General features: G+C 60.3%; 101 protein-coding genes and 2 tRNA genes (1 of these 103 running past the window's edge). 65 read left to right on the top strand and 38 right to left on the bottom strand.

Going from position 1 to position 115,343, the window contains the following annotated elements:
* The 10 genes from AC07S6_RS12495 to AC07S6_RS12450 form a co-directional block, all read right to left on the bottom strand.
* A protein-coding gene (locus AC07S6_RS12495; protein ID WP_020302011.1) for a hypothetical protein crosses the window boundary here: on the bottom strand, positions 1 to 328 show its 5' end (the start). 389 nt of this gene lie to the left of the window's left edge; the window shows 328 of its 717 coding nt (coding positions 1–328); it begins with the start codon at positions 326 to 328; its stop codon lies beyond the left edge, outside the window.
* Positions 329 to 426: 98 nt separating this feature from the next.
* On the bottom strand, positions 427 to 681 hold the full coding sequence (locus AC07S6_RS12490) for a Txe/YoeB family addiction module toxin (RefSeq protein WP_135309690.1): 255 nt from the start codon (positions 679 to 681) through the stop codon (positions 427 to 429).
* Entirely contained in the window at positions 678 to 932 is a 255-nt protein-coding gene (locus AC07S6_RS12485; RefSeq protein ID WP_003194039.1) for a type II toxin-antitoxin system Phd/YefM family antitoxin, read from the bottom strand. Before AC07S6_RS12485 ends, AC07S6_RS12490 begins: the two co-directional genes overlap by 4 nt.
* Positions 933 to 1,077: 145 nt before the next feature.
* The gene (locus AC07S6_RS12480) at positions 1,078 to 2,331 is read right to left on the bottom strand and encodes a 2-aminoadipate transaminase (RefSeq protein ID WP_495112403.1); all 1,254 of its coding nucleotides are present in this window, start codon (positions 2,329 to 2,331) and stop codon (positions 1,078 to 1,080) included.
* A 110-nt stretch (positions 2,332 to 2,441) separates the two neighbouring features.
* Entirely contained in the window at positions 2,442 to 3,455 is a 1,014-nt protein-coding gene (locus AC07S6_RS12475; RefSeq protein WP_197882164.1) for a sensor domain-containing diguanylate cyclase, read from the bottom strand.
* Positions 3,456 to 3,592: 137 nt separating this feature from the next.
* On the bottom strand, positions 3,593 to 5,491 hold the full coding sequence (locus tag AC07S6_RS12470; protein WP_495112402.1) for an alkaline phosphatase D family protein: 1,899 nt from the start codon (positions 5,489 to 5,491) through the stop codon (positions 3,593 to 3,595).
* Positions 5,492 to 5,648: 157 nt separating this feature from the next.
* The gene (locus tag AC07S6_RS12465; protein ID WP_127881017.1) at positions 5,649 to 5,870 is read right to left on the bottom strand and encodes a hypothetical protein; all 222 of its coding nucleotides are present in this window, start codon (positions 5,868 to 5,870) and stop codon (positions 5,649 to 5,651) included.
* A 267-nt stretch (positions 5,871 to 6,137) separates the two neighbouring features.
* A complete protein-coding gene (locus AC07S6_RS12460) occupies positions 6,138 to 8,381 on the bottom strand; it encodes an ATP-binding protein (RefSeq protein WP_197882160.1) in 2,244 nt (747 codons plus the stop codon).
* Positions 8,378 to 8,992, bottom strand: a complete 615-nt coding sequence (locus tag AC07S6_RS12455; RefSeq protein ID WP_495112401.1) for a biliverdin-producing heme oxygenase — start codon at positions 8,990 to 8,992, stop codon at positions 8,378 to 8,380. The genes AC07S6_RS12460 and AC07S6_RS12455 overlap by 4 nt, the downstream gene beginning before the upstream one ends.
* 212 nt (positions 8,993 to 9,204) lie before the next feature.
* Positions 9,205 to 9,567: a response regulator gene (locus AC07S6_RS12450; RefSeq protein WP_003194033.1), complete on the bottom strand. Its 363-nt coding sequence runs from the start codon at positions 9,565 to 9,567 to the stop codon at positions 9,205 to 9,207.
* 162 nt (positions 9,568 to 9,729) lie between these two features.
* On the opposite strand from AC07S6_RS12450, the gene AC07S6_RS12445 reads away from it, so the two are divergent.
* The 4 genes from AC07S6_RS12445 (at position 9,730) to AC07S6_RS12430 (ending at position 11,509) form a co-directional block, all read left to right on the top strand.
* Positions 9,730 to 10,161 (top strand): bleomycin resistance protein, encoded by a 432-nt coding sequence (locus tag AC07S6_RS12445; protein ID WP_072435022.1) that lies wholly within the window; start codon positions 9,730 to 9,732, stop codon positions 10,159 to 10,161.
* Positions 10,162 to 10,191: 30 nt separating this feature from the next.
* Complete coding sequence (locus AC07S6_RS12440; protein WP_495112400.1) at positions 10,192 to 10,566, top strand: c-type cytochrome; 375 nt, start codon at positions 10,192 to 10,194, stop codon at positions 10,564 to 10,566.
* Between the two features lie 201 nt (positions 10,567 to 10,767).
* On the top strand, positions 10,768 to 11,049 hold the full coding sequence (locus AC07S6_RS12435) for a T6SS effector amidase Tae4 family protein (RefSeq protein WP_495112399.1): 282 nt from the start codon (positions 10,768 to 10,770) through the stop codon (positions 11,047 to 11,049).
* Entirely contained in the window at positions 11,000 to 11,509 is a 510-nt protein-coding gene (locus tag AC07S6_RS12430) for a T6SS effector amidase Tae4 family protein (protein ID WP_495112398.1), read from the top strand. Before AC07S6_RS12435 ends, AC07S6_RS12430 begins: the two co-directional genes overlap by 50 nt.
* Before the next feature lie 152 nt (positions 11,510 to 11,661).
* On the opposite strand, the gene AC07S6_RS12425 is transcribed toward AC07S6_RS12430, so the two are convergent.
* Positions 11,662 to 12,033, bottom strand: coding sequence for a PH domain-containing protein (locus AC07S6_RS12425; protein ID WP_019817496.1), 372 nt, complete (start codon positions 12,031 to 12,033; stop codon positions 11,662 to 11,664).
* A 155-nt stretch (positions 12,034 to 12,188) separates the two neighbouring features.
* Between AC07S6_RS12425 and AC07S6_RS12420 the strand changes: the two genes are divergently transcribed.
* Positions 12,189 to 12,824 (top strand): LysE family translocator, encoded by a 636-nt coding sequence (locus AC07S6_RS12420; protein ID WP_038451453.1) that lies wholly within the window; start codon positions 12,189 to 12,191, stop codon positions 12,822 to 12,824.
* A gap of 7 nt (positions 12,825 to 12,831) precedes the next feature.
* On the opposite strand, the gene AC07S6_RS12415 is transcribed toward AC07S6_RS12420, so the two are convergent.
* Together AC07S6_RS12415 and AC07S6_RS12410 are read right to left on the bottom strand one after the other, a co-directional pair.
* Positions 12,832 to 13,161 (bottom strand): hypothetical protein, encoded by a 330-nt coding sequence (locus AC07S6_RS12415; RefSeq protein WP_495112397.1) that lies wholly within the window; start codon positions 13,159 to 13,161, stop codon positions 12,832 to 12,834.
* Positions 13,162 to 13,244: 83 nt separating this feature from the next.
* A tRNA-Leu gene (locus AC07S6_RS12410) sits at positions 13,245 to 13,329 on the bottom strand.
* Positions 13,330 to 13,437: 108 nt separating this feature from the next.
* On the opposite strand from AC07S6_RS12410, the gene queA reads away from it, so the two are divergent.
* The 6 genes from queA to AC07S6_RS12380 all read left to right on the top strand — a co-directional run bounded on the left by queA (position 13,438) and on the right by AC07S6_RS12380 (position 19,511).
* The gene (queA, locus tag AC07S6_RS12405; protein ID WP_058410986.1) at positions 13,438 to 14,487 is read left to right on the top strand and encodes a tRNA preQ1(34) S-adenosylmethionine ribosyltransferase-isomerase QueA; all 1,050 of its coding nucleotides are present in this window, start codon (positions 13,438 to 13,440) and stop codon (positions 14,485 to 14,487) included.
* 5 nt (positions 14,488 to 14,492) lie between these two features.
* Positions 14,493 to 15,608: a tRNA guanosine(34) transglycosylase Tgt gene (tgt, locus tag AC07S6_RS12400; protein ID WP_032803964.1), complete on the top strand. Its 1,116-nt coding sequence runs from the start codon at positions 14,493 to 14,495 to the stop codon at positions 15,606 to 15,608.
* A gap of 43 nt (positions 15,609 to 15,651) precedes the next feature.
* On the top strand, positions 15,652 to 15,990 hold the full coding sequence (gene yajC / locus AC07S6_RS12395; RefSeq protein ID WP_003175975.1) for a preprotein translocase subunit YajC: 339 nt from the start codon (positions 15,652 to 15,654) through the stop codon (positions 15,988 to 15,990).
* A 62-nt stretch (positions 15,991 to 16,052) separates the two neighbouring features.
* On the top strand, positions 16,053 to 17,921 hold the full coding sequence (secD, locus tag AC07S6_RS12390) for a protein translocase subunit SecD (protein ID WP_003194025.1): 1,869 nt from the start codon (positions 16,053 to 16,055) through the stop codon (positions 17,919 to 17,921).
* A gap of 9 nt (positions 17,922 to 17,930) precedes the next feature.
* Positions 17,931 to 18,845, top strand: a complete 915-nt coding sequence (secF, locus tag AC07S6_RS12385) for a protein translocase subunit SecF (protein ID WP_014719825.1) — start codon at positions 17,931 to 17,933, stop codon at positions 18,843 to 18,845.
* Positions 18,846 to 18,968: 123 nt separating this feature from the next.
* Entirely contained in the window at positions 18,969 to 19,511 is a 543-nt protein-coding gene (locus tag AC07S6_RS12380) for a glycine zipper 2TM domain-containing protein (RefSeq protein ID WP_003194023.1), read from the top strand.
* A gap of 204 nt (positions 19,512 to 19,715) precedes the next feature.
* On the opposite strand, the gene suhB is transcribed toward AC07S6_RS12380, so the two are convergent.
* Complete coding sequence (suhB, locus tag AC07S6_RS12375) at positions 19,716 to 20,531, bottom strand: type III secretion system regulator SuhB (protein ID WP_005791195.1); 816 nt, start codon at positions 20,529 to 20,531, stop codon at positions 19,716 to 19,718.
* A 145-nt stretch (positions 20,532 to 20,676) separates the two neighbouring features.
* On the opposite strand from suhB, the gene trmJ reads away from it, so the two are divergent.
* From trmJ to AC07S6_RS12270, 21 genes are all read left to right on the top strand, one after another.
* Positions 20,677 to 21,447, top strand: coding sequence for a tRNA (cytosine(32)/uridine(32)-2'-O)-methyltransferase TrmJ (gene trmJ / locus AC07S6_RS12370; protein WP_495112396.1), 771 nt, complete (start codon positions 20,677 to 20,679; stop codon positions 21,445 to 21,447).
* Between the two features lie 2 nt (positions 21,448 to 21,449).
* On the top strand, positions 21,450 to 22,235 hold the full coding sequence (gene cysE / locus AC07S6_RS12365; protein WP_034128028.1) for a serine O-acetyltransferase: 786 nt from the start codon (positions 21,450 to 21,452) through the stop codon (positions 22,233 to 22,235).
* A 287-nt stretch (positions 22,236 to 22,522) separates the two neighbouring features.
* Positions 22,523 to 23,014 (top strand): Fe-S cluster assembly transcriptional regulator IscR, encoded by a 492-nt coding sequence (iscR, locus tag AC07S6_RS12360; protein ID WP_003194020.1) that lies wholly within the window; start codon positions 22,523 to 22,525, stop codon positions 23,012 to 23,014.
* Between the two features lie 50 nt (positions 23,015 to 23,064).
* Positions 23,065 to 24,279 carry an IscS subfamily cysteine desulfurase gene (locus tag AC07S6_RS12355; protein ID WP_003194019.1) on the top strand — a complete coding sequence of 405 codons (1,215 nt, stop codon included), beginning with the start codon at positions 23,065 to 23,067 and terminating at the stop codon, positions 24,277 to 24,279.
* 99 nt (positions 24,280 to 24,378) lie between these two features.
* Positions 24,379 to 24,765, top strand: a complete 387-nt coding sequence (gene iscU, locus AC07S6_RS12350; protein WP_003175965.1) for a Fe-S cluster assembly scaffold IscU — start codon at positions 24,379 to 24,381, stop codon at positions 24,763 to 24,765.
* 28 nt (positions 24,766 to 24,793) lie between these two features.
* The gene (iscA, locus tag AC07S6_RS12345) at positions 24,794 to 25,117 is read left to right on the top strand and encodes an iron-sulfur cluster assembly protein IscA (protein ID WP_003209680.1); all 324 of its coding nucleotides are present in this window, start codon (positions 24,794 to 24,796) and stop codon (positions 25,115 to 25,117) included.
* 8 nt (positions 25,118 to 25,125) lie between these two features.
* Positions 25,126 to 25,647, top strand: a complete 522-nt coding sequence (hscB, locus tag AC07S6_RS12340; protein ID WP_014719822.1) for a co-chaperone HscB — start codon at positions 25,126 to 25,128, stop codon at positions 25,645 to 25,647.
* 51 nt (positions 25,648 to 25,698) lie between these two features.
* On the top strand, positions 25,699 to 27,561 hold the full coding sequence (gene hscA / locus AC07S6_RS12335) for a Fe-S protein assembly chaperone HscA (protein WP_014719821.1): 1,863 nt from the start codon (positions 25,699 to 25,701) through the stop codon (positions 27,559 to 27,561).
* A 3-nt stretch (positions 27,562 to 27,564) separates the two neighbouring features.
* Positions 27,565 to 27,906: an ISC system 2Fe-2S type ferredoxin gene (gene fdx, locus AC07S6_RS12330; RefSeq protein ID WP_005791182.1), complete on the top strand. Its 342-nt coding sequence runs from the start codon at positions 27,565 to 27,567 to the stop codon at positions 27,904 to 27,906.
* 14 nt (positions 27,907 to 27,920) lie between these two features.
* On the top strand, positions 27,921 to 28,121 hold the full coding sequence (gene iscX, locus AC07S6_RS12325; protein ID WP_034128025.1) for a Fe-S cluster assembly protein IscX: 201 nt from the start codon (positions 27,921 to 27,923) through the stop codon (positions 28,119 to 28,121).
* A gap of 92 nt (positions 28,122 to 28,213) precedes the next feature.
* Positions 28,214 to 28,639: a nucleoside-diphosphate kinase gene (gene ndk / locus AC07S6_RS12320; protein WP_003175956.1), complete on the top strand. Its 426-nt coding sequence runs from the start codon at positions 28,214 to 28,216 to the stop codon at positions 28,637 to 28,639.
* Positions 28,640 to 28,668: 29 nt separating this feature from the next.
* Complete coding sequence (rlmN, locus tag AC07S6_RS12315; protein ID WP_003194014.1) at positions 28,669 to 29,817, top strand: dual-specificity RNA methyltransferase RlmN; 1,149 nt, start codon at positions 28,669 to 28,671, stop codon at positions 29,815 to 29,817.
* A 10-nt stretch (positions 29,818 to 29,827) separates the two neighbouring features.
* Positions 29,828 to 30,586 (top strand): type IV pilus biogenesis/stability protein PilW, encoded by a 759-nt coding sequence (gene pilW / locus AC07S6_RS12310; protein WP_197882153.1) that lies wholly within the window; start codon positions 29,828 to 29,830, stop codon positions 30,584 to 30,586.
* Complete coding sequence (locus tag AC07S6_RS12305) at positions 30,586 to 31,572, top strand: RodZ domain-containing protein (protein ID WP_495112395.1); 987 nt, start codon at positions 30,586 to 30,588, stop codon at positions 31,570 to 31,572. The genes pilW and AC07S6_RS12305 overlap by 1 nt, the downstream gene beginning before the upstream one ends.
* 2 nt (positions 31,573 to 31,574) lie before the next feature.
* Entirely contained in the window at positions 31,575 to 32,684 is a 1,110-nt protein-coding gene (ispG, locus tag AC07S6_RS12300; protein WP_495112394.1) for a flavodoxin-dependent (E)-4-hydroxy-3-methylbut-2-enyl-diphosphate synthase, read from the top strand.
* A gap of 23 nt (positions 32,685 to 32,707) precedes the next feature.
* A complete protein-coding gene (hisS, locus tag AC07S6_RS12295; RefSeq protein ID WP_019817223.1) occupies positions 32,708 to 33,997 on the top strand; it encodes a histidine--tRNA ligase in 1,290 nt (429 codons plus the stop codon).
* 41 nt (positions 33,998 to 34,038) lie between these two features.
* Complete coding sequence (locus tag AC07S6_RS12290; protein ID WP_014719816.1) at positions 34,039 to 34,680, top strand: YfgM family protein; 642 nt, start codon at positions 34,039 to 34,041, stop codon at positions 34,678 to 34,680.
* Positions 34,673 to 35,824, top strand: a complete 1,152-nt coding sequence (gene bamB / locus AC07S6_RS12285) for an outer membrane protein assembly factor BamB (RefSeq protein ID WP_032903676.1) — start codon at positions 34,673 to 34,675, stop codon at positions 35,822 to 35,824. The genes AC07S6_RS12290 and bamB overlap by 8 nt, the downstream gene beginning before the upstream one ends.
* Before the next feature lie 139 nt (positions 35,825 to 35,963).
* Positions 35,964 to 37,433: a ribosome biogenesis GTPase Der gene (der, locus tag AC07S6_RS12280; protein ID WP_016977675.1), complete on the top strand. Its 1,470-nt coding sequence runs from the start codon at positions 35,964 to 35,966 to the stop codon at positions 37,431 to 37,433.
* A 134-nt stretch (positions 37,434 to 37,567) separates the two neighbouring features.
* Entirely contained in the window at positions 37,568 to 38,716 is a 1,149-nt protein-coding gene (locus tag AC07S6_RS12275; RefSeq protein ID WP_495112393.1) for a pyridoxal phosphate-dependent aminotransferase, read from the top strand.
* Positions 38,704 to 39,495 (top strand): amidohydrolase, encoded by a 792-nt coding sequence (locus tag AC07S6_RS12270; RefSeq protein ID WP_102665953.1) that lies wholly within the window; start codon positions 38,704 to 38,706, stop codon positions 39,493 to 39,495. Before AC07S6_RS12275 ends, AC07S6_RS12270 begins: the two co-directional genes overlap by 13 nt.
* A 167-nt stretch (positions 39,496 to 39,662) precedes the next feature.
* Here the strand turns inward: AC07S6_RS12270 and leuA are convergent, their stop codons facing one another.
* Complete coding sequence (gene leuA, locus AC07S6_RS12265) at positions 39,663 to 41,342, bottom strand: 2-isopropylmalate synthase (protein ID WP_495112392.1); 1,680 nt, start codon at positions 41,340 to 41,342, stop codon at positions 39,663 to 39,665.
* A 43-nt stretch (positions 41,343 to 41,385) separates the two neighbouring features.
* Here leuA and AC07S6_RS12260 point away from each other — a divergent pair, with 43 nt between their 5' ends.
* Positions 41,386 to 41,607 (top strand): hypothetical protein, encoded by a 222-nt coding sequence (locus AC07S6_RS12260; RefSeq protein WP_495112391.1) that lies wholly within the window; start codon positions 41,386 to 41,388, stop codon positions 41,605 to 41,607.
* A 131-nt stretch (positions 41,608 to 41,738) separates the two neighbouring features.
* Here the strand turns inward: AC07S6_RS12260 and AC07S6_RS12255 are convergent, their stop codons facing one another.
* The 4 genes from AC07S6_RS12255 to AC07S6_RS12240 form a co-directional block, all read right to left on the bottom strand.
* Positions 41,739 to 45,680, bottom strand: coding sequence for a dermonecrotic toxin domain-containing protein (locus AC07S6_RS12255; protein ID WP_495112390.1), 3,942 nt, complete (start codon positions 45,678 to 45,680; stop codon positions 41,739 to 41,741).
* Positions 45,681 to 46,082: 402 nt separating this feature from the next.
* Complete coding sequence (locus tag AC07S6_RS12250; protein ID WP_495112389.1) at positions 46,083 to 46,904, bottom strand: peptidoglycan DD-metalloendopeptidase family protein; 822 nt, start codon at positions 46,902 to 46,904, stop codon at positions 46,083 to 46,085.
* A gap of 3 nt (positions 46,905 to 46,907) precedes the next feature.
* Positions 46,908 to 48,287: an exodeoxyribonuclease VII large subunit gene (gene xseA, locus AC07S6_RS12245; protein WP_495112388.1), complete on the bottom strand. Its 1,380-nt coding sequence runs from the start codon at positions 48,285 to 48,287 to the stop codon at positions 46,908 to 46,910.
* Between the two features lie 10 nt (positions 48,288 to 48,297).
* Positions 48,298 to 49,188 (bottom strand): LysR family transcriptional regulator, encoded by an 891-nt coding sequence (locus tag AC07S6_RS12240; RefSeq protein ID WP_495112387.1) that lies wholly within the window; start codon positions 49,186 to 49,188, stop codon positions 48,298 to 48,300.
* 100 nt (positions 49,189 to 49,288) lie between these two features.
* Between AC07S6_RS12240 and AC07S6_RS12235 the strand changes: the two genes are divergently transcribed.
* The 4 genes from AC07S6_RS12235 (at position 49,289) to guaA (ending at position 54,142) form a co-directional block, all read left to right on the top strand.
* Positions 49,289 to 50,056: a sulfite exporter TauE/SafE family protein gene (locus tag AC07S6_RS12235; RefSeq protein ID WP_495112386.1), complete on the top strand. Its 768-nt coding sequence runs from the start codon at positions 49,289 to 49,291 to the stop codon at positions 50,054 to 50,056.
* 137 nt (positions 50,057 to 50,193) lie between these two features.
* The gene (locus tag AC07S6_RS12230) at positions 50,194 to 50,742 is read left to right on the top strand and encodes a hypothetical protein (RefSeq protein ID WP_005791157.1); all 549 of its coding nucleotides are present in this window, start codon (positions 50,194 to 50,196) and stop codon (positions 50,740 to 50,742) included.
* 271 nt (positions 50,743 to 51,013) lie between these two features.
* Complete coding sequence (gene guaB / locus AC07S6_RS12225) at positions 51,014 to 52,483, top strand: IMP dehydrogenase (protein WP_034128014.1); 1,470 nt, start codon at positions 51,014 to 51,016, stop codon at positions 52,481 to 52,483.
* A gap of 81 nt (positions 52,484 to 52,564) precedes the next feature.
* Complete coding sequence (gene guaA, locus AC07S6_RS12220) at positions 52,565 to 54,142, top strand: glutamine-hydrolyzing GMP synthase (RefSeq protein ID WP_014719806.1); 1,578 nt, start codon at positions 52,565 to 52,567, stop codon at positions 54,140 to 54,142.
* Between the two features lie 83 nt (positions 54,143 to 54,225).
* On the opposite strand, the gene AC07S6_RS12215 is transcribed toward guaA, so the two are convergent.
* Both AC07S6_RS12215 and treR read right to left on the bottom strand, forming a co-directional pair.
* A complete protein-coding gene (locus AC07S6_RS12215) occupies positions 54,226 to 57,672 on the bottom strand; it encodes a membrane-targeted effector domain-containing toxin (RefSeq protein WP_495112385.1) in 3,447 nt (1,148 codons plus the stop codon).
* 81 nt (positions 57,673 to 57,753) lie between these two features.
* Complete coding sequence (treR, locus tag AC07S6_RS12210; protein ID WP_495112384.1) at positions 57,754 to 58,458, bottom strand: trehalose operon repressor; 705 nt, start codon at positions 58,456 to 58,458, stop codon at positions 57,754 to 57,756.
* 254 nt (positions 58,459 to 58,712) lie between these two features.
* Here treR and treP point away from each other — a divergent pair, with 254 nt between their 5' ends.
* From treP to AC07S6_RS12185, 5 genes are all read left to right on the top strand, one after another.
* Positions 58,713 to 60,155 carry a PTS system trehalose-specific EIIBC component gene (gene treP, locus AC07S6_RS12205; protein WP_495112383.1) on the top strand — a complete coding sequence of 481 codons (1,443 nt, stop codon included), beginning with the start codon at positions 58,713 to 58,715 and terminating at the stop codon, positions 60,153 to 60,155.
* A 122-nt stretch (positions 60,156 to 60,277) separates the two neighbouring features.
* The gene (treC, locus tag AC07S6_RS12200) at positions 60,278 to 61,924 is read left to right on the top strand and encodes an alpha,alpha-phosphotrehalase (protein WP_495112382.1); all 1,647 of its coding nucleotides are present in this window, start codon (positions 60,278 to 60,280) and stop codon (positions 61,922 to 61,924) included.
* A 165-nt stretch (positions 61,925 to 62,089) separates the two neighbouring features.
* A complete protein-coding gene (locus tag AC07S6_RS12195; RefSeq protein WP_495112381.1) occupies positions 62,090 to 63,310 on the top strand; it encodes a maltoporin in 1,221 nt (406 codons plus the stop codon).
* Positions 63,311 to 63,520: 210 nt separating this feature from the next.
* The gene (gene ptsP, locus AC07S6_RS12190; protein ID WP_495112380.1) at positions 63,521 to 66,055 is read left to right on the top strand and encodes a phosphoenolpyruvate--protein phosphotransferase; all 2,535 of its coding nucleotides are present in this window, start codon (positions 63,521 to 63,523) and stop codon (positions 66,053 to 66,055) included.
* A gap of 2 nt (positions 66,056 to 66,057) precedes the next feature.
* Positions 66,058 to 66,336, top strand: coding sequence for a PTS sugar transporter subunit IIB (locus AC07S6_RS12185; protein WP_096144552.1), 279 nt, complete (start codon positions 66,058 to 66,060; stop codon positions 66,334 to 66,336).
* A gap of 136 nt (positions 66,337 to 66,472) precedes the next feature.
* Here AC07S6_RS12185 and mltF read toward each other — a convergent pair whose 3' ends face one another.
* Positions 66,473 to 67,933, bottom strand: a complete 1,461-nt coding sequence (gene mltF / locus AC07S6_RS12180) for a membrane-bound lytic murein transglycosylase MltF (protein ID WP_495112379.1) — start codon at positions 67,931 to 67,933, stop codon at positions 66,473 to 66,475.
* 286 nt (positions 67,934 to 68,219) lie between these two features.
* On the opposite strand from mltF, the gene purL reads away from it, so the two are divergent.
* The 3 genes from purL (at position 68,220) to AC07S6_RS12165 (ending at position 73,033) form a co-directional block, all read left to right on the top strand.
* Positions 68,220 to 72,116, top strand: coding sequence for a phosphoribosylformylglycinamidine synthase (gene purL / locus AC07S6_RS12175; protein WP_495112378.1), 3,897 nt, complete (start codon positions 68,220 to 68,222; stop codon positions 72,114 to 72,116).
* Between the two features lie 4 nt (positions 72,117 to 72,120).
* Complete coding sequence (locus AC07S6_RS12170) at positions 72,121 to 72,432, top strand: YqfO family protein (protein ID WP_003193986.1); 312 nt, start codon at positions 72,121 to 72,123, stop codon at positions 72,430 to 72,432.
* A gap of 295 nt (positions 72,433 to 72,727) precedes the next feature.
* On the top strand, positions 72,728 to 73,033 hold the full coding sequence (locus AC07S6_RS12165; RefSeq protein ID WP_495112377.1) for a DUF6124 family protein: 306 nt from the start codon (positions 72,728 to 72,730) through the stop codon (positions 73,031 to 73,033).
* Between the two features lie 115 nt (positions 73,034 to 73,148).
* Here AC07S6_RS12165 and nagE read toward each other — a convergent pair whose 3' ends face one another.
* The 7 genes from nagE to AC07S6_RS12130 all read right to left on the bottom strand — a co-directional run bounded on the left by nagE (position 73,149) and on the right by AC07S6_RS12130 (position 81,643).
* Positions 73,149 to 74,846, bottom strand: coding sequence for an N-acetylglucosamine-specific PTS transporter subunit IIBC (gene nagE / locus AC07S6_RS12160; protein ID WP_495112376.1), 1,698 nt, complete (start codon positions 74,844 to 74,846; stop codon positions 73,149 to 73,151).
* 26 nt (positions 74,847 to 74,872) lie between these two features.
* Positions 74,873 to 77,383 carry a phosphoenolpyruvate--protein phosphotransferase gene (ptsP, locus tag AC07S6_RS12155; protein ID WP_495112444.1) on the bottom strand — a complete coding sequence of 837 codons (2,511 nt, stop codon included), beginning with the start codon at positions 77,381 to 77,383 and terminating at the stop codon, positions 74,873 to 74,875.
* 30 nt (positions 77,384 to 77,413) lie between these two features.
* Positions 77,414 to 78,436 (bottom strand): SIS domain-containing protein, encoded by a 1,023-nt coding sequence (locus AC07S6_RS12150; protein WP_495112375.1) that lies wholly within the window; start codon positions 78,434 to 78,436, stop codon positions 77,414 to 77,416.
* Positions 78,417 to 79,523, bottom strand: coding sequence for an N-acetylglucosamine-6-phosphate deacetylase (gene nagA / locus AC07S6_RS12145; RefSeq protein WP_495112374.1), 1,107 nt, complete (start codon positions 79,521 to 79,523; stop codon positions 78,417 to 78,419). The genes AC07S6_RS12150 and nagA overlap by 20 nt, the downstream gene beginning before the upstream one ends.
* A gap of 22 nt (positions 79,524 to 79,545) precedes the next feature.
* Positions 79,546 to 80,292: a GntR family transcriptional regulator gene (locus tag AC07S6_RS12140; protein ID WP_032895423.1), complete on the bottom strand. Its 747-nt coding sequence runs from the start codon at positions 80,290 to 80,292 to the stop codon at positions 79,546 to 79,548.
* A gap of 262 nt (positions 80,293 to 80,554) precedes the next feature.
* On the bottom strand, positions 80,555 to 81,058 hold the full coding sequence (locus tag AC07S6_RS12135; RefSeq protein WP_014719790.1) for a L,D-transpeptidase family protein: 504 nt from the start codon (positions 81,056 to 81,058) through the stop codon (positions 80,555 to 80,557).
* Between the two features lie 36 nt (positions 81,059 to 81,094).
* Complete coding sequence (locus tag AC07S6_RS12130) at positions 81,095 to 81,643, bottom strand: NUDIX hydrolase (RefSeq protein ID WP_003193976.1); 549 nt, start codon at positions 81,641 to 81,643, stop codon at positions 81,095 to 81,097.
* 147 nt (positions 81,644 to 81,790) lie between these two features.
* Here AC07S6_RS12130 and AC07S6_RS12125 point away from each other — a divergent pair, with 147 nt between their 5' ends.
* The 5 genes from AC07S6_RS12125 to purT all read left to right on the top strand — a co-directional run bounded on the left by AC07S6_RS12125 (position 81,791) and on the right by purT (position 85,030).
* Positions 81,791 to 82,393 (top strand): CoA pyrophosphatase, encoded by a 603-nt coding sequence (locus tag AC07S6_RS12125; RefSeq protein WP_032895425.1) that lies wholly within the window; start codon positions 81,791 to 81,793, stop codon positions 82,391 to 82,393.
* A 35-nt stretch (positions 82,394 to 82,428) separates the two neighbouring features.
* Entirely contained in the window at positions 82,429 to 82,950 is a 522-nt protein-coding gene (locus AC07S6_RS12120; protein WP_127880999.1) for a gamma carbonic anhydrase family protein, read from the top strand.
* On the top strand, positions 82,947 to 83,162 hold the full coding sequence (locus AC07S6_RS12115; RefSeq protein ID WP_014719787.1) for a DUF1289 domain-containing protein: 216 nt from the start codon (positions 82,947 to 82,949) through the stop codon (positions 83,160 to 83,162). The genes AC07S6_RS12120 and AC07S6_RS12115 overlap by 4 nt, the downstream gene beginning before the upstream one ends.
* Positions 83,163 to 83,310: 148 nt before the next feature.
* Positions 83,311 to 83,778, top strand: coding sequence for a preQ0 transporter (locus AC07S6_RS12110; RefSeq protein ID WP_014719786.1), 468 nt, complete (start codon positions 83,311 to 83,313; stop codon positions 83,776 to 83,778).
* A gap of 70 nt (positions 83,779 to 83,848) precedes the next feature.
* Positions 83,849 to 85,030 carry a formate-dependent phosphoribosylglycinamide formyltransferase gene (gene purT / locus AC07S6_RS12105; RefSeq protein WP_495112373.1) on the top strand — a complete coding sequence of 394 codons (1,182 nt, stop codon included), beginning with the start codon at positions 83,849 to 83,851 and terminating at the stop codon, positions 85,028 to 85,030.
* Between the two features lie 121 nt (positions 85,031 to 85,151).
* Here purT and AC07S6_RS12100 read toward each other — a convergent pair whose 3' ends face one another.
* The 3 genes from AC07S6_RS12100 to AC07S6_RS12090 form a co-directional block, all read right to left on the bottom strand.
* On the bottom strand, positions 85,152 to 86,462 hold the full coding sequence (locus AC07S6_RS12100) for an MFS transporter (RefSeq protein ID WP_003193968.1): 1,311 nt from the start codon (positions 86,460 to 86,462) through the stop codon (positions 85,152 to 85,154).
* 365 nt (positions 86,463 to 86,827) lie between these two features.
* Positions 86,828 to 88,066 (bottom strand): transporter associated domain-containing protein, encoded by a 1,239-nt coding sequence (locus AC07S6_RS12095; RefSeq protein WP_054898904.1) that lies wholly within the window; start codon positions 88,064 to 88,066, stop codon positions 86,828 to 86,830.
* A gap of 12 nt (positions 88,067 to 88,078) precedes the next feature.
* Positions 88,079 to 88,891, bottom strand: a complete 813-nt coding sequence (locus AC07S6_RS12090; RefSeq protein ID WP_034115853.1) for a cytochrome C assembly family protein — start codon at positions 88,889 to 88,891, stop codon at positions 88,079 to 88,081.
* Between the two features lie 232 nt (positions 88,892 to 89,123).
* Here AC07S6_RS12090 and ffh point away from each other — a divergent pair, with 232 nt between their 5' ends.
* The 6 genes from ffh (at position 89,124) to AC07S6_RS12060 (ending at position 93,191) form a co-directional block, all read left to right on the top strand.
* Positions 89,124 to 90,500: a signal recognition particle protein gene (gene ffh, locus AC07S6_RS12085; protein ID WP_003193965.1), complete on the top strand. Its 1,377-nt coding sequence runs from the start codon at positions 89,124 to 89,126 to the stop codon at positions 90,498 to 90,500.
* A 251-nt stretch (positions 90,501 to 90,751) separates the two neighbouring features.
* The gene (gene rpsP, locus AC07S6_RS12080) at positions 90,752 to 91,003 is read left to right on the top strand and encodes a 30S ribosomal protein S16 (protein ID WP_003175899.1); all 252 of its coding nucleotides are present in this window, start codon (positions 90,752 to 90,754) and stop codon (positions 91,001 to 91,003) included.
* Positions 91,004 to 91,008: 5 nt separating this feature from the next.
* Positions 91,009 to 91,545: a ribosome maturation factor RimM gene (gene rimM / locus AC07S6_RS12075; RefSeq protein WP_003175898.1), complete on the top strand. Its 537-nt coding sequence runs from the start codon at positions 91,009 to 91,011 to the stop codon at positions 91,543 to 91,545.
* Complete coding sequence (gene trmD / locus AC07S6_RS12070) at positions 91,527 to 92,300, top strand: tRNA (guanosine(37)-N1)-methyltransferase TrmD (protein ID WP_153475158.1); 774 nt, start codon at positions 91,527 to 91,529, stop codon at positions 92,298 to 92,300. Before rimM ends, trmD begins: the two co-directional genes overlap by 19 nt.
* Positions 92,301 to 92,345: 45 nt before the next feature.
* A complete protein-coding gene (gene rplS, locus AC07S6_RS12065) occupies positions 92,346 to 92,696 on the top strand; it encodes a 50S ribosomal protein L19 (RefSeq protein ID WP_003175895.1) in 351 nt (116 codons plus the stop codon).
* A gap of 81 nt (positions 92,697 to 92,777) precedes the next feature.
* Positions 92,778 to 93,191: an acyl-CoA thioesterase gene (locus tag AC07S6_RS12060; RefSeq protein ID WP_003193963.1), complete on the top strand. Its 414-nt coding sequence runs from the start codon at positions 92,778 to 92,780 to the stop codon at positions 93,189 to 93,191.
* On the opposite strand, the gene AC07S6_RS12055 is transcribed toward AC07S6_RS12060, so the two are convergent.
* Positions 93,192 to 95,000, bottom strand: a complete 1,809-nt coding sequence (locus tag AC07S6_RS12055) for a cation:proton antiporter (RefSeq protein ID WP_054918316.1) — start codon at positions 94,998 to 95,000, stop codon at positions 93,192 to 93,194.
* Between the two features lie 107 nt (positions 95,001 to 95,107).
* On the opposite strand from AC07S6_RS12055, the gene xerD reads away from it, so the two are divergent.
* The 6 genes from xerD to AC07S6_RS12025 all read left to right on the top strand — a co-directional run bounded on the left by xerD (position 95,108) and on the right by AC07S6_RS12025 (position 105,684).
* Complete coding sequence (gene xerD, locus AC07S6_RS12050; protein WP_495112372.1) at positions 95,108 to 96,007, top strand: site-specific tyrosine recombinase XerD; 900 nt, start codon at positions 95,108 to 95,110, stop codon at positions 96,005 to 96,007.
* A gap of 148 nt (positions 96,008 to 96,155) precedes the next feature.
* A complete protein-coding gene (locus AC07S6_RS12045; protein ID WP_005791088.1) occupies positions 96,156 to 96,887 on the top strand; it encodes a thioredoxin fold domain-containing protein in 732 nt (243 codons plus the stop codon).
* Between the two features lie 128 nt (positions 96,888 to 97,015).
* On the top strand, positions 97,016 to 98,320 hold the full coding sequence (locus AC07S6_RS12040) for a homoserine dehydrogenase (RefSeq protein WP_003193959.1): 1,305 nt from the start codon (positions 97,016 to 97,018) through the stop codon (positions 98,318 to 98,320).
* A 67-nt stretch (positions 98,321 to 98,387) separates the two neighbouring features.
* On the top strand, positions 98,388 to 99,797 hold the full coding sequence (thrC, locus tag AC07S6_RS12035; protein ID WP_060763576.1) for a threonine synthase: 1,410 nt from the start codon (positions 98,388 to 98,390) through the stop codon (positions 99,795 to 99,797).
* Between the two features lie 264 nt (positions 99,798 to 100,061).
* The gene (locus AC07S6_RS12030; RefSeq protein ID WP_495112443.1) at positions 100,062 to 103,634 is read left to right on the top strand and encodes a transporter substrate-binding domain-containing protein; all 3,573 of its coding nucleotides are present in this window, start codon (positions 100,062 to 100,064) and stop codon (positions 103,632 to 103,634) included.
* Positions 103,635 to 104,439: 805 nt separating this feature from the next.
* Positions 104,440 to 105,684, top strand: a complete 1,245-nt coding sequence (locus AC07S6_RS12025; RefSeq protein WP_096144556.1) for an EAL domain-containing response regulator — start codon at positions 104,440 to 104,442, stop codon at positions 105,682 to 105,684.
* Here AC07S6_RS12025 and AC07S6_RS12020 read toward each other — a convergent pair.
* A complete protein-coding gene (locus tag AC07S6_RS12020; protein WP_495112371.1) occupies positions 105,653 to 106,315 on the bottom strand; it encodes a response regulator in 663 nt (220 codons plus the stop codon). The genes AC07S6_RS12025 and AC07S6_RS12020 overlap by 32 nt on opposite strands.
* Before the next feature lie 207 nt (positions 106,316 to 106,522).
* Here AC07S6_RS12020 and AC07S6_RS12015 point away from each other — a divergent pair, with 207 nt between their 5' ends.
* Positions 106,523 to 106,807, top strand: coding sequence for a DUF3509 domain-containing protein (locus AC07S6_RS12015; protein ID WP_020301357.1), 285 nt, complete (start codon positions 106,523 to 106,525; stop codon positions 106,805 to 106,807).
* A 172-nt stretch (positions 106,808 to 106,979) separates the two neighbouring features.
* On the opposite strand, the gene AC07S6_RS12010 is transcribed toward AC07S6_RS12015, so the two are convergent.
* Positions 106,980 to 108,179, bottom strand: coding sequence for a CaiB/BaiF CoA transferase family protein (locus AC07S6_RS12010; RefSeq protein ID WP_495112370.1), 1,200 nt, complete (start codon positions 108,177 to 108,179; stop codon positions 106,980 to 106,982).
* A gap of 137 nt (positions 108,180 to 108,316) precedes the next feature.
* On the opposite strand from AC07S6_RS12010, the gene AC07S6_RS12005 reads away from it, so the two are divergent.
* Both AC07S6_RS12005 and recJ read left to right on the top strand, forming a co-directional pair.
* A complete protein-coding gene (locus AC07S6_RS12005; RefSeq protein ID WP_003193952.1) occupies positions 108,317 to 108,859 on the top strand; it encodes a YaeQ family protein in 543 nt (180 codons plus the stop codon).
* Positions 108,860 to 109,015: 156 nt separating this feature from the next.
* A complete protein-coding gene (gene recJ / locus AC07S6_RS12000) occupies positions 109,016 to 110,725 on the top strand; it encodes a single-stranded-DNA-specific exonuclease RecJ (RefSeq protein WP_054918329.1) in 1,710 nt (569 codons plus the stop codon).
* Between the two features lie 135 nt (positions 110,726 to 110,860).
* Here the strand turns inward: recJ and AC07S6_RS11995 are convergent, their stop codons facing one another.
* From AC07S6_RS11995 to AC07S6_RS11985, 3 genes are all read right to left on the bottom strand, one after another.
* Positions 110,861 to 112,141 (bottom strand): virulence factor family protein, encoded by a 1,281-nt coding sequence (locus tag AC07S6_RS11995; protein ID WP_495112369.1) that lies wholly within the window; start codon positions 112,139 to 112,141, stop codon positions 110,861 to 110,863.
* A complete protein-coding gene (gene mprF / locus AC07S6_RS11990; protein ID WP_495112368.1) occupies positions 112,141 to 114,783 on the bottom strand; it encodes a bifunctional lysylphosphatidylglycerol flippase/synthetase MprF in 2,643 nt (880 codons plus the stop codon). The genes AC07S6_RS11995 and mprF overlap by 1 nt, the downstream gene beginning before the upstream one ends.
* Positions 114,784 to 115,063: 280 nt before the next feature.
* Positions 115,064 to 115,140: transfer RNA gene (locus AC07S6_RS11985), tRNA-Met, on the bottom strand.
* Positions 115,141 to 115,343 lie beyond the last annotated feature (203 nt).

Here is a 115,343-nt window from a genome sequence, read left to right as displayed (position 1 = left end):
ACAGGATGCGGCTGATCGAGAACTGGCTGCTCAGGTGTTCCAGGGCGGCGTTGTCTGCGGCTTCGGCGTCTTTCAATTGCTTGAGCTGGCCCATCAGCTCATAGGCTTTGTCATCATCGAAGGCATCGTGGGCCTGGCGGATGGCAACGCGCAGCTCGCGGATCTGGTCGCTTTCCTTGGAGGTATGAAACGCGTCCAGCACCATCTCGCTGATGATCTTGGCGGCTGGTACATGCTGTGAAAGATTGATGGCGTTTTCGTATTCGGCTTTGGCGTGCAGGGCGACTACGGATTCTTCGGCGGATTTTTCGGTATAGGAATCAGACATTAAAATTTCACTGCGTAGTAAGCGGGGAGACAAAAAACGTCGGGCATTTTCAGCGGGAGGGGGGATCAGGTCAAGGTGGCTGGGGCGTCAGAATAATTTCAGTAGTGGTAGCGGCACATCAATATTTGTACTTCATCATCCTCGATGCCATAAACCAAACGATGCTCCGCGGTGATTCGTCGAGACCAGAAACCACTCAGGTTATGTTTGAGGGGTTCAGGCTTCCCCACGCCGTCGAACGGGTCTCTTTGTATGGCCTTGATCAAGAGATTGATGCGCTTGAGCCCGGCTTTGTCGTTCTGTTGAAACCAGAGGTAGTCGTCCCAGCCTTCAGGGGTAAAGAGTATTTTCATTCTTCAATCAACCGCCTTGGCTTGGCTTTGCCTGCTCGTAAGCTGTTGACTGAGTTAATGAGACGTTCGGCATTTTTAGGCGAGCGCAGCAGGTAAGCCGTCTCTTCCAGAGCATTGAACTCTGATAACGAGATCATCACCACGGGCTCGCCTTTTTGTCGAGTCAGTAGAAGTGGGACGTGATCATCGTTGACGCGGTCCATCGTTTCGGACAGATGGGCTCGGGCGTTGGTGTAGTTGATAGTTTCCATGGGAACTCCTTGTTGGGTGGGTATTAACGTACAGAAATACGTACATATCCACAACGGGAATCTTATCAACGGTCATCCACCTCGCCCGGACTTCACGAACAAGCTCAACGACTGAGTGGAGCAGCGTCAAACCTGTTGATACATTTTACTCGTCCAGTTCTTCGAGGCACGCCTGGAGAATATCCAGGCCTTCCTCCAACACCTCCGGCTCAATGGTCAGCGGGGCCAGCAAGCGCACGATGTGCCGCGACTTGCCGCTGGGCATCAGCAGCAAGCCAGCCTCTCGCGCCAGCTCCAGCAGTTGCGCCAGTTGCTTGGGGGCGGGTGTGCCGTCGGCATGGGCCAGTTCAATGCCCCGCATGGCGCCGACACCGGTGAGGCGGCCCAGGTAGGGCGACAGTTGTTGTGCGTGCCAGGCTTCATGGCGGCCCACAATCGCGGCCTCCTGCGCGACGCCCCAGGCGCGCAGGTTTTTGTCGCTCATCACCTCAAGGGTCGCCAATGCCGCCGCGCAGGCGATGGGGTTACCGGAGTAGGTGCCACCCAGGCCGCCTTTGGGCAGGTTATCCATCAGCGCCTTGCGCCCGACCACCGCCCCCAGCGGTATGCCGCCGGCGATGCTTTTGCCGAGCAGCAGCAGGTCCGGCTCGATGCTCAGGCGCGAGAAGGCGAAACGCTGGCCGGTGCGACCAAAACCCGACTGGATTTCATCAATGATCAGCAGGATGTTGTGCTGGTCGCAGAAGCGCCGCAGCACCTGGGCGAACTCAATGTCCAGGGCGAGAAAACCGCCTTCGCCCTGCACCGGCTCGATGATGAAGCACGCCACGTCGTTTACGTCGATTTCCACGCTGAACAGACGCTCCATAGCCTTCAGCGCTTCGGCGCAGGTCACGCCGTTATCTGTACTGGGGTAGGGCAGGTGATACACAGGGCCGGGCAGTACACCGACCTTCTGCTTGTAGGGCGCGACCTTGCCGTTGAGGTTGAGGGTCGCCAGAGTGCGCCCGTGGAAGGCGCCGTCAAAGGCGATCACCGCCGTGCGCCCGGTGGCACCACGGGCGATCTTCAGGGCGTTTTCCGCCGCCTCGGCACCGCTATTGGTGAGCATGCCGCTGACGGGGTAGCCCACCGGGATAAAGGCGCTGAGACGTTGCATCAACTCGATGTAGGGCGTATGCGGTGCGGCGTTGAACGCGTAATGGGTGAGCCGAGTCGCTTGCCCGCAAATGGCCGCCACCACGGCCGGGTGGCAATGGCCCAGGTTGAGTACGCCGATACCGCCGACAAAGTCGATGTAACGCTTGCCCGCCGTGTCCCAGACTTCGGCGTTTTTACCGTGACTGAGGCTGATGGGGTGAACGATGGAAATCGACTGGCTGATGCTAGCGTGGCTCATGACTCGGGGACTCGGCAGTGGTGGGCGCAGCGCTATCTAAGCCGCGCGCCTGGCCTTGCCGCAAACGAAATAAAGTTGCCGGGTCATTCCACCTTGGAAGGAGCTGCGGCCTATTCCGACACCCCATCCTTGCCCGCCGCCTTGGATCGGTACAAGGCTTGATCGGCCCGCGCCATCAGCGCAGCCGGGGACTCGCCCATGCGCCGCTCCACCACGCCCAGGCTCAGGGTAACGTTCAAGGCGCCCACGGGGGCCGCCTCCTTGATTTTATGGCGAATCCTTTCGGCCAACTCTTTGGCCTCGTCCAGGCTGCTTTTGGGCAGCACCACCATAAACTCATCGCCGCCCCAGCGCGCCAGCAAGTCGCTTTTACGTACGCAGGCTTCCAGGTGTTCCACTACCCGTATCAGGGTCTGGTCGCCGACGCCGTGGCCGTATTGGTCATTGATCGGCTTAAAGTCATCGACATCCATGGCCACCAGTGCCAGGGGCAGGCGGAAGCGCTCGGCGCGGTCGCATTCCTCCAGCAGCACTTTTTCCAGGCGGTACCGGTTGGCGATGCGCGTCAGGGCGTCGCGCTCGGCCAGGGAGCGGTTTTCGTCCAGCTGCAATTGCAGTTGCTGGTTGACGCGCGACAACTCAAGGGTGCGCTCCGCGACCAGCGCTTCCAGGGACTGGTTGCGTTTTTGCAACTGTTCGATGGAGCATTTGCGCGTATGGATATCGCGGTGTGCGCCGACCATGCGCGCCACGGAACCGTCGGGGTTGCGGGCAATGACGTAGCCGCGGTCCTCGATCCAGAGGTACGTACCGTCTTCTTTTCGGCAACGGTATTCGGCCCGGTAATGAGCGGCGCGTTGGCTGATGTAGTCATCGAACACCGCCATCACGCGAGGGTAGTCCTCGGGGTGGATCACGTTCTCCCAGGTGAAGACGCTGTTTTCCAGGGAGTGGTGGGAGTAACCAAGCATTTCGTACCAGCCGGGATTGCGGTAGACGAAGCCGGTATTGGCGTTCCAGTCCCAGATGCCGTCACTGACCAGTTCCATGATGGCGTGCAACAGATCGACGTTAAGGTCGGAAACCTCATGGCGTAGCGGTTCTTTGCCGGATGTATCGTCCATCTGCACGCTTCCTGCGGGGGCTGGCGCCCAAGGCCAGTCATGGTTGACGCCGATACTCCGTGGCTGGCGCTACTGTACATCGGCGCTTGCGCGCTTTGAATAGGGCAGGTGTGCTGCTTTTGACGAGTGGCGAAACGCTATTTTTCTGGCGCCATCATCTTTGTTCGAGGTCTTCCATCCGCGTTGTGCTGGTAAATGGCCTGCGGTTGGCCCTGCTCATTGAAAAACACCTGGCCAATGCCCGCCGAGTTCCACAACCGCTCACCCGCTTCAGCATGCTCTGGAATATAGGGCACCACCTGCATGGTGCGACGGCGGGTAAACCAGTTGAGGGGCGAGCGCGGGGAGTAGAGCCAGCGGTTGAGGCGGTCGAACCATTCCAGCAGGCGCGGCGGGAACTCGTTCTTGATGCCGCTGCTGGTGATTTGCCAGATATTGGGGCCGCCGTTGCGGTGGCGGATCAGCACTTGGTAGACGAACGAGTAGTGCACATCGCCGGACAGGATCACGTAATTACCCGGCGTGCGTGAGTGGCGGAAGATATTCAAAATCACTTGGGCGGCGCCGCGGTGGGCCATCCAGTTCTCGGCGTCCACCAGCAGGGGAAAACCGCACCAGCTGAAGACCTTTTGCACCGTCTCGATCAGCTTGACGCCAAAGACCGGCGCGGGCGAGACGATGATGGCGGATGGATGGTCCAGCAGCGCTTGTTGCAGTTCGCTCAAGGCTTCCCAGTCCAGCAGGCCGGAAGGTTGCTTGAGGGTGAACTCGCTGCGCCAGCGTCGGGTGCGGGTGTCGAGTACCACCAGCGCCGGGGTGGTGGGCAATACGTAGTGCCACTGCTGGAATTTCAGCAAGGCCTCCAGCAACGCGTCTTGCGCCGCCGCGTCGAGATGATTGGCCTGTACCTGGCCGGTCAGTGCCTGGGTTTGGCCCAGCAGTTCGTCAAACACCTGGGGCTGGTTGCCCCAGCCTTGGCATAACAGATACGCCAGCAAGGCATTGCCGATGATGCGCTTGGAGAAGGGGTGGCCGTAGGCGGTTTCTTCCCACTGGGCGCTGAGGTTCCAGTCGTCAGTGATGTCGTGATCGTCGAACATCATCAGCGTCGACAGGTGCGCGAACACCCGCGCCACCCCAGGCAGGCCGTTGCGGAACTGATCGATATAAACCTGTTCGCGGGCGTAGCGTTGTTGCTCTTGCGCGCTCAGCGGCGGCGGTTCTGGTGTGATCAGCGTCCAGGGTGTCGGCGACCAGGCCAGCAGGTACATCGCGATCACTTCGGCAAAGGTCACCAGGTGATTGTCGGCGGTGCTGCTGGTGAAGATCGGTTTCTTCACGCCGCCGAAAAAGCGCTCACGCAAGGTCTCGTTACTGTCCAGCGCGGGGAGCAGGTCGGCGCGATGGTAATAGCTGGCGCGATGCCCGTAGAGGGCGGCACTGTCGTCAACCACGGCCCCTTCCAGGTATTCGTCGAACAGGCCCAGGCGCGCGATTAATTCATGAATTGCCCGCAGCATGGGCCCCGCGACGTCGTCGGCGTAGACCTGGTCGCCGCTCATCATCAGCAAGGCGGGGCGTTGTGCCACGGTGGGAGCTTGCTCCAGCAGACGATCAATGCACAGCAACCCGTCATCAGCGCGATGGTGAGGCTTGCGGCAGGAGCCGTGGACCAGTTGGTGGATGCGCCCATGCACGACGAAATCGGGCAGCGTGGCGCCTGCGTACAGCAGATGGGGTGCCCACTGGGCTATTCCGCAGCCGTCAATAAACAGGTCATAGTGGATGTTTACATCCAGAGGCAGGGCGTCAGTCAGGGGCACATCGATCAAGTGGATAAACGAATGGCGCCCGACGGGAACGATCTGACAATGTGCATGAAGGTGAATATCCAGCGTTGATCCCTGAGCGTGCTGCAGCCTCATAACCAGCTTAAGTTCCCGGCTCGCCACCAGCCATAGCACCACACGCTTTGGTTCCAGGCGGCGCAGCAACGGGCCGGCAAGTACGGGGGGAAGTGACTGCAGTTCAGGCATGACGCGATCGGCTCACTAACAAGACAAGCACTCAGTATAACGCTGAAAATGTCGGCATTTTGTCAACGAACGTCAGACAGTAATATGTTGTGGCTATTAATGAATAAGCAGCGCCCTGGGCGCTACTTATTTAGTAGTTGCGCTTAAGTAAATTTACTCAAAGAACATGGCCTTTGCCGAGACTGTCCAAGCCACCACCATTACGTCTGCCGCCTCTGTCTGCGGTGACCCCATTGTCATTAATCGAATTATCGGGAGCGATTTGATCGAGGCTTCGTTTCGAGCGTGAGTTGACCTTCTCGCTGGCTTGGGTGTCTTGGTCGGGGGCGGATTGGGAAATGTAAGTATTGACGGGATTAAAGCCGATAGAATTGAACACGGTAACGCCTCACTATTAATGGCATGGTTTACATGGCATGTTCTTCCCTGTAACAGTGCTCGGCGTAAGTTAGTGGGGTTCGGTGTTTTTTGCGAGGTGTTCTATGTTTCTGTTTGTGATGGGTGAGTTGGTTTTATTGTTGAATTTTGGTTGTTTTATTTTGAAACTTTGTTAAAGAAATGCAATGTTGTATGAGTATATGTTTGGTTTTCCGTTCTCGGTTATGGGGCAGCAGGGGCAATATGGTTGCCCCTGCCGGCAAATGGCTCAGTTGTTTGCCTCAATCGTCACCTTCGGTACGGTAAATCGAAACTCGCTGCCCTGACCCTGCTTGCTCTCGGCTTCGATCCTGCCGCCATGCGCCTTAACGATGCCTTGAGTGATATACAGCCCCAGCCCGCTGCCGGTGGGGTTGTTTTCAGTCTGGGTCCAATAGCGATCGAACACATGGGGCAAATCGTCCGGCGCAATGCCCTCACCAGAGTCGCGCACCGAAAATACAATCTCCTCGCCGTTGCTCATGGCGCTGATGCCGATGTTGCCTTGGCGAGGGGTGAACTTGATCGCATTGCCGATCAGGTTCGACAGCACCTGGAACAAGCGCTCCGGGTCGGCCTTGATTTGCAGGCCAGGCTCGACATTGAACGACAGGTCGATGCCCTTTTCCGAGGCCAGGGGCGCCAGCAGCGAATACGCCTCTTCAAAAATCTGGCTGACGTCCAGCGCCACCGGCTTGACCACATAGCGCCCGGCTTCGATTTTCGAGGTGTCGAGCAAGTCTTCCAGCAACACGTTCATGCGCCCGGCAGCCTGTTGCATGGTGTCAATGGCGGAAGAAATGCGCCGTGAAGTGTGGGGGCCATCGGAGCTGAAGGCTTTTTGCATCATGCCGCAGAGCATGGAGATGACGGTCATGGGGTTGCGCAGGTCGTGGGAAACCACCGCGACCAGCTCGTCCCGCGCACGCACCGCTTGTTGCTCGCGCAGTACTTGGCGGGACAGGTCGTTCTCCAGGGCCGAGCGGCGCAAATCGTTGGCGGCAAACAGGTCGCCATGGCTCCACTTGGTGGAGATACCAGCCATTTCCACTTTCCAGATTTCAAACGAGGTGCGTGGGCGAAGGCGCATGCCCGCGTCGCAGGTTTCCAGATTCAGCGGCTTCTGCGGGTCGCCACTCCAGTGGATGTTCTCTTTGACTTCCGGGCGAAACCACAATACGCCGTTATCCACAGGCTTGGGCAAGCTCATGGCGAGCACGCCGCTGGCCACGCTCTGGTATTCGGCGGCCGGCGGATAAACCGAGGCCAGGTTATGGCTGGAAAATACCGGTGCGCCGTCGCCCTGCAACCACTTGTGCAACGCGCGTATCTGCGCCGGTTCCGGGCAGTTGCCGTAGCGGTGTAATTGCTTGTCTTCGATGATCGCCACGCCGCCGGAGAGGGTCAGGTCCATCAGCAGTCGGCCTTGCTGGGCCAGGCCGTCGAATACGTTATTGGCAGAGGCTTTCATCGCCCGATCCAGCAGCGCCAGCGCTTCGACTTTCTCGTCGCGCTGGCGGGTCAGCTCCAGGGCCTCCATGGCACTGATCTGCAATGACAGCACCTGGCCGATGGTCTGGCAGGCCATGCGCAGGTCGTTGGGCACCAGCAGCGGCTCACGGTTGCCGCAACTGATCAGGCCCCAGAGTTTGTCGCCCTTCATCAGTGAAATACTCATGGACGACAACACGCCCATGTTCTGCATGTACTGGCAGTGAATCGGCGACACGCTGCGCAGGGTGGCGAAGCTCAGGTCCAGAGGCTGCCCGGTGTCCGGGCGCAATTTGGGCACCAGCGGTACCGGTTCGTAGGACGCATTCGGGATGATCCGTAGCCAGTTGGTGCGATACAGCTCGCGAGCCTGCTCGGGGATGTCGGACGCGGGGAAGAACAGCCCGTTGAACAATTCCATGGACGGCGCCGAGGCCTCGGCGATCACCTGGCCATGGCCTTCCTCTTCGAAGCGATAGATGAGCACCCGGTCATAACCGGTCATGGCCTGGATTTCGTTGACGGTGATGGCGTAGAGCGCCTCCAAGGTCTTTGCCGATTGCAGGCGGTGCAGCATCTTGCCCAGGTCGCTGGTGCGGCCATTGTGTGCTCGGGGTTTGAAATCCTTGAGCCGTGGTTCGAATTCCAGCACTAACACGCCCTGATGGCGATGCAACAGGCCTTCGAACTGCTCACCCTTGAAGGTTATCAGCAGGGGCGGCGAGTCCAGGAATGCGCTGTCCTCGGCCATGGTTTGCACGGCTCGGGCGTACTCCTCGCCAATCAATCTGTGCAACGGTTTATCCAACAGCGCCTCGGGGGTGTGGCCGAACAACGTACCGACGTTGGCACTTACCTGAATAATGTTCAGGCCAGGTTCCGACAAAGTCAGCAGCACGCCGTGGGGCTGGATGGCCCCCGGAAAACGAATGGGTTCGTCGGCGCAGTTGGCAAGCAGCTCTTCAAAATCTTCGGGTTTCATAGCAATACCTCCTGGCTGTCGAGCCATTGCTCAAAGCCGCTGAATGTCGAGCGGGCCGCCATCACCGCGCGCACGGCGGCATCTGTATCCAGTGGCTGGCGGCCCAGATAATCGAGGAAATCTTTCCAGCGCCGTCCGGTCTCGGCGCCGTATACATTGAGAAAGGCACCGCCGTTGTCGGCGTTCACATCTAGGCGCAGGGCTATTTCCCGGCGCAGCACTTGGCCGCCCAGGGTTGCGCCTTCCAGCACATACAGGGCGCCGAGGCACGCAGCCGGTGAGTCTAATACGGGGAGCTGGGTACAGCGAGGCAGGGCATGGATGGCGTGCTCAGTCAGGCCGAGCGCGTGCAGGTCATGGACCAGGGTTGGCGTTTTCACACGCAACGCAGACTCATATCCGTCGGGAATCAAACCGCTGTCATACAGCGCCGCTTCCATTGGCTGATAAAAGCCGTAGTACGCCTGCAGCAAGCGCCGATACCACTGGGCATCCAGGCGCTCGGAAAAAAACGGCAGGCGCTGTTCCAACGCCACATGCAGCAGGCCCGTGCCCGTGCGCAACGTTTCCAACAAGGAGGGCGCACTAACGTCATGGGCCTGTGAATGCATTCAATGAGCTCGAACTGTGGGCCTGTCGGCCATGAATGACGCGTGAAAATGGGCGACGATTCTACACAACTCATTGTCGTCAGCTGAACGCAGAAGCGAAAAGGCTGACCAGTGGATCAGAAAAGTCGCTCCCTGCACCTTACATGACCGCAGAACTAGCCCTCAAGTTCGGTTGAAATGATATCGCGCTGCTATCAATCCCGGGACTGGCCCTAGTGCGTCAATGCTGTCTGCACGCACTCAAGCAAGTGGTCGGTACTCCAGGGCTTGGGCAGAAACCGCACGGAACTGCCCAGCTCGGCGGCGATTTTCGTATTACCTGAGGTCAGCACTACCTGTACTTCAGGCCACCGGTGGGCGACGACACGGCTCAAGTCATAACCATTGAGCAAGCCGGGCATTTGAATATCACTGACAATCAAATCCACCGGGTCATCGCCGCGCTCCAGGTAAATCATCCCTTCGTCTGCCGATGCAAACGATGTCACCACGGCACCAAAGTCTTCCAGCACATCCACCATCAACGCCCGAATGATCTCGTCGTCTTCCAATACCAAAATCGATGGCTGAGCCATGATCCTTACTCCACCATCAGGGGTTCAATAAGGTGGAGTAGGGGTTGGGTATATAGGTTCGATTGGATGTTTTTTAAACGATGGGTGGTCATTTGGCTGCTTGTGAGCCATGGGCACGACAATCCGTTAAGGTGAACGCCACCCTGCCATCCAAGGAATGCCATGTTCAACCGTAACCCACTCGTGCCTGAACTGATCGTCACCCGCCTTGGCGCGAGCCTGGCGTTCTGGATCGAACAGTTAGGTTTCGCTATTGCCTATCAGCGCGCAGAAGAAGGCTTTGCCTACCTAGACCTTAACGGCGCGCAAATCATGCTCGAACAATACGACCCCGAGGCCGGCCAGTGGCTTACCGCACCGTTGCAGCCCCCATTCGGGCGCGGCATCAACCTGCAAATCGATGTGCCCGCCGTAGCACCCATCCTGCAACGCTTGGCGCAGATCGGCTGGCCCTTGTTCCGCGATGTAGAGGACGCCTGGTACCGAGCCGGTGACGTGGAGGCCGGGCAGCGCCAGTTCATCGTGCAAGACCCGGACGGGTATCTGGTGCGTCTGGTGCAGCGGCTGGGAGAAAGGCCGGTCGAACAGGCATAATCCACGGCAACAGCCGATAGGGAGACGTGAATGAAGTATGTGTTATTGACCCTCGCCCTGACCGTTATCGCCGCACCCGCGTTCGCTGCGGGCGACGCCGAGGCGGGCGGCAAACTCTTCACCAAGACCTGCGGCGGCTGCCACAGCATTGGTGAGGGCGCGCGGGGTGGTTTTGGCCCGGAACTGAACGGCATCATTGGCCGGCCTGCCGGTACCACTCAGGACTATCAGTATTCGGATGCGATGAAGAACTCGGGCGTGGTGTGGACGCGGGAAAAACTGGCGGCCTACATCGAAAATCCGAAGTCGGTGGTCAGTGGCACGCGGATGATCTTCTGGGGGATCAGTGACCAGGAGAAGATTGAAAGTATCCTGGCGTATCTGGAGACATTCCAGCCCAAGTGAGATGCCCAGGCTGGCACGCATCACCGTCCTCTGTCCTCTGTAGGAGCGAGCAGCTCGCTCCTACAAAAAAGCACAGTGTGAGGGGTAGCCTGCATCAAAAGCCTACACACAAGTAGGACCGTTCTGATGTGCGCCTGACCTCACCATTATCGGCAAAGCGTTTGCTACGTTCGTGTGAAAAATACGCGATGGAAGCGCTTAATGCTGACCTTCAACTCCCTATGGAAAAACCACCCGGAAATTTTCGGAGACGCCGCCCCTTGTAGAACCAACGGCGCCAAAAATTTCGCTGACCAATGCGCCATTAACCTGGGTGTAGCACTGCGCAGGTCGGGCGCCGACCTGAGCAAGTTGAGAGGCGTGCGCTATTGTTGGCAGCATGCCAAGAGTGAGGGCCATGTGCTGGCGGCTGAGGAAATGGCCAGAGCTCTAAATGGCGCGAATATCCCCGGCTTGCAGCGGCCGAAAAAAGATAAAACCTGAGGATTTCGAAGAAGTGTTGGCGGGGCAGCAAGGCGTTATCTTTTTCAAAGATTTTTGGCACCGAGGGAATGAGACGTTTGGCAATCGCAGCGGTGACCACATTGACCTTTGGAATGGACGGCGGTTGACGGATTGGCTGAGTTATCCGCGTATCCAGCTGGGATTTTCGATTGAGGGGACGTTCTCGGACTATCACGAGTCCAGGGAGATCTGGTTTTGGAATCATATGAAATTGGTTAAGGGCGTGGTGTTTGTCGTCGGGGTGGTTGTAGTGGCGCTCGGAGTGTTTAACGGCTTGGTGGTGGTCGTGTCTGCGTATTTTGGGCCGTTTTATCAAGGGGATGCGGATCAGAGCAGGAATTTTGGGCTTTGGTTGGTTGGGAATGGGGTTGTGGTTTTGGGAGCAGCGTTCAGTGGGGCGGTTTGGTATTGCAGGCGTTTGAGTAGGTGGCGGGAATGAAAATGTGTCCGAGTCTTAAGTGAATCAGCGGCTGTGATTTTTCCTTAAAGGGCATCGCAGGCAAGCCAGCTCCCACATTTTGAGCAATGTGTATCAGTTGAACCGCAATAAAAAAGACCTTGAAGCATCAAGGTCTTTTTTGTGCCTGTGGATCAACTCAGCAGGTGCTTGGAAATCAGCCGGGAGATTTCCACGATCGAGGTCTTGCCAGTGAATTCGAACTTCACCTTCCCCAACGACGAAAAGTAAATCTCCAACTCCGAATCAAGATCAAACGTGCCGGACGTTTCCACCGAGTACGCCACGATGTTCTTGTACGGCAATGAGGTGAAGTCCTTCTTGCTGCCGGTAATTCCCTGCACGTTCACCGCGATGATGCGTTTGGTGGTGAACACGACGCCGTCGCGCATGGCCTTGTACGCGTCGACCACTTCTTCGCCGTCCAGCAGCAGGGCCGCTACGCGCTCGGCGTATTCGTCGTTTTGCTTGAGCTTGAAAAAGCCTTTGTTGTTGAAGTCGATCATGTGCCTGTCCTGGGTAGGTGGTGCCGCCGGTGTATGACGTTTTGCTTGCGGATCTGTATCTAACGCCTGGGCCTTCAAGCCCCTAGCATGACGCTCAACACGACCGCGTCGGCGAAGGGTTTCACGCCGGCAGCATAAAAAACAGGAGCCAATCCATGCCTGATATATCCAGCTTGCTCGCCTACGGCCTGATTTCACTCGGCATGGTACTGACACCGGGGCCGAACATGATCTATCTCATTTCCCGCTCCATCTGCCAGGGGCGCACGGCCGGGTTGATTTCCCTGGGCGGGGTGGCGCTGGGGTTTGTGGTGTATATGGTGTGCGCGGCGCTGGGTATTACGGCGTTGGTGATGGCGGTGCCGTTTGCCTACGACGCGCTGCGGCTCGGCGGGGCGTTGTATCTGGTGTACCTGGCCTGGCAGGCGGTCAAGCCGGGTGGGCGCTCGCCATTCCAGGTGCGTGACTTGCCCAAGGACAGCCCGCGCAAGTTGGTTACCATGGGGCTGGTCACCAACCTGCTCAATCCCAAAGTGGCGGTGATGTATTTGTCGTTGCTGCCCCAGTTCATCGACCCGAACGGTCATGGCAGTGTGCTGGTGCAATCCCTGGCGCTGGGCTCCCTGCAGATTCTTATCAGCGTGAGCGTCAACGCGGTGATTGCCTGCATGGCGGGTTCCATCGCGGTGTTTTTTGTCACCCGGCCAGGTTGGCAGGTGCTGCAGCGCTGGCTGATGGGGTCGGTGTTGATGGGTTTGGCGGTGCGGATGGCGGTGGAAGGGCGCAAGTAAGTCCACGTCACAGGATGGCTTTCAGGTAATCCTTGAGTGCGTTGAGCGGGGCGTCGAGTGTTTCCAGGGTCTGTGCTTCGCGCACGTCCGTTGCGAGCCGCTGCAACTCGCGACCCATGACGGTATCGGCGCCACCCAGGGTGTCGAGTGCCAGATACAGGCATTCATCGAGCTTCACTTGGATCTCGGCCAGGTTTCCCTGGCGCACCAACAACCCAAACACCTCGCGATCATAGCCCTCCATCACGGGATCATCGCGCAGCAATGGGCTGCCGTGGTCACTCTCATGCACCAGCTTCAACGCGAACAACGCAACCGCTTCAAGCGTCAACTCCATGGTCCCGCTCCTTCCACTGCCACGTCTGGCACTTTTTTGCAGGCGAAAAAAAAGACCTTGAATTTCAAGGTCTTTCTTTAAGATGGTGCCCCGAGGGAGACTCGAACTCCCACTCCTTTCGAAAACGGATTTTGAATCCGCCGCGTCTACCAATTCCGCCATCAGGGCTCAATGGCGGCGAAGTATAGAGATGAGATTACCGTTGGTCAATCACGTTTCATGGTCTATTTTCACTATTTCCGCTAGACTTCCCGGCCCTGCTAGACGAACCCCATCATGCGCGTTGCTGACTTTACTTTTGAGCTCCCTGATTCGCTGATCGCTCGCCACCCTTTGGCCGAGCGTCGCGCCAGTCGACTGCTGACCCTGGACGGGCCCAGCGGTGCCCTCGCACACCGTCAATTCACTGATTTGCTTGAGCATTTGCGCCCAGGCGATCTGATGGTTTTCAACAATACCCGGGTGATTCCGGCGCGGCTGTTTGGCCAGAAGGCTTCCGGCGGCAAGCTGGAAATTCTGGTGGAGCGGGTGCTGGACAGCCATCGCGTGCTGGCCCATGTGCGCTCCAGCAAGTCGCCCAAACCGGGGTCGAGCATCTTGATCGAGGGCGGTGGCGAAGCCGAGATGGTGGCGCGCCACGATGCCTTGTTCGAACTCAAGTTTGCCGAAGAAGTGTTGCCGCTGTTGGAGCGCGTCGGCCATATGCCGTTGCCTCCTTATATAGACCGCCCCGACGAAGACGCGGACCGCGAGCGCTATCAGACCGTGTACTCACAGCGCCTCGGCGCCGTCGCCGCACCGACTGCCGGGCTGCATTTCGACCAGCCACTGCTGGATGCGATTGCCGCCAAGGGCGTCGACACCGCCTATGTAACCCTGCACGTGGGGGCCGGTACGTTTCAGCCGGTGCGTGTGGATAACATCGAAGACCACCATATGCACAGCGAATGGCTGGAGGTCAGCCAGGACGTGGTGAATGCGGTGGCGGCGTGCAAGGCGCGTGGCGGTCGAGTGGTTGCCGTGGGCACCACCAGTGTGCGTTCGCTGGAGAGTGCAGCGCGTGATGGCGTGCTCAAGCCGTTCAGTGGCGACACCGATATTTTCATTTTTCCAGGGCGACCCTTTCATGTGGTCGATTGCCTGGTCACCAACTTCCATTTGCCCGAATCCACGCTGTTGATGCTGGTGTCGGCATTTGCCGGTTACCCGGAAACCATGGCTGCCTACCAGGCCGCCATCGCTAACGAGTACCGTTTTTTCAGCTACGGTGATGCGATGTTTATCACCCGTAACCCGGCGCCGCGCGGCCCTGAGGACAACTTATGAGTCGTATGTCGTTTGAATTGCTCGCTACGGACGGCAAAGCCCGTCGCGGCCGCCTGACCTTCCCACGCGGCACTGTGGAGACCCCGGCCTTCATGCCGGTCGGCACGTACGGCACCGTCAAAGGCATGTTGCCCCGCGACATCGTCGCCACCGGTGCCGAGATTATCCTCGGCAATACCTTCCACCTGTGGCTGCGCCCGGGCACGGAAGTGATCAAGAAGCATGGCGACCTGCATGACTTCATGAAGTGGCAAGGCCCGATCCTCACCGACTCCGGTGGTTTCCAGGTGTTCAGCTTGGGCGCCATGCGCAAGATCAAGGAAGAGGGCGTGACCTTCGCCTCGCCGGTCGACGGCGCCAAGGTGTTCATGGGCCCGGAAGAGTCGATGCAGGTACAGCGCGACCTGGGCTCGGACATCGTGATGATTTTCGACGAGTGCACGCCGTACCCGGCCGATGAAGACGTGGCGCGTATCTCCATGGAGCTGTCGCTGCGTTGGGCCCAGCGTTCGAAGAACGCCCATGGCGATAACACGGCGGCGCTGTTCGGTATTGTCCAGGGCGGCATGCATGAAAGCCTGCGCAAACGCTCGCTGGAAGGCCTCGACAAGATCGGCTTCGACGGCCTGGCCATCGGCGGTTTGTCGGTGGGCGAGCCCAAGCACGAAATGATCAAGGTGCTCGATTACCTGCCAGGCCTGATGCCCGCAGACAAACCTCGTTACCTTATGGGCGTTGGCAAACCGGAAGATCTCGTAGAGGGTGTGCGCCGCGGTGTGGACATGTTCGATTGCGTGATGCCAACCCGTAATGCCCGCAATGGGCATCTGTTCATCGATACAGGCGTGCTGAAGATCCGTAACGCGTTCCATCGCCATGATGATTCGCCGCTGGATCCTACCTGTGACTGCTACACCTGCCAGAACTTCTCCCGTGCTTATCTGCACCATCTGGACAAGTGCGGGGAAATGCTGGGTAGCATGTTGAATACCATCCACAATTTGCGTCACTACCAAGTCCTGATGGCTGGTTTGCGCGAGGCTATTCAACAGGGTACATTGGCCGCCTTCGTCGATGCCTTCTATGCCAAGCGTGGCCTCCCTGTGCCGCCCTTGGACTGAGTTTTCCGACCCTAAGATTCACTATTTGCAACTGGAGTGCTAAATGAGCTTTTTTATCTCTAACGCCATGGCTGACGCCGCTGCGCCTGCTGCTGCCGGCCCTATGGGCGGTGGTTTCGAGTGGATTTTCCTGGTCGGCTTCCTGGTCATCTTCTACCTGATGATCTGGCGTCCACAGGCCAAGCGCGCCAAAGAGCAGAAAAACCTGCTGGGCAGCCTGCAAAAAGGCGACGAAGTCGTGACCACTGGCGGTATCGCCGGCAAGATCACCAAGGTCTCCGATGCTTTCGTGGTACTGGAAGTCTCCGACACCGTGGAAATGAAGTTCCAGAAGGGCGCCATCGCCGCCACGCTGCCTAAAGGCACGCTCAAAGCGATCTGAGTAACAACCTTTACCAATCGACGGGGCGCGCAAGGCGCCCCGCGTTATAAGCGGGCGGCGTGATGCTGAACAAATACCCTCTGTGGAAATACGTACTGATCCTGGCGGTGCTGGCGATCGGTTTTATTTATTCCGCTCCCAATCTCTATCCTGATGACCCGGCGATCCAGATCTCTGGCGCCAGCACTTCGCTGCAGGTCAATCAGGCTGATCTGGACCGTGCGAGCAAAGCGCTCAACGACGCGGGCATCCAGGTTAAAGCGGCAACCTTGGCGGCTGGTTCCAAAGGCGGCTTGTTGCGCCTGACCAAGCAAGAAGACCAATTGCCGGCCAAGGATGTCGTACGCAAGGCCATGGGTGACGACTACGTTGTCGCGCTCAACCTGGCCCAGACCACGCCACAATGGCTGCGCAGCATTGGCGCGCACCCGATGAAGCTGGGTCTGGACTTGTCCGGCGGTGTGCACTTCCTGCTGGAAGTCGACATGGACAAGGCCCTGGATGCACGTCTGAAGGTCTACGAAGGCGACGTGAAGAGCCTGCTGCGCAAAGAGAAGCTGCGCTATCGCAGCCTGCCGCAGCTCAACGGTGCCATTCAGCTGGGTTTTGCTGATGAAGCTTCCCGCGAACAGGCCCGTGCGCTGATCCGCAAGAACTTCAATGACTTCGACATCGTGCCTGCCGACCTGAACGGCCAAGCGGTACTGCGTTTGGCGATGAGCCCGGCCAAGATCGCTGAAATCCGCGAATACTCCATCAAGCAGAACCTGACCACGGTCCGTAACCGCGTCAACGAGCTGGGTGTGGCAGAGCCGATCGTGCAGCGCCAGGGCGCCAACCGCATCGTGGTTGAGCTGCCAGGCGTACAGGACACCGCTGAAGCCAAGCGTATCCTCGGCAAGACCGCCAACCTGGAGTTCCGTCTCGCGGCAGACCCAGGCGCTACGCGTGCCACTTCCGAAGAATTCGAATTCCGTGAAGGCAACCGTCCTCCAGCGCTGATCGAGCGTGGCTTGATCATCACCGGTGACCAGGTGACCGACGCCAAGGCTGGTTTCGGCGAGCACGGCACGCCTGAAGTGAACATCCGTCTGGATGGCCACGGTGGCGAATTGATGAGCCGCGCCACGCGCAGCAACGTCGGTCGCAGCATGGCGGTGATCTTCATCGAGCAGCGCCCGGTGACCACCTACACCAAGCAGATGGTCAACGGTGTCGAGAAAGACGTGCCGGTGCAGACCTTCAAGGAAGAGAAGAAGATCATCAGCCTGGCGACCATCCAGTCGCCGCTGGGTGCTCAGTTCCGTATCACTGGCCTAAACGGCCAGGGCGAGTCTTCCGAGCTGGCGTTGCTGCTGCGTGCCGGTGGCCTGGCTGCACCGATGTACTTCGCTGAAGAGCGTACCATCGGCCCGAGCCTGGGTGCCGACAACATCACCAAGGGTGTCGATGCCGCGCTGTGGGGCATGCTGTTCGTGTCGCTGTTCATCATCGCCATCTACCGCTTCTTTGGTGTGATCGCCACTGTCGCCCTGGCGGGCAACATGGTGATGCTGCTGGCGTTGATGTCGTTGCTGGGCGCCACACTGACCCTGCCAGGTATCGCTGGTATCGTACTCACCATGGGTATGGCGGTGGACGCCAACGTGCTGATCTTCTCGCGGATTCGTGAAGAGATCGCCGCCGGTATGACCGTGCAGCGTGCAATCAACGAAGGCTTCGGCCGGGCATTTACCGCGATCCTCGACTCCAACCTGACCACACTGTTGGTCGGCGGGATTCTCTTCGCCATGGGCACAGGCCCGGTGAAAGGTTTTGCGGTGACCATGTCCCTCGGGATCTTTACCTCGATGTTCACGGCCATCATGGTGACCCGCGCAATGGTCAACCTGATCTTTGGCGGGCGTGACTTCAAGAAGTTGTGGATTTAAGGGGCTGCCATGTTACGTACAATCAACTTCATGGGCGTTCGCAATATTGCGTTCGGCGTCACCGTGCTCCTTACCGTTCTGGCGTTGTTCAGCTGGTTCCATAAGGGCCTGAACTACGGCCTGGACTTCACCGGCGGTACGCTCATCGAGCTGACCTATGAGAAGCCGGCCGACGTTACCCTGGTGCGCAGCGAGCTGGTCAAGGCCGGCTATCACGAAGCCGTGGTGCAGAGCTTTGGTGCCACCACCGACCTGCTGGTGCGCATGCCTGGCGAAGACCCGCAACTGGGTCACCAGGTAGCCGAGGCCTTGCAGAAGGTCGGCGGCGATAACCCGGCGTCGGTCAAGCGCGTCGAGTTCGTCGGCCCGCAAGTGGGTGAAGAGCTGCGCGACCAGGGCGGCCTCGGCATGCTGATGGCGCTGGTCGGTATCATGATCTACCTGGCATTCCGCTTTCAGTGGAAGTTCGGTGTTGGCGCCATTGTGTCGCTGATCCACGACGTGATCGTGACCGTGGGTATCCTGGCCTACTTCCAGATCACCTTCGATCTGACCGTATTGGCGGCTGTGCTGGCGATCATTGGTTATTCGCTCAACGACACCATCGTGGTCTTCGACCGGGTTCGTGAGAACTTCCGCGTACTGCGCAAGGCGACGTTGATCGAGAACATCAACATCTCCACCACCCAGACCCTGCTGCGGACCATGGCGACGTCGATCTCTACCTTGCTGGCGATTGCTGCGCTGATGATCTTCGGTGGCGACAACCTGTGGGGCTTCTCCCTGGCGCTGTTTATCGGCGTTCTGGCGGGTACTTACTCGTCGATCTACATCGCCAACGTGGTGCTGATCTGGCTGAACCTCAACAGCGAAGACTTGATCCCTCCTGCCGCTACCGACAAGGAGGTCGACGACCGTCCTTGATGGGCGTTTGTTGATCCGCTGTTACAAGAAAGGCGCGAGTATTGAACTCGCGCCTTTTTTTTTGCTCCAAGGCTGGGTATAGCGCGGATCTTTCGGTCCGCTTGTGATGGTCAGGAGGTTCATGTGAACAAGTCGTTGCTGGTTGGTGCGGTATTGGGTGCTGTCGGTGTGACTGCCGGAGGCGCTGTTGCCACCTACAGCCTGGTAAAAAGCGGCCCTGAGTATGCGCAAGTACTGGCGGTGCAGCCGGTTAAAACCCAGATCAAAACCCCGCGTGAGGTCTGCAAGGACGTCACCGTGACCCGGCAACGTCCGGTGCAGGACCAACATCAAATCGCCGGTACCGTGGTGGGTGCCCTTGCGGGTGGCCTGCTGGGCAACCAGATTGGTGGCGGTAACGGTAAGAAGCTGGCCACCGTGGCCGGTGCGGTCGGTGGTGGCTACGCCGGTAACAAGGTTCAGGAAGGTATGCAGAACCGCGATACCTACACCACTACGCAAACTCGCTGTAACACCGTTAACGACATCAGTGACAAGGTGGTCGGTTATGACGTGCGTTACAACCTGGACGGCAAGGAAGGTACCGTGCGTATGGAGCGCGACCCTGGCAGCCAGATTCCGGTGGATAAGGAAGGTCGTCTGATCCTCGGTCAGAACCAGCAGTAATCCCAAGCCTTGCAAGGTTCAAGTGTGGGAGCTGGCTTGCCTGCGATGGCGGTGGGTCAGTAACCCGTGAGTTGGCTGGCAGGCTGTTATCGCAGGCAAGCCAGCTCCCACATTGGATTGTATTGAGTCAGCTGGAATTGGTTTTTTGCTAAATCCCACGCATAAAAAAAGCACCCCGCGGGGTGCTTTTTTGTGCTCGCTCGCTTAGCGCTTCAGCGAAGCCGGCAGGTGCGGCTGGATCGCCGTCAGTACTGCCTTGAAGCATTTGGTGTTGCCAGCCACGACGTGGCCTTTCTCCAGGAAGTCATGACCACCGGTGAAGTCGCTCACCAGGCCGCCTGCTTCCTGAATCAGCAGGGCGCCTGCTGCCATGTCCCACTCGGACAGGCCCGACTCCCAGAACGCATCAAAGCGACCGGCGGCTACATACGCTAGGTCCAGGCTGGCTGCACCGGCACGGCGGATGCCGGCGGTCTGGCCAACCAGGGCGCGGAACATGCCCAGGTAGTTCTCCAGGTTGTCCATCTGGTCGTCACGGAACGGGAAGCCGGTACCCAGCAGGGCGCCTTCCAGGCTGGTGCGGCCGCTGACACGCAGGCGGCGGCCGTTCAGTTGGGCGCCACGGCCACGGCTGGCGGTGAATTCTTCCTGGCGAACCGGGTCCAGCACAACGGCGTGTTCCAGGCGGCCACGGTATTTGCAGGCGATGCTCACGGCAAAGTGCGGGATGCCGCGCAGGAAGTTGGTGGTGCCATCCAGTGGGTCGATGATCCACAGGTAGTCTTCGCCTTCGCCACTGCCTTTGTGCAGGCCGGTTTCTTCACCGAGGATGCCGTGGGTAGGGTAGGCCTTGCGCAGGGCGTCGATGATTTTCTGTTCGGCGGCGCGATCCACCTCGGATACATAATCCTTGGCGTCTTTTTCGTCGACCTTGATGGTATCCAGGCGCTCGATGGAGCGGAAGATCAATTCACTGGCGCTGCGGGCGGCGCGCAGCGCGATATTCAGCATGGGCTGCATGGATAGGTCACCTAAGGTTGTTAAAGAAAGCCGAGCATTCTAGCAGAAACTTTCCTCAGGTGAAGGACGACGTTCGCTTTCATGGCATAACCTTAGGCGGTTCTGTAAGATTTGCTCCCCTTTCCCGTGTCCGAGAGCGCCTCCCTTGCTGCAAAACATTCGTGTCGTCTTGGTCAATACCAGTCATCCCGGCAACATCGGCGGGGTGGCGCGAGCCATGAAAAACATGGGGCTGACGCGCCTGGTGCTGGTCGAACCGCGGGTATTCCCGCACCACGAGGCGGATGCCCGTGCGTCCGGCGCCAATGACTTGCTTGAAAATGCCCAAGTGGTCGCCACCTTGGAGGACGCCCTGGTCGGCTGCAATCTGGTGCTCGGCACCAGCGCCCGTGATCGTCGTATCCCTTGGCCGCTGCTGGATCCGCGTGAATGCGGCACCAAAGTGGTGGAAGAGGCTGCTGGCGGTGCTGAAATCGCCTTGGTATTCGGCCGTGAAGACTCCGGCCTGACCAACGAGGAGCTGCAGCGATGTCATTACCACGTGCATATTCCCTCAGACCCTGAGTTCAGCTCGCTGAACCTCGGGGCTGCGGTGCAGGTGCTGACTTATGAAGTGCGCATGGCCTGGCTGGCCGCTGCTGGCCAGCCGAGCAAAATGGAAAAGGAAGAGGTTGCATCGACCAAAAGTGGCGAGTTGGCGACCATGGACGAGCTGGAGCGGTTCTATGAGCACCTGGAGCAAACCCTGGTCGCCATCGAATTCCTCGACCCTGAAAAGCCACGGCACTTGATGGCGCGCCTGCGTCGTTTGTACGGCCGCAGCTCGGTGAGCCGGGCTGAAATGAACATATTGCGTGGCATCCTCACGGAAACCCAGAAAGCGGCCCGTGGTGAGCTTCTTAAGCGGAAGGATTAAAAATGTTCGAGCGTTTGCGAGAAGATATCCAGAGTGTTTTCCACCGTGACCCGGCGGCGCGCAATGCCTTTGAAGTGCTGACCTGCTACCCGGGCATGCACGCGATCTGGATCCACCGCTTGTCCGGCGCCCTGTGGGGCATGGGCTGGAAGTGGCTGGCGCGGCTGGTATCGAACTTTGGACGTTGGTTGACCGGTATCGAGATCCATCCGGGTGCCAAGGTAGGTCGTCGGTTCTTTATCGACCACGGCATGGGTATCGTGATTGGCGAGACGGCCGAGATCGGCGATGACGTCACCCTCTATCAAGGCGTGACCCTGGGCGGCACCACCTGGAATAAGGGTAAGCGCCACCCAACGCTGGGCGATGGCGTGGTAGTAGGGGCGGGCGCCAAGGTGCTCGGGCCGTTTACCGTGGGTGCCGGCGCCAAGGTTGGCTCCAACGCGGTAGTGACCAAGGCTGTGCCGCCGGGTGCTACGGTTGTGGGCATTCCAGGCCGCATCATCGTCAAGCCGCAAGTCGGTGATGAGCAAGAGGCCAAGCGCAAGGCGATGGCCGAAAAGATCGGTTTCGATGCCTATGGCGTTAGTGAAGACATGCCCGATCCAGTGGCTCGTGCTATTGGTCAATTGCTTGATCATCTGCAGGCGGTGGATGGCAAGCTGGAGGGCATGTGCGGGGCGCTGAAGGAGTTGGGCAGCCCGTACTGTGCCAAAGACTTGCCTGAACTGCGCGAAGAGGACTTTGCTGAGATCAAGGACGAGGCGGCTACCACCAAGGCAGGCTGAATGCGGTCTCTTGTGGGAGCTGGCTTGCCTGCGATAGCTGTCTATCAGCTTGCTTATAGGTTGCTGGCCCACCGCAATCGCAGGCAAGCCAGCTCCCACATTTGATCTCCATTGGCTCGGTGGTCTTGCAGCAGGCCTGGTTGCGCTGTTCGATCCCACCCCATCCTGCTATGATTCGCGCGCCCTTTTTACGGGTATTCCTGACTAAAGTACTAGGTCTTATAGTTGACTTAAATACTCGGGAATCGCATACTTGCTCCCATTCTGAAACACCTTGGTACTTGTCCATGAGACTGACTACAAAAGGCCGATACGCGGTGACCGCCATGCTCGACTTGGCCTTGCACGCGCAAACTGGGCCGGTGTCCCTGGCCGATATCTCCGAGCGCCAAGGCATTTCCCTGTCCTATCTCGAGCAGTTGTTCGCCAAATTGCGCCGTAGCAATCTGGTTTCCAGCGTTCGCGGTCCGGGTGGTGGCTATCAGTTGTCCCGCGACATGCAGGGCATTCAGGTGGCCCAGGTGATCGACGCGGTCAACGAATCCGTCGATGCCACCAAATGCCAGGGTTTGGGTGACTGCCACGCCGGCGACACCTGCCTGACGCACCACTTGTGGTGTGACTTGAGCCTGCAGATCCATGAGTTTTTGAGTGGTATCAGCTTGGCTGATCTTGTGACTCGCCGTGAGGTGCAAGAAGTAGCCCAGCGTCAGGACCAGCGCCGTTGCAACACCAAGGCGCCGCGTCTGGACAAGATTGAAGCGTCCGCCGTCGAGTGACAGCCGAAGAGCTAACGGCACGCCAGCCAGCCTGATTTAGGAGAAAGTCCATGAAATTGCCGATTTACCTTGATTACTCAGCGACCACCCCGGTTGATCCGCGTGTCGCGCAAAAGATGAGCGAATGCCTGCTGGTCGACGGAAACTTCGGCAACCCGGCCTCCCGTTCCCACGTATTCGGCTGGAAAGCCGAGGAAGCGGTCGAGAACGCTCGTCGCCAAGTCGCTGACCTGGTCAATGCCGACCCGCGCGAAATCGTCTGGACCTCTGGTGCCACCGAGTCCGACAACCTGGCTATCAAGGGCGCGGCGCATTTCTACGCGACCAAAGGCAAGCACCTGATCACCACCAAGATTGAGCACAAGGCTGTCCTGGACACCATGCGCCAACTGGAGCGTGAAGGTTTCGAGGTCACCTACCTTGAGCCAACCACCGACGGTATCGTCACCCCGGCCATGATCGAAGCCGCGATGCGTGAAGACACCATCCTGGTTTCGGTGATCCACGTGAACAACGAAATCGGCACTATCAACGACATCGCCGCCATCGGCGAGCTGACTCGCTCCAAGGGCGTGTTGCTCCACGTCGACGCTGCTCAGTCCACTGGCAAGGTCGATATCGACCTGTCCAAGCTGAAAGTCGACCTGATGTCGTTCTCGGCCCACAAGACTTACGGCCCTAAAGGCATCGGTGCTCTCTACGTAAGCCGCAAGCCGCGCGTACGTATCGAGGCCACCATGCATGGCGGCGGTCACGAGCGCGGCATGCGTTCGGGCACCCTGGCGACCCACCAGATCGTCGGCATGGGCGAAGCTTTCCGTGTGGCCAAGGAAGACATGGCTGCCGAAAACGTGCGCATCAAGGCGCTGAGCGATCGCTTCTACAAGCAGGTCGAAAACCTTGAAGAGCTGTACATCAACGGCAGCATGACCGCTCGTGTACCGCACAACCTGAATTTGAGCTTCAACTACGTCGAAGGCGAGTCGCTGATCATGGCGCTCAAGGACCTGGCGGTCTCGTCCGGTTCGGCCTGCACCTCGGCGTCCCTTGAGCCTTCGTACGTACTGCGCGCCCTGGGCCGCAACGACGAACTGGCCCACAGCTCGATCCGCTTTACGTTCGGCCGCTTCACCACTGAAGAGCAAGTCGACTACGCCGCGCAGAAGGTCTGCGAAGCCGTCAACAAGCTGCGCGTTCTGTCGCCACTGTGGGACATGTACAAAGACGGTGTCGATATTTCCAAGATCGAGTGGGCGGCACACTAACTATAGAAGCCGCCACCCAAACTCTGTAGGAACGTGGCGGAAAACGCAGGCGTTTCTACAGGGTTCCAGAGCGGCCCTGATGAGTGAGGATTTAGTACCATGGCTTACAGCGAAAAGGTCATCGACCACTACGAAAACCCGCGCAACGTCGGCAAGATGAACGCGGAAGATCCTGATGTCGGCACCGGCATGGTCGGCGCCCCGGCGTGCGGCGATGTGATGCGCCTGCAGATCAAGGTCAACGATGCTGGCGTTATCGAAGACGCCAAATTCAAGACTTACGGCTGCGGTTCGGCCATCGCCTCCAGCTCCCTGGCGACCGAATGGATGAAAGGCAAGACCCTGGATGAGGCTGTCACTATCAGCAACACCCAGCTGGCCGAAGAACTGGCGTTGCCGCCAGTGAAAATCCACTGCTCCGTACTCGCTGAAGATGCCATCAAGGCAGCTGTTCGCGACTACAAGCAGAAGAAAGGCTTGATCTAAGCATTTGGCGACGAGTAAGGAGTCAACGATGGCTATCAGCATGACAGAAGCGGCTGCGCAGCACATTCGCCGCTCCCTGAATGGGCGCGGTAAAGGTGAGGGGATTCGTCTGGGTGTACGCACCACGGGCTGTTCCGGCCTTGCCTACGTGCTGGAGTTTGTCGACGAGGTGGTTGAAGAGGATCAAGTGTTCGAAAGTCACGGCGAGAAAGTGATCATCGACCCCAAGAGCCTGACCTACCTGGACGGCACCGAACTCGATTTCGTCAAGGAAGGGTTGAACGAAGGTTTCAAGTTCAACAACCCTAACGTGCGCGGTGAATGTGGCTGCGGCGAAAGCTTCAACATCTGAGGCTACTCGTGGGTACTCCTTGTCATTTCGCTTTATTCGAGCTGCAGCCGAGCTTTCGGCTGGACCTTGAGCAGCTCGCCACGCGCTACCGTGAATTGGCGCGTGGGGTGCATCCGGACCGCTTCGCTGACGCTTCCGAGCGTGAGCAGCGCTTGGCCCTTGAGCAATCGGCCAGCCTCAACGAAGCCTATCAGACGCTCAAAAGCCCCCCCAAACGCGCGCGCTATTTGCTGGCGATGAAGGGCGGTGAGTTGCCGATGGAAGTCACCGTGCATGATCCGGACTTCCTGATGCAGCAGATGCAATGGCGTGAAGAGCTCGAAGAACTGCAGGACGAAGCCGATGTGGCGGGTGTCGCGGTCTTCAAGCGTCGTCTGAAAACCGCCCAGGATGAGCTCAACGAAAGCTTCGCAGCCTGTTGGGATGATGCGGCGCAACGCGAACAGGCCGAACGCCTGATGCGGCGCATGCAGTTTCTCGACAAGCTCACCTACGAAGTGCGCCAGCTAGAAGAGCGCCTCGACGATTAACCCAGTGCTGCCCGTGATGCACGCCTGATAGACAGATAAGACCTGATTACCATGGCTCTACTGCAAATCGCCGAACCCGGCCAAAGCCCTCAACCGCACCAGCGTCGCCTGGCGGTCGGGATTGACCTGGGCACCACCAATTCCCTGGTTGCTGCCTTGCGCAGCGGCCTGTCCGAGCCACTGCCTGACGCCGATGGGCAGGTGATCCTGCCGTCCGCTGTGCGTTATCACGCAGATCGCACTGAAGTGGGCGAGTCGGCCAAGCTCGCCGCGTCCGCAGACCCCTTGAACACGGTGTTGTCGGTCAAGCGCTTGATGGGTCGTGGGTTGTCCGACGTCAAGCAATTGGGTGACCAACTGCCGTACCGCTTTGTCGGCGGCGAGTCCCATATGCCGTTCATCGACACCGTCCAGGGGCCCAAGAGCCCGGTCGAAGTGTCGGCCGATATCCTCAAGGTGCTGCGCCAGCGTGCGGAAAATACCTTGGGTGGTGAGCTGGTAGGGGCGGTTATCACCGTTCCGGCGTATTTCGATGACGCCCAGCGTCAAGCCACCAAGGACGCGGCGAAACTTGCCGGCCTGAACGTGCTGCGCTTGCTCAACGAGCCGACTGCGGCAGCTGTGGCCTACGGCCTCGATCAGCACGCTGAAGGCCTGGTCGCTATTTATGACCTGGGCGGCGGTACCTTCGATATTTCGATCCTGCGCCTGACCGGTGGTGTGTTCGAAGTGCTCGCGACCGGCGGCGACAGCGCCCTGGGTGGCGATGATTTTGATCACGCCATTGCTGGCTGGATCATCAGCAGTGCCGGCTTGTCGGCTGATCTGGACCCAGGCGCGCAGCGCAACCTGCTGCAAACTGCCTGCGCGGCCAAAGAGGCGCTGACTGACGCTGCTTCTGTTGACGTTTGCTACGGTAATTGGTCGGCCCCACTGACTCGCGAAGCCTTTGATGCGCTGATCGAGCCGATGGTCGCCCGCAGCCTCAAGGCCTGCCGTCGTGCTGTGCGTGATTCCGGTATCGAGTTGGAGGACGTTGGCGCAGTGGTCATGGTAGGCGGTTCCACCCGCGTGCCGCGCGTGCGTGAAGCGGTAGCCGAAGCCTTTGGGCGCCAACCACTGACCGAAATCGACCCGGATCAAGTGGTCGCCATCGGCGCTGCCATCCAGGCCGATACCCTGGCTGGTAACAAGCGTGATGGCGGCGAATTGCTGTTGCTCGACGTGATTCCGCTGTCGCTAGGCCTGGAAACCATGGGCGGCCTGATGGAGAAGGTGATTCCGCGTAACACCACCATCCCCGTCGCGCGCGCCCAGGACTTCACCACCTACAAAGACGGTCAGACAGCCATGATGATTCATGTGCTGCAAGGTGAGCGCGAGCTGATCAGCGACTGTCGTTCCCTGGCGCGCTTTGAATTGCGTGGCATTCCGGCGATGGTCGCGGGCGCGGCGAAAATTCGCGTGACCTTCCAGGTCGATGCCGATGGCCTGCTCAGTGTCGCTGCGCGCGAACTGGCGTCCGGCGTTGAAGCCAGCATCCAGGTCAAGCCGTCCTACGGCCTCACCGATGGCGAAATCGCCAAGATGCTCAAGGATTCATTCCAGTATGCCGGTGACGACAAGGTCGCCCGCGTATTGCGCGAGCAACAGGTGGATGCCCAGCGCCTGCTCGAAGCGGTGCAGGGCGCCCTTGAAGCCGACGGCGAGCGCTTGCTGGATGCCGAAGAGCGCATGGTCATTGACCTGCAAATGCAGGAACTGGCCGAACTGATGAAAGGCAACGATGGTTACGCCATCGAGCAACAGACCAAGCGCCTGTCGCAAGTCACTGATGCCTTTGCTGCCCGCCGTATGGATCAGACGGTTAAAGCCGCGCTGGCGGGCCGCAACCTGAATGAAATTGAGGAATAACTGATGCCGCAGGTCACTTTTCTACCGCACGCCGAACATTGCCCTGACGGCATGGTCGTGGAGGCTGAGACCGGCAAGTCCCTGCTCGACGTCGCCCATGACAACCACATCGAGATCGAAAGTGCCTGTGGCGGCGTCAATGCCTGCACCACCTGTCACTGCATCATTCGTAAAGGTTTCGACAGCCTCAATGAGGCTGACGACCTGGAAGAAGACTATCTTGATCGGGCGTGGGGCCTGGAGCCGACGTCGCGCCTGAGTTGTCAGGCGAAAGTGGGGACTGAAGACCTCACCGTCGAAATCCCGAAATATTCGCTCAACCATGCAGCCGAAGCGCCGCATTGATTCAAGGAAATGTCATGAGCCTGAAATGGGTTGATGTACAAGAAATCGCTATACAACTTGCTGAAGCTCATCCTGAGGTCAATCCTCTTACGGTGAACTTCGTCAAGCTGCGCGACCTCGTAATGGCACTGCCGGATTTTGACGACATCCCTGACCGGGGTGGCGAAAAGGTCCTTGAGGCGATTCAAGGCCTGTGGATCGAAGAAGCAGACTGAGCCGCCTTTTTACGCAGTTAGGCAATACCCAATAACCCGCGTATAATTCGCGGGTTTAATTTTTCGTAAATTACCGTTTCTGGAGTTACACCATGGCTGTTCAACGTACTTTCTCCATCATCAAGCCTGACGCTGTTGCAAAAAACGTCATCGGCGAGATCACCACTCGTTTCGAAAAAGCCGGCCTGAAGGTTGTAGCTTCGAAACTCAAGCAACTGTCCAAGGCTGAAGCTGAAGGCTTCTACGCTGAGCACAGCGCTCGTGGCTTCTTCGGTGACCTGGTTGCCTTCATGATCTCCGGCCCTGTTGTTGTCCAGGTTCTGGAAGGCGAAAACGCTATCGCTCTGAACCGTGAGCTGATGGGCGCTACCAACCCTAAAGAAGCTGCTGCTGGCACCATCCGTGCTGACTTCGCTGAATCCATCGACGCCAACGCTGTTCACGGCTCGGACTCCGAAGCTGCTGCTGCTCGCGAAATCTCGTACTTTTTCGCTGCTACTGAAGTAACCGCTCGCTAAGCATCGGCTTAAAGAGTGAGGGTGAATCCATGACTACATCGACTGTTAAAACCAACCTGCTGGGTCTGACTCAGCCGGAAATGGAGAAATTCTTCGACTCAATCGGGGAGAAGCGTTTCCGTGCCGGTCAGGTAATGAAGTGGATTCACCACTTTGGCGTCGACGATTTCGACGCCATGACGAACGTCAGCAAGGCCCTGCGCGACAAGCTCAAGGCCATTGCCGAGGTGCGTGGTCCCGAAGTGGTCAGCGAGGACATTTCCAGCGACGGTACCCGTAAGTGGGTAGTGCGCGTGGCGTCCGGCAGCTGTGTCGAGACCGTGTACATTCCCCAGGGCAAACGTGGCACTTTGTGCGTTTCGTCCCAGGCAGGCTGTGCCCTGGACTGCAGTTTCTGCTCCACCGGCAAGCAAGGCTTCAATAGCAACCTCACCGCCGCCGAAGTCATCGGCCAAGTGTGGATTGCCAACAAATCCTTTGGCAGCGTCCCGGCGACCGTCGACCGTGCCATCACCAACGTGGTGATGATGGGCATGGGTGAGCCGCTGCTGAATTTCGACAACGTGATTGCGGCCATGCATTTGATGATGGACGACCTGGGCTACGGCATCTCCAAGCGCCGTGTGACCCTGTCGACCTCCGGCGTGGTACCGATGATCGATGAGCTGGCCAAGCACATCGACGTCTCCCTCGCGTTGTCGCTGCACGCACCTAATGACGCATTGCGTAACCAATTGGTGCCGATCAACAAGAAGTATCCGCTTAAGATGCTGCTTGAATCGTGCCAGCGTTATATGGCGACCCTGGGTGAGAAGCGTGTGCTGACCATTGAGTACACCATGCTCAAGGACGTCAACGACAAGCTGGAGCACGCGGTCGAGATGATCGAATTGCTCAAGGACACCCCGTGCAAGATCAACTTGATCCCGTTCAACCCGTTTCCTCATTCTGGTTACGAGCGGCCGAGCAACAACGCCATCCGTCGTTTCCAGGATCAACTGCACCAGGCCGGCTATAACGTCACTGTGCGAACCACTCGTGGTGAAGACATCGATGCCGCCTGTGGCCAATTGGTAGGGCAGGTGATGGACCGCACCCGCCGCAGTGAACGTTATATCGCCGTGCGCGAACTTAACGCCGCTGAAGATTTGCCGCAAATCGCTGTGAATCGAATCTGAGAGGATCTCTATGCCCTTGCGCCTTGCGCTGCTTTTACTGTTTACCGGCCTCGTGGCCGGTTGCGTTTCATCGGGCCATGACAGCCCGTTGCGCACTGATAAAGGCCGTGATGAGGCGCGGGTTGCCTATGTGCAACTGGGTTTGGGGTACCTGCGCCAAGGCATGAGCGAGCAGGCCAAGGTGCCGTTGAAAAAGGCCCTTGAGCTGGACGCTAATGATGCCGATGCCAACGCCGCGCTGGCCCTGGTGTTTCAGGCTCAGGCTGAGCCCGAGCTGGCCGACCGCTATTTTCACAAGGCCCTGGCCTCCCGCCCTGCCGATCCGCGGCTGCTGAATAACTACGGCAGTTTCCTGTTCGAGCAGAAACGGTATGACCTGGCGTCACGTTATTTCCAGCAAGCCGCCACCGATACTCTCTACCCACAGCGTTCGCGGGTGTTCGAGAACCTTGGTGTGACCTCGATGCGCCTCGGTCAGCGCGACAGCGCTCGCCAGCAGTTGGAAAAAGCCCTGCACCTGAACAGTCGCCAGCCACGGGCATTACTCGAAATGGCTGAGTTGTCTTACGAAGACAGGCATTATGTGCCGGCACGTGACTATTACGAGCGTTTTAGCCTGCTCAGCGGGCAAAATGCACGTAGTCTATTGCTCGGTGTGCGCCTGGCGACGGTTCATGAAGAACACGACACGGCCGCACGTTTTGGCCAGCAACTCGAACGACTCTATCCCGGTACGCCGGAATATCAGCAATACCTGTCGGAGCAATGATGAAAGCCGCGCACCCGGAAGATGTAGCAGCTAATCGCGTCAACCCAGGCGAAACCTTGCGCCAGGCCCGCGAAAGCAATGGTTGGTCGCTGGCTGAAGTGGCCCTCAAGCTCAATTTGACCAGTACCTCGTTGGCCAACCTGGAAGCCGGCGCGTTCGATAAGCTGCCTGGGCACACTTTTGCCCGCGGCTATATTCGCGCTTATGCAAAATTGCTGGGTATCGACCAGGCCGTGCTGGTCCAGGAGTTCGACCAGTTCACCGGCACCGATGCCCAGGGCAGTAATGTCCATGGGTTGGGGCGCATCGAAGAGCCTACGCGCGTTTCCCATACCATTTTGCGGATTGTCAGCCTGTTGTTGCTGATTGCCGTGGTCGGCGGCGGTTTTGTCTGGTGGCAAGACCAGACCTCCCAGCGCAACAAAGACCTGACCAGCAACGCCATGGAACATGTCGAAGTCGAAAGCGCCGACGGCACCACCCAGATTCACCCCCTGGACGAGCCGGAAGACCAGGCCGTGGTAGAGGGGCAAGCTGCGCCGCAAGCGCCGGCCACTGCCGAACAACCCGCGCCAGACGCCGGCACGCCCCCTGCTGCGGTACCGGCTCCGGCTGTTCCGACCGCTCCGGCCGCACCCGTGGCCCAGGCTCCGGCGGTTCCGACGCCTGCACCTGCGACCCCTGCGCCAGCCGCACCCGCAGCGCCGGCGATGTCGCCTCCCACCACCCCGGCATTGATCGCCGGTGATGGGCGCGTACAAATTACCTTCATCGCTGACTGCTGGACGCAGGTCACCGATGGCAACGGCAAAGTGCTGTTCAGCGGTTTGAAGCGTAAGGGCGATACGCTTGACCAGGGCGGCAAGCCTCCTTTGACGCTGCGTCTGGGCTTCGCCCGTGGCGCGCAAGTGGCCTACAACGGCCAGCCTGTAGACGTGGCGCCGTTCACCAGTGGCGAGACCGCTCGCCTCAAGTTGGGACAATAGTCATGCACGGCGAATCTCCAATCAAACGTCGCGTATCGCGCAAAATCTGGGTCGGCTCGGTGCCGGTGGGTGGCGATGCCCCTATCGCAGTGCAGAGCATGACCAACAGCGACACCAACGATGTGGCGGCCACCGTGGCTCAGATCAACCGTCTGGAAGCGGCCGGTGTGGACATCGTGCGGGTTTCCGTACCAGACATGGATGCAGCCGAGGCCTTTGGTCGTATCAAGCAGTTGGTCAAGGTCCCACTGGTTGCCGACATTCACTTCGACTACAAGATCGCATTGCGCGTGGCCGAACTGGGTGTGGACTGCCTGCGTATCAACCCCGGCAACATCGGGCGTGAAGACCGCGTGCGTGCCGTGGTGGACGCTGCCCGTGATCGCGGTATTCCGATCCGCATCGGCGTCAACGCCGGCTCCCTGGAAAAAGACCTGCAAAAGAAATACGGCGAGCCCACTCCGGCGGCGCTGGTTGAGTCGGCGCTGCGCCACGTTGAACACCTTGAACGCCTGAACTTCCAGGACTTCAAGGTCAGCGTAAAGGCCTCGGACGTGTTCATGGCCGTAGAAGCCTATCGCCTGCTGGCCAAGGAAATCGTGCAACCGCTGCACCTGGGTATCACTGAAGCGGGCGGTTTGCGCTCAGGCACAGTGAAATCTGCGGTGGGTCTCGGTATGCTGCTCGCCGAAGGGATTGGCGATACTATCCGCGTCTCCCTGGCGGCAGACCCCGTAGAGGAAGTGAAGGTCGGCTACGACATTCTCAAGTCCCTGCGTTTGCGTTCCCGTGGTATCAACTTCATCGCCTGCCCGAGCTGCTCGCGGCAGAACTTCGACGTGGTGAAAACCATGAACGACCTGGAGTTGCGCCTGGAAGACCTGCTGGTGCCGCTGGATGTCGCAGTGATCGGTTGTGTGGTCAACGGGCCGGGTGAGGCCAAAGAGGCCCACGTGGGCCTGACGGGTGGCACACCGAACCTGATTTACATCGACGGCAAACCGTCGCAGAAGCTAACGAATGACAATCTGGTGGATGAGCTGGAAAAGCTGATCCGCGAGAAAGCGGCCGAGAAGGTCGCCGCTGACGCAGCGCTGATCGCTCGCGGCTGATTGAACGAATTTAAGGATCTGATGTGAGCAAGTCTCTGCAAGCCATTCGTGGCATGAACGACATCCTGCCGGAGCAGACGCCACTGTGGCGCTACTTCGAAAGCACTGTCGCGCGCCTGCTGGATAACTACGGTTACAAGCAGATCCGCATGCCGATCGTCGAGTTCACCGAGCTGTTCAAACGCTCCATCGGTGAAGTGACCGACATCGTCGAAAAAGAGATGTACACCTTCGAAGACCGCAACGGCGACTCCCTGACCCTGCGTCCGGAAGGCACGGCCGCGTGCGTGCGTGCCGTACTGGAACATGGCATCACCGGTGGTGGCCAGACCCAGAAGCTCTGGTACATCGGCCCGATGTTCCGCCACGAGCGCCCGCAGAAAGGCCGTTACCGCCAGTTCCACCAGATCGGTTGCGAAGTTTTCAACCTGGACGGCCCGGACATCGACGCCGAGCTGATCGTGCTGACCTGGCGCCTGTGGGGCCAACTGGGCATCCGCGATGCGGTCAAGCTTGAACTCAACAGCTTGGGCACCAGCGAGTCCCGGGGTCGCTATCGCGAAGCCCTGGTCGAGTACCTGTCGGCCCACCTGGACAAACTGGACGAAGACAGCCAACGCCGTCTGAAGACCAACCCGTTGCGCGTGCTGGATACCAAGAACGCCGACACCCAGGCCGTGCTGGTCGATGCGCCGAAAATGGCTGATTACCTGGACGACGAGTCCCGCGTGCATTTCGAGGGCCTCAAGGCGCGTCTGGATGCAGCCGGTATTCCCTACGTGATCAACCCCAAGCTGGTGCGTGGCCTCGACTACTACAGCAAGACCGTGTTCGAGTGGGTCACCGACAAACTCGGCGCCCAGGGCACCGTGTGTGCCGGTGGTCGCTACGATGGCCTGGTCGAGCAAATGGGCGGCAAGCCGACCCCGGGCGTAGGCTTTGCCATGGGCATCGAGCGGCTGATCCTGCTGCTGGAAACCCTGGAGCAGGTTCCGGAAGAGATTTCCCGTCAGGTGGACGTGTACCTGTGCGCTTTCGGCGAGGCTGCCGAACTGGCGGCCCTGGCCTTGAGCGAAAAAGTACGTGACCAGTTGCCCAACCTGCGCCTGCAGATCAATGCCGGCGCTGGTAGCTTCAAGAGCCAGTTCAAGAAGGCCGACAAGAGCGGTGCGCTTTACGCACTGATCCTCGGCGATGACGAGCTGGCCCAGCAAGTGATAGGTTTCAAACCCCTGCGTGGCCAGGGTGAACAACAGAACATTGCCTTTGATGCGCTCGCTGCGCACTTGGCCACCTGCATCGTGCAGGGTTGAAGCTGTCGAACAGCCGAATTTAGCGATTAAGGAGTATTGGGGTGTCGAGTACTGATGATGAGCAACTGGCCGAGTTCAAGGACTGGTGGCAGCGTAACGGCAAGCCCCTGGTCACAGGCGGCCTGCTGGCGCTAGTGGTAGTGTTCGGCTGGCAAGCCTGGACCAAGTATCAGGCCAACCAGTCCCAAGGTGCCTCGATCGTTTATCAGCAACTGCTGGAAACTACCCTGACCCCGGACGGCAAGCCTGACCCTGCGCAGGTGGCGGACCTGGCCGGCAAGCTGAAGAACGAATTCGGCGGTAGCACCTACGCCCAGTACGGCAGCCTGTTCGTCGCGAAAGTCGCGGTCGATACCGGCAAGCTGGATGACGCCGTCACCGAGCTGAAGGCCATTGCCGACAAGCCGACCAACCCGACCCTGGGTGAAATCGCACGTCAGCGCCTGGCACAGGTATTGGCGGCACAGAACAAGGCTGACGAAGCACTCAAACTGCTCGACGGCGATGCTGACAAGGCATTCGTGGCCACTCGCGAAGAGCTCAAGGGCGACCTGTTGGTCCAATTGGGTCGTACCGACGAAGCCCATGCTGCGTACCAAAAAGCCAAGGCGGCGCTGTCTGATGAAGCGGCGGTCGGTGGCTTACAAATCAAGCTCGACGACTTGGCCAAAGGGGATGCGTGACGTGATCCGTTGGAAACATGCAGCATTGCTGGCTCTGGCCGTTTTGGCCGCGGGTTGCAGCAGCAACAGCAAAAAAGAACTGCCTCCTGCCGAGCTGACCAGCTTCAAGGAAGAAGTGGTCCTGCAAAAACAATGGAGCCAATCCATTGGTGATGGGCAGGGCGACCTCTACAACCTGTTGCAGCCGGCGATTGACGGCGACAACATCGTGGCTACTGATTCCACTGGTGTCGTGGTTGCCATGGATCGCATGAACGGCGACGTCAAGTGGAAGAAAGACCTCGAACTGCCGGTTTCCGGCGGTGTGGGCGTCGGCTACGGCATGGTGCTGATCGGTACCCTCAAGGGTGACGTGGTCGCGCTGGACTCCAGCACCGGTGAAGAGAAGTGGCGCGCTCGCGTGACCAGTGAAGTGCTCTCGGCGCCGGCGACCAACGGCGATATCGTCGTGGTGCAAACCCAGGACGACCGCGTGATCGGCCTGGATGCCTCCACCGGGGACCAACGCTGGTTGTACGACAGTACCCCTGCGGTGTTGACCCTGCGCGGTACCAGTGGTCCGATTGTGACCAACAACCTGGCCGTTGCTGGCCTGTCGACCGGTAAAGTGGTTGCCCTGAATACCCAGAACGGCGTGCCGGCCTGGGAAACTCGTGTGGCCATCCCGCAAGGTCGTTCCGAACTGGATCGCGTGGTCGACATCGACGGCGGCTTGCTGCTGTCGGGTGAAACCCTCTACGTCGCCACCTACCAGGGGCGTGTTGCCGCGCTGGACCTGCAAAGCGGTCGCATCAACTGGCAGCGTGATGCCTCCAGCTATGCGGGTGTCGCCCAAGGGTTTGGCAGCGTCTATGTGAGCCTGGCATCCGGCACCGTTGAAAGTGTGGATGAGCGTTCCACCACTGCACTGTGGAGCAATGACTCCCTGGCTCGCCGTCAACTGTCGGCACCGGAAGTCTTCTCCAGCTACGTCGCGGTCGGTGACTTTGAAGGCTACCTGCACCTGCTGAGCCAGGTGGATGGTCGTTTTGTCGGTCGCCAGCGTATCGACAGCGACGGCCTGCGTGCGCGTCCGCTGGTGGTGGGTAACATGCTTTATGTGTATGGCAACGGCGGCAAGCTGGAAGCCCTGACCATCAAGTAAAGGTTTGACTATGCTTGGGGTAACCCCCAGGCGGCCCTGCTTCGGCGGGGCATGCGGCATCTGACGATGCTGCCCCGAGCACCAGCCGCTGCCCTGCAGCGGCTTTTGTATTTTCTGAAATAACGAAGTGGAGAGCCGCATGGTTCCCGTAATCGCCCTGGTGGGCCGACCTAACGTCGGCAAGTCCACCCTGTTCAACCGCCTGACCAGGACTCGCGACGCCATTGTCGGCGACTTGTCCGGTCTGACCCGTGATCGCCAATACGGTGAGGCAAAGTGGCAAGGGCGCTCCTACATTATTGTCGACACCGGTGGTATCTCCGGTGACGAGCATGGCATGGACGAAAAAATGGCCGAGCAGTCACTGCTGGCCATTGAAGAAGCCGATGTCGTGTTGTTCCTGGTGGACGCCCGCGCGGGCTATACCGCTGCCGACCAGATGATTGGCGAGCACCTGCGCAAGCGCAACAAGCGCTCCTATCTGGTCGCCAACAAGATCGACAACATCGATCCTGAGGCCGCCCGTGCCGAATTCAGCCCGATGGGCCTGGGCGATGCGATCCCGGTCGCCGGTGCCCACGGTCGCGGCATCACCCAGATGCTGGAAATCGCCCTGCGCGATTTCCCCAAGGATGACGTCGAGGAAGAAGAGGGCGAGGAAGAGATCGTCGCTGAAGGTGAGGAAGCCAAGCGCATTCCTGGCCCGAGCGAAAAAGACGGTATCAAGATCGCTATCATCGGCCGCCCGAACGTCGGCAAGTCGACCCTGGTCAACCGTATGCTCGGTGAAGACCGCGTTATCGTCTACGACCAACCCGGTACCACCCGCGACAGCATCTACATCCCGTTCGAACGCAACGAGGAAAAGTACACGCTGATTGACACCGCCGGTGTGCGCAAGCGCGGCAAGATCCACGAAGAAGTTGAAAAGTTCTCCGTGGTCAAAACCCTGCAGGCGATCAAAGACGCCAACGTGGTGATCTTCGTGATGGACGCCCGCGAAGGCGTGGTGGACCACGACCTCAACTTGCTGGGCTTTGCCCTGGAAGCCGGTCGCGCCCTTGTGATCGCGATCAACAAGTGGGACGGCATGACGCCGAGCGAGCGCGATTTCGTCAAAATCGAGCTGCAGCGTCGGTTGTTCTTCGTTGAGTTCGCCGATATCCACTTTATCTCGGCACTGCACGGCACCGGCGTGGGCAACCTCTACGCGTCCGTACAGAACTCGTTCAAGTCCGCGGTTACCCGCTGGCCGACCAACCGCCTGACCCAGATCCTGGAAGACGCGGTGGGCGAGCACGCGCCGCCGATGGTCAACAACCGCCGGATCAAACTGCGTTACGCCCACTTGGGTGGTGCCAACCCGCCGATTATCGTGATCCACGGTAACCAGATCGAGAAGGTGCCCAAGTCCTACGTGCGTTACCTGGAAAACACCTACCGCCGTGTCTTGAAACTGGTCGGTACACCGATCCGTATCGAGTTCAAGGGTGGCGAGAACCCATACGAAGGCAACAAGAACACACTGACTGACCGTCAGGTGAACAAGAAGCGTCGTTTGATGACTCACCACAAGAAAGCCGACAAGAAGCGCCGCGACAAGAAATAACGGCAGCTTTGCGTTGTAAGCGACACGCTGCAAGAGAGGGCTCCTTTGGAGCCCTTTTTTATGCGCGACCGTTTGTGCCTTGACCCGATGCAGTGGGCAGCTTAAAACTTGGGGCTCACCTGCAGGGGCTTCCGATGATCACCAGCAAGCTGCCGAATGTCGGCACGACCATTTTCACCACCATGTCGCAACTCGCCGCTGAAACCGGCGCGCTCAACCTGTCCCAGGGCTTCCCGGATTTCAATGGCCCGCAAGGTTTACTCGATGCCGTGGGCAAGCATATCGCCCTCGGCCATAACCAATACGCACCGATGACCGGCCTGCCCGTGTTACGTCAGCAAGTGGCGGCCAAGATCGCCCGCAGTTATGGCGTCATAGTGGATGTCGACAGCGAAGTGACCATCACCCCAGGCGCCACCGAGGCGATCTTTTGCGCGATCCAGGCGGTCATCCGCAACGGCGATGAAGTCATCGTGTTCGACCCCAGCTACGACAGCTACGAGCCCTCGGTCGAGCTGGCCGGTGGTCGCTGCGTGCATGTGCAATTGAGCCTGCAAGGCTTCGCCCTCGACTTTGACAAGATCAAGGCCGCGCTCTCACCGCGCACGCGCATGATCATCATCAACTCGCCACATAACCCCACCGGCGCGCTAATCAGCCGCGCCGAGCTGGACCAGTTGGCCGAACTGATCCGCGACCGTGATATTTATCTGGTCAGCGATGAGGTCTACGAACACCTGGTATTCGACGGTGTACCCCACGTCAGCATATTGGCCCATCAGGAACTGTATCAGCGCGCCTTTGTGGTCAGCTCCTTCGGCAAGACCTATCACGTGACCGGCTGGAAAACCGGTTACGTGGTCGCGCCGCCGGCCCTGACAGCTGAACTGCGCAAGGTGCATCAATATGTCAACTTTTGCGGCGTGACCCCTTTGCAGTACGCTTTGGCGGACTTCATGGCCGAACACCCGGAACATGTCGAAGAACTGCCGGCCTTCTATCAGGCCAAGCGGGACCTGTTCTGCGACCTGCTGGCGCCATCGCGCTTGAGCTTTACCCGGGTGACCGGCACTTACTTCCAACTGGTGGATTACTCGCAGATACGCCCAGACCTGGATGACGTCGCCATGTCCCTGTGGATGACCCGCGAACATGGCGTGGCGTCCATTCCGGTTTCGGTGTTCTACCAGCACCCACCCCAAGGCCAGCGCCTGGTGCGCCTGTGCTTTGCCAAACGCGAGGAGACGTTGCGACAAGCGGCGGAAAAACTATGCGCGATCTGAGTGCACTGCCCAATCTGAACATTGCCCTGGTGCAGACGAGCCTGGCCTGGCATGACCGCCAGGCCAACTTCGAACACTTCGAGTTGCTGCTGGAGCAGGCCAAAGGCGCCGACTTGATTGTGCTGCCAGAGATGTTCACCACCGGTTTTTCCATGGAATCAGAAGCCCTCGCCGAGCCGGAAAGCGGCCCCACCCATCATTGGCTCCAGGCCCAAGCGGCAAAGTATCAGGCCGTGATTACCGGCAGTGTGATCATCCAGGCCGCCGATGGCAGCCACCGCAACCGTCTGCTGTGGGCGCGGCCGGATGGTGAGGTGTTGCATTACGACAAGCGCCACCTGTTCCGCATGGCCGGTGAACATGACCATTACACCCCCGGCGAGCGCCAGGTGCAGTTCGAGTTGAAGGGTTGGCGCATTCGCCCGCTGATCTGCTATGACCTGCGCTTCCCGGTGTGGAGCCGCGACGCCCAGGATACGGACCTGCTGCTGTACACCGCCAACTGGCCGGGCGCTCGGCGTCAGCATTGGAATCGGCTGTTGCCGGCGCGGGCCATTGAGAACCTGTGTTACGTGGCGGCGGTGAACCGGGTGGGCACCGACGGCAAGGGTTTTGCCTACACCGGCGATAGCCAGGTGTTGGATTTCCAGGGTGAGACTTTGCTGAGTGCAGGGGAGGCGGATGGGGTGTTCCAGGTGATTCTGGATGCGGCGGAGCTGGCGGCTTACCGTACACGATTCCCGGCGAATCTGGATGCCGATAGCTTTCAGTTAGTCTAAGGCTCTTAGATTGTTCCCACGCTCTGCGTGGGAACGCCTCTTGGGACGCTCTGCGTACCGCTTCTAAGGGCGGACGCAGAGCGTCCAGGGCTGCATTCCCACGCAGAGCGTGGGAACGATCAGGCCCCTGGATTCTCACCCAGGGGCCTTTTGCATTACGGCAATGCTTACGCCGCTTTGGCTTCCAACTGGCTCAACGAGCGGTTCAGCGCACTGAACAGCGCCTTGAAGCTGGCGGTAGTAATGTTTTCATCGATCCCCACCCCATGCACCGGGCGCTCACCGTTCACCCGCAGTTCAATGTAGGCCGCCGCCTTGGCATTGGTACCCGCACCAATCGCGTGCTCGTTGTAGTCCATGATCTCCACGCCAATCGGCAGGCCCGCTACCAGCGCTTCCAACGCACCGTTGCCTTTGCCCTTCCAATGCAGGTTGGTTTCGCCCTGGCCTTTGCCGGAGACTTCCACCTCGACAAAGCTGTTGCCATTCTCTTCCTGCAGGCGGTGGCTGACCAACGCGTACGGCGTGTTGGCTTGCAGGTATTCACGCTGCAGCAAGGCGTAGATCTGTGGCGCGGTCATCTCTAGGCCCACGCGGTCGGTTTCGGCCTGCACCACCTGGCTGAACTCGATCTGCATGCGACGCGGCAAGCTGATGTCGTATTCCTGCTCCAGCAGGTAGGCGATACCGCCTTTGCCCGACTGGCTGTTCACGCGGATCACCGCCTCGTAGCTGCGGCCAATATCGGCCGGGTCGATCGGCAAGTACGGCACTTCCCACAATGCATCGTCTTTCTGCTGGGAGAAGCCTTTGCGGATCGCGTCCTGGTGGGAGCCGGAGAACGCGGTGTGTACCAGGTCGCCCACATAGGGGTGACGTGGGTGCACCTGGATCTGGTTGCATTCCTCGACCACTTTGCGCACGCCGTCAATGTCAGAGAAGTCCAACTGCGGGTCGAGGCCCTGGGTGTACATGTTCAGCGCCACGGTGACCAAATCGACGTTACCGGTGCGCTCGCCGTTGCCAAACAGGCAGCCTTCCACACGGTCGGCGCCGGCCATCAGGCCCAGCTCGGTGGCCGCCACGCCAGTGCCGCGGTCGTTGTGGGTGTGCAGGCTGATAATCACGCTGTCGCGACGGTTGATATGGCGACCGAACCACTCGATCTGGTCGGCATAGATGTTCGGCGTGGCGCACTCGACGGTGGCTGGCAGGTTGAGGATCATCTTGTGCTCAGGCGTCGGGTTCCACACCTCGATCACTGCGTCACAGACTTCCTTGGCGAACTCCAGCTCAGTGGCGCTGAAGGTCTCTGGGGAATATTCGAAGGTCCACTGGGTTTCCGGCTGCTGGGCGGCGTATTTGACGAACAGCTTGGCGGCGTTGACCGCGATGGCCTTGATGCCGTCCTTGTCCTGGTTGAACACGATGCGGCGGAACGACGGCGAGGTGGCATTGTACAAGTGCACAATGGCTTTCTTCGCGCCGCGCAGGGATTCGAAGGTGCGTGCGATCAAGTCTTCACGGCCCTGGGTCAGCACCTGGATGGTGGTGTCCTCGGGGATGTGGTTGTCTTCGATCAGGGTGCGCACGAAGTCGAAGTCGGTTTGCGAAGCGGCCGGGAACGAGGCTTCGATTTCCTTCACGCCAACGGCCACCAGGGTCTTCCAGAAGCGCAGCTTTTTCACCGCGTCCATTGGCTCGATCAGCGACTGGTTGCCATCACGCAGGTCGGAGCTGCACCAGATCGGCGCTTGGGTAATGATTTTCGACGGCCAGGTACGGTCCGGGATATCGATGGTCGGGAACGCGCGGTATTTCGAAGACGGGTCTTTGAGCATGCTCATCGGGAAATCCTTGGTTGTAGGGGCCGAGAAAAGGCGGCCTGCCGTGGAACTGTTATTGGGGATAAAACTGAGGGCGAGGCAGATCGATTCAGCCTGGCAGTCGTGCGCTGACAAGGCACAGGCTGCGGTGCTGGCGGAGCTGAATGAGGGTGTGAGAGGTTTTCATAAGCCCAACCCTAACCGTGGCCAAGTGAGATGGCAAGGTGGTCAGGAAAAATTGATAGATTTTCTGCGTAAAACAAACTTTATGGATATTTATTGCTAACAATGTCTTATGTTCTTCACATTGTTGCGCTGCTGTAGGTGGAGGCGCAATTTTGGTGGTGAGGTTTTCCGGTGCCCCTGCATGTGACAGTGAGAGGCTCACCATCGCGCAAACAACGCGACGGTGATTGCTCAGATGACTTTATGGAAGATCTGGTAATCCCCTACCGTAAGGCTATTCGTGACGTCGGCCCCGGGATCCCTCGGGATTGATGGACCGCTGATGGCAACACTCTTGTTGAATGTTTTGTCCGGGTACACGCCTATGCCCACCCCTCCATTGAGTTCCGCCAGGCCTGGAACGTTTCGGGCCGTGTTCATATGGGCCCGACCTACCAAGGCGAGTACTTTTTCGCCCGGCTTGCGTGTTTGCAAAATGCGGGTCGCGAAGTAGTTGAATTCTTGCAGGCGAGTAATGCCGTTGTCGTTGTCCCCAACGTACCTGTAGAAATCGGGCATATCCGATCGGCGGGTTAAGTAGTGGTGTTCCAGGGGTTTGACGGTGATTCCATTGTCATTGGCAAGTTGAACCAGTTCCGAGAGCGTGGGAGACGCGCCTTGAGGACGATGGGCCCCCATGCCCACATCCATGAGCTGGCCCGCGGTATTGGTTTCGACATTCTCAAGATAAAGCGTGGTAACCCCCGACTCTTTGAGGGCCTGCATATTCTCTTTGAGCATCTGGAAACTGGCAATTTCGCTATGGGACTCCCCCAGTACCACCACGTCAGTGATTTCGTAGGCCTTACGCAACAGGTCGGCCGGTGAGGTGCCGGGTGCGAGTTCCAGCCGGGGCGGGCGCGGCGGCATCTGGCCTTGAGTGAGCATGTTCTTGTAGAAGTTATACAAATCCCGCCTGAACCAATACCTGGCCAGTGGCAAGGTTTTATCGGTGAAGTCGGCTTTGACCAGCCGCCCTCTGTTGAGGCTGAAATACTCGGCGTCTGGTAACGCTGGTCGGGCAGGGGCCTCGGCGCCTGTCGTCGAAGCTCCCGGTGTCGGCGTGGGGGCTCCACCGGGCAGTTGATTCAGGCGCCATTCACCGTTGCCCGCATGTTGTACAGAGGCGACGATTCTGCTGCTTTTGGGCGCAGTTGATGGGACGTTCGGGTCGATGATATTGACCCAGCCACTGCGAGCGTGAAAGGCTGAATCGATCTGATAAACCCTGCTCACGCGGGTACTGTCGGTAAATCGGATGAACCACTCGTCGCCAACGTTATAGGTACCGTCACTCCTGAGCGTCCTGCCGTTGATCATATCGCCAGGCCTGGCGTACGCACTCAAGTCGCGCTCAGGAATGACGGCGTCGTTGGGCGTGCGTGAGCCAGCAATAGTGTTGCCGGTGCTGGCGAAGGGTCGCGCCGGCACTGGGCTGACGGGCGCAGGCAGTGCTCTTGGCCCAGGGCGCGAGGTAATCGCGCCTGTCGCCGTCGACGACTTGAATACCGGGCGTAGGGGGGCCGCGCGAACATTGGAGATACCCGCCGCAGACAAGGTGAAATCACTGTAGATGGCCCGTCCCAGGCCGGGCCTTTTGATCAGGTGCGGCAACACTCTGCTGTTGGCGCGCAGTGCGCTGATGCCGGCTTTGCCCAGACGAAAACCCGCAGACACGCCTTTGCCAGCCACCGGTATCAGGTCGGTAAAGATCAATGCCACTTCAATGCCGAACTCGATTTTGTTCTTGAGCGATTGCCGTGCGACCTCCGCACTGCTTACGGACTGGTGATCCGCTCGGTCGATTGCCATCTGTACGTGTTGCTTGTACAGATGGTCTTGGAAGTCACCTTTTATGGGCTCAAGGCGAGTGGCGCCTCCCAGCAGCTTGATCGACGAGACCGCCAGTTCGGGGGACATCAATTTCGTTGGGCTGTACGCAGCTTCTTTAAGCGCTCCCTTGAACTGATCGACCTCATCTTTACTGACGGGTGATTTTCTTTGCGCGATATAGGTTGCCCACTCTTTTTTCTCCAGGAGGGTGTCGAGGGCCTTGTGGTCCGCGACTTCGCGATAAGTAATGCCGTCGGGAGCCTTGGGGGTGTACAGCACCAGCGATGGATCTGTCTGGTTGCCGATCACCATCACGCCCTGCACCGCTAGCCCCCTGTGGAGCAGGCTGTTGGCGACGATGGTTTTCCCATCGACTTGAGGGCGGGTGGCCGGGTCGGGGTGAGTCAGTACCGCATCCGCCCACTGCGCCGCGCGTTTATGGATGTTGTCGCTGGCCAGTTCCGTATAGGCGTCGGGGCTGAGTTCTGCCAGAAACGCCCCTTTATCCATCGCGTCTGCCAGATGAGCTTTCCACGCTGTGCGCAAGTGCACAGCACTCCCCGATTGGGCATCAGGGGCCATTTCCTGTTTGAGCAGTTTGGTGTATTCGCCCCCGACATCGGTGGTATTGACCAATGCCTTGAGATCGTCGGTATCCAGGGTAACCGGCTTGCCGCTCAGGTCCCGTACGGGCTTGCCGTGCTTGTCGCGCAGAGGCAAGGTCATTTTCTCATCGGTGTATACACCTCTTTCGACGGCAGGGAAGCCACTGGGATTCTTCAGCGCCAAGTCGGTCAGGGACACCGCGTCTTGTTTCGAATAGAGGGGTTGGCCAGTCCCTCTCCCGCCGTGGATGGCGGTGCGGGTGTGGACCTGCACCATGAGTTGATCCGCATCGATTTCTGCTGCCGGGTATCGCTGTTTGATGGCTGCATTCAGGCGGTCACGGGCGAAGGTGTCCAGCGCCGGGATTTTTTCAAGCAGGGGCGTCAGCGCATCCAGGCTCCGCTCCTGCGCTTTGTCCAAGTGCAAAAACAAGGCTTCTTGAAAGGGGCTTAGATTCTTCAACCATTCGGGTTGGAGTTTGTCGGTCAGCTTGGCGTCCCGGGCCAGCATGGCGTTGGTGCCATCGGTGAGGTACGACCAGTCGGCCGCATTATCGATACCTTCCAATGTGGCACTGTCGAGAAGAGGGTTGACGGTTTTGCCTGGCGCCAATGCTGTGCTCAGGTGGGCATTAATGTCTGCCCGCTGGCGTTTGAGTATCCAGGGGATGGATTGCGCCAACACATCCCCGGCCGACGGCTCGACACTGGACATCAGATCTTTTCCGGTAATAGGGTCGGGCCTGTTTTGCAGAGCCGGGGGCAGGCCTTGCAGGAGCAACTTGGCCTCGACACCGCCCTGGTCCAGGCGGCGGGCCAAAGCCTGGCGCGCCTGGGCCGGGGTTGCGAATTCCTCGAAACCTTCACTGGGCGTGTACATCACGACGGGGCCATTGTCATCGTTGAGCGCAAGTGCGCGCCCATTCGGCCAGGTGGGCGGCGTAGCATAGGAGCCGTCTTTTCGGGTGATGAGAAAGGCCCCTGGCAGCATCGCGCCATGTTCCGTTTGGTCATCCACAGTGATGGGGTACACCCCAAAGCGATCACCGTCGGTGAAGCGTTTTTCTCGGTCTTGCAGGGTGGGGTAGCGCAACCCGGAGTCGATCAGGTTTTTGCCGGTCGCGCTCAGGGTGCCATCGCTCAGGCGCAGTGAGGCGAGGATTGACAGCTGTTTTTTGTGCAGGAACAACAGTTGCTCTTGCGGCGACATCTGGAGAGTCGGCTGATTTTCCACCGGCCGCGGTGTGGTCCAGTATTCTTCAAGCGCCTGCGGGTATTGCGTGGCAATGTTGCGAGCAATGGATTGCAGCGTGCCTTCGGTAAAGGCCGGTACCGCCAGGTCGGCAATGGTTCGTCGATGCGTGAATTCAGTTCTTATGCCTCGCTCCGGGCGCATCAACGCATTCGGGTTGGCCTGGATGTCGCGGATCATCCTGGCCAGCGCAGCCATCAAGGGCTCTGAAGAGGCCAGTGATTCGCGTCCATCGCCCACTCTGTAGCGATTGAAACTGAGCATGTCGGGATTCAGCGGCCTGATCGCGGGGAACGCTTCCTCAAGTTGAGACTGTACAAAGGCCTTGAAGCCGGGTTGCTGGCTATGCAGGCGTTGCTTGTCTTCAGTCAGCATCGCGTGTTCAGCGGTGAACTGTGTTTCATTGCTGGGTTTGAAATGCTTCACCAACTGCGGGTATCGCATTTTCGCCGGGGTTATACCTGACGAGGCGGGAGTAGGCGGGTCATCGGGGGCGTAATTGGCGGCGGCGGGCAAGGGGGCTGATGCAGGTTGTTGCAGAGTTGCGGGTGGCGTAGGCGGGCTGGTCGGGGGAGTACCGGGTGAGGCGTGAGATGAGGTCAGGAGGTTTTGCGAATGTCGCTCTGACAGTGCTGGGGTAAGTGACATGGAAAGAGTCTCATGGGAATTGGATTTCCAATGCTCAGGTCCTGCTCATTACGTCCGTGTAAATCGCTGGTTGAGTGAGTCTCGGGTGTCGGATGGTTCATCGCAAAAGTGTAAGAAGATCACAATGCATTGCAGCGATCCTCCGGCAGATCAGGCACCAGCGCAGGAAATCACTGACGCCCCTCACGGCCACGGTATTCAGGGTTGAAACGCGCCGATAAAAATCGCCGGATCTACCCGTGCATCGTTCAGGCTGACGTTCCAGTGCATATGCGGCCCGGTGGCCCGGCCTGTCGAGCCGACTTTGCCGACTACCGCACCGCGCACCAGTGGCTGACCCACCTTCACATCGATCTTCGACATATGGCAGAACATGCTGATAAAGCCCTGGCCATGGTCGACAAACACGGTATTGCCGTTGAAGAAGTAATTGCCGACCAGAATCACCTTGCCATTGGCGGGTGTCTTGATCGGTGTGCCGGCCGGTACGGCGAAATCCAGGCCCGAATGCGGGTTGCGTTCTTCACCGTTGAAAAAGCGGCGCACCCCGAATTTGCTCGAAAGCGGCCCGTTCACCGGTTTATCCAGCACCAGGTTGCTAGGCAGGTTCGGGCTGAAGCTGCGGTAAGCCTTGAGCTGCACTGCCAGTTCGTCTTCGATGCGCTTGAGCTGGGCCGGGTCAGGGTTGACCTGGCTCTTGTTCTTCAAAGTGATGCGCTGTTCCGGATACTTCTTGTAACCGACGATAAACGGCAGGTTGCGCCCACCGCTGCTGATGCGCTCGTTGCCAGGCTTGACCGTTAACGGGATACCGACAATCGCCAGCCAGTTGTCCTGCTCCTTGACCACCAGCACCGGCTTGCCCTGGTAGGTGGCTTTCGGCGCCGTGGCCGAAGGGCCTAGTTCGACGACGGCCACGCCGCCTGGCACCGGTTTGTTCAGGGTTCGCATGATGTAACTGTCGGCGTGGGCGTGAAATGTGAGGCACAACAGCATCAACAGGCTCAGTAGGCGTGGCATCGATCAATCCAATAATGAAAGGGTGACGGGTGTCAGGTGGTTGTCTTCCACCCGCACTTGCAATTGGCCTTCACCCAGGCGCGCGGTGAGGCGCTGGCCGGTGTGGGTTTGTGCGGCATTGCGAATCGCCTGGCCGCGCTCGTCCAACAGGATGCTGTAGCCGCGGCCCAGGGTCGCCAGCGGGCTGACCACCTGCAATGTCTGCACTTGGCTCTGCAGTTGCAGACGCCGAGCCTTGAGACCTTCACGCATGGCGCGGGGCAGGCGTTCGGCGAGGCTGTCCAGGCGCTGGCGCAAGAGTGCCAGTTGACGGCCGGGGTGCTGGCCGGCGAGGCGGGTTTCCAGGCGGATCAAGCGCTCGCGACGGGTATTGAGGCTGCGCTCAAAGGCACGGCGCAAGCGCATGTCCAGGTCATCCAGACGCTGGGCCTGCTGGCGCAAGCGCTCGCCCGGATGACGCAGGCGCCGGGCCATGCCTTCCAGGCGCAGGCGGCTGTGGCTCAGGCGGTTGCGCATCAGCATCACCAGGCGGCGCTGCAGGTTTTCCACTTGACGCACCAGATGGCTGGCGTCGGGAGCCAGCAATTCGGCGGCGGCAGAGGGAGTAGGGGCGCGGACGTCCGCCACGAAGTCGCTGATGGACACATCGGTTTCATGACCAACGGCACTGACGATAGGGGTAACGCAGGCATCGATTGCGCGGGCCACCGCCTCTTCGTTGAAGCACCACAAGTCTTCCAGGGAGCCACCGCCACGGGCCAGGATCAACGCGTCGAAACCCCGGCCGTCGGCGAGTTTCAGCGCCCGCACGATCTGCGGGATTGCTTCGCGGCCTTGCACGGCGGTAGGGATCAGGGTCAGTTCAACATTCGGCGCGCGGCGGCGGAACACGCTGATGATGTCGCGAATCACCGCGCCGGTGGGCGAGCTGATAATGCCGATGCGCCGAGGATGCGCCGGCAGCGCCACTTTGCGTTCGGCACTGAACAGGCCTTCGGCGCTCAGCTTTTCCTTCAGTGCGTCGAAGGCCAGGCGTAGCGCACCATCACCGGCCGGCTCCACGGTATCGAGGATCAGTTGGTAATCGCCGCGGCCCTCGAACAACGAGACCTTGCCGCGCACCTTCACCGCCAGCCCGTCCCTCAACGCCTGGCGTACGCGTGCAGCGTTGTTGCGAAACAGCGCACAACGCACCTGGGCGCCACTGTCCTTGAGCGTGAAATACACATGGCCGGAGGCTGGGCGAGCGAGGTTGGAGATCTCGCCTTCCACCCAGATATTGGTGAACACGTCTTCCAGCAACACCCGCGCACGGCCGTTGAGCTGGCTGACAGTCAGGACTTCGCGGTCCAGGCCCAAACGGGCAAAAGGATCTTTAATCATGGGCGGCAGTTTATAGGCATTCGTGCAGGGTTTGACAGAATTGCTCCACCAGCGCGTTTGGCGCTTGCGCACAGGCCAGGGCTACGGTGCTGTCGCAGTCAGGGTCGGCCAAGGGCAAAAATTGCACGTTGGGCGGGGCGATGTCCTGCATGGATTTTGGTAGCAAGGCAATACCGAAACCGGCCTGGATCAATTGCAACTGCGTGGTCTTGCGCGACATCACCCGCGCCGCCTTGGGGAAAAAACCTGCACGCATGCACAATTCAGCCGACAGATAACTCAGCCCGCCGCGCTGAGGGTGGGGGATCGAGATAAACGCCTCGTCCTTGAGTTGCATTAACTCGACCGCTGCGTTGCCGCGTGCCAAGGGATGACCCGCAGGCACTGCCAGCGCCAACGGCTCGGTGTACCAAGGCACCACGCGCACGCCTTCGCGCTGGCGCAACACCGGCAACCGCAGCAGGCCGACGTCCAGGCGGCCCTCGGCGATTTCCTCCAGTTGGGCTTCGGAGGAGAGTTTGACGATATCCATCGACACACCCGGGCAGCGCTCCAGCCACGTGCTGATGCCTTGGAGTAACGCGCCGCTCATCGGCACGGTGCTCGAATGGCTCAGGCGCAAGGTGCCGAGTTGGCCCTGGCCCACTTGTGTCGCCAGGTTGCTGGCCTTGAGCAGCTCACTCAGCAGGTTGCGCGCCCGTGGGTAGAAGGCTTCGCCGGCGGCCGTCAGCCTTGGCTGGCGTGCAGTGCGTTCGAACAGTGGGGTTTGCAGTTGAGATTCAAGCTCCTTGATCTGCCGGCTCAAGGCTGATTGCGCCACGAACAGGCGCTCGGCGGCAGCACTGAAGCTACCGCTGTCGGCGATTTCGACGAAATAACGCAGTTGCCGGGTGGAGATCAAGAGTCATGCCTTTTTGAGATGAGTAGTGAGCCTGGAAGATATTAGTCGCAACCCTTGCAGATGGCTAAAGTGAACGGCATCTCAATAGAAGGAATAAGTCATGAGCCCGGTTGAGCTGATGAGCCAGTGGTCGTTCGGCTGTATTGATTGGCTGGTGATCGGCCTGGGCGTGACAGTGGCTTATATCGTGTTCGGCATTGCCGGTTTCGGCACGGCGCTGGTGGCGGGGCCCATCCTGATTTTATTCATGCCGCTGTCGAAGATCATCCCGTTGCTGGTGCTTCTGGACTTTGTCGCGGCGTTTGGCGGCCTGCTGCAAACGCGGCGCGATGTGAACAAGCCGGAACTGTTGCGGTTGCTACCCTGCATGGCTATCGGCTGCACCCTGGGCGTAGTGTTTTTGCTCAACCTGCATTCGGACCTGTTGCTGCTATTGATGGGGCTGTTTATCAGTGCCTACGCGATTTACAGCCTGGCGGTGAAAGCACGACCGACTCAGCTGGCGGCGGGCTGGTCGGTTCCCATGGGCACTGTTGGGGGGCTGTTTGGTGCGCTATTCGGCAGTGGCGGCTTTTTATATGCGATTTACCTGAACAGCCGTTTGCCCAAGGACGCGGCGCGGGCTACGCAAAGCGCGCTGATCAGTTGCAGCACGGTGGTGCGTTTGAGTCTGTTCCTGATTGCCGGGGTGTATGCAGATTTGCCGTTATTGATGTTGGCGGTTTGCCTGTTGCCGGCGATGGTTCTGGGGTTGTGGTGTGGGCGCAGGCTGACGATGCGGCTGTCCCGTGAGGCGTTCGTGCGGTTGGTGACCTGGCTGGTATTGGCCAGTGGTATTGCGTTGGTCGGACGGTATTTGAGTACTTGACCTGATTTTTTCAGGGATTAAGCTGCCGTCCTCCCGGGCGTCATCGCGGGCAAGCCCGGCTCCCACATTGGAATGCGATCACCTGTGTGAGCCGGGCTTGCCCGCGATGGCGCCAATAGCCACACCGCAGGACTCCCATGAACTCCCAAAGCATCCTTGTCCCGAAAATCTCCACCTTGCCGGTCCACGAACCCCGCGCCCGGGCGATTGTGCGCTGGCTGGTGCGCAAGAACATCATCAAGGAAGAGCTCACCACCTGTGGGCGTACCGGCAACCGCATGGGCTACGCCCTGGCCGATGGTGCCCGCGCCGTGGTGCTGCACCCCGAAGCGCTGCCGTTCAACGAGCCGGTCAATGGCCTGGAGATCATCTACAAGCGTTGCATCTACACGCCGGCCAAGGGGTTCCTCGAAGAAGCTGGCTGCCCGGAGTGCCTCAAGGAAGTCGGCGAGGCGCTGTTTGAAAGCCTGGAAGACTGGATGCCTGGCCACACCGATAACTTCACCTGCCCGCTATGTGGGCATGAAGACGACATCAATGGCTTTCTGTTCCTGCAGGAATGCGGGTTTTCCAACCTGGGATTCATTTTCAACAACTGGGCGGAGGCGGGCTTCAAACAGAGCTTTATCGACGAGTTTGCCGATTGGCTCGATCAAAAAATGAGCTGGGTCAAAGTCGAACTGTAACTTTTTGCCGAACACGACCGTTCCCACGCTCCCGCGTGGGCACCGCCGCATGGGACGCTCCGCGTCCCGTTGTTGTCTGAGATTTTGAATCCTGCCCCAAGGCGACGCGGAGCGTCACCAGAGGCATTCCCACGCGGAGCATGGGAATGATCGGGGCGATGAAATTACCCATCTATCAGTATTACCAAGTTTGTCAGAGTTTTACATTGAGCCCGGCAGGGTGCATGTATATAATGGCGCGCTTCCATTTTCCCGCTCGGGAGCCCCCGCGATGCTGCGTATCAGCCAAGAAGCTCTGACATTCGACGACATTCTCCTAGTGCCCGGTTATTCCGAGGTGCTTCCTAACGAAGTCAGTCTCAAGACCCGCCTAACCCGTGGCATCGAGCTGAATATTCCCCTGGTTTCCGCTGCCATGGACACCGTCACCGAAGCCCGTCTGGCCATTGCCATGGCTCAGGAAGGCGGCATCGGCATCATCCACAAGAACATGACCATCGAGCAGCAAGCTGCCGAAGTGCGCAAGGTCAAGCGTTACGAAGCCGGTGTGGTGAAAGATCCGATCACCATCGAAGCCGACGCTACCGTGCGTGACCTGTTCGAACTCACTCGCATGCACAACATCTCCGGCGTCCCGGTGCTGCACGATGGCGACCTGGTCGGCATCGTCACGTCCCGTGACGTGCGTTTCGAGAACCGCCTTGAAGTCACCGTCCGCGAAGTGATGACGCCTAAAGAGCGTCTGGTCACCGTCAAGGAAGGCGCCGACAAGAACGATGTGCGCGAACTGCTGCACAAGCACCGCATCGAGCGCGTGCTGATCGTCGACGACAAATTCGCCCTCAAAGGCATGATGACCGTCAACGACATCGAAAAAGCCAAGGCTTACCCGCTGGCCAGCAAGGATGACCAAGGTCGTCTGCGCGTTGGCGCTGCGGTCGGTACCGGTAAAGACACCGGTGATCGCGTCTCGGCGCTGGTCGCTGCCGGTGTTGACGTGGTAGTGGTCGACACCGCCCACGGCCACTCCAAAGGCGTGATCGACCGCGTGCGTTGGGTCAAGCAGAACTTCCCTGAAGTGCAGGTGATCGGCGGCAACATCGCTACCGGCGCTGCCGCCAAGGCCCTGGCCGAAGCTGGCGCCGACGCAGTCAAGGTCGGTATCGGCCCAGGCTCCATCTGCACCACGCGTATCGTCGCCGGTGTGGGCGTGCCGCAGATCAGCGCCATCGCCAACGTCGCCGCTGCCCTTGAAGGCACTGGCGTACCCTTGATCGCCGACGGTGGCATCCGTTTCTCCGGTGACCTGTCCAAGGCCATCGTAGCCGGTGCTTCCTGCGTGATGATGGGCTCGATGTTCGCCGGTACCGAAGAAGCGCCGGGCGAGATCGAACTGTTCCAGGGTCGTTCGTACAAGGCTTACCGTGGCATGGGTTCGCTGGGCGCCATGTCCCAGGCGCAAGGCTCTTCCGACCGTTACTTCCAGGACTCTTCGGCAGGCGCCGAGAAGCTCGTACCGGAAGGCATCGAAGGCCGTGTGCCGTACAAAGGCACCCTGAGCGCGATCATCCACCAACTGATGGGCGGCCTGCGTTCCTCGATGGGCTACACCGGCAGTGCCAACATCGAAGAAATGCGCACCAAGCCAGAGTTCGTACGGATCACCGGCGCCGGCATGGCTGAATCCCATGTCCACGACGTGCAGATCACCAAGGAAGCGCCAAACTACCGTGTAGGTTGAGGCTTCCAGCAAAACGTTAAGTAACCGGGGCTGTTCTTTCAGCCCCGAGTTGTTTCTGATTCATTAGACGAGACTGACTTCATGGCCCTCGACATTCACGCCCACCGCATCCTGATCCTCGACTTCGGTTCCCAGTACACCCAACTGATCGCCCGCCGCGTGCGTGAAATCGGCGTGTACTGCGAACTGCATCCGTTCGACATGGACGATGAAGCGATTCGCGAATTCGCACCCAAAGGCGTCATTCTCGCCGGTGGCCCCGAGTCCGTTCACGAAGCCAACAGCCCGCGCTGCCCGCAAGCGGTATTCGACCTGGGTGTGCCGGTATTCGGCATCTGCTACGGCATGCAGACCATGGCCGAGCAACTGGGTGGCAAGGTTGAAGGTTCCGAACTGCGTGAATTCGGTTATGCCCGTGTGGACGTGGTTGGCAAGAGCCGCCTGCTGGACGGCATCGAAGACCACATCGATGCCGACGGCCTGTTCGGCCTCGACGTCTGGATGAGCCACGGTGACAAGGTCACCAAAATGCCGGAAGACTTCCACATCCTGGCCAGCACCCCGAGCTGCCCGATTGCCGGCATGTTCAGCGACGAGCGTCGCTACTACGGCGTGCAGTTTCACCCGGAAGTGACCCACACCAAGCAAGGCGGGCGCATCTTGTCGCGTTTCATCCTCGACATCTGCGAGTGTGAAGCCCTGTGGACCCCGTCGAAAATTGCTGAAGATGCCATCGCCCAAGTGCGCGCCCAGGTCGGCACTGACAACGTATTGCTTGGCCTGTCCGGCGGCGTTGACTCCTCGGTTGTGGCCGCCTTGCTGCACAAGGCCATCGGCGACCAGCTGACCTGCGTATTCGTCGACAACGGCCTGCTGCGCCTGCACGAAGGTGAGCAAGTGATGGCCATGTTCGCCGAGAACATGGGCGTCAAGGTGATCCGCGCCAACGCTGAGGACCAGTTCCTCAACAACCTGGCCGGAGAGTCCGACCCGGAGAAGAAGCGCAAGATCATTGGTCGCACCTTCATCGACGTGTTCGATGCCGAGTCCAACAAACTGGACAACATCAAGTACCTCGCCCAGGGCACCATCTACCCCGACGTGATCGAGTCGGCCGGCGCCAAGAGCGGCAAGGCCCACGTGATCAAGTCCCACCACAACGTGGGTGGCCTGCCTGAGGAAATGAACCTCAAGCTGGTAGAACCGCTGCGCGAACTGTTCAAGGACGAAGTCCGCCGTCTGGGCCTGGAACTGGGCCTGCCGTACGACATGGTCTACCGCCACCCATTCCCAGGCCCGGGCCTGGGCGTGCGTATCCTGGGTGAAGTGAAGAAGGAATACGCCGACCTGCTGCGTCGCGCCGACCACATCTTCATCGAAGAACTGCGCAAGGCCGACTGGTACCACAAGGTCAGCCAGGCGTTCGTGGTATTCCAGCCGGTGAAATCGGTTGGCGTTGTAGGCGATGGTCGTCGTTACGCATGGGTTGTTGCGTTGCGTGCTGTAGAGACGATCGACTTCATGACAGCGCGTTGGGCACACCTGCCTTACGAACTGCTGGAGACGGTCAGCGGCCGGATTATCAACGAGATCGAAGGTATTTCCCGCGTGACTTATGACGTGTCGAGCAAGCCGCCGGCGACGATTGAGTGGGAGTGATTCCTGGCCCGCGCCTCGAATCGTAAATAAACAAAGCCCCGGCAGATGCCGGGGCTTTGTTGTTTCAGGGGGGGGATCCGTGGCTAGCGAGCAAATGTTTCCCACTGCCCTTGTGCGTTCAGCCGAACCGCAATCGAATCCGCAGTGGCGTTGGGGGCGTGGGGGTTGATGATGGCCCAGCCGCTGGTCCCCCCTCGATAGGTTTCATAGCGTACGTAATAGGGTTTGCCATCGTACAGAATCGCCTCGCCAGGGTCGGACGTGAGTCGATAGATCCCTTGGTATTTCCCAGGTTCGCTGACCGGTGCTTCGCCCTCCAGGATCTCATTGGCTTCCCACGCAGGAGGAACCTGCGGGGCGCTGGTCGCTGCCGGCATCACGGGTAAATTCACTGCGGGAACAAAGCCTGCGGGTGGCGGGATGTCGTCGTAAGCGGGCACGTTATTAATGTTTACCTCGGCCGTCGGAACCGGCGTCTTGATCAGTGGCAACCCCCTGAACCGCATACCCTGGTTGTTGAGGGCCTGGAGCAGTTCCGGCAAGGAGTTGTAAACGTTACCGTTAAGCCGAGGGAACTGGGCCGCATCAATAAAGTAACCCTGGCTGATGGTGCCCTGGATAGTACTGCGCACCAGCGCCTTGAGCCGATTACGGTGGATCAGGGTCAATGTCGATTGGGTCTGTTCCAGCAGGTAATCGCCAGGAAGCTTGAGCGCATCCTCGACCTGCCGCTCAGTGAACACATAGGTGCGTGGCATCTCCAGTTCGGTCATGGGTATTTTCAGAGAGAGGTCTGTGTCCAGAGCATTCAGGCTCGGGTTTACTTTGGGCCGATTCACTACCTTTGGGCCAAGACGCACTTCAACCTTGGGGCTGGCGGCATTGAGTTCCTCAACGATGCGCAGGCTGGTGCCACCGTTTATTTCACTGATACCGGCCACGCCCCTGAACGTGTTGGTGTTTTGCGCCCCGGTCAACGCTACCCATTTGCCGACGCCGTTCTTGAGCTGGTCCAGGCGAATGATTTCGCTGGTCAGGAAGTTCTTGGCCATTTGTTCATCCATCGCCACCGCGAAGGATCGGTAATTGGCCAGGCAGCCCGTGGCCTGCGCACGTATGCCGTATGCCCTGGCGGCGGTGAGCAGTGCCTGGGTGTTAAAGCGTACCGGCAACAAGGCATCCATTTGCTCAAGATAGACTTTCAGGTCGTCAGACAGCACCCCGGTGTTGGCGAACGTATCGAGGTCCAGTTGATGCAGGTCGTTGAACAGGCGGTTCAGGTAGAGCGTCTTGATCCCTTGGCGCGCCAGGGCAGGCATGTCTTTGATCAGAACGTACAAGCTGGCGATGCGATTCGGGCTTTCAGCGACGACCAGACCGGGGGCGGTTTTGAACACGGCTTCAATCAGCTCGGTGGAGGACATTTCTGGCGTGAGCGAGGGCAAGGCCGGGCGCTCAGGCAGGCTGTGAATGAAAAAGGGCCGGGAGAAAAATTGACGCGCTGCGGTGAGGATTTTGGTGCGCGCCGGATTGATAAAATAATCTGAGGTGTAGAAGTCAGTGAAGCCGCCTCCAGGCTTGGGGATACGCTTGAAGTGGTCCGGCCTGCCGCCCATTGCCAGCTCAATCTGGTACGGGTCCAGGTCGTTGAGGTCATAAGCGGTGCCGAGGCTGGAGGGTGGGTTACTGGCGTTGGGCGAGCCATAGGAACTCGGCATGGTTTCTTCGACCGTGCTTGTACCCAGCCGTGTTTCGCCTGCAGCGACCGTGTCGACCGGAGCACCTCCCCTGATGGCGTCGGATGGACGCAAAGCGAGCTCCCATTCACCGGCGGCATTGAGTTGTACCGGGCGTGTGCCGTAAAAAGCGTTAGGGTTCTGTGGATCGATAATTGCCCAGCTCCCTTCGCCATTGATATCGGCCTCGTAGCGTACGTAATAGACGGCATCCTTGAACTTGATGACGGTCGAAGGGTTGGCTTTGACGGTGTAGATATTGCGGTAGCGTCCTCCTTCGGTCATTGGGGTTGCCTCTTCCAGGCCTTGCAGGCGTTTCCAGGATGTCGGTATCTGGGAGGTGGCGGCCGGTGGCTCCCCGGCAGTGGGCGGTACCGTCGTTTCTCCACCCGTCGGTGTCACTGCGGGCTCATCGACGGGCTCAGGCTGTAGTTCCTTTTTGTACTCGGCCATTTCGGCGGCCTCTGCGGCATCGACCTCCGCACCCACCTCCGTGATGGGGCCCGGCCCGGCCAGGGCCAGCACGTTGAACAGCATGGCGATACCATTGATCACCGCCGCCGTCACGCCAGCCTTGCGCTCTGCGCGGGTACGGCCATTGACGGCCTGATCGATATTCATACCGGTGAGCGCGATGCTGGCGCCCAGGACCGGCAAAGCCACTTCCCAGCCGATCGCGGCCATTGGGCCGAACACTTTCAAGCCGGCGCTCAGGTAGCCTATCCACAGTTTTTTTTGCAGGTCCTTCTGGGTGGTCAGCAGTTGCCGAGCCTCGTCGTACATGGACCAGCGCGTACGCTCCATCAACCAGGAGAAAGCATCGAGATTGATCGCCTGGTTTTTGCGGTTGATCAGATGGTGGTCGGACTTGCCCCACGTGCCGACGAGACGGTTCATCAGGTCAGTGATGTTCTCCTGCATGGCCAGGCGATCAGACAGCGGGAAGTGACAGAGGAAGGCGTCGCGGCTCTGTTCGTTGTTCATTTTGCCCAGAACCCACCAGTGCATGTCCGCCGGGGTTTCCAGGACTTGGAACGCAGGGGTGTCGCCGGGCGTGTAAAGAATCTGGCGGCCCTTCGGATCGACGATGCGTAGCAAGTTGAACGCCACATGGCCGTCTACATCCAGGGCGTATACCTGGGGGGGGTCGCCTGCAGACACTTCGGTTTGCAGCATCTTGCGGGTGATAGGCCACGTCACGTTGGAGGCGACAGTACTGATGCAGGTCTCTAGGTCTTCTTTTGTCAGCTGTTTGAGGTCGGCGGCCTGAACCGCTTTGCTGAGAAAATTGCATTTGGCCAGGGTTCGGAAGTCGTCGGCATGGCTGTGCCAGAAGTCGTCCAGTTGACCGTTGTAGAGGCTGTCGAATCGAATGTTCCAGAAGTCCTTCAGCACTTCGTTGCCATGCAGACGCACTTCGTTGGTTTCATTAAAGTCGCCATACACCGGACCCGTGGTGTAAAAACCCCCATACAGGTCGAGCAAGTCGGCGTTGTCGAAATCGGTGGCACGAAAGCGATGAATCACCAACTGCGTCAGGGTTGTCGATTCGTAGGGTTTTTCCAGTAGGTGTTCCCAACCGGTGAAGGTCTTGGTGCTGCTCTGGGCGCTCTTGAACCGATGGTAGTAGACGTCATCCGGGTCCAGGCCTTTTACACCGTGCTTTTGCAGGATGTCGCAGGCGGTTTGATGGGCGCTGTCATTCAGGCTGGGGCATGCCGGGATTATTTGGGTGGCCAACGTTATCAGCGCGGCCTTGTCGGCTGCATTGGGCAGGGGGGTACCGGTACTCATGGAGGGCTCATCCTTCAAAAAGAAGGCGAGGGTCCCTTAGGTGCGACGCTTGCGGGCGCTACATAGTTGTTGGGTAAGGCTTCAGCGTCTCGCAATATCCGAAAAATAAAACTTATCCAACGTATGCCGCGACTCGGTGTACTCGAACTGCCTTCCATCCTGCAAAAACGTCTGGTTACTCACCACAATCACATGGCTTTGCCCCTCCAGATCCAGATGCGCCTGGTCGTCCTTGCTGCGTGGCAGGGCTTCGATGGTGCGTTGCGCGTAGCTGATCTGCAGCTGCAGCGTTTGCTCGATAAACGCGTAGATCGACTGCTCGGCGATGTCGCGGTCCAGGCCGGGAATCAGGTCGCTGATGAAGTGGTTGATGTCCAGAATCACGCGTTTGCCACCGATGCGGCGCACCCGTTTGATGCGCGTGATCAATGTGTCAGGTTCGGCCTCGATGTGCTGCAGCAGTGAGCCTTCCAACGGGATCTGGGTGAACTCGACCACGTCGGTACGTACGTCATCGCCCAGGTCTGCGTGGGTCTCGTGGAAGCTGACGATGCCGCCCAGTTGGAACTCGATCGGGTTGGGCGACAACACAAAGGTGCCCTTGCCGTGGATCTTTTGCGCAAAGCCACGTTCCTGCAACTGCTCGATGGCGCGCCGCACGGTGCCACGGCTGGCCTGGTAGGCGTCCATCAGTTCGGTTTCGGAGGGAAGGCGCGTACCGCGTTGCAGGCGCTCGGTGGTGATGCTGGCAAGCAGATCCGTATAGATCTGGTTGTATTTGCTCATGGGATGGCTCTTGCCCGGCGTTATGAAGGTGGACTGCGCGTTCAAGGCAGGAACCATAGTGGCAGAGGTGGCGTTTGTCCATTGGACAGCGGTGCGGTGCAGGGAAAAATCTGACAGAAAGCTCGCAGGCATAAACAAAAGTGTAACTCGTACAGACGAGTTGTTGATTTAACTCGTACAGACGAGTACTTTTCCCTCCTCGGCGTGCTGCCAACGACTGCCACCCATAAAAACAATCACAGTGGAAAACGAGCATGAGCCACGACTATTCAACGATTGCCCGCGAGATTCTCGACAACCTCGGGGGCCGCGAAAACCTTGAGCAGGCCGCCCATTGCGTGACCCGCCTGCGCCTGGCGCTCAAGGACCCCAGCCTGGTCAACAGCAGTGCGCTGAATCAGGTCGACCTGGTCAAAGGGTCGTTCTTTACCGGTGGCCTGTTCCAGGTGGTGATCGGCCCAGGTGAAGTGGAGAAGGTCTACGCCGCCCTGCGCGAACTGACCGGCCTTGCCGCTTCGACCATTGCCGACGTCAAGAAAGCCGGCGGCGACAAGGCCAACCCCATGCAGCGCCTGGTGCGGGTGTTCTCCGATGTGTTCATGCCGATCCTGCCCGCGCTGATCATCGCCGGCCTGTTGATGGGCGTGAACAACCTGATGGGCGCCAAGGGCATGTTCATCGAAGGCCAGACACTGCTGGAGGCCTACCCGAACCTGGATGGCCTGTGGAGCCTGATCAACCTGATGGCCAACACCTCCTTCGTGTTCCTGCCGGCACTGGTGGGCTGGTCGGCGGCCAAGCGGTTCGGCGGCAGTGAAATCCTCGGCATCGTGCTGGGCCTGATGCTGGTGCACCCGGACCTGCTCAACGCCTGGAACTACGGCAAGGCGGTTGCCGGCCTCGACGGCCAGAGCCTGCCGTACTTCGATATCTTCGGTTGGTTCCAGATCGAGAAAGTCGGCTACCAGGGGCAGATCCTGCCGATCCTCATGGCGGCCTTCGTCATGAGTGTGATCGAAAAATGGCTGCGGGCGCGGGTGCCGAATGCCATTCAACTGCTGGTGGTGCCGATCACCACCATCGTCGTCACCGGCGTGCTGGCCCTGGCGATCATTGGCCCGGTGACGCGCCACCTCGGCATCCTGATTACCGAAGGCCTGGTCACGCTGTTTGAAATCGCACCTATGGTCGGCGGCGCGATTTTCGGCCTGCTTTACGCTCCGCTGGTGATCACCGGCATGCACCACATGTTCCTCGCCGTCGACCTGCAGTTGATCTCCACTCAGGGCGGCACCTTTATCTGGCCAATGATCGTCATGTCCAACCTGGCCCAGGGCAGCGCTGCATTGGGTGTGTTCTACATGACCCGCAATGCGCGGGACAAAAGCATGGCGTCCACCTCGGCGATTTCGGCTTATTTCGGCATCACCGAGCCGGCGATGTTCGGCGTGAACCTGCGCTTCAAGTTTCCGTTCTACGCCGCGCTGCTGGGCTCGGCGCTGGGCAGTATTTTCCTGTCGCTGAACAAGGTCACGGCCTCGGCCATCGGCGTCGGTGGGCTGCCCGGGTTTATCTCGATCGTGCCGAGCGCCATTCCGATGTTCGTGATTGGCATGGTCGTGGCGATGGTCGTGCCGTTTGCGCTGACGTGCATGTTGAGCATGAAGATCGTTCGGCCTGGTTACCGGGTCGCCTGAAGATCGCTATCGCAGGCAAGCCAGCTCCCACAGTGATGTGTGAACACATTCAAATGTGGGAGCTGGCTTGCCTGCGATGAGGCCGGAAGGGCCAACACCCAACTCTACTGAAGGAACCCGCCATGCAAACCTGGCAACACTCGGTGATCTACCAGATCTACCCCAAAAGCTTCCACAGCCACGCGGGTAACGCCACCGGTGACCTGCTGGGCATCGTGGACAAACTCGACTACCTCAAGTGGCTGGGCGTGGACTGCCTGTGGGTTACTCCGTTCCTGCGCTCGCCCCAGCGCGACAACGGCTACGACATCAGCGACTACTACGCCATCGACCCCAGCTACGGCACTATGGCCGACTGCGACCTGCTGATCAGCGAAGCCGCCAAGCGTGGTATCAAGCTGATGCTCGACATCGTGGTCAACCACACCTCCATCGAACACGAATGGTTCCAGCAGGCGCGCAGCAGCCTCGACAATCCCTATCGTGACTTCTACATCTGGCGCGACCAGCCGAACAACTGGGAATCCAAGTTCGGCGGCTCGGCCTGGGAATACGAAGCGCAGACTGGCCAGTACTACCTGCATCTGTTCGACCATACACAGGCCGACCTCAATTGGGACAACCCCCAGGTGCGCGCCGAAGTGTTCAAGATGATGCGCTTCTGGCGCGACAAAGGCGTAGGCGGCTTCCGCCTGGATGTGATCAACCTGATCTCCAAGCCCGCCGACTTCCCCGAGGACAACAGCGACGGGCGCCGTTTCTACACCGACGGCCCGAACGTGCATGAATACTTGCAGCAAATGCACCGCGAAGTCTTTGAAGGCCATGACCTGATCAACGTGGGCGAGATGTCATCCACCCGCCTGGAACACTGCATTCGCTACTCGAATCCAGCGTCTAAAGAACTGTCGATGACCTTCAACTTCCACCACCTGAAAGTCGATTACCCGAACCTGCAGAAGTGGGTGAAGGCCGATTTCGATTTCCTGCAACTCAAGCAGATTTTCTCCGACTGGCAGATGGGCATGCAGGCCGGTGGCGGCTGGAATGCGTTGTTCTGGTGCAACCACGACCAGCCGCGGGTGGTTTCGCGTTTTGGTGACGACGGCGAATACCGCGTGGTCTCGGCCAAGATGCTCGCCACGGCGCTGCACTTTCTGCAAGGCACGCCGTATGTGTATCAGGGCGAAGAGCTGGGCATGACCAATCCAGGCTTCGACAGCATCTCGCAGTACCGTGATGTGGAAACCCTGAATATCTTCCGGCTCAAGCGCGATGCGGGCGAGTCCGAAGCCTCGAGCATGGCGGCGATCATGCAGAAGTCCCGCGACAACGGGCGCACGCCCATGCAGTGGAGCACTGAAGCGAATGCGGGGTTCAGTAGCGGTGAGCCCTGGATCGGCATTCCCGCGAATGCTGCGCAGATCAACGTCGCAAGCCAGATGAATGACCCCGATTCAGTGCTGCATCACTACCGCAGGCTGATCGACTTGCGCCGTCGCGAACCGCTGATACAGCAAGGCGTTTACCGCCCGATGCTGCAAGACCATCGCCAGGTCTGGGCGTACCTGCGTGAAGGCCACGGCGAGCGCCTGTTGGTACTCAACAACTTCTATGGATCGCCATGCGAGATCCAACTGCCAGAAGGCGTGATCAACGCCGAGAGCGAGCAACGCCTGTTGATCAGCAACTACCCCGACTGCCCCCTGCGCACGAGCACTGTGCTGTTACGTCCTTATGAATCCTTCGTGCTGCACCTGACTGATTGAAACACCCCCTGCAGGAGCGAGCCTGCTCGCGAAGATCGTCAACGCTAACGCGCCCCTCCAGGTGTTGCGTGGAGGCAGGAAGTTTTTCGCGAGCAAGCTCGCTCCTACAGGGATCGCGTAACGCAAGACAGTAAGAAAAAACAATAAAAATAAAAGGAGCGTTTCATGAAAACAACAATAAAGCTGGGCCTTATTGCCTCCTGCCTCACGGTGCCTTTTGGCGCGCAAGCCCTGGAGTTTGCCGGGTATTTGCGCAGCGGCGTGGGCACGTCAACGGGCAGCGGCAAGCAGCAATGTTTCCAACTGCCGGGTGCACAAACCAAATACCGCCTGGGTAACGAATGCGAGCAGTACGCCGAACTGGAGTTGCGTCAGGATCTGCTGACCTTCGACGACGGTTCGGTGCTCAGCGTCGATGCCATGGCCTCCCTTTATAACAAGTACGATCGTGCCCTGAAGTTCCAGGGTGAAAACAATGGCTCGGCGCGCATGCCGCAGATGTATGCGCAATGGTCCAACCTGCCCAGTCTCAATGGCGGTTCGCTGTGGGCCGGGCGGCGTTACTACAAACGTAACGACATCCATATTTCCGACTTCTACTACTGGAACCAGAGCGCCACCGGTGGTGGGATCGAGGACGTGTTGATCGGCGGCTTGAAATACAGCTACGCCCTGTCGCGCAAGGACAACCTGTACCAGAAGGAATACGCCACCCGTCACGACTTCAACGTCGCCGGTTTCAAGACCAACCCCGGTGGCGAACTGGAACTTGGCTTGAGCTACATCGCCAAGGCCGGTGGGCGTGACACCAACAGTGGCTGGGCGCTGACGGCGCAGCATGTACAAGCGGCCTTCCTGGGTGGCAAGAACAAGTTTGCCCTGCAGTACGGCGAAGGCCCCGGCACCGGTCTGGGTTACACCGGCAATACCACGTTGGACAAAAGCAGCAAAAGTTACCGCGCCGTGGAGTTCTTTGATTGGCAAGTAACTCCGCGTTTCGGCGGGCAAATCGAGGCGGTGTACCAGAAAGATGTGCGCCCGGGGCGCCAGGACCAGAACTGGATGTCGCTCGGTGTGCGTCCTGCGTATGCGCTCAGTGAGCAATTCAAACTGGTCACTGAGCTGGGGCACGATCAGGTCGAGGCCACCGGCGGTACGCGCAAATTGAGCAAATTTACCTTCGCCCCGACCTGGTCGCCCAAAGGCCCTGAGTTCTGGGCGCGGCCGGAAGTACGGTTGTATTACACCTATGCGTCCTGGAACAAAGCGGCCAAGCGTGCGGCCAATGAGCTGGCGGCGGGCTCGGCGTTGTCCGACACCGGCGCCTATGGCACGGCGCGGCATGGGTCAAACGTCGGTGTGCAGGTCGAATATTGGTGGAAGTAAGCCGGGCTTGTGTGGGAGCGGGCTTGCTGTGGCGAGGGAGCTTGCTCCCGCTCGACTGCGCAGCAGTCCGCAGGCTTTTGGGGGCGCTTCGCACCCCAGCGCAAGCAAGCTTGCTCGCCACAGCAAGCCCGCTCCCACCTTTGATCTTCGTCATCCTCAACCTTGCATCGGCTCAATGATTTTTAAAGAACAACACAAACAGGTGAAGTCATGACCACATCTCAACCCCTGGAACTGCTGGCACCCTTGTCCGGGGTTTTGCTGGCGCTGGATCAGGTCCCCGACCCGGTATTTTCCGGCCGCGTGATTGGCGATGGCCTGTGCATCGACCCTACCTCGCAGACCCTCTGCGCGCCGTTGGCCGGGGTGATCAGCAATATTCAGGACAGCGGCCACGCCGTCAGTGTCACCGCCGATAACGGAGTGCAGGTGCTGCTGCATATTGGCCTGGACACCGTGAACCTGGCGGGCCAGGGCTTCACCCGGCTGGTCGAGGAGGGCCAGCGGGTGGAGGCCGGGCAGCCGCTGATCGAGTTCGATGCCGATTATGTGGCGCTCAATGCACGCAGCCTGCTGACCTTGATGCTCATTGTGAGCGGCGAGCCGTTTGTGCCATTGGTGGCCGGTCAAGCGCTGGTCGAGTCCGGCCAGCCTCTGGTGCAGGTCTCACCGGGGCCGATGCCCGCTGAGGTGGACGAGGAAGAGGGCAATGCGCTGTTTTCCAAGCCAGTGACACTGCCCAATGCCAGCGGCCTGCACGCCCGCCCTGCGGCGGTGTTTGCCCAGGCGGCGAAGGGGTTCAGTTCCAGCATTTTCCTGCACAAGCAAACCCTGAGCGCCAATGCCAAGTCGCTTGTGGCGATCATGGCGCTGCAGACCTCCCAGGGCGACAGCGTGCAAGTGAGCGCGGCGGGGGAAGATGCCGAGGCGGCGATCCAGGCGCTGGTGGCGTTGTTGCTCGACGGCTGTGGCGAGACGCTGCCGGTAACGGTCGAGGCGATCAACGAGCCCGCTACGCCTGCGTCTTCGGCGTCCGTGTTGCGAGGCGTCTGTGCGTCGCCGGGCTCGGCGTTCGGCCAGGTTGTCCAAGTGGCTGAACCGGCGCTTGAGATTCCCGAAGCCGGTGCCGGAGAAACCTTCGAACGTACCGCATTGGCCCGTGGCCTGCGGGCGGCAAACGAGGCGCTGCAAGCGTTGCAGGCCAAGGCGGCCGGCAGCGCCCAGGCCGAGATCTTCCGCGCCCACCAGGAACTGCTCGAAGATCCGACCTTGCTTGAACAAGCCCATAGCCTGCTGGCCGAAGGCAAGAGCGCGGCCTTTGCCTGGAATACGGCCACGGTGGCGACCGCCAGGCTCTTCGAAGGCTTGGGTAAAACGCTGCTGGCTGAGCGTGCGGCGGATTTGGCCGATGTCGGCCAGCGGGTGCTCAAGTTGATCCTGGGGGTGCCGGAGCGCTCCATGGAGCTGCCGGAGTGCGCCATTCTGGTCGCCGAACAACTGACCCCCTCACAAACAGCCGGCCTGGATACCAGCAAAGTGCTGGGCTTCGTCACGGTCGCCGGTGGTGCTACCAGCCACGTGGCCATCCTCGCCCGGGCCCTCGGCCTGCCATCCCTTTGCGGTGTACCCAGTCAAGTATTGGCCTTGGCCAACGGCAAGCGGGTACTGCTCAACGCCGACAAAGGCGAGCTGCAGCTGGAGCCGAACCTGGCTGAAATCGAGCAACTGCAGGCGGTTCGTCAACAGCAAAAGCTACGGCTGCAGCGTGAAGTGGCACAGGCCTCACAGGCGGCGGTCACCCGCGACGGTCACCACATCGAGGTCACAGCCAACGTCGCCTCATTGCAGGAAGTGGAACAGTCACTGACCCTGGGCGGTGAAGGCGTGGGTCTGCTGCGTTCGGAGTTCCTCTACCTGGAACGCAACCGTGCACCGAGCGCAGAGGAGCAGGCCGACACCTACAGCGCCATCGCCCGCGCCCTCGGCACCGAGCGTAATCTGGTGGTACGTACCTTGGATGTGGGCGGCGATAAACCCTTGGCCTATGTGCCGATGGAAAACGAGACCAACCCATTCCTTGGCCTGCGCGGTATCCGCCTGTGCCTGGAACGCCCCGAACTGCTGCGTGAACAGTTGCGTGCGATTCTTGCCAGTGCAGGCTTGGCGCGGCTGCATATCATGTTGCCGATGGTCAGCCTGCTGTCGGAGCTGCATCTGGCGCGCAAAATGCTCGAAGAGGAAGCGCAGACGCTTGGCCTGAGTGAACTCCCCAAGCTGGGCATCATGATCGAAGTGCCGAGTGCGGCGTTGATGGCGGATGTGTTTGCGCCCCATGTGGATTTCTTCTCCATCGGCACCAACGACCTCACCCAATACACCCTGGCCATGGACCGCGACCACCCGCGCCTGGCCAGCCAGGCCGACAGTTTTCACCCGGCCGTCCTGCGTCTGATCGACATCACCGTCAAGGCGGCCCATGCCCACGGCAAGTGGGTGGGCGTATGTGGTGCGCTGGCGTCCGAAACCGTGGCGGTGCCGGTGTTGATCGGCCTGGGCGTGGATGAGCTGTCGGTCAGCGTGCCGCTGATCCCCACCATCAAGGCCACCGTGCGCGAGTTGGACCTGCACGACTGCCAGATCATTGCCCGCCAAGTGCTGGGCCTGGAAGAAGCCGACCAAGTCCGCGAGGCCCTGCGCCTTTACCACGCGGCCACCGTTGAAACCTCACCTGTCATGGAGCACTGAGCATGTTCGAGAAATTGCAGCGGGCGTTCTGGAAAGCCCTGACGCCTGATTTGGTGGCCGAGACGGTCACGCCGACGCCGCCGAGCCTGTTGTCGGCCGATGTACTGGGTGCATTGGGCGGGGAGGGCAATGTCACGTCACAGCAGCGCGTGGCACTCACGCGGGTGCGGGTGCAGTTGAAGGAGGGGGATCGGTTGGATGAGTCTGCATTGAAGGCGGCGGGCATACCCGCCGTGATGGTACTGCCGGGCGGCGTGCTCCATCTGCTCACCGGCCTATAAGGCGACGATGATCAGATGTGGGAGCCGGGCTTGCCCGCGATAGCGGTGTGTCAGGCGCCGACTACCTCGACTGTCAGGCCGCCATCGCGGGCAAGCCCGGCTCCCACAGGGATTTGCTGTGTGCGGGCTGTCGTGATCAGAGTTGCGGGGTGTCTTGCGGTGGCTTGGTCTTGTCCACGCCCGGCACATGCAGGTTGCCTTCCACCACCTGGTTACCCTCCAGCTGCGGCTGGGTCACCCAGGTGAGGATGTCGTAGTAACGCCGGATGTTGGCCACAAAATGCACCGGCTCGCCGCCGCGGGCGTAGCCGTAGCGGGTCTTGCTGTACCACTGCTTCTGCGACAGGCGTGGCAGCATCTTCTTCACGTCCAGCCACTTGTTCGGGTTCAGGCCTTCTTTCTTCGCCAGGAGGCGCGCGTCGTCCAGGTGGCCGGTGCCTACGTTGTAGGCGGCGAGGGCGAACCAGGTGCGGTCGGGTTCGGCGATCTTGTCATCCAGTTCATCCTTGATCCTGGCCAGGTACTTGGCGCCGCCCATGATGCTCTGCTTGGGGTCCAGGCGGTTGGACACGCCCATGGCTTGCGCGGTGTTCTGGGTCAGCATCATCAGACCGCGCACGCCGGTCTTGGACGTGACCGTGGGTTGCCACAGCGATTCCTGATAACCAATGGCTGCCAACAACCGCCAATCGACTTTCTCGGCCTTGGCATAGGCGCGAAAGTGTTTCTCGTACTTGGGCAGGCGCTGTTGCAGGTGCTGGGCAAAGGTATAGGCGCCGACATAGCCGAGTACATCGACGTGCCCGTAGTAGCGGTCCTTCAGGCGTTGCAGGGTGCCATTCTTCTCGACCTTGTCCAGGTAACTGTTGATCTCGTTGAGCAGGCTGTTGTCTTCACCGGCCGCCACCGCCCAGCTCTGGTTGCTGGCATTGCCGAGGTCGAAGGCCACGCGCACGTTGGGGAAGTACACTTGGTTCATGGCCACTTCGTTGGAGTCCACCAGGGTCAGATCGATTTGCCCTTCGTCGACCATGCGCAGCAAATCCACCACTTCCACCGCGTCGGATTCTTCGTACTCAATCGCCGGGTTCTGTTTTTTCAGCGCCGCCAGTTGCTCGGCGTGGGTGCTGCCCTTGAGCACCATGATCTTCTTGCCCACCAGGTCGGCGGCGTTGGTGGGGCGCGATTGGCCGTTGCGGTAGATAATCTGTGGGGTGACTTCAAGGTACGGGTGGGAGAAGCGCACCTGCTGCTGGCGCTGGTCGCTGCTCACCAGGCCGGCGGCGGCGAGTACCGGGCCATTGGGCTTGCCCAGCCGGCTGAACAGGTCGTCGAGGTTGTCGGCCGTCTCGATTTCCAACTTCACCCCCAGCTCGTCGGCAAAGCGCTTGACCAGTTCGTATTCGAAGCCGGTCTCACCGTTGCGATCCTGGAAATACGTAGCGGGACTGTTGCGAGTGACCACCCGCAATACGCCATCCTCCTTGATTCGCTCCAGTGTGCTGGGTTTATCAACACAGGCACTGAGCATCAGGAAGAGCAAGGTGGCGATGAGCCATTTGACGCATCGCAGGCGCGAAACAGTTGGGAAGAACATCTGCGCAGTATACGCAAACGGCTCACGGCGCCATATCTCGACAGCGGCGCACTTGTCTGCTAGCCAGCGTAAAACTGTGCTGCAGCCCGCAGAAACGGGGCTTGGCGAGCGATTGTGACGGTTAAAATAACTGCGCCCAATGCCCTGCATCACGCCGTGATCGCAGGCAAAGCGTGCCAACTGACGTTCGGCGGCGGCCACCGGTAGCGTTTCGGGTGCCGTTGGCGAAGGTTTACGCTAGAATGCACGGCCTCAAAGCACACCCCTTCCCGAGGCTGTCCCGAAGATGTTGATCCTGCGCGGCGCTCCTGCCCTTTCTGCCTTTCGCCACAGCAAACTCCTTGAGCAACTGAGCCAGAAGGTTCCAGCTGTTACAGGCCTGTACGCTGAATTTGCTCACTTCGCCGACGTAACCGGCGTCTTGACCGCCGACGAACAGCAAGTGCTGGCACGCCTTCTGAAGTACGGCCCAAGCGTTCCCGTTCAAGAGCCGACTGGCCGCTTGTTCCTGGTTCTACCACGGTTCGGCACCATCTCGCCTTGGTCGAGCAAGGCCAGCGACATAGCCCGCAACTGCGGCCTGGACAAAATCCAGCGCCTGGAGCGTGGGATCGCCTTCTACGTCGCCGGGCAGTTCAGCGACGCCGAGGCCGAGCTGATCGCCAGCAGCCTGCACGACCGCATGACCCAGATCATCGTCAGCCAGCTGGAACAGGCTGCCGGCCTGTTCAGCCATGCCGAACCCAAGCCGCTCACCGCGATTGACGTGCTCGGCGGTGGCCGCGCCGCCCTCGAGAAGGCCAACACCGAGCTGGGCCTGGCCCTGGCCGAAGACGAGATCGACTATCTGGTCAACGCCTTCACCGGCTTGAAGCGCAACCCCCACGACATCGAACTGATGATGTTCGCCCAGGCCAACTCCGAGCACTGCCGTCACAAGATCTTCAACGCCAGTTGGGACATCGACGGCCAAAGCCAGGAAAAAAGCCTGTTCGGCATGATCAAGAACACCTACGTGATGCACAGCGAAGGCGTTCTGTCGGCTTATAAGGACAACGCCTCGGTCATCGTCGGCTCCGTCGCCGGTCGCTTCTTCCCGGACCCGGAAACCCGCCAATACGGCGCGGTGCAGGAGCCGGTGCACATCCTGATGAAGGTTGAAACCCACAACCACCCGACCGCGATTGCCCCGTTCCCGGGTGCAGCCACCGGTTCAGGTGGCGAAATCCGTGACGAAGGCGCCACCGGCCGTGGCGCCAAGCCCAAGGCGGGCCTCACCGGTTTCACCGTGTCCAATCTGCAGATCCCGGGCTTTGAACAGCCGTGGGAAGTGCCGTACGGCAAGCCTGAGCGCATCGTCACCGCGCTGGACATCATGATCGAAGGCCCGCTGGGCGGCGCCGCGTTCAACAACGAATTCGGGCGCCCAGCGCTCACCGGCTACTTCCGGACCTTCGAGCAGTCCATCATCACCCCGCGTGGCGATGAAGTGCGCGGCTACCACAAGCCGATCATGTTGGCCGGCGGCATGGGCAACATCCGTGAAGAACACGTCAAGAAAGGCGAGATTCTGGTCGGCTCCAAGCTGATCGTGCTCGGCGGCCCGGCGATGCTGATCGGCCTGGGCGGCGGCGCGGCCTCTTCCATGGCCACCGGCACCAGCTCGGCAGATCTGGACTTTGCTTCCGTACAGCGCGAAAACCCTGAGATGGAACGCCGTTGCCAGGAAGTCATCGACCGTTGCTGGCAGTTGGGTGACAAGAACCCGATCAGCTTCATCCACGACGTCGGCGCTGGCGGTTTGTCCAACGCCTTCCCGGAACTGGTCAACGACGGCGACCGTGGTGGCCGTTTCGAGCTGCGCAACATTCCAAACGACGAGCCGGGCATGGCCCCGCACGAAATCTGGAGTAACGAATCCCAGGAACGCTACGTACTGGCCGTCGGTCCTGAAGACTTCGCACGCTTCCAGGCCATCTGCGAACGCGAGCGTTGCCCGTTTGCCGTGGTCGGCGAAGCCACTGCCGAGCCGCAACTGACCGTCACCGACAGCCACTTCGGCAACAGCCCCGTGGACATGCCGTTGGAAGTGCTGCTGGGCAAGGCCCCGCGCATGCACCGTTCGGCCAACCGTGAAGCTGAACTGGGCGATGATTTCGACCCAAGCACGCTGGACCTGGCCAACAGCATCGAACGCGTGCTGCACCATCCGGCCGTGGCGAGCAAAAGCTTCCTGATCACCATCGGCGACCGCACCATCACCGGCCTGGTTGCCCGTGACCAAATGGTTGGCCCATGGCAAGTGCCGGTGGCTGACGTTGCCGTCACCGCCACCAGCTTCGACGTGTACACCGGTGAAGCCATGGCCATGGGCGAGCGCACGCCGCTGGCCCTGCTGGACGCACCGGCGTCGGGCCGCATGGCCATTGGTGAAACCCTCACCAATATCGCGGCCTCGCGTATCGGCAAGCTGTCCGACATCAAACTGTCGGCCAACTGGATGTCCGCTGCCGGCCACCCGGGTGAAGATGCACGCCTGTACGACACGGTCAAAGCCGTCGGCATGGAGCTGTGCCCGGAACTGGGTATCACCATTCCGGTGGGCAAGGACTCCATGTCCATGGCCACCCGTTGGAACGAAGACGGCACCGACAAGAGCGTCACGTCGCCGCTGTCGCTGATCGTCACCGGTTTTGCGCCGGTCACCGACATCCGCCAGACCCTGACCCCGCAACTGCGCATGGACAAGGGCACCACCGACCTGATCCTGATCGACCTGGGCCGTGGCCAGAACCGCATGGGCGCTTCGATCCTGGCGCAAACCCACGGCAAGTTGGGCAAGCAGGCGCCGGACGTCGATGACGCCGAAGACCTGAAAGCCTTCTTCGCCGTGATCCAGGGCCTGAATGCCGACGGTCACTTGTTGGCTTACCATGACCGTTCCGACGGCGGCTTGCTGACCAGCGTTGTCGAAATGGCCTTCGCCGGTCACTGCGGCCTGAACATCGTGCTCGACAGCGTTGCCGAGGATGCTGCCGAAATCAACGGCATCCTGTTCAACGAAGAGTTGGGTGCGGTGATCCAGGTGCGCCAGGACGCTACCCCAGACGTGCTCGCCCAGTTCAGCGCTGCCGGCCTGGCCGAGTGCGTGGCGGTGATTGGCCAGCCGATCAACAACGGCGAAGTCAATATCTCGTTCAACGGCGACACGGTCTTTACCGGTCAGCGCCGCCTGCTGCAACGCCAGTGGGCCGAGACCAGCTACCAGATCCAGCGCCTGCGCGACAACGCCGACTGCGCCGAGCAGGAGTTCGACGTGATCTTGGAAGAAGACAACCCGGGCCTGAGCACCATGCTCAGCTTCGACGTCAACCAGGACATCGCCGCGCCTTACATCAAGAAGGGCATTCGCCCACAGGTTGCCGTACTGCGTGAGCAAGGCGTCAACGGTCAGGTGGAAATGGCAGCAGCGTTCGACCGCGCCGGCTTCAATGCGATCGACGTGCACATGAGCGATATCCTCGCTGGTCGCGTTGACCTCAATGAGTTCAAAGGCCTGGTGGCCTGCGGTGGTTTCTCCTACGGCGACGTGCTGGGTGCCGGTGAAGGCTGGGCCAAGTCGGCCCTGTTCAACAGCCGTGCCCGCGATGCGTTCCAGGGCTTCTTCGAACGCAACGACAGCTTCACCCTGGGTGTGTGCAACGGTTGCCAGATGATGTCCAACCTCAGCGAACTGATCCCGGGCAGCGAGTTCTGGCCGCACTTTGTGCGTAACCGTTCCGAGCAGTTCGAAGCCCGTGTCGCCATGGTGCAGGTGCAGGAGTCCAACTCGATCTTCCTGCAGGGCATGGCCGGTTCGCGTATGCCAATCGCCATCGCCCACGGTGAAGGCCACGCCGAATTCAGCAGCGAAGAAGCGCTGCTTGAAGCCGACCTGTCCGGCACCGTGGCCCTGCGTTTCGTCGACAACCACGGCAAGGTCACCGAGAGCTACCCGGCCAACCCGAACGGCTCGCCGCGCGGGATCACCGGCCTTACCAGCCGCGACGGCCGCGTGACCATCATGATGCCGCACCCGGAGCGCGTGTTCCGCGCCGTGCAAAACTCGTGGCGCCCGGAAGAGTGGAACGAAGACGGCGCCTGGATGCGCATGTTCCGCAACGCTCGCGTGTGGGTGAACTAAGGCCGTGTACAAGCTCGCCTTCTTCGTACCCGACAGCCATGTGGAGACGGTAAAAACCGCCGTCTTCGCAGCCGGCGGCGGGCGCATCGGCGACTACGACAGCTGCGCCTGGCAAGTGCTGGGCCAGGGCCAATTCCGCGCGTTGGACGGCAGTCAGCCGTTTATCGGGCAGGTGGGGCAGGTTGAAGTGGTTGAGGAGTGGAAGGTTGAGCTGGTGGTGGCGGATGAGTTGATTGTGGCTGTTGTGGCTGCTTTGAAACTCAGTCATCCGTATGAGACACCGGCGTATGAGGTGTGGCAGTTGGCGGATTTTTGATCGGCTGGCTGCATAAACAAGAAACCCGCTGGCCAGTTTGGTCAGCGGGTTTTTTGTTGGTTGTAAATGCCAATCGCAGGCAAGCCAGCTCCCACATTTGACCCCGTTGTCAGACCGTACATCAATCCCATGTGGGAGCTGGCTTGCCTGCGATGGCGTCGGTTCAGGCACCTCAGCCCTTTCCCACAAGCCTTTCAGGTTGTCCGTCGGAACTCGCACAACTAACCTTCTCGAGTCGCTGCCAATTCAGTGACCGGGACTGCAAGCCTGAAAAGTCACTAGGAGCCTATTCCATATGGAGTTTAATGATGATCAGCGACAACTTGCTAACTGGTTCAATCTCATCTCAGCCGAGTCCCGCCAAGCTGGTGATTCACCGTCCGACCAGATCTTCACCGTACTACCCAGTCTGAACACCGAAACCCTGCTCGCCAATGCCTCCCAAGACCTGGCATCCGTACAGGCACTGGCGGGTAATCTGGCTTTTGAAATCGACGGCCCGCACCGTGATGCGGTGCTGGGGATTCATCGGATGGTAGAGGGTATTCAGTTGATGGTGGATCGAGTACTGGATCTACACGAAGTACCCACCAGTAACTAAATACACCACACTCTGTGGCGAGGGAGCTTGCTCCCGCTGGAGTGCGAAGCGCTCCCAGGATTTTTGGGGCCGCTGCGCAGCCCAGCGGGAGCAAGCTCCCTCGCCACAGGGGAAATCAGGCGTTGATCGGGCGAGTCACCAACCGCTCCAACGCTTCACCCAACCCGGACGCCTTGTCACCCATCAACAAGTGCCAAACACCGCTTTTAAGTTGACTCACACCCTGGCAACCCAGCGCAGTGAGCTGAGCTTCTGACAATCTCGAATCATCCCCCAACTCCACCCGCAACCGGGTCATCGCTACCGCTTCCAGCTGGCGCACATTCTCTCGGCCACCCAGCGCACTCAGCCATTTCTCGGCCTCCTGCACATTCACCGTCACCGGCTTATCCACAGGTGCAACCGCTACGGGCGTTGCGGCAACAAACCCCGGCATCGCCAAGCGAATCTCATCGGCGATGCTATCGGCCATCGGCCCAACCACCACCTGCAAACTGCCGCCGTTACCCGGGCGCACTATAGCCATGGCACCCAGCGCTTTCAGTTCAGCATCCACCGCCTTGTTGCGATCCACCATGTCCAAGCGCAGGCGCGTAGTGCAAGCGCCGACACTGAGCAGGTTCTGCGCACCACCCAACGCCTGGATATAAGCCGTCGCACGCTGGTTGTCACTCATCGCTTCGGCCTGCACCACCTGGGTATCTTCCCGGCCGGGCGTCTTCAGGTTGAAGCGGCGGATGCAGTAGCTGAACACCGTGTAGTAGATCACCGAGTAGGCCAGGCCCACCGGTACCACCAGCCAGCCATTGGTGGACTTGCCCCAGCCCAGCACCATGTCGATAAAACCACCGGAGAAGGTAAAGCCGAGGTGGATATTCAGCATATTGGTCACGGCCATCGACAAGCCGGTCAGCAGTGCATGCAGCAAGTAGAGGAACGGTGCGAGGAACATGAAGGCGAATTCAATCGGCTCAGTCACCCCGGTCAGGAATGAGGTCAGCGCCATCGACAGGAAAATCCCGCCCATCACTTTGCGCCGCTCAGGCAACGCATTGCGGTACATCGCCAGGCACGCGGCGGGCAGGCCGAACAGCATCACCGGGAACATGCCGGTCATGAACTGGCCGCCTTTCGGGTCGCCGGCGAAGTAGCGGGTCAGGTCGCCGGTCACTACCGCGCCGGTTGCCGGGTCGGTAAACGTGCCGAACACGAACCACGCCATATTGTTGAGGATGTGGTGCAGGCCGGTGACGATCAGCAGGCGGTTGAACACGCCAAACACAAACGCGCCCAGGCTGCCGCTTTCCATCAGCAGCACGCCGAAGCTGTTGATGCCGTGCTGGATCGGCGGCCAGATCAGGCCGAAAATCACGCCCAGGCCCACCGCGCTGAACCCGGTGACAATCGGCACAAAGCGTCGCCCACCGAAGAACGCCAGGTACTCCGGCAACTTGATGTCCTTGAAGCGGTTGTACAGCCCACCGGCCATCAGGCCGCTGGCGATACCGGCGAGCATGCCCATGTTGATGGACGTGTCCATCACCTTGAGCGTGGAGATCATCACCAGGTAACCAATCGCCCCGGCCAGGCCGGCGGTGCCGTTGTTGTCACGGGCAAAGCCCACGGCAATGCCGATGGCGAAGATCAGCGCCAGGTTGGCGAAGATCGCCTGCCCGGCATCGTGCATCACCGCGATATTGAGCAAGTCGGTGTCGCCCAGGCGCAGCAGCAAGCCGGCGATCGGCAGGATCGCGATCGGCAGCATCAAGGCGCGGCCCAGGCGTTGCAGGCCTTCGATAAAGTGTTGGTACATGGCGTGTCTCCCTATTCTTGTTGTTTTCAGCTCAGCGGCCAGTGGTGTTGACAGGCTTGGCGAACGGCCTGGGCGCTGCTCAGGTTGAGCAGTTCCTGGCTCAGCTGCCGGCATTGCGCCGCGTCCAGATGGCGGACGCGGTCCTTGATTTCGCCGATCTGCGGCGGGCTTACCGACAGCTCGGTGACTCCCAGGCCAACCAGTACTGGCGTGGCCAGCGGGTCCGACGCCAGGGCACCGCACACGCCGACCCAACGACCGTGTTTCGCCGCACCGGCGCAGGTCTGGGCGATCAGCCGCAGCAGCGCCGGGTGCAGCGCGTCAACACGGGCGGCCAAGCCTGCGTGGTCGCGGTCCATGGCCAGGGTGTACTGGGACAGGTCATTGGTGCCGATGGACAAAAAGTCCGCGTGTTCAGCCAACTGTTCAGCCATCAGCGCGGCGGCGGGCACTTCAATCATCACGCCCAGTTCGGGGCGTTGCGTCAGCTTCAACTCCGCGCACAGTTCATCCAGGCGCTGGCGGATCTGCAGCAGTTCATCCACCTCGCTGACCATCGGCAGCAGGATGCGGCAACGCGCCAGCGGGGTAACTTGCAGCAGGGCGCGCAGTTGCTGGTCGAGCAGTTCCGGGCGTACCTGAGCCATGCGAATACCGCGCAGGCCCAGTACCGGGTTGGCCTCGACGGGCAGCGGCAGGTAGTCGAGCTGCTTGTCGCCGCCCACATCGATGGTGCGGATGATCACCGACTTGTCGCCCATGGCATCCAGCACGGCCTGATAAGCCTGGCGCTGTTCTTGCTCATCCGGCGCGGTGCGACGGTCGACGAAGAGGAATTCGGTGCGCAGCAGGCCGACGCCGTCTGCGCCGTTGTCAAACGCCACTTGGGCTTCGGCGCTGGAGGCGACATTCGCCGCGACTTCAACCGTCACGCCGTCGGTGGTGTTCGCCGATTGCCGGGCTTGGGCCTGTTGCTGCTGGCGTCGCAATTTCTGTGTTTCGCGAATCTGGTGAACTTCGGCGTGGCGCGCTTCGCTGGGGGCCAGCTCCAGGCGGCCGTTGGCAGCATCGAGCACCACCCGTTGGCCTTGGGGTACGTCGAGCACTTCATTGCCCAGGGCGACGAGACATGGCAGGCCTTTGCCCCGGGCCAGAATCGCCACATGGGAGGTCGCACCGCCTTCGGCCATGCAGATGCCCGCGGCCTGTTGCGCGCTCAGTTGCAGCAGGTCCGAAGGTGTCAGCTCATGGGCACTGACAATCGCCCCCGCCGGCAATTCGAAATGCCAGGCTTCACCCAGCAACGCCCGTAGCACCCGTTGTTGCAAGTCGCGCAGGTCGTTGGCGCGCTCGGCAAACAGTGGCTTGCCCAACGCCAGCAGCACGGCGCACTGGGCCTGGATCGCATCCCGCCAGGCGTGGGTGGCGGCGCTGCCCTGTTCGATGGTTGCGCTGGCGGCGTCGAGTAACGTCGGGTCTTCCAGCAGAGCGAGGTGCGCGGCGAAGATCTCCTCTTCTTCGACGTTCTTGCGTTGGCGGGCCAGTTCCAGAGTGTTGCGGATTTCGCCACGCACTTGCTCAAGAGCCACATCCAGTCGTTGCAGTTGTTCGTCGACGTTATGGGGGGCGGTGTCTTCCGGCAACTCGATGCCCGCCAGGCGGAACAGCGGCCCACATACCAAGCCCGGAGCGGCGCAGACGCCTTGCAGCACATTGGCTTCGGTATTCGCCCGGCGTGGTGTGGCGGCGACCGGCGTGTGGTGTTCCTCGTGGATCGCCACGGACAGCGCGGCGACCAATGCCTGTAACGCCGCCTCGCCATCCTTGCCGCGACAGCTCACCCGTACCTCGTCACCTTCACCAATGCCCAGCCCCATCAGGCCGATCAAGCTGTCGCAAGCCGCCGTCTTATCACCGAAGTGCAGCTGTGACTGGCTGCTGAAACCCTGAGCAGTCTTGCGGATCAGTGCAGCAGGGCGTGCATGCAATCCGCCACGGTGTGTGATGCGCACTGTAGCGCTCACTTGCGCGTCCGAGTTATCCACAGCGGTGTTAACCGGTGCGGATGTGCGCACGGCAATCCGCATCAGCGCGTCACCGACCTTCACCGTCTTGCCTGCAATCGGTTGCAGCTCAAAGCGCTCACTGTTGGTCAGGATGATCAAGCTCACCAGGCTCTTGCACTGGCGCGCAATGCGGTCCAGATCAAACTGCACCAACGGCTGACCTTCGCTCACCCGTGCGCCTTCCTTCACCAGCAAGGCAAAGCCTTCGCCATTGAGCTCCACGGTGTCGATGCCCACATGCATCAGTACTTCGGCACCGTTATCAGCGCGGATGGTCAGGGCGTGCCCGGTGCGCGCGACGTGGATGATCACGCCGTCACAGGGCGCCTGCAGGCAATCGTTCAACGGGTCGATAGCGATACCGTCGCCCATGGCGCCGCTGGCGAACACTTCGTCGGGGACGCGGTTCAGGGCCAGCACCGGCCCACTCAAGGGGGCGCTAAGGGTCAATGGATTATTGTTGTTGGGCATGGGCACGGTACTCATCAGGAAAACGCCGCTTTAGTGCGTGCGGGTGACTTTGCTCAGGTGGCGCGGCTGGTCCGGGTCCATGCCCCGTGCCTCAGCAAGGCCGGCGGCCATCACGTAGAAGCTCTGGATAGCCAGGATCGGGTCCAGGCTCGGGTGTTCGGCGCGGCTCAGCGTCAGGTCGCGTTCGGCGATATCGTCCGGCGCAGCCAGCAACACGCGAGCACCGCGTTGGCGCATATCGGCGGCCAGGCTCAGCAGGCCGGCCTGCTCGGCGCCGCGGGGGGCGAACACCAGTAGGGGGTAGTTCTCGTCGATCAAGGCCATCGGCCCGTGGCGCACTTCGGCGCTGCTGAAGGCTTCGGCCTGGATCGCCGAGGTTTCCTTGAGCTTGAGCGCGGCTTCCTGGGCGATGGCAAACCCGGCGCCACGGCCGATCACCATCAAGCGTTGGCTGCCTTTGAGGGCGTCGACGGCCAGGCGCCAATCTTGTCTGGCGGCGTCACGCAGGCCCTCGGGCAAGGCCCGACAGGCTTGCAGCAAGTCGGCTTCTTGATTCCAGTGGCCGATCAACTGTGCACTGGCGCTGAGGGTGGCGATAAAGCTCTTGGTGGCGGCCACGCTGAGTTCCGGCCCGGCGCACAGCGGCACGTGGAACTCGCAGGCGGCTTCCAGCGGTGAGTCTTCGGCGTTGACCATCGAGATGCTCAAGGCACCCCGCTTGCGTAGCAGGCGCAGGCTGTTGACCAGGTCCGGGCTCTGCCCCGATTGAGAGAAACCAAACGCCACTTGGCCGCTGACTTTCATCGGCGCCTGCAACAGGGTCACCACCGACATTGGCAGCGACGCCACCGGAATGCCCACGTGTTGCATGGCCAGGTAGGCGAAGTAGCTGGCGGCATGGTCGGAGCTGCCGCGGGCGATGGTCATCGCCACTTGCGGCGGCTGGCGGCGCAGGCGGCCGGCGACTTCTTCCAGCATCGGGTCCAGGCGCTGCAGTTGGGCCGCGACGGCGTCGCAGGAGGCCAGGGCCTCTTCAAGCATTTTTGAAGTCAATGGTTTCTCCTTCGACCATTACGTCGGTGAGTGTCAGGGAGCGGTCCAAGCGCACGCAGTCGGCAAAGCTGCCCGGTTGCAGGCGGCCGCGTTCTTCCAGGCCCAGGTAGTCCGCAGGAAATTGCGACAGGCGTTGTGAGGCTTCACTGATGGGCAGGCCGATTTTCACCAGGTTGCGCAGCGCCTGATCCATGGTCAGCGTGCTGCCGGCCAGGGTGCCGTCGGCCAGACGCACGCCGCCCAGGCATTTGGTCACGGTGTGGCTGCCCAGCTTGTACTCGCCGTCGGGCATGCCGGCGGCGGCGGTGGAGTCGGTGACGCAATACAGGCAGGGGATCGAGCGCAACGCCACGCGCATGGCACCGGGGTGCACATGCAGCAAGTCCGGGATCAGCTCGGCGTACTGGGCGTGGGCCAGCGCGGCGCCGACGATGCCGGGTTCGCGGTGATGCAGCGGGCTCATGGCGTTGTACAAGTGGGTGAAACTGGTGGCGCCAGCGGCCAGGGCGGCAACGCCTTCTTCATAGCTGCCCAGGGTATGGCCGATCTGCATGCGCACGCCGCGTTCGCTGAGGGCGCGGATCAGGCTGTCGTGGCCGGCGATTTCCGGGGCGATGGTGATCACCCGGATCGGCGCCAGGCGCAGGTAGGCTTCCACTTCGGCCATCAACGCGGTGTGGGCGAAGTTGGGTTGGGCGCCGAGTTTTCCCGGATTGATGTAGGGGCCTTCCAGGTGCACGCCGAGTACGCGGGCGCTGCCGGCTGGGCGCTGTTCGCAGAACGTGCCGAGCTCACCGAGCACGCGGGAAATTTCTTCCACCGGCGCCGTCATGGTGGTGGCCAGCAGCGAGGTGGTGCCAAAACGCACGTGGGTACGGGTAATGGTCTCGAAGGCGCCCGCACCTTCCATGATGTCGGCGCCGCCACCGCCATGCACATGCAGGTCGATAAAGCCCGGCAACAGGTAGGGCAGGTCGTTGTCGGCCGGGTCGCACGGCGTGCCGTCAATGGCGACAACCTTGCCGTGCTCATGCACCAGGCGACCACGCATCCAGCCGCTGGGCGTGAGGATATTGTCTTCAGTCATGGGCAGTTCTCTAAGTTCGCATTCAGGCGGAGTAGTCATGGCGGCGCAGCTCTGCGACAAAGTCGTAGTAGTCGTTGCGGCAGTAGGTGTCGGTGATCTCAATCGGCGTGTTGTCGGCGGTGTAGCCCACGCGGGTCATCAGCAGCATGGCGGTGCCGGGGGCGATGCCGACCAGCGCGGCGAACTCATCCGAGGCATTGATCGCCTGGATATGCTGCAAGGCGCGCACGATGGGCTTGCCGATGCTTTCCAGGTATTCGTACAACGAATTGCCGATGGCCTGGGGATGGGGCAACACCGAGGCCGGCATGGCGGTCATTTCAATCGCCATCACCGTGTCATCGGCTTTGCGCAGTCGCTTGAGGCGCGCCACTTTGTCGGTGGGCGACAGGCCCAGGCGGATCAGTTCTTCATGGGTCGGCGGGGTGATGTCGCGCTCCAGCCACTGAGACGTGGGCACAAACCCCTTGAGCCGCAGCATTTCGCTGAACCCCGACAGGCGTGACAAGGGTTGTTCCAGGCGCGGCGTGATGAAGGTACCGGAGCCTTGGCTGCGACGGATCAGCCCTTGAGCCAGCAACACTTCCAGCGCTTTACGGGCGGTGACCCGCGAGATGCTCAGTTGCTCGCTGAGGGCGCGTTCCGAAGGCAGGGCCTGTTCGGATTTCCACTGGCCGGCATGGATCGCTGCTTCAAGGCTGCGGGCCAGTTGCAGGTACAGCGGCGTGGATTGCTTATCGTCGGGGCGCAGGGCCAGGATGGGGTTCATCTGTCAGGTTTCCGATGCGTTATTGGAGTGTTGTCGCCCGGTAATGGCCGAAAACTAATACCACTTAAATACCATGTCAATGCTACCAAAACGGTGCGAATCCCGGTTTCAGGGCGCTTTAATGGGGCTTGGTATCAAGTGGTATTAGAGAGGTCTTTGTGGCGCGCACAAGTGCAGGGTCCCGCGCGGTGAACTGGTATTCACCGGCAGGCGCTGCCTGGGGCAGGAATTATTTTCGAATTATTTTACGAACGGCACGCGATTACGGCCGAATCTCGATGAGGGTGCCGTCTTTGACCAGGTTCCATACTTCGCGCATATCCACATTGCGCATGCCGATGCAGCCGTCGGTCCAGTCCAGGGTGTGGAACCACTGTTCCGGGTAGTCTTCGGTGTCGGGGGTGCCGTGGATCATGATCATGCTGCCCGGCTTTACGCCTTCGCGGCGGGCGCGGGCGGCGTCGCTGATGTTCGGGTAGGAAATGTGCATGGCCAGGTTGAAGCGGTCGCTGGTCTTGCGCCAGTCGATCCAGTAGAGGCCTTCGGGTGTGCGGCGGTCGCCTTCGATCAGCTTGTGGCCCTTGGGGTTCTTTCCCAGGGAGATGCGATAGGTCTTGAACGGCTTGCCGTCGTTGATCAGCTGCAGTTGGTGGGCGGACTTGAGCACCAGGACTTTCTCGACCGTTTTACCGCCAAGGGTTTGCACCGTGGAGGCCGGGGACAGCGTGGCGAACGACAGGCAGATCAGAGCAAGCAACCAACGCATTGAAACGGTATCCCTTTGGCGACATTGGCCGGCTTGTTATTGGGCGGGCTTGGACAGCGGTGGCACAGATTCGCTACGTACCGGGTATGCCTGCTGGCGACGGTCAGCGAAGAAGCATTCTAAGGTACGCCCGACCGTGCGGAAAGCCAGCTCGGACCAAGGGATGTCGGCTTCGTCGAACAGCCTCACTTCCAGGCTCTCCTGGCCAGCGGCGAAGTCCAGGTCGATCAGTTCGGCGCGGTAGAAGATATGCACCTGGCTGATGTGCGGCACGTTGATCAGGGTATAGATGCTCAGGTTGCGCACCCGGGCGCAGGCTTCTTCCAGGGTTTCACGCATGGCGGCCTGTTCGACGGTCTCGCCATTTTCCATAAAGCCTGCGGGCAGGGTCCAGTAACCCAGGCGTGGCTCGATGGCGCGGCGGCACAACAGCACTTGGTCGCCCCACACCGGCACGGTACCGGCGACGATATTGGGGTTCTGGTAATGAATGGTCGAGCAGTGGTCGCATACATAGCGCAGGCGTGCGTCGCCTTCGGGAATGCGTTGGGTTACCGGTTTGCCGCACTGGCTGCAGAAATTCATGCTGGGGTTCCTGGACAATGGGCACATCTTGGCTCGGTGCCGGGCGTTCCTGCAAGTTGTCGTTTCGCGACAGCGCTGCGGTTTTGGGGTTGGGCGCTCGCACGCTTTGGTGCATGATGCAAGGTAGCCAACAGACCGAGATGACTCATGCTGGACGAGCTACTTCGCCGGGTAAGCAATCACACCCCCCACACTCTGGAAACCGACGGGCGTTTCCCCGAGGCTGCGGTGCTGGTGCCGATTACCCGCAGTGACGAACCCGAGCTGATCCTGACCCTGCGCGCCAGCGGCCTGTCGACCCACGGTGGCGAAGTGGCCTTTCCCGGCGGGCGCCGCGACCCCGAAGACCCGGACCTGATCTTTACCGCCTTGCGCGAAGCCGAAGAAGAAATCGGCCTGCCGCCGGGGCTGGTTGAAGTCATCGGCCCGTTGAGCCCGCTGATTTCCCTGCACGGCATTCGCGTAACGCCGTATGTGGGCGTGATCCCCGATTACGTCGAATACCTGGCCAACGACGCCGAGATTGCCGCCGTTTTCAGCGTGCCTTTGGACTTTTTCCGACAGGACCCGCGCGAACATACTCACCGCATTGATTACCAGGGCCGTAGTTGGTACGTGCCAAGCTACAGGTTCGGCGAATACAAAATCTGGGGGCTGACAGCGATCATGATCGTCGAGCTGATCAACCTGCTGTATGACGATGCCAAAATCAGCCTGCACCAGCCGCCCAAGAGCTTCATCAATCTATAAGCCATCGTTCAAATGGCATGCCGTGAGGAAAAACCATGAAATACCGCCTGGGCGACGCCCGCGTCGAGACCCATCCCGACAGTTGGGTTGCACCGAATGCCACGCTGGTGGGCAAGGTCAAGCTGGAGGAGGGCGCCAACGTCTGGTTCAACGCGGTGTTGCGTGGCGATAACGAGCTGATCCTGATCGGCAAGAACAGCAACGTGCAGGACGGCAGCGTGATGCACACCGACATGGGCTACCCGCTGACCCTTGGCACCGGCGTGACCATTGGCCATAACGCCATGCTGCACGGCTGCACCGTCGACGACTACAGCCTGATCGGTATCAACGCAGTGATCCTCAACGGCGCCAAGATCGGCAAGCACTGCATCATCGGCGCCAACTCGCTGATCGGTGAAGGCAAGGAAATCCCCGACGGCTCGCTGGTCATGGGCTCGCCGGGCAAAGTGGTGCGTGAGCTGACCGAGGCGCAAAAGCGCATGCTTGAAGCCAGCGCTGCGCACTATGTGCATAACTCGCAGCGTTATGCCCGTGACCTGGTCGAGCAGGAATGAGCACGATTGAACGACCGGTCGCCTCGCCCTGCGTCAGCATTTGCGCGCTGAATGATGACGATATCTGCACCGGCTGCCAGCGCAATGTGGATGAAATCACACGCTGGAGCCGCATGGACAACGCCGAGCGCCGAGTGGTGCTGGGGTTGTGCCATGAGCGGGCGGTGGCGAGTGGGATGGTGTGGATGACCCCTGGGAAATCTGGCGCCTGACAGGCCGCCATCGCAGGCAAGCCAGCTCCCACCCTTGATGTGTGAATTCCTTCAAATGTGGCAGATGGCTTGCCTGCGATGAGGCCCTGCCAGACGACATCCTTGTAATTGTGTACCCTGTGCGGCATTGCCCACAGGTCCATCCTCTATGTTTTTCCTGATCGCCTATATCAGCAGCGTCGTGCTGATCAACTTCGCCTTCTCCACCGCCCCACACCTGGACATCATCTGGTCCGCCTGGGGCGGCCTGGTATTTATCCTGCGCGACATGGTGCAAACCCGCTTCGGCCATGGCGCAATCATCGCCATGCTGGCGGCACTGGTGCTGTCCTATATCACCTCCGACCCCTCCATCGCCCTGGCCAGTGCCACGGCGTTTGCGGTGTCCGAATGCATCGACTGGCTGGTGTTCAGCATCACCAAGCGCCCGCTGCATGACCGCCTGTGGATAAGTTCGGCGCTGAGCATTCCCCTCGATACCTTTATCTTTTTCGGCCTGATCGGCGCACTGACGCCGGCGGTGGCGGGCACGGCGTTGGTGTCCAAGTTCGCCGGTGTCACCGTGGTCTGGCTGATCATGGCCTGGCGCATCCGCCGGCGGGCTGTCGCCAACTGAGGCCAATTTTTACAGTTCATGTAAAATGCCGGCCTTTCTCCCCCATGATCCGCTCCCCTGAGGACCTGAGATGACCCGAATCGGAACTCCATTGTCGCCAACCGCGACCCGCGTTTTGCTGTGTGGCTGCGGTGAGCTGGGCAAGGAAGTGGTAATCGAACTGCAACGCCTGGGCGTTGAAGTGATTGCCGTGGATCGCTACGCCAACGCGCCGGCCATGCAGGTGGCGCACCGTAGCCATGTGATCAACATGCTTGACGGGGCCGCATTGCGTGCGGTGATCGAGGCGGAGAAACCGCACTTTATCGTGCCGGAAATCGAAGCCATCGCCACCGCGACCCTGGTGGAACTGGAGGCCGAAGGCTTTACCGTCATTCCGACCGCCCGCGCCACGTCGTTGACCATGAACCGTGAAGGCATCCGTCGCCTGGCCGCCGAAGAACTGGACCTGCCGACCTCGCCGTACCACTTCGCCGACACCTTCGAAGCCTACAGCAAGGCCGTCCAGGACCTGGGCTTCCCGTGCGTGGTCAAGCCGGTGATGAGTTCGTCGGGCAAGGGCCAGAGCCTGTTGCGCAGCGCCGACGACGTGCAGAAAGCCTGGGACTACGCCCAAGAAGGCGGGCGGGCCGGCAAGGGCCGGGTGATCATCGAAGGCTTTATCGACTTCGACTACGAAATCACCCTGCTGACCGTGCGCCACATCGGTGGCACCACGTTCTGCGCGCCGGTGGGCCATCGCCAGGAGAAGGGCGACTACCAAGAGTCCTGGCAGCCGCAGGCCATGAGCCCCATTGCCTTGGCAGAGTCTGAGCGCGTTGCCAAAGCCGTGACCGAAGCCTTGGGTGGCCGTGGCTTGTTTGGCGTGGAATTGTTCATCAAGGGCGATCAAGTGTGGTTCAGCGAAGTGTCGCCGCGCCCCCATGACACTGGTTTGGTGACCCTGATTTCCCAGGACCTGTCGCAGTTTGCCTTGCACGCGCGCGCCATCCTCGGCCTGCCGATCCCGTTGATCCGTCAGTTCGGGCCTTCGGCGTCGGCGGTGATCCTGGTGGAAGGGCAGTCGACCCAGACGGCGTTTGCCAACCTCGGCGCTGCGTTGAGCGAGCCGGATACGGCGTTGCGTCTGTTTGGCAAACCTGAAGTGAATGGCCAGCGCCGCATGGGCGTGGCACTGGCGCGGGATGAGTCGATTGAAGCAGCTCGGGCCAAGGCGACCCGTGCTTCCCAAGCAGTTGTTGTAGAGCTCTAGGCCGCCACGCTCGTTCCCACGCTTTGCGTGGGAATGCCTCTTGTGACGCGCTGCGTCGCGCTTGGGGACGCAGAGCGTCCCTAACTGCATTCCCACGCAGAGCGTGGGAACGAGCATGGGGTCAGGCGACCTTGTTCAAGTCGTTATCCCGCGTCTCTTTCAGGCACAGCACCGCAATCAAACTCAGCAACGCTGCTGCCGATACATATCCCCCGACATAACTCAAACCACCCATCGCCACCAGCTTGGTCGCGAAGAACGGCGCCGCCGAGGCCCCCACGATCCCACCCAGGTTATACGCTGCCGATGCACCGGTATAACGCACGCGGGTCGGGAACAATTCCGGCAGCAGGGCGCCCATCGGTGCGAAGGTCACGCCCATCAAAAACAGCTCCAACGCCAGAAACAGCGCCACGGCCCAGGTCGAGCCATGGGTCAGCAGCGGCTCCATGGTAAAACCCGACAGAATCGCCAGGACCGCGCCGACAATCAGCACCGGCTTGCGCCCGTAGCGATCACTGGCCAGGGCGGCCAGCGGTGTCGCCAGCCCCATGAACAGCACTGCGAAACACAGCAGGCCGAGGAAAGTTTCACGGCTGTAGCCCAAGGTGGAAACGCCATAGCTCAACGAAAACGCCGTGGTGATATAGAACAGCGCATAGCACACCACCATCGACGCGGCGCCCAGCAGTACCGGCAGCCAATGCTGGCTGAACAGTTCCACCAGCGGCACTTTCACTGGTTTTTCCTTGGCCACGGCATTGGCGAACACCGGCGTCTCATGCAGTTTCAGGCGCGCATACAGGCCCACCATCACCAGCGCAGCGCTGAGGATGAACGGAATGCGCCAGCCCCAGCTGCGAAATTGCTCGTCATTCAGGCTCATGGCCAAAATCAGGAACAAACCGTTGGCCGCCAGGAAGCCTATCGACGGGCCCAGTTGCGGGAACATGCCGAACCAGGCGCGCTTGCCCTTGGGAGCGTTCTCGGTCGCCAGCAAGGCCGCGCCGCCCCATTCTCCGCCAAGGCCCAGGCCCTGGCCGAAGCGCAATACGCACAAGAGGATCGGTGCCCAGGCACCGATGCTGTCGTAGCCCGGCAGCAAGCCGATCAAGGTAGTACATACACCCATCAGTAGCAGTGAAGCCACCAGGGTTGATTTACGGCCGATACGGTCACCGAAGTGACCGAACAACGCCGACCCCAGAGGGCGGGCGATAAAAGCGATACCGAAGGTCAGGAACGATGCCAGCATCTGCGCGGTGCCGGAGGTCTGTGGGAAGAACACCGGGCCGATCACCAGGGCGGCAGCCGTGGCGTAGATGTAGAAATCGTAGAACTCAATGGCGGTGCCGACGATGCTCGCGGTGGCGACGCGGGCGGTCGAGTTGGCAGGTGCGGCGCTCGCAGCCTCTTGGTAGGTGGTGCTCATGACGTTATCCCTGACGGTTATTGCGCGTTTTGACGCGGATTATTATTGGTCGAACACCCATGGATCAGGGCTGTGCGCGGGGCGGCTCGGGATGGGAGCAAACACCGGTCGGACATGGTAAGGCGGTGCCAGGACACGCTGGGTGCGGGTAGCACGCGGTCGGGCGGGGCTTGGGTAAGCCGCTGGGATTATAGGAAGGGGGCTAAGGATCCAACAAGGGGCTGGTGAGGATCTATGGCCTGGAACTGGATCAATGTGGGAGCTGGCTTGCCTGCGATAGCATCACCTCGGTTCAACTGAAGGACCGAGTCGCCTGCATCGCAGGCAAGCCAGCTCCCACATTGACCGGGTTGAGCCTGCTGAGGTCAGGCAGCGACTGGCACGTGGCTGGTATGCCAGATCAATACTTTGCTCACCCGGTTGTCTTCGGTCTCGAGGATTTCCAGGCGATAGCGGCCGACTTTCAGGCAGACCGCGCAATCGGGGATGGTTTCCAGCGCTTCGGTCACCAGGCCGTTGAGGGTTTTGGGGCCGTCGCTGGGCAGGTGCCAGCCCAGGCTTTTGTTCAGTTCGCGGATCGAAGCGGCGCCATCGATGATGTAGCGGCCATCGGGCTGGGCTTCGATGTGCGGATTATCCACAGCCTGATCGCTTTCGAATTCGCCGACGATTTCTTCCAGGATATCTTCCAGGGTGACGATGCCCAGCACTTCACCGTACTCGTCCACGACCATGCCCAGGCGCCGCTGCTGTTTGTGGAAATTCAGCAGTTGCAGCTGCAACGGCGTGCTTTCCGGCACGAAGTAAGGCTCGTGGCAGGCGGCGAGCAGGGCCTCTTTGGTCAGGCTGGCGTCGGGCAGCAGGTGTTGGACCTGCCGGGTATTGAGCACGGCCTGCACCTGGTTGATGTCGCTGTGGAACACGGGCAGGCGGGTGCGCGGTGAGGTGCGCAACTGTTCGATGATGTCTTCTATCGACTCATCAAGGTTGATGCCGTCCACTTCGCTGCGCGGCACCAGGATGTCGTTGACCGTGATGTTGTCCAGGGCATGGATACCTGGCAGGCCGGGAGTGCGGTCGGCGTCGGTGTCGGGCTCTGGGTCGTCATCATGGTCGGGCAGGGGCTCGTCGCTGTTTTTCACCACGCCGGATTTGCGTGCAAACGGGCGCAATAACAGCTGGCTGATGCCATTGAGCAGCCAGGCCAGCGGGTAAAGGATTTTCAGCGGCACGCCCAGCAATGTATTGCCAAAACCCAGCACTGCTTGGGGGTGACGGGTAGCCAGGGTGCGGGGCAGGTAGTCGGCCAGTACCAGCAGCCCTGCGCAGGAAATCAGCCAGCCTAGCCAGGGCCCGTTCTCTGCCCAGGCATAGATCGCCAGCAGGGTGCAGAGAATCACCACGGCGGCGCGACACAGGCTGTTGCACAGGATCAGGCTATGGCGCGGGAAGCTCAGGCGGGCGGCCGCCTTGTCGCCCTGGCGGGTGCCAGGGCGCAGGGCCAGCAGGTGTTGTTGCGCAGCTTCTATGGCAGTAAACAGCGCCGCCCACAAAATCAGCAGGGCAATTACGGCGAGCATCGGCCCTAAGGGCAAGTTGTCCATGATCACTGCCCGTCAGATATGCAGGATGTATTCGCGAACCAGCTTGCTGCCGAAATAGGCCAGCATCAACAGGCAGAAACCGGCCAGGGTCCAGCGGATGGCCTTGTGCCCCCGCCAGCCGAGGCGGTTGCGCCCCCACAGCAGCACGCTGAACACGACCCAGGCCAGGCACGCCAGCAAGGTTTTATGGACCAGGTGCTGGGCAAACAGGTTTTCGACGAACAGCCAGCCGGAGATCAGCGACAGTGACAGCAGGGTCCAGCCGGCCCACAGGAACCCGAACAGCAGGCTTTCCATGGTTTGCAGCGGCGGGAAGTTCTTGATCAGCCCGGACGGGTGCTTGTGCTTGAGCTGGTGATCCTGCAGCAGCAGGAGCAGGGCCTGGAACACCGCGATGGTGAACATGCCGTAGGCGAGGATCGACAGCAGGATGTGGGCGAGGATGCCCGGCTCCTCGTCGATCACCTGTACGGTGCCGGTGGGGGTGAACTGCGCCAGCAGCACCGTGAGCATTCCCAGGGGGAATAGCAGCACCAGCAGGTTCTCCACCGGAATCCGGTAGCAGGCCAGCAGCGTCAGCGCGATGACGGCCGCGGCGATCAGGCTGGCGGCGCTGAAAAAGTCCAGGCCCAGGCCGACCGGGGTCATCAGGTGGGTGAACAGGCTGGCGGCATGGGCTAGCAGGGCAAGCACGCCAAGGCCGACGAGCAGACGTTTGTCCGCTTTGGTGCCTTGGGCCAGACGAGTGCCCTGATAGAGAGTCGCAGCGGCATACAAAATGGCGGCGGCGAGGCTGGGTAGCAAACTGGGTGACAAGGGGAGCATAAATCCTGGTAGGCAAGCCCGAAAGGCGTTGAGTTTGGCACACACCTGCGTTGCACGAAAGACTCCCGGGCCAGACAGCGGGTGTGCATGGGCGCAGTCTTCGCTATAATCCGCGACCTGCCCACGCCGCAGGCTCGGCGAACGCTGTTTTTAATAGCGATTTCCCCCAGCCTGGGCCGCCATTACCTCGGTCTACCTGCATTTCGATGAATAGGGCCTGAAAGGATCGCGCATGTTTGAAAACTTGACTGACCGTCTCTCGCAGACGCTGCGCCACGTTACCGGCAAGGCCAAGCTGACCGAGGACAATATTAAAGACACCCTGCGTGAAGTGCGCATGGCGTTGCTGGAAGCCGACGTGGCTTTGCCGGTGGTGAAGGACTTCGTCAACTCGGTCAAGGAGCGTGCGGTCGGCACCGAAGTGTCCCGCAGCCTGACCCCGGGCCAGGCCTTTGTGAAGATCGTCCAGGCCGAACTCGAAAGCCTGATGGGCGCGGCCAACGAAGACCTGAACCTCAGTGCCGTGCCGCCAGCCGTCGTGCTGATGGCGGGCCTGCAAGGTGCGGGTAAAACCACCACCGCCGGCAAACTGGCGCGCTTCCTCAAAGAGCGCAAGAAGAAATCCGTGATGGTGGTATCGGCCGACGTGTACCGTCCGGCGGCCATCAAGCAGTTGGAAATGCTCGCGGGCGAAGTGGGCGTGACCTTCTTCCCGTCCGACCTGAGCCAGAAGCCGGTCGACATCGCCAACGCCGCTATTAAAGAAGCCAAGCTCAAGTTCATCGACGTGGTCATCGTCGATACCGCCGGTCGCCTGCACATCGACGAAGAGATGATGGGCGAGATCAAGGCGCTGCATGCCGCGATCAACCCGGTCGAGACCCTGTTCGTGGTCGACGCCATGACTGGCCAGGATGCGGCCAACACCGCCAAGGCTTTTGGTGACGCACTGCCGCTGACCGGCGTGATCCTCACCAAGGTCGACGGCGACGCCCGTGGCGGTGCCGCGCTGTCGGTACGTGCCATTACTGGCAAGCCGATCAAGTTCATCGGTATGGGCGAGAAGAGCGAAGCGCTCGAGCCGTTCCACCCTGAGCGTATCGCCTCGCGCATCCTCGGCATGGGTGATGTGCTCAGCCTGATCGAGCAGGCCGAAGCCACGCTCGACAAGGACAAGGCCGACAAACTGGCCAAGAAGCTGAAGAAGGGCAAGGGCTTCGATCTCGAAGACTTCCGCGACCAGCTGCAACAGATGAAGAACATGGGTGGCCTCGGCGGCCTGATGGACAAGCTGCCCAACATCGGCGGTGTGAACCTGGCGCAAATGGGCAACGCCCAGGGCGCGGCAGAGAAGCAGTTCAAGCAAATGGAAGCCATCATCAATTCCATGACCCCGGCCGAGCGCCGTGACCCTGAGCTGATCAGCGGTTCGCGCAAACGCCGGATCGCCATGGGTTCCGGCACCCAGGTGCAGGACATCGGTCGCTTGATCAAGCAGCACAAGCAGATGCAGAAGATGATGAAGAAATTCTCCGCCAAGGGCGGTATGGCCAAGATGATGCGCGGCATGGGCGGTATGTTGCCCGGCGGCGGCATGCCTAAAATGTAAAGTATTCGAGCGCAAGCCTTGCTTGCGCTCCGCCCCACAAGGATGTGGGATCTCCAGCAAACCCGCCGTTGGCGGGCGCTGACTCGCCGTTTTAACCGACGGCTCTATAGCAGATCTGAATGGCACGCTGATAGGCGCCAGAAAAAGACATTTGCAAAAGTCCGGATATTCCTTAGAATATGCGGCCTTTCGGGCACCTATGCCCGCTGTGCATTTAGATTTGCAGCACCGACTACAGGAACGATGTTCACATGCTAACAATCCGTCTTGCCCTTGGCGGCTCCAAAAAGCGCCCGTTTTACCACTTGACCGTAACCGACAGCCGCAACCCGCGTGACGGTTCGCACAAGGAACAGGTTGGTTTCTTCAACCCTGTTGCTCGTGGTCAAGAAGTTCGTCTGTCCGTGAACCAAGAGCGCGTAGCCTACTGGCTGAGCGTTGGCGCACAGCCATCCGAGCGCGTTGCAAAACTGTTGAAGGACTCGGCTAAGGCCGCAGCCTGAGCAATATGAACGCGACGCCAGCTGTTGCTGATGATTTGATCGTTATCGGCAAGATTTACTCTGTTCATGGCGTTCGCGGCGAAGTGAAGGTGTATTCCTTTACTGATCCGACTGAAAACCTGTTGCAGTACAAAACCTGGACGCTCAAGCGCGAAGGGAGTGTGAAACAGGTCGAGCTGGTCAGTGGACGCGGGAGCGACAAGTTCCTGGTCGCAAAGCTCAAGGGTCTTGATGACCGTGAAGAAGCTCGTCTTCTGGCCGGTTATGAGATCTGCGTGCCGCGCAATCTGTTCCCTGAATTGACCGACGGCGAGTACTATTGGTACCAGCTGGAAGGTCTGAAGGTTATTGATCAACTCGGGCAATTGCTGGGGAAAATCGATCATCTTCTGGAAACCGGCGCCAATGATGTAATGGTGGTCAAGCCTTGCGCTGGCAGCCTGGATGACCGTGAGCGCCTGTTGCCCTATACCGAGCAATGCGTGTTGGCCGTCGACCTGGCAGCGGGCGAGATGAAGGTGGAATGGGACGCGGACTTCTAAGCGTGGCTAATTTGCGCATTGAAGTGATCAGTTTGTTTCCCGAGATGTTTTCCGCCATCAGCGAGTACGGCATCACCAGTCGGGCGGTGAAACAGGGGCTGTTGCAGCTCACCTGTTGGAACCCGCGAGACTACACGACGGATCGACATCACACTGTGGACGATCGCCCATTTGGCGGTGGCCCGGGCATGGTGATGAAGATCAAGCCCCTGGAAGATGCGTTGGTTCAGGCCAAGGCAGCCGCCGGGGAGAAGGCGAAGGTAATTTACCTGTCCCCTCAAGGCCGTCAGCTGAAACAGGCGGCGGTACGCGAACTGGCGAATGAGGAAAGTTTGATCCTGATTGCCGGTCGCTATGAAGGCATTGACGAGCGTTTTATTGAAGCTCATGTCGATGAAGAGTGGTCGATTGGGGACTATGTCCTGTCTGGCGGCGAGCTGCCGGCGATGGTCCTGATAGATGCGGTTACACGACTGCTGCCCGGAGCTTTAGGGCATGCGGACTCCGCGGAGGAAGATTCCTTCACGGATGGTTTGCTGGATTGCCCGCACTACACCCGTCCGGAGGTGTATGTGGATCAGCGTGTTCCCGACGTATTGCTAAGTGGCAATCACGCACACATCCGGCGTTGGCGTTTACAGCAGTCCCTTGGTCGGACCTATGAACGACGCGCCGATCTTCTGGAAAGCCGCTCGCTTTCTGGAGAAGAGAAGAAGCTGCTCGAGGAATACATCCTCGCGCGGGACGATAGTTAACAACGTATCGATGGTAGGTCCATTGACTTACCTTAGGAGCACAGCATGACTAACAAAATCATCCTTGCACTCGAAGCAGAGCAGATGACCAAAGAGATCCCTACCTTTGCCCCGGGCGACACCATTGTCGTTCAGGTGAAAGTGAAGGAAGGCGACCGTTCGCGTCTGCAAGCGTTCGAAGGCGTGGTAATCGCCAAGCGTAACCGTGGTGTGAACAGTGCTTTCACTGTTCGTAAAATCTCCAACGGTGTTGGCGTAGAGCGTACTTTCCAGACCTACAGCCCGCAAATCGACAGCATGGCCGTCAAGCGTCGCGGTGACGTACGTAAAGCCAAGCTGTACTACCTGCGTGACCTGTCCGGTAAAGCAGCTCGCATCAAGGAAAAACTGGCTTAAGTCCAGCTTCCCGATGCAGAAAAAAGCAGCCTACGGGCTGCTTTTTTGTGCCTGAAATTTGCCTATATGCCGGTATTGACCATGACCACCCGTCTCGAAGAAATCCAGCGCCGCACCGACCTGTCCGTCACCCACGTGACCAAGGCCGTGTTCCCGCCCACCACCAACCATCACAACACCCTGTTCGGCGGCACTGCCCTGGCATGGATGGACGAAGTGTCGTTCATCACCGCCACGCGTTTCTGTCGCTTACCTTTGGTGACAGTCTCCACCGACCGTATCGACTTCAACCACGCGATCCCGGCCGGCTCTATCGTTGAGCTGATCGGTCGGGTGATCAAGGTCGGCAACACCAGCCTCAAGGTCGAGGTTGAAGTGTTCGTCGAGAGCATGAGCGCTGATGGCCGTGAAAAGGCGATCCAGGGCGTGTTCAGCTTCGTCGCGATTGACGCAGATAAACGCCCTGTCCCGGTACTGCCTGGCTTTGTTGACTGATTACTCGGTGGTGCTGGCCTGCGGTTGAATGACCGCCAGCAAGGTCCAGCCCGCTACAGGCTTCAAATTGCTCTCGGGCGAGACCACATGCACCCAGCCGCTGGTGTCCCGGGCAAACAGCAAGGTAGCCCGCTCGCCGTGCAACGCCTGGTACTGCTCCCAGCCAAAGCCGTCGGTGAGGTTGGTGCTATACAGTTCGGCGCCCTGGCCCAACAGGCTGGCCAGTTTGGTGTAGCTCAAAGGTTGGCTGCCCAGCAAATGGCCACGGTGTTCATGGCTGGCCTTGTGCTTGTCGGTGCGACGGTTTTCCTGGCTGCTGGCCAGGGCGAACAGGCGATGGCCGAAGTCATGGCGAAAACGCATGGTGGCCAAGGCATTCAGTTCGCCAGAAGGCGAGAGGGCGAGCAGATGCCCCAGGCCGACCAGGTCCAGATGGGATTCGGCATGCTGGGAGGCCGGGTTGCCGAAGTACGTAGGCAAGCCTTCCATACGACTGGCGCGGATGTTTTCCCAGCTGGAATCCGTCAGTAACACGCGGCTGCCCAATTGCTGCAACGCCTTGCCGAGTGCTCGCGCCGGGCTGTTCGCACCCACGATCAGGAAGCCGCTAGGCGCCGGCTCAGCGACTTTGAGCAGGCGGGCCAAGGGGCGTGCCGTGGCGCTTTGCAGCACCACGGTGCCGATGATCACCGCGAAGGTCAGCGGCACCAGCAACAACGCGCCTTCGTGGCCAGCCTCATCCAGGCGGATCGCAAAGATCGCTGACACCGCCGCCGCCACAATGCCCCGTGGGGCGATCCAGGCCAGCAGCGCGCGCTCGCGCCAGTTCAACCCCGAGCCAAAGGTCGAAAGCGCCACGTTCAACGGGCGTGCAATGAATTGGATGATCAACAGCAGGATCAACACGAACGGGCCCAGGGCGATCATGGCGTTCAGGTCCAGGCGTGCCGCCAGCAGGATAAACAGCCCGGAAATCAGTAACACACTGAGGTTTTCCTTGAAGTGCAGGATGTGTCGTACATCCACGCCTTTCATGTTCGCCATCCACATGCCCATCAGCGTGACCGCCAGCAGGCCGGACTCATGCATCACCTGGTTGGAGGCAATGAAGATGCCCAGCACGCCTGCCAGTGTCGCCAGGTTATGCAGGTATTCCGGCAACCACTGGCGGCGCATGATCTGCCCCAGTACCCAGCCACCGGCGATGCCGAACAGGCTGCCGCAAAGGATAACGCCGCCGAAGGTCAGCAGGCTGTGGCTCAAACCGTCGCCCGATGCACTGGCGATGATGAAGCTATACACCACTACCGCCAGCAGTGCGCCAATCGGGTCGATGACGATGCCTTCCCAGCGCAGGATGTTGGCGATGGAGGCTTTGGGGCGCACCACACGCAACATGGGCACGATCACCGTCGGGCCGGTGACCAATGTCAGGGTGCCGAACAGCAGCGCCAGCATCCAGTCAAAACCCAGCAGCCAGTGGGTGGCCAGGGTGATCACCGCCCAGGTCGAGAGGGCGCCGACGGTGACCAGCCGGTGGACGACGCTGCCGATTTCCTTCCATTCCGACAGGTGCAGGGTCAGGCTGCCCTCAAACAGGATTAGCGCCACTGCCAACGACACCAACGGCATCAACAGAGGGCCGAACATTTCTTGCGGGTCGAGCCATCCGAGTATCGGCCCTGCCAGAATCCCGCTCAGCAGAAGAAACAGAATCGCCGGCAGTTTCAGGCGCCAGGCCAGCCACTGGCAGCCGAGTGCGGCCACGCCAATGCCGCCAAAAGCCAACAAAATCTGTTGTTCGTTCATTAAAGCTTCCTGTTCCTTGAAATAGCGGGCTATGAAAGACTAATGGCTCTTGTCACAGTTCCTTAAATAATACGCGTATTGCCTTGTGCTAAGTCGCTTGAGTGCCCATGCCTGCCATTGACCATCCCCTGATCGACCGCTTCCTCGACGCCCTCTGGTTGGAAAAAGGCCTGTCGGACAACACACGCCAGGCGTACCGCAGCGACCTGGCGCTGTTCAACGGCTGGCTGCTGCAGGAGAAAAACCTCGAACTGATCAATGCCGGGCGCGAGTTGATCCTCGATCACCTGGCCTGGCGCCTGGAGCAGAACTACAAACCGCGCTCCACTGCGCGATTCCTCTCCGGCGTGCGTGGCTTCTATCGCTACCTGCTGCGGGAAAAACTCATTGCCGTCGACCCGACCCTGCAAATCGACATGCCGCAACTCGGCAGGCCGTTGCCCAAATCCCTGTCGGAAGCCGACGTCGATGCCTTGCTCGCGGCCCCGGACCTGAGCGAAGCCATCGGCCAGCGCGACCGTGCCATGCTGGAGGTGCTGTATGCCTGCGGCCTGCGCGTCACCGAACTGATCAGCCTGACCCTGGAGCAGGTCAACCTGCGCCAGGGCGTGTTGCGCGTGATGGGCAAGGGCAGCAAGGAGCGGCTGGTGCCGATGGGCGAGGAGGCGATTGTGTGGGTCGAGCGCTACATGCGCGATGCGCGCCACGAACTGCTGGGTGGGCGCCCCAGCGACGTGCTGTTTCCCAGCCAGCGCGGCGAGCAGATGACCCGCCAGACCTTCTGGCACCGCATCAAGCACCAGGCCAAAGTGGCCGGGATCGGCAAGGCGCTGTCGCCCCACACCTTGCGCCATGCGTTCGCCACCCACTTGCTCAACCACGGTGCGGATTTGCGCGTAGTGCAAATGCTGCTTGGGCACAGCGACTTATCCACAACCCAGATCTACACCCATGTGGCACGCGCACGTTTGCAGGACATGCACGCCAAGCACCACCCGCGCGGATAAAACCGTCAGAAATGGCCCATTTTAGCTGTCGCGGTCTGCCCTCCCACCCAACTGTGGTAGGCTTTGCCGGTTCGCAAAGGGGACGGCACCCGTTGTGTTCCAGATCAGTATTCTGCTCCCGTCCCTGCCTCTGCCTTCAGGAGTTCCCATGCGCTTGACCCAGATTATTGCCGCCGCAGCCATTGCGTTGGTTTCCACCTTTGCGGTCGCCGATGATGCGGCCGAGCAAACCATTCGCAAGAGCCTGGCCAACCTGGCGCTCGACACGCCTATCGAAAGCATCAGCGCCAGCCCCATGGCCGGCCTGTATGAAGTCAAGCTCAAGGGCAGCCGTGTGCTGTACGCCAGCGCCGATGGCCAGTACATCGTCCAGGGCTACCTGTTCCAGCTCAAGGATGGCAAGCCGGTCAACCTGACCGAGAAGGCCGAGCGCCTGGGCGTGTCGAAGCTGATCAACGGCATCCCGGTGGCTGAAACCGTGGTTTACCCCGCCATTGGCGAAACCAAGACCCATATCACCGTGTTCACCGACACCACCTGCCCGTACTGCCACAAGCTGCACGCTGAAATCCCGGCACTGAACAAGCTGGGCGTGGAAGTGCGCTACGTCGCCTTCCCGCGCCAGGGCCTGGGTTCGCCGGGTGACGAGCAGTTGCAGGCGGTGTGGTGCTCGGCCGACAAGAAAGCGGCCATGGACAAGATGGTCGACGGCAAGGAAATCAAATCGGCCAAATGCGCCAACCCGGTTTCCAAGCAGTTCGCCCTGGGCCAGTCCATTGGTGTGAACGGTACACCGGCCATCGTTTTGGCCGACGGCCAGGTGATTCCGGGCTACCAGCCGGCGCCGCAAGTTGCCAAACTGGCACTGGGTGCCAAGTAAGCATTTATCGTTGAGCCTTTGACGATCATGGCCCGCCGAACCGTCGGCGAGTCATTAATTGAGAGCCGCAGTTGTGCGGCTGTTTTCACGGCCGACCTAGCGTCGGCCGTTTCATGGGGAGTTCTTCAGTGAAACCGGTCAAAGTAGGCATCTGTGGGTTAGGGACCGTCGGTGGCGGTACCTTCAACGTACTTCAGCGTAACGCTGAAGAAATTTCCCGCCGCGCAGGTCGCGGGATTGAAGTGGCGCAGATTGCCACGCGTTCGCCAAAGCCTCAGTTCGAAACGACCGGTATTGCGATTACCAACGATGTGTTCGCCGTGGCCACCAACCCTGAGATCGATATCGTTATCGAGCTGGTAGGCGGCTACACCGTGGCCCGCGAGCTGGTGCTCAAGGCCATCGAGAACGGCAAGCACGTGGTCACCGCCAACAAGGCGCTGATCGCCGTGCACGGCAACGAGATCTTCGCCAAGGCTCGCGAGAAGGGCGTGATCGTGGCGTTTGAAGCCGCGGTGGCCGGTGGTATCCCGGTGATCAAGGCGATCCGTGAAGGCCTGTCCGCCAACCGCATCAACTGGGTGGCCGGCATCATCAACGGCACCGGTAACTTCATCCTCACCGAAATGCGCGAGAAGGGCCGTACCTTCGAAGACGTGCTGGCCGAAGCCCAGGCCCTGGGTTACGCCGAAGCCGACCCGACGTTCGACGTGGAAGGTATCGACGCCGCCCACAAGCTGACCATCCTGGCCTCCATCGCCTTTGGTATCCCGCTGCAGTTCGACAAGGCCTACACCGAAGGCATCACCAAGCTGACCACCGCCGACGTCAACTACGCCGAAGCCCTGGGCTACCGTATCAAGCACCTGGGCGTGGCGCGCAGCACCCCGGCGGGCATCGAGTTGCGGGTTCACCCGACGCTGATCCCGGCCGACCGCCTGATCGCCAACGTCAATGGTGTGATGAACGCGGTGATGGTCAACGGCGACGCCGCCGGTTCCACCCTGTTCTACGGCGCCGGTGCCGGCATGGAGCCGACCGCATCGTCGGTGATCGCCGACCTGGTGGACGTGGTTCGCGCCATGACCAGCGACCCGGAAAACCGCGTGCCGCACCTGGCCTTCCAGCCGGACTCGCTGTCGGCCCACCCGATCCTGCCGATCGAAGCCTGCGAAAGTGCCTACTACCTGCGCATCCAGGCCCAGGACCATCCAGGCGTGTTGGCCCAGGTAGCCAGCATCCTGTCGGAGCGCGGTATCAACATCGAGTCGATCATGCAGAAGGAAGTCGAGGAGCAAAACGGCCAGGTGCCGATGATCCTGCTGACCCACCGCGTGCTCGAACAGCACATCAACGATGCCATCCATGCCCTCGAAGCCCTGCAAGGCGTGGTCGGCCCGGTGGTGCGGATTCGCGTCGAGCACTTGAACTAACCGATTTGTTCCAGGGGCCCCGTCCATTCGGCGGCCCCTGTTCGAGAATGTTTTAGAGGAGCCAGTCATGCGTTACATCAGCACCCGCGGCCAGGCACCGGCCCTGAATTTCGAAGACGTTCTGCTGGCAGGCCTTGCCACCGACGGCGGCCTGTATGTGCCGGAAAACCTGCCACGCTTCACCCAGGAAGAAATCGCCTCCTGGGCCGGCCTGCCGTATCACGAGCTGGCTTTCCGAGTGATGCGCCCGTTCGTGACCGGCAGCATTCCGGATGCGGATTTCAAGAAGATTCTGGAAGAAACCTATGGCGTGTTTTCCCACAACGCCATCGCGCCCCTGCGCCAACTGAACGGCAATGAGTGGGTACTGGAGCTGTTCCACGGCCCGACCCTGGCGTTCAAGGACTTCGCCCTGCAACTGCTCGGTCGCCTGCTCGACTACGTGCTGGAAAAACGCGGCGAGCGCGTGGTGATCATCGGCGCCACCTCCGGTGATACCGGCTCGGCGGCCATCGAAGGGTGCAAGCACTGCGAAAACGTCGACATCTTCATCCTGCACCCGCACAAGCGCGTGTCGGAGGTGCAACGTCGCCAGATGACCACCATCTTCGGTGAGAACATCCACAACATCGCCATCGAAGGCAACTTCGATGACTGCCAGGAAATGGTCAAGAACAGCTTCGCTGACCAGAGCTTCCTCAAGGGCACACGCCTGGTGGCGGTGAACTCGATCAACTGGGCGCGGATCATGGCCCAGATCGTCTACTACTTCCACGCTTCGCTGCAGTTGGGCGGCCCGGCGCGTTCGGTGTCGTTCTCGGTGCCTACCGGCAACTTCGGCGACATTTTTGCCGGTTACCTGGCGCGCAACATGGGCCTGCCGATCAACCAGTTGATCGTCGCCACCAACCGCAACGACATCCTGCATCGCTTCATGAGCGGCAACCAGTATGTGAAGGAAACCCTGCACGCCACGCTGTCGCCGTCCATGGACATCATGGTGTCGTCGAACTTCGAACGCTTGCTGTTCGACATGCACGGTCGCAACGGCGCAGCCCTGGCCGAGTTGATGAACAGCTTCAAGCAAGGTGGCGGTTTCAGCGTCGAGCAAGAGCGCTGGACCGAAACCCGCAAGCTGTTCGATTCCCTGGCCGTGGACGATGCGCAGACCTGCGAAACCATCGCGCAGGTCTATGCCGAAACCGGCGAAGTGCTCGACCCGCACACGGCTATCGGCGTGAAAGCCGCCCGCGAATGCCGCCGCAGCCTGGATATTCCAATGGTGATCCTCGGTACCGCGCACCCGGTCAAGTTCCCGGAAGCGGTGGAGAAGGCCGGCATTGGCAAGGCGCTGGAGTTGCCAGAGCATTTGACCGACCTGTTCGAGCGCGAAGAGCGCTGCACCGTATTGGCCAATGACCTGAAGACAGTGCAGGCGTTTGTCAGCCAGCATGGCAATCGGGGCAAACCGCTCTAATCAAGAATGGGGTAGCGGGTTTGTGTGGGAGCTGGCTTGCCTGCGATGCAGGCGCCTCGGTACGACTGAATACCGAAGCGTCTGCATCGCGGGTAAGCCCGGCTCCCACATTCAGCTAACTCACCCGCTGACCATGAGGCGGATATCAGGCTGCTACAGGTATACATTCAGCTTTTTGCAGTCGGCCAAGCCCGTCCTCGTGACGGGCTTTTTCATTCTGGCGAGCCATACTTGCCCAGTCGCCCAATCAAGGAAACCCAACCGGTGCAGGTGTTGATCCAATGGACGTTGAAGCTGGTGTGCCTGTTGTGGCTCATCCAGGTGCCCATGAGCCTGGCCGCCGTCAGCCTGCCGTTCAAACTGGTGCCGGCGTTTATCCCGCTTGAACCTATGCCGCTGGCGCCAACGGAGCAGCAGTGGTTGGCGGCGCATCGGACACTCAAAGTGGGTATCTCGATAGATGACTACCAGCCGATCGATATCACCCGCGACCGCAATCGCTACCAGGGCATCAGCGCCGATTATTTGAGCCTGGTTGGCGCGCGGCTGGGTGTGCCCATGCAAGTGCTGGGCTTTTCCGAGCGCGCCCAGGCGGTCGAAGCGCTGCGCAACGGCACCATCGACATACTCACCAGTGCCAATGGTTACGAGCGTGACGTACCTGGCCTGCAATTCACCCCGGACTACATGCCCGACCGCTCGGTGGTGGTGCTGCGTCGCGACGATACCCAAGGCGACGATCTGGCTGGCAAGAAGCTGGTGTTGCTCGACGGCTACGCCAACGTGCAGAAGGTTCACGCGGCGTATCCCGACAGCCACATCATGCTCGCCCCCAACCTCTACAGCGGCCTCGAAGCCTTGAAGCAAGGTGACGTCGATGCGTTTATCGGCAACGAAGTGATTGTGCGCGCCTATAAATCGCTGCGGCCTTACCTGGGGTTGCAGATCAAGGAGCAGAGCCGGCTGGCGCCCATCGGTTTTGCCTTCGCCACCCGCCAGGCAGATCCGTTGTTGGGGGCCATGATGAATCGCGCGCTGGCAAGCCTCGACGAGTCGGTGCAGCGTGAAATCCTCGCGCGCTGGACCACCGGGCTCGGCGTCGGTATCAGTGGTGAGCGCATTGCGTTGTCGGCGTCGGAACAGGCCTGGGTGCGCGAGCATCCCCATGTCGTGGTGGTGGCCCAGCAGATGTCTCCGTACATATTCAAGGATAAGGATGGCCACTGGGTTGGCTTGAATGTGGATTTGTTGCATCGCATCACGCGCATGACCGGTTTGCAATTTATCTTTGAAGAGGTGCACTCCACCGCGCAAACCCTGGAATGGCTGGAAACAGGCAGGGCGCAGATGAACACGACCCTGGCCGTTAACCGCGAGCGCAGCACAGTGCTCAACTTCAGCCATGGGTATGGTGGGTCCGGCTGGGTGTTTGTCGAGCGTGCCGATGCCGCGCCGCTCACCGGCTTGAAGCAGTTGGACGGCAAGGTGCTGGCGCTGCCGGCACGTCATGTATTGGAAAATGATATTCGCCATGCGCATCCGAACATCACGTTGCGCCTGGTGGACAATTACAACCAGGCCCGTGAGCTGGTACGACGGGGCGAGGCGGCCGCTACCATTCAAACTGAAGTGGAAGTGCAGAGTTACCCGGAAGATGGCCTGCGTATCGGACGCAGTGTCGATGGCAAGTGGTCGTCCAACTGCCTGTCGGTGCGCAAGGACCAGCCTGAGCTGCTGAGCATTCTGAACAAGGCCCTGGAGGCGCTGCCGGTGGCTGAGTTGAGTGCCTTGCGCTTGCGTTGGATCGGTGCCGTGGCGATTCCGCTGCCGGCCTGGCAACGCGTACCGCCATGGGCCTATTGGACGGTGGCCACGGCGCTGCTGTTTGTGTTGGTGTCGCTGGTGTGGAACAGCCGGCTCAAGCGCCAGATTCGCCAACGGCTGGAGGCCGAGCAACGGCTCAACGACCAGTTGGCGTTCAAGCGCGCACTGCTCGACGGCATGCCCAACCCGCTGTTCGTCCGCGACCTGGACGGGCGCCTGGTGACCTGCAATAAAAGTTATGAACAGCAATTGGCGACCCGGCTGGAGCTGATCCAGGGCCTGACGCTGATGGAGAGCAAGGTCGTGCCCGACGCTACAGCGGCGCGGCTGCACGAAGGCCACATGGAGCAATTGGCCACGCAGCAGCCGTTGTTTGTCGACCGGCAATTGGAACTCAACGGCGGCAGTTATCACGTCTACCAGTGGACCGTGCCTTTTTTTGATGCCCAGGGCCGTCTGCAGGGATTGTTGGGCGGTTGGATCGATATCAACGAACGCAAAGACCTGGAGCGCCAGTTGATGGACGCTCGCCAGGCCGCCGACGAAGCGAATTACGCCAAAAGTGCATTTCTCTCGGCCTTGAGCCACGAGATTCGCACACCCATGACTGCCATCATTGGCTTGCTCGAACTGGAGCAAGAGCGTTGTCTGGCAAGCGGCCAGTCGGTTTCCGAGGCGCTGCAGGTGGCCCATCGTTCGGCGCGCGAGCTGATTGCGCTGATGGGCGACAGCCTGGACTTGGCCAAGATCGAAGCCGGCCACCTGCAACTGGCGCCACAGACCACTGAGTTGAAGCGCTTTTTCGAGGGTATCCAGAGCCTGTTCGAAGCCACGGCGCAAAAGAAGGGCCTGCATCTGACCCTGGCGTTTGATCCGGCTGCTCAGGGTTATTACTGGTTCGACCCGCTGCGGTTACGCCAGGTGATGCACAACCTGTTGGGCAATGCGCTCAAATTTACCGAGCGGGGCGGGGTTCACCTCAGCGTGACCTGCCAACGGGATGAGACCGATAGCGAATACCTGCACCTGTGCGTCAAGGACAGCGGCCCGGGCATCAGCGCCGAGCAACAACCGCGGGTGTTCAAACCGTTTACCCAAGTGAGCGCCCTGACCGCTGCGCAACACGGCGGCACCGGGCTGGGCCTGAGTATCTGCAAGCAACTGGTGGAATTGATGGGCGGCAGCATTCACCTCGACAGCGTGGTGGGCGAGGGGACGGTGGTGTGCATTGACCTGCGCCTGGACCGGGTCAGCACTGATGATGTGCCGGCAACGCCCACCGCGACGTTGTCACCGACGGGGCGCAGCCTGTCGATACTGGTGGTGGATGATTTGGCGGCCAACCGCCTGGTGCTGGCGCAGCAGTTGCAGTTCCTCGGTCATCAAGTGGTCGCTCTGGAGTCGGCCGAGGCCGCGTTGAAATGCTGGCGTGAGCAGCGTTTTGACGTGTTGGTCACCGATTGCCAGATGCCCGGCATGTCCGGCTATGCCTTGAGTGCCGCGATTCGGCGCCTCGAAGCCGAGGAACAACGGCCTCGTAGCGCGCTGGTGGGTTGCACCGCGAACGCCATGAAAGATGAACAACGCCGCTGCGAGGACGCCGGTATGGATGAACTGCTGGTCAAGCCGGTGACCCTGGAACACTGGACCCAAGTGCTGGCCCGCGTGGCGCCCCAGCGTTCGTTCGATATCCAGGCCCTGCGCACCATGACCCAGGCCGATGGCCCGGTGCTGCAAAGCATGTTGCAGGAACTGGCCAAGAGCCTGGACCACGAACACGAGATATTGGCGGGAGCCCTGGCCGAGCGCGACGTGACACGCTTGAATGCATCGCTGCATCGGCTCAAGGGCATTTGCTCGCTGGTGGACGCACTGCCACTGGCCAAGGCCTGTGTCGCCCTTGAGCAGTGCGCCCGTGAACAGCGCGGCGCCGAGCTTGAAGAGCCCTGGCTGCGCTTGTCCGAGGTGCTCAAGGCGTTTCGTCGCGACCTGCAACCCTATCTGGATGCGTAACACCTTAATGCCGATCAGCTAAGCGAACGCGAAGCTCAAGGCAACGAAGAGCAAATGTGGGAGCTGGCTTGCCTGCGATAGCCATAGGTATCTACACAATTTTGTAGGTTGTAGCAGCCAACGGTAACCACGATGCGAAGCGAGCCGCTCTTGATCTTGCTCTTGATCTGCTTTTGATCTCAAGCGCCCCGTTAAACCACGCTGGCCGGAATTCGACAGGGATTTGGGGGGTAAACCGGCAGGGATGCCGGTTTAGCCGCCCCGCGCCATGGATGGCGCGTGGCGGCGGCCCCCCAAATCACTGGCGGATTACGGGCACACCGAGCCTAAGCGAGGTGCCGAGTGGTTGGGGCAAGAGCGCTTTGCTTACTTTCGCGCTTTTCGAAAGTGAGCCGCCGTCAGGGCGGAACCCTAGGTGGCCGTTACCTAAATAATGGATATGTACACAATCCAGCTGTGTTGACTGGCATGCCGCTATCGCAGGCGAGCCAGCTCCCACATTTGGATCGCGGTGCGTCAGCTAGATCAGGGTCGGCTGCCAGGCTGTCACGGGAGCAAGCTCCCTCGCCACAGGTCCAGCGTCGCGCCGAAGTTGTGTAGATACCTATGCTGCGATAGCGGTAGTGCAGTAACAGATGTAGTGACTGACACACCGCCTTCGCAGGCAAGCCCCACAGGAGATCTGCGCTTGACCGACAAGACTTGCCCCTCCCACATTTAAGCAAGCTTTTAGGACACGTCCTATGGGGTACACCACAGCATGTGGCTACTGTGCAGCACTTTCCCTGTACCGACATCTTTACCCATGCGATCCCTGAACGTCCTGATCCTCGAAGACAACCCGTTTCAACTGATGGCTCTGCACCAGATGCTCAATGCCAACGGCGTGTTCAATGTACGGGCCGCGGAAACGGTCGAAACCGCCCGCCAGTCTCTGGACAGCAAAGGCCCGGTGGATATCGCCATCTGCGATTTGTACCTGGAGCAGGGCGATGGCCTGGAATTGATCCGCGAGTTGGCGGAACGCCGCCTGGCCCAAGTATTGATCCTGCTCAGCAACGCCGAGCCCGACGTGCTGGAAGGTGTGGCGAACATGGCCTGCCAATTGGGACTCAAGGTCTTGGCGTGTTTGCCCAAGCCGGCTTCGGCCAAGTTGATCGGGCAACTACTGAGCGATTGCCAGGTTCATTTTCGCCCGGGGCCACCGGTGCTGTCCTGGGAGCGCGTGCGCCAACTGTTGGGCTTGAGCGAGCGGGAACAACTGCCGCCCTCGGCGGATGTCAGCCAGGCGACTATCGCTGCCTGTGGCCGGGTCTGGTACCAGCCCATCGTCAGTCAGGCCGGTGTGTTGCAAGGGGTGGAGGCGCTGGCGCGTTGGCAGTTGCCGGACGGTGAGCTGTTGCTGCCTGACGAATTCCTGCCGGTGCTGGAGTTTGCCGGCATGGAAGAGGCATTTACCTGGCATGTGCTGGAGCAGGCGCTTGGCCTGGCAAACCAGGTGATGGGCGAAAGCGGCCAGGTGCTGCCAGTGGCCGTGAACATCCCCGGGCGCATGCTGGAGCGCGAGCACTTTCCCCAGGTGCTGCAAGGTCTGCTGCAGCTGCACGGTGTGCCCGCCCATAGCCTGACCCTGGAGCTGGTGGAAACCTCGACCTTGAAAACCGACAGCGCCCATGTCACCGGCTTGCTGCGCTTGCGCATGTTGGGTTGCCAGTTGTCCATCGGCGACTTCGGCATGGGCGGCACCAGCCTGCAGCATTTGCTGGAACTGCCTTTTACCGAGCTGAAAATTCCCCCGGCGTTTGCCTGCGGGATGGCCAATGATGACCGCAAGGCCGCTGTGGTGGCGGGCGCCATGAGCATGGCAGCGCGCCTGGACGTTGCCGTGGTGGTCACCGGCGTGGAATCCGCCGCCGACTATCACGCTGTGGGCGAACTGGGCGCGGCGTGGCTGCAAGGCTGCTTTATCGCCCGGCCGATGGACGCCGCGGCGCTCAAGCAATGGATCGCGTTCCAGGCTAGGCCAGCCCGTGTTCCTGCACGTAAATAAACAGGGCGGCATCGTTGGCCAGCCCCAGCTTGCGCATGGCGCTGACTTTTTGCGCGCTGACGGTCTGCTTGCTGCGATTCAGGTGCGCGGCGATCTCGCCCACCGTCATGCCACTGGCCAACAGGCGAATCACCTCCAGTTCCCGGGGTGACAGGTGCTCCTGGGAGTGCAGGCGATCAGCGCCGACTTCCCCGGCCAGGCTCAGCGCCTGGCGGATGGTCTGGGCCACATAGGTACGTTGCTGGCGCACCTGGCGGATCGCCTGGGGCAGCTCATCGGCCAGGCTGGCCTTGCTCAGCAGGCCCATCACGCCCAACGCCAGGATGGAATGAAACAACCCGGCATTGTTGAGCATGGTCACCACCACAATGGGCAGGTGCGGATAGTGCCGGCGCAGTTGCTCGATCAAGCGCAGCCCGTCGGCCTGGGGCTCGACGGGCATCATGAAGTCGGTCACCACCACATCGCAGGCACAGTGTTGCAACAACGCACTGAGGGCCTGGGGGGAATTGGCCTCCCCGACGATGCTGATGTGCGGGTCACGTTCGAGCACGGCGCGCAGGCCAATCAGGAAAATCGGGTGATCGTCGGCAATCACGATACGCAAGGGCGGTTCAGACGCAGCTCTCAAGGCAGGCTCCCGGGACAATCCAGGGATTCTAGCCTGTGCGCCGTTGTTTTTTCTCTGTCATCTTTTCCGTGCATGCTCGTTTTCCTCAAGCAGTGGATTACACAAAAGGTAGAACTTTCTGCTTTGAGCACGGGTCACTTGAATGTCAGCCTCTTCGTGACATTTTTGTTTTTCGAACCTTTTTCGAATGATTGAGTGGTGATCGAGATGGAAAGTATCAACCTATTGCTCAGCCAAGCACTGAGCCCTTATCAGGTTACGCTGACCTCTGCCGGTATGCGCGACGACTGCCTGGTAACCGTGAAGAACCCCGGTGGCGCCATCGTGGTTGAACGTGAAGTCGATCGTGCGCAATTGAGCGACAAGCGCGCGCTGGTGGATGTGGTGGATTGCCTGCTCCGCGACCTGAAAATCGCCGAAGGGCGCCTGGAACCTTCAGTCATCGCTGCCTTGCGCAACGCCTCCCAAACCCGTGGCGGCGCACTGGCATGAAACATTATTTTTCTTCGGAACCTTCCTACAAGGTGGTCAGTCAGAGTTTGTAACAGCAAGAGCAGGCATTGTGCTCCGGTGTTTGTCGCTTGCTGTGCGGGTCTTTTTGTAGACCACGTTTAACCCCGAGTTGTCTCCCCACTGCTCGGGGTTTCTTTTTGCCTGGGATTTGTCAGATCGCGCCATCCTCGCGCAGGCGAGTGATAGCCGCCGCGTCGTAGCCCAGGGCATTGAGCACCTGGCTGTTGTGTTCACCCAATTGCGGGCCGACCCATTCGCAACTGCCCGGTGTGTCCGAGAGCTTGGGCACGATGCCGGGCATCTTGAAATCCTTGCCGCCCGGCAACTGCGCCTTGAGGAACATTTCCCGGGCCAGGAATTGCGGGTCGCCCAGCATGTCTTCGGCGCTGTAGATGCGGCTGGCGGGCACCTCGGCTTTATTCAGATGCTCAATCACCTGGTCGAGCGACAGCGAATTGACCCAGCGATCAATCACGCCGTACAGCTCGTCGCGGCGACTATCACGCCCGTCGTTGCTGACCAGTGCAGGGTCGTTCGCCAAATCGTCACGGCCGATCACCCGCATGAAGCGCTTGAAGATTGCATCGCCATTGGCGCCGATCTGCACATGCTTGCCGTCTGCGGTGGTGTGGATCGAGGACGGGGTGATGCCGGGCATGATGTTGCCGGTGCGCTCACGGATAAACCCGAACACATCGAACTCGGGGATCATGCTTTCCATCATGGCGAAGATGGCCTCATACAGCGCCACATCCACCACTTGGCCCAGGCCGCCGTTGACTTCGCGGTGACGCAGCGCCATCAGCGCGCCGATCACTGCCCACAACGCGGCAATCGAGTCGCCGATGGAGATACCGGTGCGCACGGGCGGGCGGTCCTCGAAGCCGGTGATATAGCGCAAGCCGCCCATGGACTCGCCCACCGCGCCAAACCCCGGCTGGTCCTTCATCGGGCCCGTCTGGCCGAAGCCCGAGAGGCGCACCATCACCAACTTGGGGTTGAGGGCGTGCAGGGTTTCCCAGCTCAGGCCGAGTTTCTCCAGCACGCCTGGGCGGAAGTTTTCGATCAGGATGTCGGCGTCGGCCAACAGTTGCTTGAGGATCGCCAGCCCCTCAGGGTGCTTGAGGTTGAGCGTCAGCGACTGCTTGTTGCGCGCCTGCACGAACCACCACAGCGAAGTACCTTCATACAGCTTGCGCCATTTGCGCAGCGGGTCGCCGCCGTCCGGGGATTCGACCTTGATCACCTCGGCGCCGAATTCAGCGCAAATGCGTGAGGCAAACGGGCCGGCGATCAGGGTGCCCAGTTCGATGACTTTCAGGCCGGCAAGTGGTTTGGCATTAAGCGACATGGGGATCCTTACGAGCGCGGGACGATGATGTCCTGCTTTTTAACATAGGCGAGCCGCGCGGATGCAGCGCAGTATTCGTTCAATGCCCTCGCCATCGGTTAGACTGGCCGCCTTTCCTTGTCTTTAGAAGCCCGTTCATGGCCCAGCCGTCCACGACCTACAAATTCGAACTCAACCTCACCGACCTCGACCGCTCGGTGTACGAGAGCGTCAAACAGACCATCGCCCGCCACCCTTCGGAAACCGAAGAGCGCATGACCGTGCGCCTGCTGGCCTACGCCCTCTGGTACAACGAGCAATTGGCGTTCGGGCGTGGCCTGTCGGATGTAGACGAACCTGCCCTGTGGGAAAAAAGCCTGGATGATCGTGTTTTGCACTGGATCGAAGTCGGCCAGCCGGATGCCGACCGCCTGACCTGGTGCTCGCGCCGCACCGAACGCACCAGCCTGCTGGCCTATGGCAGCCTGCGCGTGTGGGAAGGCAAGGTAGTGCCGGTGGCCAACAACCTGAAAAACGTGCATATCGCTGCCGTGCCCCAGGAAGTCTTGGAGACCCTGGCCAAGGACATGCCGCGGGTGATCAAGTGGGACGTGATGATCAGCGAAGGCACGATCTTTGTGACCGATGACCGTGGCCAGCATGAAGTGCAACTGCAATGGCTGGTCGGCGAGCGCGGTTGAAAAGGTGGGAGCTGGCTTGCCTGCGAGGGCATCCACTCGGTGTGTCTGATGTACCGAGTCGTATGCATCGCAGGCAAGCCAGCTCCCACATTTGATCTTGTTGCGTTCACTATCTGTGTTTAACCGATGTATTAGAAGAGAAGCTCCCGTCACCCCATGCGTATCGATCCCCGCCCATTGCCCGCCGTCCTGCCTTTTCTCGGTGAACTGCCGCCGCTGTTGACCCGCCTTTACGCCGCACGCGGGGTGCAGTCGGAGGCCGAGCTGGACAAGAGCCTGGCGCGGTTGATTCCCTATCAGCAGCTCAAGGGCATCGACGCCGCGGTGGACTTGCTGGTGACGGCTCTGGAGCAGCGCCAGCGCATCCTGATCGTCGGTGACTTCGACGCCGATGGCGCCACAGCGAGCACCGTAGGCACCCTGGGCCTGCGTTTGCTTGGCGCGGCCCATGTCGACTACCTGGTGCCCAACCGCTTCGAATACGGCTACGGCCTGACCCCGGAAATCGTCGCGGTGGCGTTGCAGCGCGAGCCGCAGTTGCTGATCACCGTGGACAACGGTATCTCCAGCGTCGAAGGCGTGGCGGCGGCGAAAGCGGCGGGGTTGCAGGTGCTGGTGACCGACCACCACTTGCCCGGCGATGAACTGCCGGCCGCTGACGCCATCGTCAATCCTAACCAGCCGGGCTGCACGTTTCCCAGCAAGGCCCTGGCCGGGGTCGGCGTGATCTTCTATGTATTGATGGCCCTGCGTGCACGGTTGCGCAGCCTGGGTTGGTATGACAACAAGCCCCAGCCGAACATCGGTGAACTGCTTGATCTGGTGGCCCTGGGCAGCGTCGCTGACGTGGTGCCGCTGGACGCCAACAACCGCATCCTCGTGCATCAGGGGCTGGAGCGTATTCGGGCCGGTCGGGCGCGGCCGGGGATCAAGGCGATCCTGGAAGTGGCCAAGCGTGATCATGCGCGTATCACCTCCACCGACCTGGGTTTTATCCTCGGCCCGCGCCTGAATGCCGCCGGACGCCTGGATGATATGAGCCTGGGCATCGAATGCCTGCTTACCACGGACTTCGCCGCCGCACGGGAAATGGCCGCGCAACTGGACGGCATGAACCAGGACCGTAAGTCCATCGAGCAAGGCATGCAGCGCGAGGCCCTGGCCCAGCTCAAGGACCTGCCGGTGGAGTCGATGCCGTACGGTCTGTGCCTGTTTGACCCGGAGTGGCACCAAGGGGTGATCGGGATCCTCGCGTCACGTATGAAGGAGCGTTATTTCCGCCCGACCATCGCCTTCGCCGATGCCGGTGATGGCCTGCTCAAGGGCTCTGGACGCTCGGTGCAAGGCTTTCATATCCGCGATGCGCTGGCGGTCGTCGCCAGCCAGCACCCCAACCTGATCACCAAGTACGGCGGCCACGCCATGGCGGCGGGGCTGACCTTGCCCGAGGCCAACTTCCCGTTGTTTGCGCAAGCCTTCGATGCCGAAGTGCGTCGGCAATTGCGCGAAGAAGACCTCACCGGCCGCCTGCTTTCAGACGGCACCCTGGCGGTGGAGGAATTTCACCTGGAACTGGCCCGCGCCCTGCGCCATGCTGGCCCGTGGGGGCAGCACTTTCCCGAGCCGTTGTTTCACGGGGTATTCCAGTTGGTGGAGCAGCGGGTGGTGGGCGAGCGGCATTTGAAAGTGGTGCTCAAGAGCGAATGCGGGTCGGTGAAGCTCGATGGCATCGCCTTTGGTGTGGACCGCGAAGTGTGGCCAAACCCGACGGTGCGTTGGGTGGAATTGGCCTACAAGCTGGATGTGAATGAGTTTCGTGGCAATGAAACCGTGCAACTGATGATTGCGCACATCGAACCGCGCTAGTTTTCATCAACACCACGTACCACTGTGGGAGCGGGCTTGCCCGCGATGACGGAGTGTCAGTCAACGCTACTGTGACTGAGCCACCGCTATCGCGGGCAAGCCCGTTCCCACATTGGGTCTTAGGTTAAGCTGGGGTTATTCGGCTTTGGCCTGATGCTTGACGATAATATCCACCAAGCGCTTGGCCAGCGCCGGGTAGTTCTCATCGAAGTGATGCCCGCCCGGCAGCTTCATGGCTTCGCCCACGGCGGTCTTGTCGGTGCAGCCACTCTCGTCGACTTCTTCGGCGCCGTAGATGCACACGACTTTCTCTGGCGGCAGCTTGGCCATTTCTGGGCCGGTGGCGGCTTCTTTGCCGGCGTTGCCCAGCCAGCCTTCCACTTCGATTTCAAAGCTGCCGGTGCGGGCGAAGGCCAGCAGGATGATCGCGTCCACCCGTTGCTGTTCGTTTTCTGGCATACGGTTGTAGATCGCCGGCAATACGTCGGCGCCGAACGAGTAACCGGTCAGCACGAAGCGCTTGGTGCCCCACTTTTGCCGGTAGTGTTGCATCAGCTCGGTGAGGTCCTTGGCGCTTTGCTCCGGCGTCTTGTGCTGCCAGTAGTAGCGCAGGGTGTCGATGCCCACCACCGGGTAGCCGATCTTGGCCATCTCGCCCGCCACGTCGCGGTCCAGGTCGCGCCAGCCGCCGTCACCGGAGAGGAACAGGGTCACGGTGTCCTTGGCTTGGCCGGCGGGTACTTCCACTACCGGAATCGCCAGGCCGCCGTTGTCCGAACCGACCAGTTGCTTGCGCAGTTCGTTATTCAGCACCTGTGGGTAATGAATGTCGTAGTCGCTGATGCTGGTGGTGGCGCGCGGTGTGTCGCGTACGAAACTGGCGCTTTCATCGTCGGGGTTATCGTTCCACGCCACCAGCCAGCTGCCATGGGCGGCGGTTTTCGGCAGCGGGTCGTTGCAGCCTTCCTGTTTCAGGGCGAAGCCCACGGAGATGGCGTTGGCCTTGTCATCGTTCTGGGTGGCCAGCCAGCGCCAGGCGAGTGCGGCGCCAGGGCCGATGCCGCTGACCAGGGTTGCCGGGCCTTTCAGCTGGGCCAGGGCGCCTTGCAGGGCTTTTTCCTGCAGTGCGCAGTCATCTTTTGGCAGCAACACCTGAACCAGTTGCGCTGAACCGCCCTGGCTCAGGGCAATCAGTTGGCTGTCGGTCAGGGTTTCTTCGGCCATCACCGCCACGGCCACGCGGGCTTTTGCGTTGCTGGCCGGGGTCACGCGGGTCATTACCGAACCGTCGGCCTGGGGCAAGTGCTCCAGGGTCGGTTGCGGGGCAGGGCGGTTCCAGTACCAGAAGCCACCCGCCGCGATCAGCGCAAGCAGCACCACTAAAGCCAATACATACCGCCACGAGCGTCGAATCATCAGCGTTTCACCAATCCAGTCAAGCCGCCCGCGATCAGGGCGGCGGTATCGGCCAATGCCACCAGCGGATCCAGTCCTGCGGGCACGGCCATGTAACGGGGTTCCCAGTCGGGCTGGAACTTGTCTTTGAAGCGGCGCAAACCTTGGAAGTTATACAGTTGCTCGCCACGGCGGAACACCATCGAGCCCAGGCGTTGGGTCAGCGGTGCGCCACGGCGCGGTTGCAAGCCCGACAACGGCACCATGCCGAGGCTGAAGCGCGCGTAGTCGTGGCTCTTATAATGTTGAATCAGGCCCACCATCATGAACTCCATGGTCAACTTGGGCGCGTCCGGGTGGGCACGCATCAGGTCGAGGCTGGCCAGATCATGATTGTAGGTTTCGAGCAAATTGGCGAAGGCCACCGGGCGCCCTTCGAAGCGAATGATCGCGATACGAAAGTGCTTGAGGTAGTCATCGCTGAAACGGCCCAGGGAGAAGCCCTTTTCCCGCACATTCTTACCTGTAAGCCAGGCATCGGAGATGACTTTTAATTCATCCATCGGCGCCTTGCCCGGTTCGCAGATTTCCAGGGACAGGCCGTCCCGGGTGCCACGGTTCCAGGTGTAGCGCAAATCCTTCATTTCTTTGCCCTTGGCTTCCAGGTCAAAGCGTTTCAGGTCGACGCGGGCTTCTTCACCCAGTTTGATCGCGGTGAGGCCGATGTCCATGTAATACGGCAGGTTCTCGGCGCGTACCTGGTAAAACACCGGACGGGCGTGGTGGATGTCGCACAGGTCGCGGAACTGCCAGATCATCTCGGCGCGCGGTTGGGTCGGGCCGATCGGGTCGTACAAAGCCACCAGGCTACGCCCGCGACGGGCATACATCAGGAAGGCTTCATCGTTGGGGTGAAACAGCAGCGCCTTGTCGCCGGTGAGCGCCAGGCCGCCGTCGGGTTGGGACGAGGCCATCAGGATCTTGCTGGCGCGCTCCAGTTCTTCCGGGGTCGGCAGGTGGATGACCGGGCGTGCCGTGCGCAGCAGCCAGGTCAGCGACACGATCACCAGCAACACGGCGGCGCCGAGCAGCGAACGCAAACCACGCGGGGCGTTGGCGTCGAGGGTGAACTGCCACCAGAGTTGGTGGCTGTAGGGCACGTCCTGGTAGGCAAACAGCAGCAGCCAGATCGAGGCACCGAGCACACAGACACTGGCCACCAGGTACAGCGGCGAAAACGGCAACTCGGTCAGGCGACTGGCGCGGTAGAACGAGCGGCGGAAGATGGCCAGCAGCACTGCGGTCATGGTCATCAGGCTGGCTTCTTCCCAGTCGAAGCCTTTAAGCAGCGAGAGCAGGGCGCCAACCAGCAGCAACACCATGGTCAGCATCCAGGCGGCCGACAACCGCCGGCGCAGGCCCTGGGCGAGCAACAGGCACAACACACCGATCAGGCTGGCACCGAAGTGCGACGCGTCAATCAGACGATGGGGAATCAGGAAGCCGATGTTTTCCAGGCGTGAGTCGATCTCTGGCGTGGCGCCGGAAAACAGCAGGACCACGCCGGACAAAAAAACCAGGACGGCCAATACTGGCGCTGCCAGCCCCGACGCTACCCGCAGGCTTTGCTGGGTCTGGAACAGACGCTGGGCCTCGTTGACCAGCAGGAATACACAGGCGATCAACAGTGGCAGCACCACGTAGATCATGCGGTACAGCAGCAAGGCAGCTGCCAGGGGCGCGGCACCGAGTTTGTCGGCAAAGGCCGCCAGCAGGATCGCTTCGAATACCCCCACGCCGCCCGGCACATGGCTGAGCACACCGGCGGCCAGGGCCAGCAGGTACACCAACAGGAACGGGCCGAAGGGCGGCGCTTCGGGCAACAGCAGATACAGCACGGTAGCGGCTGCGGCGACGTCCAGTGCGGTGATGATCAGTTGCAGGAAAGTCAGGCGTCGGCCAGGCAGGCGCAGGGTGCGGCGCCCGGCCTTGACCAGCAGGTTGTCGGGGTAGGGCTGTTCCGGCAGGCGGCGGCGATAGATGCCGATGCACAGCAGGGCCGACAACAGCAGCACGGCGCTGGCAATGCCGCCGAGCAGGCTTTGCGATAAATGCAGGTAAGTGGAGGCGGCTGGCAAGTTGCTCAACGTGGCCAGCGCGGCCAGCGGCGGCAGCGCACAGCCCAGGGCCAGGCTGGCGAACACGGTCATGTGCGCCACTTCCGAGGCACCGATGCCATGGCGTGCATATAAACGGTAACGCACCGAACCACCCGAGAGCATCGACAAGCCAATGGCGTTGCCGATAGCAAAGGCGGTGAAACCACCCAGGGCCAGGGTCTTGGCGGGCAATTGCACGCCGGCATAACGCGCACCGGAGAATTCATAGCCGAGCAGGATCACAAAACCGGCGACCGCCGCCGCAAAGGCCCCCAACAGGGCAGGCTTGGGCACTTCCAGGATCGAATCGTGCAGGGCGTAGAGGTCCAGCTCCAGCAGCAAGTGCCGGCAGGCGATCAGGGCGATTGCAAACAGCAGGAGCGTCACGGCCAGGCCGATGGGCTGGCGATACTTGCTCAACAGGTCCAGCCACCGCAAACGGGTGGGAGTGATCGGTTGTTCTGCTGTGACGGTGTCTTGTGGTTCAGACGAGTTGGCGCGCATCAATCACCTCGTGGATTGTGCGCGACAGGATGGAGGTATCCAGCCAAGTTACCAATCCCTATGGACAAAATAATTACAAATATTAACGCGGATCACCGGGCGCGGCGACTGCGGCCATTGGTCGTAGAGGGGTAGCGCTTGAGCATTGAGCATAGCGTGCAATGAGATGGACTCTGCAAACCGTCTACGGTTTCATGAAAGATGCCATGTCATTGTTTCAGAAGAACTTTTTCGCCAGATACAAAAAAGGCCACTCTTTCGAGTAGCCTTTTTTGATGTTTGGTTGCGGGAGCCGGATTTGAACCGACGACCTTCGGGTTATGAGCCCGACGAGCTACCAGACTGCTCCATCCCGCGTCTGTGGGCGGCATTCTACAGCCCAATGGCGGGGTGTCAACCGTTAATGAGCCGATCGCTGAAATAAGCGCTAATTATTCTGAAATCAAGGTGTTGGGCGCATTCTGCAAGGGAAAACAAGCGCGCACAAAAAAGGCCACTCTTTCGAGTAGCCTTTTTTGATGTTTGGTTGCGGGAGCCGGATTTGAACCGACGACCTTCGG

This window comes from Pseudomonas sp. GW821-FHT07B01, assembly GCF_059419065.1.
Note: the sequence above shows the minus strand (reverse complement) of the source record. Positions and strands in the feature narration are given on the sequence as shown.

Bases quoted from the DNA above. Each gene is read 5' to 3' on its own strand.
- AC07S6_RS12490 (WP_135309690.1), bottom strand. From the start codon at position 681: ATGAAAATACTCTTTACCCCTGAAGGCTGGGACGACTACCTCTGGTTT.
- AC07S6_RS12485 (WP_003194039.1), bottom strand. From the start codon at position 932: ATGGAAACTATCAACTACACCAACGCCCGAGCCCATCTGTCCGAAACG.
- AC07S6_RS12480 (WP_495112403.1), bottom strand. From the start codon at position 2,331: ATGAGCCACGCTAGCATCAGCCAGTCGATTTCCATCGTTCACCCCATC.
- AC07S6_RS12475 (WP_197882164.1), bottom strand. From the start codon at position 3,455: ATGGACGATACATCCGGCAAAGAACCGCTACGCCATGAGGTTTCCGAC.
- AC07S6_RS12470 (WP_495112402.1), bottom strand. From the start codon at position 5,491: ATGCCTGAACTGCAGTCACTTCCCCCCGTACTTGCCGGCCCGTTGCTG.
- AC07S6_RS12460 (WP_197882160.1), bottom strand. From the start codon at position 8,381: ATGAAACCCGAAGATTTTGAAGAGCTGCTTGCCAACTGCGCCGACGAA.
- AC07S6_RS12455 (WP_495112401.1), bottom strand. From the start codon at position 8,992: ATGCATTCACAGGCCCATGACGTTAGTGCGCCCTCCTTGTTGGAAACG.
- AC07S6_RS12450 (WP_003194033.1), bottom strand. From the start codon at position 9,567: ATGGCTCAGCCATCGATTTTGGTATTGGAAGACGACGAGATCATTCGG.
- AC07S6_RS12445 (WP_072435022.1), top strand. From the start codon at position 9,730: ATGTTCAACCGTAACCCACTCGTGCCTGAACTGATCGTCACCCGCCTT.
- AC07S6_RS12440 (WP_495112400.1), top strand. From the start codon at position 10,192: ATGAAGTATGTGTTATTGACCCTCGCCCTGACCGTTATCGCCGCACCC.
- AC07S6_RS12435 (WP_495112399.1), top strand. From the start codon at position 10,768: ATGCTGACCTTCAACTCCCTATGGAAAAACCACCCGGAAATTTTCGGA.
- AC07S6_RS12430 (WP_495112398.1), top strand. From the start codon at position 11,000: ATGGCGCGAATATCCCCGGCTTGCAGCGGCCGAAAAAAGATAAAACCT.
- AC07S6_RS12425 (WP_019817496.1), bottom strand. From the start codon at position 12,033: ATGATCGACTTCAACAACAAAGGCTTTTTCAAGCTCAAGCAAAACGAC.
- AC07S6_RS12420 (WP_038451453.1), top strand. From the start codon at position 12,189: ATGCCTGATATATCCAGCTTGCTCGCCTACGGCCTGATTTCACTCGGC.
- AC07S6_RS12415 (WP_495112397.1), bottom strand. From the start codon at position 13,161: ATGGAGTTGACGCTTGAAGCGGTTGCGTTGTTCGCGTTGAAGCTGGTG.
- queA (WP_058410986.1), top strand. From the start codon at position 13,438: ATGCGCGTTGCTGACTTTACTTTTGAGCTCCCTGATTCGCTGATCGCT.
- tgt (WP_032803964.1), top strand. From the start codon at position 14,493: ATGTCGTTTGAATTGCTCGCTACGGACGGCAAAGCCCGTCGCGGCCGC.
- yajC (WP_003175975.1), top strand. From the start codon at position 15,652: ATGAGCTTTTTTATCTCTAACGCCATGGCTGACGCCGCTGCGCCTGCT.
- secD (WP_003194025.1), top strand. From the start codon at position 16,053: ATGCTGAACAAATACCCTCTGTGGAAATACGTACTGATCCTGGCGGTG.
- secF (WP_014719825.1), top strand. From the start codon at position 17,931: ATGTTACGTACAATCAACTTCATGGGCGTTCGCAATATTGCGTTCGGC.
- suhB (WP_005791195.1), bottom strand. From the start codon at position 20,531: ATGCAGCCCATGCTGAATATCGCGCTGCGCGCCGCCCGCAGCGCCAGT.
- cysE (WP_034128028.1), top strand. From the start codon at position 21,450: ATGTTCGAGCGTTTGCGAGAAGATATCCAGAGTGTTTTCCACCGTGAC.
- iscR (WP_003194020.1), top strand. From the start codon at position 22,523: ATGAGACTGACTACAAAAGGCCGATACGCGGTGACCGCCATGCTCGAC.
- AC07S6_RS12355 (WP_003194019.1), top strand. From the start codon at position 23,065: ATGAAATTGCCGATTTACCTTGATTACTCAGCGACCACCCCGGTTGAT.
- iscU (WP_003175965.1), top strand. From the start codon at position 24,379: ATGGCTTACAGCGAAAAGGTCATCGACCACTACGAAAACCCGCGCAAC.
- iscA (WP_003209680.1), top strand. From the start codon at position 24,794: ATGGCTATCAGCATGACAGAAGCGGCTGCGCAGCACATTCGCCGCTCC.
- hscA (WP_014719821.1), top strand. From the start codon at position 25,699: ATGGCTCTACTGCAAATCGCCGAACCCGGCCAAAGCCCTCAACCGCAC.
- fdx (WP_005791182.1), top strand. From the start codon at position 27,565: ATGCCGCAGGTCACTTTTCTACCGCACGCCGAACATTGCCCTGACGGC.
- iscX (WP_034128025.1), top strand. From the start codon at position 27,921: ATGAGCCTGAAATGGGTTGATGTACAAGAAATCGCTATACAACTTGCT.
- ndk (WP_003175956.1), top strand. From the start codon at position 28,214: ATGGCTGTTCAACGTACTTTCTCCATCATCAAGCCTGACGCTGTTGCA.
- rlmN (WP_003194014.1), top strand. From the start codon at position 28,669: ATGACTACATCGACTGTTAAAACCAACCTGCTGGGTCTGACTCAGCCG.
- pilW (WP_197882153.1), top strand. From the start codon at position 29,828: ATGCCCTTGCGCCTTGCGCTGCTTTTACTGTTTACCGGCCTCGTGGCC.
- AC07S6_RS12305 (WP_495112395.1), top strand. From the start codon at position 30,586: ATGAAAGCCGCGCACCCGGAAGATGTAGCAGCTAATCGCGTCAACCCA.
- ispG (WP_495112394.1), top strand. From the start codon at position 31,575: ATGCACGGCGAATCTCCAATCAAACGTCGCGTATCGCGCAAAATCTGG.
- bamB (WP_032903676.1), top strand. From the start codon at position 34,673: ATGCGTGACGTGATCCGTTGGAAACATGCAGCATTGCTGGCTCTGGCC.
- der (WP_016977675.1), top strand. From the start codon at position 35,964: ATGGTTCCCGTAATCGCCCTGGTGGGCCGACCTAACGTCGGCAAGTCC.
- AC07S6_RS12275 (WP_495112393.1), top strand. From the start codon at position 37,568: ATGATCACCAGCAAGCTGCCGAATGTCGGCACGACCATTTTCACCACC.
- AC07S6_RS12270 (WP_102665953.1), top strand. From the start codon at position 38,704: ATGCGCGATCTGAGTGCACTGCCCAATCTGAACATTGCCCTGGTGCAG.
- leuA (WP_495112392.1), bottom strand. From the start codon at position 41,342: ATGAGCATGCTCAAAGACCCGTCTTCGAAATACCGCGCGTTCCCGACC.
- AC07S6_RS12255 (WP_495112390.1), bottom strand. From the start codon at position 45,680: ATGCGATACCCGCAGTTGGTGAAGCATTTCAAACCCAGCAATGAAACA.
- AC07S6_RS12250 (WP_495112389.1), bottom strand. From the start codon at position 46,904: ATGCCACGCCTACTGAGCCTGTTGATGCTGTTGTGCCTCACATTTCAC.
- xseA (WP_495112388.1), bottom strand. From the start codon at position 48,287: ATGATTAAAGATCCTTTTGCCCGTTTGGGCCTGGACCGCGAAGTCCTG.
- AC07S6_RS12235 (WP_495112386.1), top strand. From the start codon at position 49,289: ATGAGCCCGGTTGAGCTGATGAGCCAGTGGTCGTTCGGCTGTATTGAT.
- AC07S6_RS12230 (WP_005791157.1), top strand. From the start codon at position 50,194: ATGAACTCCCAAAGCATCCTTGTCCCGAAAATCTCCACCTTGCCGGTC.
- guaB (WP_034128014.1), top strand. From the start codon at position 51,014: ATGCTGCGTATCAGCCAAGAAGCTCTGACATTCGACGACATTCTCCTA.
- guaA (WP_014719806.1), top strand. From the start codon at position 52,565: ATGGCCCTCGACATTCACGCCCACCGCATCCTGATCCTCGACTTCGGT.
- AC07S6_RS12215 (WP_495112385.1), bottom strand. From the start codon at position 57,672: ATGAGTACCGGTACCCCCCTGCCCAATGCAGCCGACAAGGCCGCGCTG.
- treR (WP_495112384.1), bottom strand. From the start codon at position 58,458: ATGAGCAAATACAACCAGATCTATACGGATCTGCTTGCCAGCATCACC.
- treP (WP_495112383.1), top strand. From the start codon at position 58,713: ATGAGCCACGACTATTCAACGATTGCCCGCGAGATTCTCGACAACCTC.
- treC (WP_495112382.1), top strand. From the start codon at position 60,278: ATGCAAACCTGGCAACACTCGGTGATCTACCAGATCTACCCCAAAAGC.
- AC07S6_RS12195 (WP_495112381.1), top strand. From the start codon at position 62,090: ATGAAAACAACAATAAAGCTGGGCCTTATTGCCTCCTGCCTCACGGTG.
- ptsP (WP_495112380.1), top strand. From the start codon at position 63,521: ATGACCACATCTCAACCCCTGGAACTGCTGGCACCCTTGTCCGGGGTT.
- AC07S6_RS12185 (WP_096144552.1), top strand. From the start codon at position 66,058: ATGTTCGAGAAATTGCAGCGGGCGTTCTGGAAAGCCCTGACGCCTGAT.
- mltF (WP_495112379.1), bottom strand. From the start codon at position 67,933: ATGTTCTTCCCAACTGTTTCGCGCCTGCGATGCGTCAAATGGCTCATC.
- purL (WP_495112378.1), top strand. From the start codon at position 68,220: ATGTTGATCCTGCGCGGCGCTCCTGCCCTTTCTGCCTTTCGCCACAGC.
- AC07S6_RS12165 (WP_495112377.1), top strand. From the start codon at position 72,728: ATGGAGTTTAATGATGATCAGCGACAACTTGCTAACTGGTTCAATCTC.
- nagE (WP_495112376.1), bottom strand. From the start codon at position 74,846: ATGTACCAACACTTTATCGAAGGCCTGCAACGCCTGGGCCGCGCCTTG.
- ptsP (WP_495112444.1), bottom strand. From the start codon at position 77,383: ATGCCCAACAACAATAATCCATTGACCCTTAGCGCCCCCTTGAGTGGG.
- nagA (WP_495112374.1), bottom strand. From the start codon at position 79,523: ATGACTGAAGACAATATCCTCACGCCCAGCGGCTGGATGCGTGGTCGC.
- AC07S6_RS12140 (WP_032895423.1), bottom strand. From the start codon at position 80,292: ATGAACCCCATCCTGGCCCTGCGCCCCGACGATAAGCAATCCACGCCG.
- AC07S6_RS12135 (WP_014719790.1), bottom strand. From the start codon at position 81,058: ATGCGTTGGTTGCTTGCTCTGATCTGCCTGTCGTTCGCCACGCTGTCC.
- AC07S6_RS12130 (WP_003193976.1), bottom strand. From the start codon at position 81,643: ATGAATTTCTGCAGCCAGTGCGGCAAACCGGTAACCCAACGCATTCCC.
- AC07S6_RS12125 (WP_032895425.1), top strand. From the start codon at position 81,791: ATGCTGGACGAGCTACTTCGCCGGGTAAGCAATCACACCCCCCACACT.
- AC07S6_RS12120 (WP_127880999.1), top strand. From the start codon at position 82,429: ATGAAATACCGCCTGGGCGACGCCCGCGTCGAGACCCATCCCGACAGT.
- AC07S6_RS12115 (WP_014719787.1), top strand. From the start codon at position 82,947: ATGAGCACGATTGAACGACCGGTCGCCTCGCCCTGCGTCAGCATTTGC.
- AC07S6_RS12110 (WP_014719786.1), top strand. From the start codon at position 83,311: ATGTTTTTCCTGATCGCCTATATCAGCAGCGTCGTGCTGATCAACTTC.
- purT (WP_495112373.1), top strand. From the start codon at position 83,849: ATGACCCGAATCGGAACTCCATTGTCGCCAACCGCGACCCGCGTTTTG.
- AC07S6_RS12100 (WP_003193968.1), bottom strand. From the start codon at position 86,462: ATGAGCACCACCTACCAAGAGGCTGCGAGCGCCGCACCTGCCAACTCG.
- AC07S6_RS12095 (WP_054898904.1), bottom strand. From the start codon at position 88,066: ATGGACAACTTGCCCTTAGGGCCGATGCTCGCCGTAATTGCCCTGCTG.
- AC07S6_RS12090 (WP_034115853.1), bottom strand. From the start codon at position 88,891: ATGCTCCCCTTGTCACCCAGTTTGCTACCCAGCCTCGCCGCCGCCATT.
- ffh (WP_003193965.1), top strand. From the start codon at position 89,124: ATGTTTGAAAACTTGACTGACCGTCTCTCGCAGACGCTGCGCCACGTT.
- rpsP (WP_003175899.1), top strand. From the start codon at position 90,752: ATGCTAACAATCCGTCTTGCCCTTGGCGGCTCCAAAAAGCGCCCGTTT.
- rimM (WP_003175898.1), top strand. From the start codon at position 91,009: ATGAACGCGACGCCAGCTGTTGCTGATGATTTGATCGTTATCGGCAAG.
- trmD (WP_153475158.1), top strand. From the start codon at position 91,527: ATGGGACGCGGACTTCTAAGCGTGGCTAATTTGCGCATTGAAGTGATC.
- rplS (WP_003175895.1), top strand. From the start codon at position 92,346: ATGACTAACAAAATCATCCTTGCACTCGAAGCAGAGCAGATGACCAAA.
- AC07S6_RS12060 (WP_003193963.1), top strand. From the start codon at position 92,778: ATGACCACCCGTCTCGAAGAAATCCAGCGCCGCACCGACCTGTCCGTC.
- AC07S6_RS12055 (WP_054918316.1), bottom strand. From the start codon at position 95,000: ATGAACGAACAACAGATTTTGTTGGCTTTTGGCGGCATTGGCGTGGCC.
- xerD (WP_495112372.1), top strand. From the start codon at position 95,108: ATGCCTGCCATTGACCATCCCCTGATCGACCGCTTCCTCGACGCCCTC.
- AC07S6_RS12045 (WP_005791088.1), top strand. From the start codon at position 96,156: ATGCGCTTGACCCAGATTATTGCCGCCGCAGCCATTGCGTTGGTTTCC.
- thrC (WP_060763576.1), top strand. From the start codon at position 98,388: ATGCGTTACATCAGCACCCGCGGCCAGGCACCGGCCCTGAATTTCGAA.
- AC07S6_RS12025 (WP_096144556.1), top strand. From the start codon at position 104,440: ATGCGATCCCTGAACGTCCTGATCCTCGAAGACAACCCGTTTCAACTG.
- AC07S6_RS12015 (WP_020301357.1), top strand. From the start codon at position 106,523: ATGGAAAGTATCAACCTATTGCTCAGCCAAGCACTGAGCCCTTATCAG.
- AC07S6_RS12010 (WP_495112370.1), bottom strand. From the start codon at position 108,179: ATGTCGCTTAATGCCAAACCACTTGCCGGCCTGAAAGTCATCGAACTG.
- AC07S6_RS12005 (WP_003193952.1), top strand. From the start codon at position 108,317: ATGGCCCAGCCGTCCACGACCTACAAATTCGAACTCAACCTCACCGAC.
- recJ (WP_054918329.1), top strand. From the start codon at position 109,016: ATGCGTATCGATCCCCGCCCATTGCCCGCCGTCCTGCCTTTTCTCGGT.
- AC07S6_RS11995 (WP_495112369.1), bottom strand. From the start codon at position 112,141: ATGATTCGACGCTCGTGGCGGTATGTATTGGCTTTAGTGGTGCTGCTT.
- mprF (WP_495112368.1), bottom strand. From the start codon at position 114,783: ATGCGCGCCAACTCGTCTGAACCACAAGACACCGTCACAGCAGAACAA.